Genomic DNA, 113,553 nt, shown 5'->3' with positions numbered 1-113,553 from the left:
TGATCATCGTCGATGAAGTCGGTTACATCCCGTTCGAGCAGGACGCCGCGAACCTGTTCTTCCAACTGGTCTCATCCCGCTACGAGCACGCCTCGCTGATCCTGACCTCGAACCTCCCGTTCGCCCGGTGGGGAGACGTGTTCGGCGAACAGGTCGTGGCCTCGGCCATGATCGACCGCATCGTCCACCACGCCGAAGTCATCACCCTCAAAGGCTCCAGCTACCGCCTCAAACACACCCAGGTCGACTCACTGCCCTCGACAAGACCGGAAAATACGGCAGAATAACCAGCGACAAAGTGGCTCACTTTTCAACCCGCAAAACGGCTCACATTTCGACCATCGCTGACAACTAGACCCTTCAGACCGGAGAGAACCAGTAGCCCGGCCATCCAAAGACCGCGCTTCTAGCGAGAGGCCTATGCAGAGCTACCTAATCTGCTGCACCCTCCGACTCAGGGACAGAGGGACTGCCCCGGCTTTTGTTGACTCCGGTCTTAGGCCGCTGTGAGCGCGGTCCGGTTGATTGTTTCATATTCGATGGGCGTGAGTTTTCCCAGCCGTCTTTGCCGTCGCCGGCGGTGGTAGGTGCGCTCGATCCAGATTGTGATGGCCAGGCGCAGTTCCTGCCTGGCGAGCCACTGCTGACGGTCCAGGACGTTCTTTTGCAGCAGCGAGAAGAACGATTCCATCGCTGCGTTGTCCGCGCACGCGCCGACCCTGCCCATCGATCCTGTGAGGCCGTGGTGCCGGAGCGATTCGACGAAGCGGCGAGAGCGGAACTGGGACCCGCGGTCCGAGTGGACCACGGTTCCTGCAGGGCGGCGTGCCTGCACCGCGTTCTCCAGTGCGGCGACGGCAAGCGAGGACTTCATCCGTGCGTCCATCGAGTACCCGACGATCCTCCCGGAATAGACGTCCTTCACCGCGCAGAGGTAGAGCTTCCCCTCGTCAGTCGGGTGCTCGGTGATGTCCGTTAGCCACAGCTCATTCGGTGCCATAGCGGTGAAGTCCCGCTCCACCAGGTCATCGTGGACCGGCGGCCCCGGCTTCCGGTTCAGGCCACGCTTCTTCGAAAACACTGACCAAATGCGGTGGTTCCTGCACAAGCGCTGGACCCGGTTCTCACCAGCCAGGATGCCCTTCCCGGGGAGCTCGTCGGCAATAAACCGGTACCCGAACGCCGGGTCCTCGGCATGGATGTCCAAGGCGGCGTTAACCAAGTGCGCGTCAACCCACTCCCGTTCCGTCACCGGACTGGCCCTCCACCGGTAATAGCCTTGCTTGCTAAACCCCAACACCCTGCAGGTCACCGCCACGGGAACGCCGTCGGCGGCAAGATCCGTGACCAGCGGGTAGATCTGTAATGGTCATGTGCCGGCCGGAGGCCGGCTGGCAGGCTGGTCCCGGGGAGGGCGTGTGACTCAGGGTATATCCGACCCGCTCGTGCGGTGTCTTGAAAATGACTCGTCCGCGCGTTCCCGGGAACGGCTCTGCCCGCGGCGGATGACCTGATCAGAAGACTGTCCACCCTTGGGTGTGACCCGTTACAGATGCGTCTCCGAAGCTACCCAGGCAGGCCCCCGCCACCTGTTCGGTTCAAGAGTAAGGAGAACGCACTATGGCTTTGCCGAAGAATTCGAGTTCGTCGTCGGAGTCGACACCCACGCCCGCACACACACTTTCACCGCTGTTCATGCCCCCACAGGCGCAGTGGTCGACACCGCAACATTCCCGGCCACCTCCGCGGGCATGGACCGTGCGATCACCTGGATCCGGCGGCGCACAGGCGGCGAGAGGGTCTTCGCGGCCGTCGAGGGCACGTCCTCCTATGGCGCCCGGCTCACCCAGACCTTGCTTGCCGCTGATATTGAGGTTGGCGAGGTCAGCCACCCACCCGCTCATCACGGGCACTCACCGGCAAATCGGACCCGATCGACGCGGAAGCCGCGGCCCGTTCTGTCCTGGGGCGCCCGCGCGATCAGGTGACGGAGCCGCGCGCGGCAGGCACCCGGGCCGCGATCAGGATTCTACTTGCCTCCCGGTCCCTGCTGGATCACCAACGCACTGCGAACCGCAACGCCCTCACGGCACTGCTCCGCGGCACAGATCTCGGAATCGACGCCCGGGCATCCCTGCAGGACGCACAGATCACAGCCATCACAGCCTGGCGGACCTCAAACAGCACCGACCCCGTGATCCGAATCGCCCGCGCCGAAGCCAAACGCCTGGCCCTGGCCGTCAAAGACCTAACAGGCCGGCTCGGCGAAAACCACAAGGAATTGGCCCGGATCACCGAAGAACTGGCGCCGGGGCTTCAATCCGTCCCCGGAGTCGGGCCCGTGACAGCGGCGATCATCATGTGCGCCTACTCCCACCACGGCCGCATCCGCTCAGAGGCAGCCTTCGCCGCACTCGGCGGCGTCGCCCCGCGCCCTGCCTCCTCCGGCAACACGACCCGACACCGGCTCAACCGCTCCGGAGACCGCCGACTCAACCGCGCCTTCGACGTCATCGTTCGCACCCGCATGAGCTTCGACCCCGACACCAAGGACTACGTGACCCGCAGCCGTGCCACCGGAAAATCAAACCGCGAGATCCGCCGGAACCTGAAACGCTACGTCTGCCGCTCCATTTTCCGCCAGCTGCAAACCATCATGGCTTGACAGAACCCATAGAAGAGTCATTTTGGGTGATATCCCTGGCCAGATAGGCGGCCGCCCGGCGCAGGATCTCATTCTCCTGCTCCAACAACCGGTTCCGCTTCTTCAACTCCCGTATCTCGGCCGACTCCGCAGCTGCTGGACCGGCCCCGGATTCTTTACGTTCGGCAATGGCAAGCCAGCGCTTGAGCGTCGTGACCGAAAGCCCGAAATCCTTCGCGATCTGCGCCAGCGGCGCCTCGCCCTTGCGGGCCACATCAATAACATCCTGGCGGAACTCCGCCCCATAAGGCGTGAGCATGGTCAACATCCTTCCACGAGCACAAGCTCGCTAGGTCAAGGAGTCAACAAAACCGGGGGCAGTCCCGTTTCGAGTCGCCCGTCGCTAGTTGCAGAGCAGGAAAACTAGCTGCGGCCAAGCACTACTGACTGAATTCCCCGCCAGATCCTCGTTGCGTATTGCAGTAGCGACCGCAACAAGCTTTCCTTCACTGGCTGCGACGGCGCGGCGACCGCAGCCTAACGAAGCTGAGGTTGACGAAACGTACTCTCCAAAGCGTTGATTCGCAGAACACTTGGCGGAGGCTGACCTCGTCCAGCAGGCGCTTAACAATATGCCGAGGGAATTACTTATGGCCCTTGTACTGCGGGAGTTGTGCGAATATGCGTACGCGCAGATTGCTGACTATCAGGGCGTGAGTGTGCCGGTAGCGAAGAGCAGGATCGCCAGGGGGAGGCAGCTTTCGAGGCTGCCGTGACTTCCGGAGCTCCCTAACGTCTGCCTCCCTGCAGATCCTGTCTTTTCGCCTCGTTAACCCATCCTGATACCCCAACCATCGGGCAGAGTCCATGCCCAAGTACCCAGTCCAGTACCCAGATCGACGAACGGATCCGGAGCCCAATTGCTGCTATCAATGATGACATCGACACCTCCGGGCTTCCCGGTATATGGGTTGATGGCTTCATTAGAGTCCGCAATTGTGTTCTCGTTGCTATCCGCAATTGTTGTCTCCTGAACGCCATCCCCACCTTGCGCATCGACTGTGATCAATTCAATTTTCTGGTTCTCGTTGTAGTCATATGCAGTCACGTCCCAAACGCCGTCATTGCCATAGTCCACGTAGAAGGTGTCAAAGACGCCGTTGGGGGTTCCGTGCGTGTTCAGACCACTATCGTGAAGGTAATATGTCGCATCAGGTCCCACAGCGGTCACAGCGTCCGCCTGACCATCACCGCTGGTGTCGAGGTAGGTAAATTCCATTTCGAACTCCTTGCTGAAGAGGAAGCTGGGCTCCTCGTTTTCGATTACGACCATTAGAGACCTGTAGATCACCGAAAGTTCCCAACACAGCACTACCACGTCCGCGACGGGCCCGGCCCCCTTGTCTCGCCGTCCCTAGGAGGGTGCTGCAGGCTGACATAGCGGCGTGCTATCCAGCAGCAGCGCTGGATTTAGACCGAACTCCGAGTGGGGTGCGATTGGCGGGCGAAAGCAAGCCAGCATCGGCTTTGGTAGTAGGGGGTAGAACTGTAGGCGCCGTGGTAGCGAAACCCCCCTCGCGCTACCCCTAAGCCTCGGAGAAGCGCTTAAGAAAATTCTTGGCATGCACCCTGTTTATACGGCTTCCCTATCTCCGGTCCCGTCAAGGTTCTTTTGCCATGGCCCCTCGCTTCATCCATGGGTCTTAGTCGTAGGGGCTTCGTTCGTCAGCATTGGATCAAATTCAGGGGAACTTTCTGACACCCGTCTGCATCTAATGGGTACTGCACTCGCGCACCATCGGTTTGCAACGTTTAGACCGGAAGGAAGGAGCTACACGTGGACACTGGGCCCCGCGGAGATGACCGTCGCCTCTTGACGGCGGCTGAGCATTTGCTTGGACAAGTCGCCGCACTCACGGGGCCGTCGGGTAAGGATGTGGTGGACGATTTGCGACGGGTGCTGCAGAGACCACCCGTTGTTGCCCTCGCCGGAAGGGTCAACACGGGTAAGTCAACTCTGGTGAATAGTCTTATAGGTGCCAGGTTGGCCCCCACATCAGCCGAAGAGACCACTGCGCTGCTCTCTCTTTACATGTACGGTGCACCTGCCCGTGCGGAGGCCCTGTTGGAGCGCGGACAAGCAGTAGATATACCGCTCTCCGCCTCCGGACCATCCCTGGGCAGCATTTCACTCGACACGGTAAATTACCTCCTTGTCTTCCTTCAGTCGGCCGTTCTTCGCAGGTTCGCCATTTTAGATACGCCTGGTCTAGGTTCTGCTGCTACCGCCAATTCAAGGCGAACAGAAGTGGATTTGCTGGCCGGCAGCACTACAGCAGCATCTCCAGACGTCCTGGTCTATGTCGTCAAAGATAAGTTCCGCCCGGATGATGAAGAGTTTGTCCGCAGCTTTATCTCCAGCCGCCGGTCATCTATGCCGTCCCCACCCGTGATTGGTGCTCTTTCTCATGCTGACAAATTTGGAGCGGGTCCTTGGGGGGCAACAGACCCAGTCGAGGAGGCACGAGCGACCGCATCAGCTTTGGCCGCGGCGCACTCGCAGCTGACCGCAGTCGTTCCAGTCTCAGGGTTGCTCGCTGAAACCGTCCGGACTGGGAGGCTGCAGGAGGCCGACGTTCGCGCTCTACGTGTCCTGAAAGATGTACCTAACGACTCCATCCAGTTTGCTGATATTTTGGGCCTCCCAGAGGGGATCAGCCGAGGTCAGTATCAACGCCTAGAGGACCTAATCGGAGCGTACGGAATCATGTTTGGGCGCAACCATTCCCATTCGTCCCCAGAATTGGTTCATTGGTTGTGGGAACGCTCGGGCCTGGCGAGGCTGGAAGAGGCTTTGACGGTGGCAGTATCAGGGGCAGCGGAACGCTCAAGAGTCCTCACCGTTCTGTCCGGTCTGGCGCGTGCTGCACGTAGCCGCTCGTGGAGCAGTGACACGCGAAAGCTGATAGAGGCTGCACGCCACGCCCCCGAATTTCATCGCCTAAATGAATCTGCAGCACTGGATGTGCTTCGTCAGGCAGCCCCCCAACATGGGCTGGTTGCGGTTCTCGAAGAGTTGATTGCTGACAAAAACTGGCCCACCGCCCTAACCCCTGACGAGGACGAGCCCGCAGAATATTTGCGGTTGGCTGCTCACTATCAGGCGATGGCGGCGTCGGCGTCGACGGGCGCTGAGGCGCAGGCAGCACGTGTGCTTTGCCGGTCGCTCCTTATCCATTCACGGTTGGAGGGGTGAAGTCTCGTGACCGTCTTTCCCTCAGAAAGCACCAGCCGACGCCGCCGCCTCCAGTGCTCGGCGGGCACGACTGATGCGGGTCTTGACGGTGGGCACCCCAACACCTTGATGCTCGGCAATCTGAGCGTAGGTGAAGTCACAAAGCTCACGCAGGACGAGAGCAACCCTAAAGTCCTCGGGAATGGATTTCAGAGCCTGTTGAATAACGTCAGCGGCAGCAAGTTGCTCAGCAAAGTCCCGCTCAGCAACCAAGTTTTCAGGAATCTCAAGAGCGGTGTCACGCCTCGATCGAACAATCGACATCGCCGCGTTGGAGGCTATCCGGTAAATCCACGTCCCGAATCCGGATTCTCCCCGAAACCCGCCGATGTTTCGCCAAGCAGCGAGGAGAGTGTCCTGCAGGGCATCTTCGGCGTCAAAGGTATTCCCGGTGACCCGCAGGCAAACCGACCAAAGCATCGTCCGGTGCTGGGCTGCCAAAGCTTCAAAGGCTTTCTGATCACCCTCCCTTGCCGCCGCCACAAGAACAGACTGGGACTGGACAGCATCCACGGGGCGCCCCCTTGATGATTCGGGCAGCAAACAGACTTTCAGTAAATATAAGACCCTCTCACCAAATCAGACAGCCCTAACTGGAGGAAAAAATGAATCATGACCACTCTCTAAAGGAACTCTTGCTCCTTCCCGATGGACCACCGGAAGGGGTGTGGCAGGCAGCCATGGATTTTGCTTTCACGAGCGATAACGAGACACCGGACTATCTGGTGCCGGACAACGGTGCGGACAACATCTCCCAAACATCCGAGACCGATGTGGACGTCGACGCAGAAGAAGATGCTGATGATCAAACAGATGACCTGCCTGCAGCTGCCTTCGAAGACCAAGGGGAGGAAATCGACCCCCTACTCCCCAGTTCCGGCCCGGGCGACCTGGACGAGACGGGGGAGGACTATGGCGTATGACGTCCACCGGCAGGCGACGATAAACGCTGCAATGGCTGTTCTTTCCACTTCCACGCGTTCGCTCCGCACCGCTGGTTACGCAGCAGTCGCCGACCACGTAATCCGCCAGGCCACCAGCGGAGAAGGAACACCAGTCATTGTCTTTGTGGGTGAAAGCGGCAGAGGCAAGAGCACTCTTGTGGAACTCCTTGCCCCACCGATCGACCATAGAGAAAGTGAGTTGGCCGACCAGGGGCTGTACCGCCTTGCAGCCCCACCCAGAGAGGGAGAGCCCAGCCGAATCTGGATTTACCCTGATGGCACTCGCTCCGAGGCCAGGCTGGACGATAGGGACCCGATAGGCATTCAGTTCCATGCCAGTTCCCGCTTGGGAGAAGCAGTACTGGTCGACGCTCCAAGTGCCGGGGGACTCGCCGGGGCCCAATCCCAGCTGAACATCAAACTTGTAGAGGGTGCAACGGTTGCAGTCTTTGTCGCTGATGCGGGCGCAGCACTGTCCAGTGCCGAACTAACGTATCTGCAGCAATGCGCCGCTGGTATCGAAGTAGTGGAAATGGTGGTTACTAAAACTGACCTGTATCCCAGATCGTGGAAAAACGTAGTCGACGAAAATGCAGCTTTGCTCCAAGCGAGACTGCCACGGTTGGCCCGTTCACATGTGATTGGCATTTCATCCGTGACAGCTCGTGCGGCCACCGTTGCGGGTGACCCTTCAATAAGTAAGGCTCTACTTGAGGCCTCCGGCGTTCCCCGACTGGTAGAGGTACTCAGAACCGATTTGGCGGCAGCGCGTACGCCAGGCTTGGCTAACGCACTTCGCCTTGCCCGGACAGGGCTTGAAGCGCATCGGACCACTCTGCTGGCCCGCTTGAGATCAATAGAAGAGCCCCCCTCATCCCAGCGGAGCATCATGGATGAGCAAGAGAGACTCGCTGAACTCAAGGAACAACAGCACCGCTGGTCTTTGGATTTGGATCGGGATCTATCAGGTTTACGGGCTTCGCTGTTGGCGGAGACCCGGAGGAACTTGGAGAGCTGGGAAATTCAATGGCGGGAGAAAATCCGTGAAACAAAGACATTGCGGGATGCAAAGGTTAGCCAGCGGTTAACATCCGACATATTCGCTGAGTTGCAGACACTCCGGGCAGAACTTGTTGCTAAAACTGAGAAAGAGCTTCAGAGTCTAATTGAGCGCCTTTTCCGTGGTGTCTCCGTTCCTGCAGCCCTTCAGGACGTGCTGCAGGCTAGTACGAGTCCGGAGCATGGCCACAATGTGGGTAGCGAACCGAAGGCTCCCCTTTTTGACCCCACGCTCGTGATGACCGCAGTGATGGGCTCAACTCTGGGCACGTCGCTTGCCGGTCTCTTAGGAATCGGCGTCATAGCAGCACCTCTTGCCATTCTCGGTGCCGGTGGATGGTTCGTCACAAACAGGCTGTATCGCCAGAACCTGCAGGAGAAAAGCAGGCTCTTGGGGGAGATTCCACGACTTGCCCAAACGGAACGGGCAGTCATAGCGGAATACTTGGACGACCGCTTGCGTGCGGTGAAGCCTGAGATAGTTGTTGCCTACCGCGCTGAGTTGCAGGCATCTCTGAGCCGTGTCCAGCAGCTGCTTCACGAGAGTCAGGAGCACCAGCAACTTTCTACCCAAGCTGCTCAACAACGTATCGAAGGTTTAGGCCACGAGGTGGCCGTTGTGGAAAAGCAAATAGCCGCGGTCGATGACATGCTAGCCAAGCTCAGGAAGCTGGATAGTGGACAGGGAACTGCACTAAATGAGCGACCAGCCGCGCCACAGGGTGAAAGTTAAGTTGACTATTGCAGCGCCAAGTTCATCACCGCAGGGAAAGGGCTTCACGCAGGGGATGGCAATTCGGCCTCGGTTTAGTGCTCGAGGTCCCAGCTTGGGGCGATTGAACGTAAAAAGCTAATGATCGGAGGAAGCCGTCAGTGTATAGGTCAGCCGGTATCCATTTCCCGAGCGATGCGTCGAAGGAGGAAAACTGCAAGGACCTGGTGCAGGGACTCATTGGGACTTACGACCTTTCCGACAGTGAGGTTGTGCGCGCACATGTACAAAAGACGCTAAGAGGGGTAGGCATTACTGAAATACGCCCAAATCCTGGCGAGTCGTTCGATCCACGGGAGCACAATGGCGTCGCAGCGATTCGGGCTCCGGCTCCAGCTCTGGCTTTTCGAATCGCCCGCGTTCTCCGCCCTGGGTGGAAGTCGATCCAGGGCACAGTCCGCCCGGCAGATGTAGAGGTTTACAAAGACGATTAACAAATGCTTGGTTGAAAGGAAGTCGCTATGACCAATGCGGCATGGCGGTTAGCCATAGATTTTGGCACCTCCAACACTGCAGCTTCCATGGTCCGAGGTGATGGGGGAGTAACGGTTCTCCGGCTTGGTGCCCGATCCGACGCCATAACCTCTTCCGTGGCTGTCTATAACGGCGAACTGTTAGCGGGAGAGGCCGCGATGCAGGTGGCGGGCATTTCCCCAGCAGCGTTTGAACCAACGCCGAAACGGCGTCTGGGAGAAGATGCCGTCGTTTTGGGAGAGCGCGTCTTCGACCCCATCGATCTGGTGGCGGCCATCTTGGGACATGTACACCGCCAAGCCATCAGGTATGCCGGAGGCGATTTTCCTTCACAAGTCGTCCTGACTCACCCAGAGCCGTGGGATTTTTATATGCAGCAACGTCTGACTGCCGCTGCGGTCCGGGCTGGGATTCCGGAGCAGCAAATAGTACTGCTGTCCGAGCCGGTGGCAGCGGCCTGGCACTATGCCAGCATTTCGAAGATCGAGGCCGGCGCCCACATCGCGGTTCTGGATTTCGGTGGGGGGACTTGTGACGCTGCCGTCCTCAGGCTTTCGGCGGCCGGGACAGGACCCATATTTGAGGTGGTGGCGTCAGCAGGAATTGACCCACTGGGCGGTCATGACTTTGACGCGCAGCTCGAAAAGTGGGTCCACGTGCAGCTTGCGGAAGAAGGAAAAACTAGCCTCTTGGAGAGTTTGGCCGGCCCGAGGGCGGCAGCTGACCGGGCGGTACTTCGGGACCAAGTACGCGAGGCCAAACATGCGCTCAGCTTCCACGGCTCAGCACCCATCGGAGTGCGTTCAGGGGACCATGAATGGGTTTGCACCGTGACAAGAAGCGAGTTCGAACAATTAATCGACAGCAACGTCAACCGTGCCGTGAACCTGGTACAGGAAGTCATCAATGACGCACTTCCTTCAATGGAGCACCTCCACCGCGTCTATCTCACAGGGGGCTCGAGCTACATACCCGCCCTACAGTCAAAGCTCAGTGAGCTGCTGCCCCTGAAGTTAGGTCTCATGGAGGACCCTAAACAAGTCACGAGCATAGGCGCCCTTCAAGCTCCTCTGCCCGCAGAGCAACCCGCATGGAGCGAATACACACCAGACCAGGCATCAGAGGACCATGGGTCTCCAATAACGGCAGAGCATGTTGACACAGCCGAAATACTGGTCACCAATTCAAGCCATCGGTCGTCGAGCCTTGGCAAACAAAACCTCAGCTCCAGACCTCGAAAACTGCACTTGTCGCGACGCACTTCAGTAGCGGCCGCAGCACTTGCCATGGTTGTGGTCGCAATTTTCGCAACTATCACCGTCCTCACCAATGCACGGACGGGCCCTGATCCTATGTCCCAGCCCTCCGGGTCGACTCAGGCTTGTGATACCGCTCTAGAAGGGGACCTGTCGATCGAGGAGTGCAACCTGCTCCTTGGCCACCGGTCACTGCCCCTACTGCTAAATCCGGACACCTGCACACACAATCCGGAGCCTCAAGGAGCAATATCGTCGATAATCTGTGACGCGGCGAACCATAGCGGTTTCAGCCCAGCATTGCGACCAAAGGTACTCGTATATAGCTACGAGTCAGCAGAAGCCCTTAAGTCATCATTCGAAGCCGATGTTGATAGCCTCGGGGCGACCAGAGGCAGCGTGACCCAGCCACCGGCATGGGAAACCTGGAGGTTGGAGACTGGCAACTTAAATGCTCACGGGCAGCTGCTCAGCTCAGCTTCCAATAACGGTAGCTTGCTCGAATGGACAGATGAAAACGCGCGGCTAAAACTAAGAGCCGAATCAGCGGCAACCATTGACATGCTGTATAGCTGGTGGCAGGACAGTTGGAGAACCGCGCTCTAGTAACCGGGGGTGGAGGTCGCATTTTCCACGCCTTTCGCTCCGATTTCCAACGGCTCCGTCACCAAGGCCGACATTGAATCATTCGGTACCAAGGGCGAACAGCGGGCGCCGAGGGCTTCTGCTAATGCTTGCCCGGGGCGGTGAAGGTGACGTGGAACGATGTGCTGAAGTGCTCGCCGTTCGAGGCGAGCAAATGCAGACCATCCACTTCCACCGCCGTGCCTGGCAGAATGGATTGGGCAATCGCACACATTTCGGCGATGGTTGACGTAGAAGTACTCTGAATCTTCGTGATCAGCATTCCTGCCGAAATACCGGCCTTTTGGGCTTCTGAACCCGGGGCGACAGCTTTCACATACAAGCCACCTTTGATGCCCTGGCTCGCCAATCGCGCGTCTAGAGCGGGGCCTCTGGCTTGATCAAGGGTTGAAAAATATCCGGGGTAATACTCATCTGCTGCCCACCCCAGATCATTTTGCGACTGCCCCTTCATCAGTTTCTCGACGATCTCGGTTTTCGCTGAGTCGATAGAAATGGAGTAAAACTGTCCTTGTGCAGGTGCATTTTGTGAGCCGAAGTTCGTCAGGGTGTTGATCCCGATTACGCGGCCATGGTGATCGAGTAGGGGGCCCCCCGAGTTCCCATAGTTGATCGTTGCGCCGTGTTGGATGGTGTCCTTGAACTCAGGTGCTCCCTGAGGCCGTGCCGGGACCTTAGTCGCATTTACCAAACCCGCCGTGATGATCAACTTCTGTTCGGACGGATTGTTTGTCAGCGTCCCCGGAAAACCAAGGACTGTCACCGAGTCTCCAGGCTTAACATCAGCTGACTTGCCCAGAATGAGAGACTCAGCAACTTCGGGCATCGCACTGAAATGTACTACGGCAAGGTCGGTGCACGGATCTGCGGCAACCACATGCAGAGATGCCTTGTCTCCGTTGTTGAAGCGCCCTGAAATGGCGGTCATACCCTGAACTACGTGCGCATTCGTGACTGCGTTCCCGCTGGCCTCGTCAATCACCCAGCCTGTGCCCGTTCCGACAAAATCGTCAGCGCGGCGCCCCTCGATAGCAAACACCGATTTTTCGCCAACTGCGTAGACCTCTTGGGGAGTAAGAGTCGCCGGGTGAGCGTCGCCTTGAGGCAGAGGATCGCCCACCTTGAGACCGCCCTCAGAATGATGCGGAACGTCTGTAGCCGCAGCAGTTGGGTTTGCCGCGTGACTGGCCTCGCTCGTCTGGTTTTGGTTCGGTGTTCCATTTCCAGCGCAACCCGTAACGACTAGCACGATCACGGCTAACCAAGCGGCGGGCGACCCTGACAGGTGATTCTTTTGATGTGGCTGCATGGCCATCTCCTGGTCACAGACGGAATAACTTCCCGGGAGATGAACACCCCGGGGCGCCGATCATAGGCGTTGCGAGACCAGTTTTTTAGTTGTAGCTAACCCAGACTACGGGGCGTCACCTAGCGGATATCCTACGCCTGCCACGCCATAAACAGCAGGGGGGAACCTACCCTTACCTTCTTATGTCTATCAGAGTGGTGGTAATGGGCATCATCTTCCGTACGGGTGCTGACTTCCTCATTGGCCGGCAACACTTTTGCCCGTTGCCGCCCCAGCTTCCGGGCGAAGGAGCTCGGAGGCATCGGGAAGCCGCAGACGCCCAGGGGCTAGTAAGACAATTCCTTGCTTGCGCGGACAGCAAGCACATGGACATGCCCCTGAAAAGAACGGCTGATGAGAAGCCCGATGGGCATGCTCCGATCGGCAACCGAAACTTGGCCAAAGTCCCTCGTCACTTCGGGAACTTTCAAGAGCACCAAAGTCTCTAATAAGCATCAACAAAACAGGGAGCAAGGGCTTCCACAACACAAGGAGAAAAAATGGAATTTTACGACCTTCTTGATTGCAACGGGAACCCTGGTTCCGACGGTTACGCCGAATCATGGCTTTCTACAACCCCCAACTGCGACGGAACATATACTCTCTACACCGATGTTGACCCTTACGACGGAGTATGGGACGCCGACACCACGTCTCACTGGATCTAAAAAGAAGGCGAAAGCAAGGGTGCGCACGATTTGTCTGCACCCTTGCTTTTGTTACGGCTCGAAGCCGGATCAAAATCGCTCGCCCAGTACCTGTACCGCAGAAGGAGCAGAGGTGCGGAATGTGTACCTCTGCTCCTTCGGTTTGAAGCCCTTGTCCCGCCCCTTTGTTATGACGCATTGAAATAACTCCTCCAGTTCCAAACCCTCTAAAGGCATGCCCGACCCGGCCAAACCTAGCCCTAGATAAGCCACTCCGTAACGAAGGAGCGACGGCGACCCCAGGCGGGTTTCGACCTGTTCAAGTCTTCAGCGCGTCAAGGAACTTTTTGCTGTTTTTGAACCTCTAATCGACACAACCAAAGCCCGCGAGGATAACCGAATTATCTCGGCGTACTTGAACCTATGAAGCGAGGAAAAACAAACATGGCAACCAAGTTGGAAAAGTCCAGGCTCAGTTATAGCGACTATTACTGCTACATGTCGTTGGCCGACTTCACCGCCTACATCTCAAGTGATGACCCCCCGGAGGAAACTGGCATAGCGATAAGTACCGACGAGAAGTTCTCCTGAGATATGCAGCTTTGCGTCCCACACCCGAGCAAGTCTTCGACTTCTTTGAGCAGTGGGTTCGGGAAGCTTAATCATCAAAGCTACGGTGGCCAATGAAACTAGCTTGGCTAGTCGCCGGCCTCATAACATTTGTCTCTAGCTATTTCCTTCCCCGAGACCCAGCGGGACTACTACTGCAGTCACTAGGGTCGATAGACGGGAACTAGCTGAACGGGGACAAGTCGTCTGTGCGGCCGGCTCCTCTCCCCGGAGGACATCGGCAGGATCCTGCTGAGCCACCAGGAAGACTAAATGAGGGCTGGTGTTCCCCTGCTAATCCTGGAGCTCTAGGAACAGACCATGACGGGCGCGGCCTCAGGAGTTTCCGGAGGTAATTGCAGCCTCAAAAGCCTGCCTCCCTCTGGCAATCCTGCTTTTTACTACCGGCACACCCACGCCCTGATAGTCAGCAATTTGCGCATACGTATAGTCACACAGCTCCCGCAGCACAAGGGCCACACGGAGCTCGGTCGGCATGCTGTTCAGTGTCCGCTGTACCAAGTCAGCTTCCGCGAGGTGTTCAGCGAAGTCACGCTCGGGAGAGTAGCTTTCGTCAACCTCCAAAGGCTTAGTTCCTTTCGATTTAACGACAGCCAACGCCGCGGTCGCCGCAATGCGATAAATCCAGGTCCCAAAGCTGTACTCACGGCGGAACTGCTGTATGCCCCGCCATGCGGCTAACAGGGTGCTCTGAAGGGCATCTTCGGCATCGTAGGTGTTTCCGGTGATCCGCAGGCAGACGGACCAAATCATGGCCCGGGACTCAGTAGCCAGAGCCTCAAATGCGGTCGCATCGCCCCCGATCGCCGCTTCAAGCTGACGCCTCTGAGCTACGGTCGCGTCCATGCGCCCCCCGATTGGTTGAGGTCGCTGTGCCCCCCGCACTAGTCGATATTTGAGCCCACTATAACCATCGCGAAGCCCTCGGTCACCCCTATGCGGTTTGGGCTTTAACGGCGGCGACGCTAATAACTCGGAGTAGATGTCTGTGATTCACGGGTGAGATCCGCGGGATTTGTTGCGCTCAGGGCCGCCGCGAGTTCTGCGGCTTTCCTTGGCGTGAACACACCGGAGTCTGAGACCCGCTGGTAAAGAGTTCTGGGTTTGTCATAGATGGTGGTCTTGTGCCCGTCCCTGTTCTCCGGTCGGCCCCTGGCCTTCTTCGTGACGGCGAATGGTGAACTGGATCCGCAGCGGGCCCGCAGGGTTCGTTCAGAAGCTGCAGTTCCAGGGCGGTGTCGTATTGCCCCTCGTCAGCTGGGCAATCAAACTCAACTTCTACTTCACCCGTGCCAGCCCCTACAAGTCCAACGACAACAGCCAGCTGGAGCCGCAAGACGGGATGGCGTGGCGAGCGGCAGGCGTCCAGCGGCGGTTTCCGTCGCAGCCTGAAATCCTTTGAGGTGGGGAAGGCTTCTAGGAAAGATTCTGTCGGCGTCTTGATAGGCCCGTGGGACTGACATGCTAGAAACGTATACGGGGGCATAGTGCTGGGAACGGCCGCCCAACGTCTGCTGGTGTGTCATCGAAAGCGAAAAGTTCTGAGCCGCCGGAATTGTCCGTGTCCAACGGCCACAAGGTTCCTGATGCCCCGGTGTATCCGGTGTAAGGGTCTACTGAGAACTCGCCGAATGTCTCAGTGTCGCTAATGCCATCGGCTTCCCATTGATATTCCATGATGTCCTCCTTGCGTCACGGAAGCTCCTGCTTCCTGTTTCCATCTCTGCCTATTAGAGGATTTGATCCCCTCGAAGGTTCCCTGGGGGTGGAAGACTCTTGATAGGCAAAACACTGTCCCTAGTGCATACAAGTGCCTCAAGCAGTTGGGATCACGGGAGAACTTTCGGATGCAGCAAGACGCTGGTTCGACTCCGAAGAACGCAGGTACCCGTAGATTCCCGATATAGCAAGCGCGCCCAGAGCACCTACGTCTCCGACGGTGATTGTGAGGATTAGAAGTATCGCCAAAGGCGCGAGAGAGTCTAGTACGCTTCGGAAGTATATTCCTAGCCCTATTCCTCCAAAGGCTAGGCCGATTATTGCCGCCTTGTTCGGATTAGTCGTGCGTGCCACCGGTGGGACCTTCCCCCATATGGCGAGGCCGATTTCTAGCATGAAGTTTTCCCTTTTTGTGTTGGTGTTGGGTTCAGATGGAGATTTTGGAGGCTGGAACAATCGTCCTCCTTGCAACTTCCTGAGGTAGTTGACATGCATTAGAGAGAACGGAATCCAGAAAAGTTCCCTGAAATAGGTTGCATTCCTAAAGGACATCGGTCAGTGGCGGCATCAAAGTGGGTTGGGTCAATATTCCGCCAGTTAGCCAGATCTCGCTCTGGCGGTACCAGGCAGAGCTGCCGAGTTGTTACTTGCACTCTCGGCGAGGGCCTCCGGCACCAGCAGCACGCATCCGAATTCCTGTGGTGGGCCAAGGACAACGCCTAAACGGAACGGCTTCGCCAGCGGACCGTCCTCAACCTCGAGGATCCACTTGTGGGTGTTCTAGAGACGGAGGCGGGAACCTAGGCGACCCGGCCCCGACGGGTCACTGTCAGCCAGATTCGAAGTGTTGTCCGTCTGGTGTGAAGGCGGTGAACCCGCTGCACAGGTCGCCCGCAACCTCGGAGAGTCCCGGAAGACTTTTCTATTGGCGCTCACGGGCACTCACGATGCAGCAAGGCGACCTCCGTCTGACGCAACAACCAGGTAGTCATACTGACTGTTTTAGGACGAGCTCCTAAGGTGCGATGGAGAAGAGGCCGGCACGGTCGCGGCTTTTGAGCTGCTCGAGGGGTGTTGCGGGGCAGGTCGATAACGAGCGTTTCTGACCTGCTGCCGGCAAGCCTCAGCAGAGAGTCGAAAAAGCACTCCTGCTCTTAGTCAAAACTGGTTACCGAAAAGAAAACCGGTCAAAAGGGTGATGGGAGGGTTTTTGACGTCTCAAGGAATAGGGTCGGCTCTGCGAGGGTCAGTACTGGTGGCCAATCGCTCGATTCGCAGGTGGACGCGTTGGTAGTGGCCGGAGCAATCCGCGTCTTTCAGGAGTATGCGTCCGGTGCTACCCCGGCAACGGCGCGGTGCAAGGACCGCCTGGATTAGCTGCAACCGGCCAACGTGCTGTTGGTCGCGGACCTGACCAGGCTTGGCCGTAGTACCTTCGACCTTGCGGATATCGTCGCAGTGCAGGGTCAGCGGGGGATAAGCTTCCGTTCCCTGGCTGAACCTTGGCTGGATAAGACTAGTGCCCACGACAAGCTCATCCAAAAGCTTGAGACCTGCCCGGCGGCCGCCCACGGTCGATGACGCCAGGGAAACTGGAAACTGCCCGACAGTTGCGCAACGAAGGGAAAACTTAGAAGGAAACGGCTGAGCGGGTTAGCGTCACTGTTTCATCACTGGCTCGGGCTCTCAGCAGGAGCGACATTCAAAAGTCGCATCCGAAGCCGCCTAGCGCGACCTTGTTTTGAGATAGCTTGCGGGGCACCCGCGTTACGGAAGATGGCAAGTTTGCTAAGTCGGCTGCAGGGTTTCTTAAAGTTTGCACAGCATGTCCAGGAGGGTTGCGGCCTGCACCAAGCGACAAATAACGCCTGAAAAAGCTGCCATTCGCCGAACATCCGACAGAACAGGTGGAGAAGTCCTCCTATCATTGGCAAAAGTGGTATTCGAAATGAAAGCTGGTCAAAACGCGGTCGGCACGCTTTTTGACGCGTCTGGCAAAGCAACCGGGTATGCGAGCGTCAGCACCCGCAGACAGTCATTGGACCGCAGGTTATACGCTCGTCTTCCGGCCTAACCATCGCCGTTATAACCACTACGTGACTTTGCCGCCCCGGGGCTCGGCACATCCGGACAAAAACTCCGGGGAGAATAGGCGCATGGCAAAAAGCAGCAAGGGCAGGATGCCGCGCCTGGAGGACGTGGCGGACGTCGCCGGCGTCTCGCACCAGACCGTGTCCCGGGTGGTCAACAACCACCCCAACGTCAGCAAGGCCACCCGCGAAAAGGTGGAGGCAGCCATTGCCGAGCTGGGGTACCGGCGGAACACGGCGGCGCGGAGCCTGGTGACCAGGCGTTCGCAGACCATCGGCGTCCTGGCCAGCGAGCTGTCCCAGTACGGCCCGGCCAACACGCTCCTCGGTGTGGAGCATGCGGCCCGGGATGCCGGCTACTTTGTCAGCATCGGCGCGCTGCGCGCGGTCAGCCGGGAGGCGATCTCCGACGCCGTCAGCCGCTTCATGGACCAGTCCGTGGACGGCATCGCCGTGCTGGTGCCGCACGCGGACACCCTGCAGGTGCTGGACGAGATGAACCTTTCCGTGCCCGTGGTTGCCGTCGGATCCCTCGGCAACGGCGCCGTCAGCGGGGCCATGGTGGACCAGCGCCGGGGCGCCAGGCTCGCCGTCGAACACCTGATCGGGCAGGGGCACCGCCACATTGGGCACGTGTCCGGCCCACCGGACTGGACGGACGGCGCGGAACGGGCGGAAGGCTGGCGCGAGGCGCTCGCCGCGGCCGGCCTGCCGGAGGGTCCGCTGGTGCAGGGCGACTGGAGTGCCGGCAGCGGCTACGGGATCGGCCGGAAGCTCGCCGCCGGCCGCGGCGCAACGGCACTGTTCGTCGGCAATGACCAGATGGCGCTGGGCCTGCTCCGTGCGTTCGACGAGGCAGGCGTCCGCGTGCCCGACGACGTCTCCGTGGTGGGCTTCGACGACCAGCCCGAATCGGGGTACTTCAGCCCGCCGCTCACCACCGTGCGGCAGGACTTCGAGGAACTGGGCCGGCGCTGCATGGACATCATGCTCAAGGAGATCGAAGCCGGCGCGGCCGCCAGTTCCACCGTGGTCACGCCGGAGCTGGTCCTCCGGGCAAGCACGGCACCGCCGGCGGCGCGGCAGCCGCCAGGGCGCCCGGAAAAATAATTGCAAGAATTTCCATGAATCTGCATCCGGCTCCGGGGCTGCGCCAGTAGTAGGGGTGTAAGCACAAACGCCGGCAAGGCGGGCCGATTAAGGAGAGGGACATGCGCAACAAGATCTTCACAGCAGGTGCCGGTGCAGCGGCATTTGCAGCTGCAATCGCTCTCGCCGGCCCGCCCAGGCAGCCGACGGAGACGCCCAACTCTCCGTGCTGCATGGCGTCCCGGGACTGACCGTGGACGTGTGGGGGTCAACGGTGAACGGATCCTGGACGATTTCACCCCCGGCACCCTGGCAGGGCCCCTTCCGCAGCCGTCATCGGCCCGGTCAGCGTAACCCTCGAGTCCAACGGAAACTACACTGCAGTAGCCAACCTGGACGCCGGCGGCAACCCCACTGCCAACCTCTTCACCAACAACGTCTCCCAGATCGAGGCCGGCAAGGGCAAGCTCACCGTCCGGCACACCGCAGCAGCCGCGCCCGCCGTCGACGTCCTGGCCGGCGGAACACCCGTCATCTCCAACGTTGCCAACCCCAGTGAACAGACCCTGACGCTCGATCCGGAACCATCCCGGCAGCCGTCGCCGCCGCCGGCACCACCACCCCGGTGCTCGGTCCCGCGGAGCGTTCCAGGTGCCTGCCGGCCTGCAGCTCTCCGAGTACCCCATTGTGGATGTCCCGGACGAACCGGTGGACAACAACCCGGCCCACTCAAGCGTCAGCATCGTCCGCGGCACGCTGGCTTCCTGACAGGCGCCCTTCCACGTGGTCCTGCCGTGCCGGCAGGCGCCACTGCAGGATCCTGGGCCACTGGGCGGCGGCCAGCACAGTCAGCAGCGCCGCAGCCGCGTGCAGGTACAGCAGCACGTGCAGGTCGTGGGAAGGGGCGGTTGCACCCTGGGCCGGGGTGGTGTCCGGCGCTGGGGTTTCCCCGTGGCCGTGCCCGGGAAGGGAGAACCCGCTGGGGGAGGAAAACGCGCTGAAGGCAAGGTGCAGCAGCTGCTGCGCCACGGCTGCTGCCACCAGGACCGCCCATCCGGGCAGCCTGCGCCGGCCCAGCATGGACGCCACCATGCCCAGCAGCGCAGCCAGGGCAAGGACGATCAGGACCGCCGGGGACTGGCCCCCGCCTGCCACATGCGCGGCCCAGCCAAGGCCCGTGGCCAACGGGCCCAGCAGCCAGGCGGCGGAGCTTCCCGTCCAGCCGCTCCGGGTGTTTTCCATGCGGTCCCCTCGGGTTGCCGGCAATCTTTGAGGTTCCTACCCTTTTACGCTGGCTTCAACTGCCGCGGGGCTGCCGGCCCCGTGGATTCGCGCAGCACCAGCTCCATCAGCGGCAGGGCGGCGGCGTCCTGCGGCGGCTCCTCACCGTGTATCCGGGCGATGAGCTCGCGCATGCTCCTGGCTCCCAACGCCTCAACGTCCATGTGCACCGTGGAAAGGGACGGAATGAAGTAGGAACCCTCCGGTACGTCGTCCCAGCCGAAGACGCTGACGTCGACAGGCACCCGGATGCCCTGGTCGTGGAGTGCCCGGATGACGCCGAAGGCCATCTGGTCGTTGGCGGCGAAAACAGCAGTAACGCCGTTGAGCGCGGCGATTTTCTTGCCAGCGGCATACCCGGAGGCGGGAGACCAGTCGCCGGCGGCCATGCCCAGCGAGGTCAGCCCCAGCGCGGCGATGGCTTCCTGGTAGACGGCCTTGCGGTTGCGGGCGGCGGGCCAGGCGGCGGGGCCGGCAACGTGGAAGAAGTTGGTGTGGCCGAGGGCCGCCAGTTCGCGGATGATGCTGTGCACCGCGGTGCCGTCCGCAAGGCTTCCGCGGGCGCGCATCTTGTTGTCGTACTCGCCGGCCACCACCATGGGAACGGTTGCCGTTCCGGTTGCGGCGGTGGCCTTGGGGCGGGGCACGAAGGACAGGATTCCGGCGATGTCCTCACCAGTCAGGAGCCGTTCGAGCTGGAGTGCCCGTGCCTGGGCGGTTCCTTCCATGGCCACCACGTCCACGCGGTAGCCACGTGCGTGTGCTGCGCCCGCCGCGCCGTTGAGCATGCGGGCGGGAAAGTACAGGGAGGCTTCCGGAACCACGACCACAACCCGATACAGCTTCCGCGACCTCAGCGAACGCGCCGCAAGGTTGGGGGTGTACCGGAGCTCGGACAGGGCCTTTTCCACCCGTTCCAGGGTGCCGGGTTTGAGGCCTTTCCCGTCTTTCAGGTACCGGGAGACCGTCTGGTGGGATACCCCGGCCAGCGCTGCCACATCATAGATCGTGGGCGCTTTCGCCCGCCCCCGCGCAACAGCTTCCTGCACCATTTTCCGGTGTCCCCTTCCATGTTGGTGGATCAGGCCTGCCGGCCCGGCTCCCACTTCTGCAGCCGCCCGCACATGCCGAAGGCCCGCTCAGGTCCCGCGGCTTCCGCCCGGACCACGGCAGCGTCCGCAAAGTGGCTGAACCCGCCGGCGGCCAGCTCCTTGAGCCAAGTTTCCGTTCGCGCAGCTTCGGGCGCGATGGTTTCGTCCCACAGGGCCTGCCAGGCCGGAACCCGCGACTGGACCAGGCGGACGGCGTCGCGCTGGAACTGCTCGACGACGTCGTGCCGGCCGGCGAGGGCAGCCTCCTTGATGCGCTGGTAGCCGGCCATCGCGGCGTCCCGGCGCGCGCGGGCGGCTTCCGGCAGGGACGAAGACGGCCCTCCGGCCAGGGACGCTGCCTCCGCGTAGCGCTCCGGGCTGGCCATGATGCCGGGGTCGAAGGTGAGCACGGCGTCGCCGGCCTCGGGCAGGCCGCTGTTCTGCATGACCACCAGGATTTCCAGGTTGTCCTCGTTTACCAGGCGGTGGATGGTTCCCGGGCTGAACCAGAGGAGGTCGTTCGGCGCCAAATCGTACGATTCGTACCCCGACTGCCGGATAGTCTCCACCGTGCCCTTTCCGGAGAGGACCAGATAGGCCTCGGTGGAAGCAGTGTGCATGTGGGGCGAGCCGCCGCACACACCGTCGGCGGCTTCCCAGTCGTACACGCCGAGCCGGGTGAGGGCGACGGCACCCGGGAAGAAGGCGGGAGCCTGCTGAGCTGTCATGCCCCGGCCTTCACCTTTGCTTGCCGCAAAGCGTCCGTTGCCACGGACGCCAGGCGGGCCAGCCGCTCCTGGCCGGAGTCGCCGTCGGCTATCACCACCGCGTACCGGTTCACCATGGTTTCGCCGGCGGCAAACGTGACCTCCTTGCTGAAGAACGGCGCGGGCCCAAAGCATGCGAAGGGCTCGGAACGGGCGAACCATTCCGGCGGATGCTGGGCGTTCGCGGTGTCATCGGCGATCAGGACGGTGGAGTGCCGGCAGGTGTCGTCGTGCTGCCCCACGAAGGCAAGCCACGGCCCCCGGCTTCCGCGCAACTCCTCGCCCGTCCTTCCGTCCGGCCCCACGATCCTGCCGCCCGTGAACTCGCGGGGGCCGCGCCAGAACAGGCCCCCGTAGCCGGCGTTCTCCCGGCCTTCCGTGGTGGGTGAACCGATGTGGATGTCATGGCCGGACTCGTTGGTCATGGCTGTTTCGAAAACAAGTGTCCAGGATTCGGCGTCCGGTCCGGCGTTGATCCGCAGGGTGCGGATCTCATCCACCACGTGCTCACCGGGCTGTGTCCACCAGGTGAGGGCGTGGGAGAAGTGGAACCCGGCGTCGTCCGTCCCGGCCTCAAGGATCCGCTCGTGCTTCATCCGCCCGTTGTTGGGCAGCCACTGGTAGTCCTTGCCGCGACGGTAGCTGGGGCCGCCCCAGAAGTTGTCCTCGCCGAAGTGGGGCAGCGACCAGGCGATGCCTTTGTGCCAGACGTGGTCCCAGGGCCGGTAGGCGCTCACGGTTTCCCCGGCGGTGGTGCGCAGCGGATGAAAGAAGGGCCGGGGTGACTCGCGCTGCTCGTCCGTGGCGTCGTAGGTGTAGGTGGCGATGTCCAGGTCCCCTAGGGAGACCGTGAAGGATCGTTCTTCGTCCCGCCAGGTGAGCGGTGCAGGATTGCTCATGCGTTCAGTTCTTCCTCTTGCTTCCAGGGTTCCAGGTGCCCGTCCATGCGGGTGAAGAATGGGCTGCTGTCATCAATCTGCCCGCGGGCTATGGTTGTTCCGCTGACGCTCGAAGCGTAGATCGCGGCAGCCAGTTCCATCGTGGCGTACGCATCGGCCACTGTCACGGGTGCCGGGCTGCCTTCGGCAATGCTGCCGATGATGGCCCGGTACTGCGCGGGGTGTCCGCTGGCCACGTCCTCGCCCTGGTTCCAGGAGTCGACGGCGTCCTCCCGCCCGGGTGCCGGCGTCACGGTCCAGTTGGTGTCGCTGTAGCCGTACAGGTGTTCCAGCTCCACTGTGGCGTTCTCGAAGTCGAGCCGCATGTAGGAGGTTTCGCGGGGCGAGATGACGGAGTTGATGATGGTGGCGATGGCTCCGGATTCGAAGCGGACCACGGCGGCCGATGCGTCCTCTGTGTCGGTCCTGCGCGCCAGTTTTCCTGCGAAGGCGGTGACTTCCGCCCAGGGGCCCCAGAGGTGGAGCAGGAGGTCGAACTGGTGGATGCCGTGGCCCATGGTGGGGCCGCCGCCCTCCACGTCCCAGAGTCCGCGCCACGGGACGTCGAAGTAGGCCTGGTTCCGGAACCAGAGGGTGTTGCAGGTGCCTACCAGCGGCCTTCCCAGGAGGCCGGCGTGTTGCAGGGACCGGACCCTTTGGGCGCCGGAACCGAAGCGGTGCTGGAAGATGCAACTGAGCGATCCCGCGGAGGCGCCTTCGGCTGCCTGGAGCTCGCGCATCTGGGCCAGGGACAGGGCCGGTGGCTTCTCAATGACGGCGTGCAGACCCAAGGAGAGCGCTTCCAGCGCCAGGGGGAAGTGGCTCGACGGGGGAGTGCAGATGGCTACGAGGTCCAGCCCGCCGCCGTCGAGCGCTTCCTTGAGGCTGGCGGCAGTCCTGGTGACGCCCCATGTGGTGGCGAATTCCTGGGCACGGGCGGCATCGATGTCGATGGCGGCGGCAAGTTCGACGCCCCGCTGCTGCAGCAGGGCGTCGGCATGGGCATTGGCGATCCCGCCGGTCCCGATGATGGCGACGCGGACCTTGGAGGTTTGTGGTGTCTCGGTCATAGCTGCTTTCGGATTGGGGAGGAGGGCTCATCGATAAGGCCGGGCGAGGTATCCGGACGTGCGTTTTGTGCTTCCGCGTCGACTTTTAGGGCAGTGCGGGGATAGCAAATGTGATCGATAACACGAGTATTTGTTACTGATCACTTTTTGTCAACGGCCCGTCCGGTGCCAACCGGGTGGGGACGTTGACCGGCTGCAGGTGCCGGCGAGGGTTGACGCAGCGTCTTGTTAGCGCTCACAATAACTCCATGCCGCAACGCTGCGGCGGTAGTGGAGGAACTTTTCTAATGAACCCAGTGGATAGCCCGGACGCCTGCGTTATCGGCGTCGATTACGGCACCCTGTCCGGCCGGGCCGTGGTGGTGCGGGTGCGCGACGGCAAGGAGTTGGGCAGCGGGGTCTACGACTACCCGCACGCCGTCGTCACGGATGCCCTTCCTGAGGATGTAGCGGGCGACGGCGCCGCGCGGCTTCCCGGCGAGTGGGCCCTTCAGGTGCCGGACGACTACCGCGGCGTCCTGCGGCACGCCGTTCCTGCCGCAATTGCTGAGGCAGGGATCGACCCGGCCGCCGTCGTCGGAATCGCTACGGACTTCACCGCCTGCACCATGGTGCCGGCCAAGGCGGACGGGACCCCGTTGAACGAGGTGCCGGGCTTTGAGAACCGCCCGCACGCCTATGTGAAGCTGTGGCGCCATCACGCGGCGCAGCCGCAGGCGGACCGGATCAACCGGCTTGCGGCTAAGCGCGGCGAGGAGTGGCTGCCGCGCTATGGTGGGCTGATTTCCTCGGAATGGGAGTTTGCCAAGGGCCTGCAGCTGTTGGAGGAGGATCCGGAAGCCTACGCGGCGATGGACCATTTTGTGGAGGCCGCGGACTGGATCGTCTGGCAGCTGTGCGGCAGGTATGTCCGCAACGCGTGCACCGCCGGCTACAAGGGGATTTACCAGGACGGGCGCTACCCGTCGGAGGACTTCCTGGCGGCCCTGAATCCGCAGTTCAAGGATTTCGTCAGCACCAAGCTCGAGCACACCATCGGCCGGCTGGGTGACGCTGCCGGCACCCTCACGGCAGAAGCCGCCGCCTGGACAGGGCTTCCCGAAGGGATTGCCGTGGCCGTGGGCAACGTGGATGCACACGTTACTGCCCCGGCCGCGAAGGCAGTCGAACCGGGCCAGCTGGTGGCCATCATGGGCACCTCCACCTGCCATGTTATGAACGGCAGCAAGCTGCGGGAAGTGCCCGGAATGTGCGGCGTGGTGGACGGCGGCATCGTCCCCGGGCTGTGGGGCTACGAAGCGGGGCAGTCCGGCGTCGGCGACATTTTCGGCTGGTTCACCAGGCACGGCGTGCCGCCCGAATACCACAAGGCTGCCGAGGCCGCCGGGCTGGGTATCCACGAGTACCTCACCGAACTTGCCTCCGGGCAGGCCATCGGCCAACACGGCCTCATCGTCCTCGACTGGCACTCCGGCAACCGCTCGGTGCTTGTGGACCATGAGCTCTCCGGGATCGTGGTGGGACAGACCCTTGCCACCCGGCCGGAGGACACTTACCGGGCGCTGCTGGAAGCGACAGCTTTTGGCACGCGCACCATTGTTGATGCCTTCCGTGATGCCGGTGTTCCCGTCAATGAGTTCATTGTGGCCGGCGGGCTGCTGAAGAACAGGTTCCTGATGCAGATCTACGCGGACGTCACCGGGCTGCAGTTGTCCACCATCGGCTCGGCCCAGGGCCCGGCCCTGGGTTCGGCCATCCATGCCGCGGTGGCCGCCGGCCAGTACGCGGACATCCGGAAGGCTGCCGCCGCCATGGGCTCAGAACCCGGCGAGGTGTACACCCCCATCCCCGAAAACGTGGCCGCGTACGAGGAACTGTTCCAGGAGTACAAGACCCTGCACGACTACTTCGGCCGGGGCAGCAATAACGTGATGCACCGGCTTAAGGCCCTCCAGCGCAAGGTTGCCGGTTCCCTGCAGCCGGCGGCTGCCAAATCCGCCATCCCCGTGGAGGTGCCGGCATGAACATCCTCGATTCAATCGCCAGGATCCGGGAGGAAGTCTGTGTCCTGCACGCCGAGCTGACCCGCTACGAACTGGTGGTCTGGACGGCCGGCAACGTCTCCGCGCGGGTACCAGGACAGGACCTGATGGTCATCAAGCCGTCCGGCGTCTCCTACCAGGACCTGACGCCGGAGCAGATGGTGGTCACCGACCTTTACGGCGTCCCTGTGCCGGGGAATGCGGAGGGGGAGTGGGGCAACCCGGCCTTGTCGCCGTCGTCGGACACTGCAGCGCATGCCTACGTCTACCGGCATATGCCCGAGGTGGGCGGCGTGGTGCACACCCACTCCACCTACGCCACCGCCTGGGCGGCCCGCGGGGAGGGGATACCGTGCGTGCTCACCATGATGAGCGACGAGTTCGGCGGCTCCATCCCGGTGGGGCCCTTCGCGCTGATCGGCGATGACTCCATCGGCCACGGCATCGTGGAGACCCTGAAGAACTCCAACTCCCCGGCCGTGCTGATGCAGAACCACGGCCCGTTCACCATCGGCAAGGACGCCCGTGCTGCCGTGAAGGCAGCGGTGATGTGCGAGGAAGTGGCCCGGACTGTCCACATTGCACGGCAACTCGGTGAGCCGCTGCCCATCGACCAGGGCCACATCGACTCGCTGTATGCCCGCTACCAGAACGTCTACGGCCAATAGCTGCCGGCCCACCAACTTTCCAGGAGAACCCATGAGCACCGCCGCATCCACCTCCCTTGACGGCTATGAGGTCTGGTTCCTCACCGGCAGCCAGCACCTCTACGGCGAGGACGTCCTCAAGCAGGTGGCTGCGCAGTCGCAGGACATCGCCACCCAGCTCAACGCGTCAAGTGACGTTCCGGTCCGGATCGTGTGGAAGCCGGTCCTGACCGATTCGGACGCCATCCGCCGCACCGCACTGGAGGCCAACTCGGACGATTCGGTCATCGGCGTCACGGCCTGGATGCACACTTTCAGCCCGGCGAAGATGTGGATTACCGGCCTGGACCTGCTCCGCAAGCCGCTGCTGCACCTGCACACCCAGGCCAACCGGGACCTGCCCTGGGCGGACATCGACTTCGACTTCATGAACCTGAACCAGGCCGCGCACGGCGATCGCGAGTTCGGGTACATCCAGTCGCGCCTGGGCATCGCCCGGAAGACCGTCGTCGGGCACGTCTCCAACCCCGAGGTGGCGCGGCAGGTGGGCTCCTGGCAGCGCGCCGCCGCCGGCTGGGCCGCCGTCCGCACGCTGAAGCTGACCCGCTTCGGCGACAACATGCGCAACGTCGCCGTCACCGAAGGCGACAAGACCGAGGCCGAGCTGCGCTTCGGCGTCGCGGTCAACACCTGGTCCGTAAACGAACTCGCCGACGCGGTGCACGGCGCCGGCGAGTCCGACGTCGACGCCCTGGTCGCCGAATACGAGGACCTTTACGAGGTTGTGCCGGAGCTCGGCGCAGGCGCGGCACGGCACGAATCCCTCCGTTACGGGGCCCGGATCGAACTGGGCCTGCGCAGCTTCCTCGAAGCCAACGGTTCCGCCGCGTTCACCACCTCCTTCGAGGACCTCGGAGCCCTCCGCCAGCTTCCCGGCCTGGCCGTGCAGCGGCTCATGGCCGCCGGTTACGGCTTCGGCGCCGAAGGCGACTGGAAGACCGCCGTCCTGGTCCGCGCCGCCAAGGTGATGGGCGCCGGACTGCCCGGCGGCGCGTCCCTGATGGAGGACTACACCTACCACCTGGAACCGGACGCGGAAAAGATTCTCGGAGCACACATGCTTGAGGTCTGCCCCTCCCTGACCGCACAGAAGCCGCGGCTGGAAATCCACCCGCTCGGCATCGGCGGCAAGGAAGACCCCGTCCGGCTGGTGTTCGACGCCGATGCCTCCCCGGGCGTCGTTGTCGCCCTGTCCGACATGCGGGACCGCTTCCGCCTGGTGGCAAACGCCGTCGACGTCGTCCCACTGGATCAGCCGCTGCCCAACCTGCCCGTCGCCCGCGCCCTGTGGCAGCCCAAGCCGGACTTCACCACCTCCGCCGCCGCCTGGCTCACCGCCGGCGCCGCGCACCACACCGTGCTCTCCACCCAGGTGGGCCTGGACGTGTTGGAGGACTTCGCCGAGATCGCCAAAACCGAGCTGCTCACCATCGACGAAAACACCACCATCCGTCAGTTCAAGAAGGACCTGAACTGGAACGCCGCGTATTACAGGCTGGCCGGCGGGATTTAGCGCGGTCTTTGCACACGACAACAGGCTCCGGAGCAGCTGCCTCCGGAGCCTGTTGTTGTGCTTTTGTAACGAGGCGTCAGTGGCCGAAGTGGGCGCGCGGAGCTCCCTCCGGCAGCCTCTGGAGGATGTCCTCGGCGATCCTGCGCACCTTGATGTTGCGGTGGCTTGAGGCCTTGGCCAGGATGGAGAAGGCCTCGTGGTAAGAGCACCTGTTCTGCGCCATGATGACCCCGCAGGCCACGTTGATGGACGTACGGCTGTCCAGGGCTGAGCGGAGGTCCGACGCCATGGACCGGGCGGTATGCAGGTTGATGGCCATTTGCAGGCTCTTGGCCGCGAGGCCCGCGAAAGAGCGCGCCTCGGCGATCACCTGGAGCGGAAACGCCTTGGCGTCCTGGGCGAAGAAGGCGAGGGCGGCGGGGGTTTCCCGGGCAGCGGCACCATCGTGGGCAGCGCCGTCCCTGGAAGCCGCCTCATCCGGCGCACTGTCCAGCGCCAGCCGCACGCCGAGCACGCTGCCGAGGCCTGCGGACTGGAGCTGGTCGCAGTAGCGGGGCCAGCGGAAGTCGCCGTTGCGCTGGAGCACGGCCACGGGCTGGCCGCCTTCAAGCACTTCGCTCACCGGCCCCTCTGCAGCCTTGTACTCCCACTGCAGCAGCTGTACTGCTTCATCGGAGGTGCCCATGATGGCGGGTGCTTTCTTGGGCTGGTGCACCACCACGCCGCATTCAATCCGGAGCGCCGCCGTCCGGATTACCGACTGGACGGAAGCGTTCACCAGGCGCTGCAGTGATTCGGCCAGGGATTCCGTGCCCGTCACGAGGTCCAGCAGCAGGTCCTGGCTGCCGGTCCCGGGCTGCTTGGCCAGCGCCGTGAGAGGCGGCGCCGTGCGGCCGGCGGGGGACCGTGGTGCAAGAAGAGGGCCGGCGACGGCTGGGGGAGAGTCCTTGGTCTCAAAGGACTCCTCGTCGCCGGCCCCGCTTAATACCCGTGTCCGATGGACCGGGAAGCCGGAGTTCACATGTCGTGCATGCATTGCCAGTCTCACACCCCCTAGTGAGCCGCGTACCGCGAGTCAGAACACCTGTTGTCCCTGCCAAGAAATCTAGTTCCGCCACCGGTGCCCACGACCGCGTAGGGAGTACCTGTTTTTGAGATTAGGTAGTACTTGCTCCGCCAGGGATTTTCCAACCCCCGGCGTTGCCGCAGGTGGGACGCGTTTGTCCTCGTTTCCACTTGGCAGGACGTGGTACCCGGCCGATGCTTCCAGCCCCTTGACTCCGGCCCGACGAACCTCAACAATGTCTTCTATAACGTTGTAAAAAAGAATCGAGGAAGCTTTCGTGACTACACCAGAACCGGCCGCGGCCAAGATCACCATGGATCCCGCCTTCGCTGTGGGACCCGTGCGCCGCCGTACCTTCGGTGCTTTCGTGGAGCATCTTGGCCGTTGCGTCTACACCGGAATTTTCGAGCCGGAGCATCCCAGGGCTGATGAGGACGGCTTCCGGGAGGATGTCCTGGAACTCACCCGCGAACTCGGCGTTTCCACGGTGCGCTACCCGGGCGGCAACTTTGTGTCCGGCTACCGCTGGGAGGACGGCGTGGGCCCCGTGGACCAGCGCCCGGTGCGGCTCGACCTGGCGTGGCACTCCACCGATCCCAACCTGGTGGGCGTGGACGAGTTCGCCAAGTGGTCCGCGAAGGCGGGGATCGAAACCATGATGGCAGTCAACCTGGGCACCCGCGGTACCCAGGAGGCACTGGACCTGCTGGAGTACTGCAACATCGACGGCGGCACCCGGCTGTCCGAACAGCGGCGCGCCAATGGTGCCGAAAACGGCTACGGCATCAAGATGTGGTGCCTGGGCAACGAGATGGACGGCCCGTGGCAGATCGGGCACAAGAGTGCCCGGGAGTACGGCCGGCTGGCAGCCGATACGGCACGCGGCATGCGCATGATCGAACCCGGCCTGGAACTCGTGGCGTGCGGCAGTTCCGGTCCCACCATGAGCACGTTCGGCGAATGGGAGCGCGTGGTCCTGTCCGAAACCTACGAACTGGTGGACCTCATCTCCGCACACCAGTACTTCGAGGACTTCGGCGACCTGCAGGAACACCTCTCCGCAGGGCACCGCATGGAAGCCTTCATCCACGACATCGTGAGCCACATCGACCACGTAAAGTCCGTGAAGAAGTCCACCAAGCAGGTAAACATCTCCTTCGATGAGTGGAACGTCTGGCACATGAGCCGCGACGAGTCCCGGGCACCCAGCGGGAAGGACTGGCCCGTTGCCCCAGTCCTGCTGGAAGACACCTACACAGTGGCGGACGCCGTCGTCGTCGGTGATCTCCTGATCACCCTGCTCCGGAACACGGACCGCGTCCACTCTGCCAGCCTTGCCCAGCTGGTGAACGTCATCGCCCCCATCATGACCGAGCCGGGCGGGCGCTCATGGAAGCAGACCACCTTCCATCCCTTCGCCCTCACCTCCCGGCACGCGTCCGGCACGGTGCTGCAGCTCGCCGTCGAATCCCCCCTGGTCAGCGGCGGCAAGACGCAGGACTTTGCGGCGGTGTCCGCCGTCGCGACCTATGACGCAGCCAAGGGCGAGGCTGTGGTGTTTGCCGTCAACCGGTCGGTGACGGAAACGCTGCGCCTGGAGGCAATGGTGTCCGCGCTGGGCGACGTCCAGGTGGTGGAGGCGCTCACCTACACCAACAAGGACCCGTACTGGCAGGCCACCGCTGATGACTTCACGTCCGTGCTGCCCGCCGACAACGTCTTGGCAAAGGCCGACGGAGGCCGCCTCACCGCGGAACTTCCGGCCGTGTCCTGGTCTATGATCCGGCTGGCCGTCACCAACTAACCCCCAGTGAGTTTTTGTCCAGGTATGCCGGGATAACGGCCCGGGAAGCCTGCATATCTGGACAAAAACTCCGGTGGAGGCCTCCGGAAGCCGTGAGTATGACGACGGCGGGCGGCAGGTGGGAGGATGTACGGCATGGAATTGCACATCACCGGAGATCCTGCCGCGGACAAGCTGCTGAGCGAGGACGACTTCGCCCTGTTGACGGGAATGCTGCTGGACCAGCAGGTAACCATGGAGTCCGCCTTCGCGGGGCCTGAAAAGATCAAGGCCCGCATCGGGTCCCTGCAGCCCGAGGCCATCGCCTCCCATGACCCGGAAGCCTTCGTGGAGATGTTCAAGGAGCGGCCGGCGGTGCACCGTTTCCCCGGTTCCATGGCGGCCCGGGTGCAGGCGCTAGCGGAAGCAGTGCAGAACGAGTGGGACGGCGACGCCGCCGCGATTTGGACCAAGGGTGACCCCGACGGCACCGAGGTGCTCCGCCGGCTCAAGGCACTTCCGGGCTTCGGCGAGCAGAAGGCGAAAATCTTCCTCGCCCTGCTGGGCAAGCAACGGGGGCTGCAGGCGCCAGGATGGCGCGAGGCCGCAGGGCACTACGGCGAGGAAGGTGCCTACCTGTCCGTCGCGGACATCGTGGACCCCGAATCCCTGGCCAAGGTACGCGCCAGCAAGCAGGCCGCCAAGGCTGCGGTGAAAGCGGCCAAGGCGGACAGCTGATTTTGCCTTCATGACGGGCGGTTGCCGTCGCGGAGCCATCTTCTGCAACGATGTATCCCGGAACTTGCGATACCACACGAAGGAGCCATATGGCGGTCACCATGAACGACGTTGCACGCGCGGCGGGGGTGTCGCTCAAAACGGTTTCCAACGTCCTGAATGACTACGAGTTCATCCGTCCTGCCACCAAGCAGCGGGTCCAGGACGCCATCGCCGAACTGGGGTACGAGGCGAACCTCACGGCTCGGAGCCTGCGGTCCGGCAAAACCTCCATGCTGGGCCTGGTGCTGTCCGATCTTTCCGCACCCTACTACGCGGAGCTGGCCTCGAAGCTGATGAAGGCCGCCGCGCAGCGTGGCTACCGCGTCCTGGTGGAGCAGTCTGACGCCGAAGGCAGCGCGGAACTGAATGCCCTGCAGGGACCGTTCCGGCAGCTCACCGACGGCCTGCTGTTCACCCCGCTGGCTATTGACGCCGACGCCGTTGCCTCCCGTGCGGGCAAGAAACCTCTGGTGATGCTCGGCGAACACATCCTGGACCCGCGGTTCGACCTGGTCACCATGAAGAACGAGGAAGCTGCCGCCGCGGTCACTGCCCACCTGCTGGGGAGCGGCCGCCGGCGGATCGCCGTGGTTGGTGCCAGCCCCGGGGAGTCAGCGGGCAGCGCCGGCCTGAGGCTCAACGGCTACCGCAGGGCGCTGGAGGAAGCCGGTGTCCCGTTCGACCCGGCCCTCATTGCCCCGGCCGAATGGCGCCGCGACACCGGTGCCGCAGCCGTGGCAGGGCTAATCGAAAAGGGAGTCCGGTTCGATGCCGTGTTCGGCCTGAATGACGTCCTCGCGCTCGGCGCCATGCACCAGCTCCTGATCCGCGGCATCAAGGTTCCGCAGGACGTGGCCGTGGCGGGTTTCGACGACATCGACGAAGCCCGGTTCGCGTCGCCGTCGCTGACCACCATCTCGCCCGGCATGGATGAGATCGCCGAGCGGTCCATCGCCCTGCTGCTCGACCGGATATCCGGCCGGGAAAGTGCCGGGCAGGGACTGCACGTGGAGGCCGGCTTCAAACTCAAGGTCCGGGAGTCGGCGCCGTAACTTCCAGTTTTGCCCGGTCCCTTGAGGGGTACGGTTCCGGTACCGGCTACGCAAGGGAAAGGTGCCTCCATGATTGCTCTTTTGGTCATCGACATGCAGAACGCGTTTTTCGAGGCGCCGGAACTTGCCGCGCAACAGGAGCAGATGGTCGCATCGTGCAACAGATTGCTGGAAGCATTCAAGGCAAGCGGGCACAAGGCGTTGATCGTGGGCACCGAACACGAGCGGGACAAGTCCACTTGGAGCCTGAATATGCTCGACGACGACCAGGGCTTTATCTTCCGCGGCAGCGAGCAGGCACAAGCTGTCCCCGGCCTCGCGATAAACGGCCTGCCGCAGCTGAACAAGACCCGGGACAGCGCCTTCGTAGGTACGAACCTGCTCTCCCGACTGCGGAACTGGGGCGCCGACGAGGTGGTGCTCGCCGGAGTTTCCACCCACAACTGCATCGCGCAGACAGGGGCGGACGCCTTCGCCCACAACATCCGGGCCACCTACGCCAGGGATGCCATGGCCTCCGAGGACAACCAGGACGCCGCGGACATGCTGCGCATCCTCTCCACCAGTTACCGCCAGCCAGTCCAATCCACGGAAGAGATCCTCGCGCGGCTCAACCCTTAGCGCGTGGCCGAGGGCCAATCCGGGAACCGGGCATTACAAACCTGAAACGTGGCCGAAACGTTCGGCACCTACTGTGGGTCCCACGCCGTCCGGCGGCTGTTGTGGAAGGGACCCGAATGCACCTGATGCCGCGTGAGCAGGAAAAACTGATGATCGTGGTGGCCGCGGACCTTGCCCGGCGGCGGCAGGCCCGCGGGCTCAAGCTCAATTACCCCGAGGCCGTGGCCATCATCAGCTACGAACTGATCGAAGGCGCCCGTGACGGCCGGACCGTTGCCGATCTGATGAGCTACGGCACCACGCTCCTGAGCCGCGACGACGTCATGGAGGGCGTGCCCGAAATGATCCACGACGTGCAGATCGAGGCCACCTTCCCCGACGGCACCAAGCTCGTCACCGTCCACGATCCCATCCGCCAGGGGCAGCCATGATACCCGGAGAATACGTCCTCAGGCCCGAACCCGTGACGCTGAACTCCGGGCGGGACGCGGTCATTGTTGAGGTGCTCAACACCGGTGACCGGCCCGTGCAGGTGGGCTCACACTTCCACTTCGCCGAGGCGAACGCCGCCCTGGTCTTCGACCGGGACGCAGCGTACGGCCGCCGGCTGGACATTCCCGCCGGCACCGCCGCCCGGTTCGAGCCGGGGGACTCACGGAGCGTGCGGCTCATCGAACTCGCCGGAGCCCGGGAAGTCTACGGACTGGGCAACGCCGTCAACGGAAAGCTCGACGGCGGCACCCGCCCGGGCGGGCCTGTTGCGGGAGGTGACAGCCAGTGAGCTTCGAAATTACGCGCCGGCAGTACGCCGACCTGTACGGCCCGACCACCGGCGACAAGATCCGCCTGGCCGACACCGAACTGTTCCTCGAGATCGAGAAGGACCTCACCGTGTACGGCGAAGAGGTGGTGTTCGGCGGCGGCAAGGTAATCCGCGACGGCATGGGCCAGAACGGTCAGGCTATCCGTGACGGGGACGTCCCGGACACCGTCATCACCAACGCCGTCATCCTGGACTACACCGGCATCTACAAGGCCGACATTGCGCTCAGGGACGGACACATCTTCCGGATCGGCAAGGCCGGCAACCCGCAGATCACCGACGGCGTGGACATTGTGATCGGTGCCAGCACCGAAATCATCGCCGGGGAACGGAAAATCCTCACCGCCGGCGGCATCGACACCCATATCCACTTCATCTCGCCGGACCAGGTTGCGACTGCCCTTGCCAGCGGCATCACCACCATGATCGGCGGCGGCACCGGGCCGGCCGAGGGCACCAAGGCCACCACCGTGACGCCGGGAAAGTGGCACATCCAGCGCATGCTGCAGGCGGCGGAGGCATTTCCGATGAACATCGGCCTGTTCGGCAAAGGCCACGCGTCCGCCGTCGAACCCCTCGCAGAGCAGATCCGCGCCGGCGCCATCGGACTGAAGGTGCACGAGGACTGGGGCTCCACCACGTCCTCCATCGACACGTCGCTGACGGTGGCGGACGAGTATGACGTCCAGGTGGCCATCCACACCGACACCCTGAACGAGTGCGGCTTCGTGGAGGACACCATCCGGGCCATCAACGGCCGCGTGATCCACACGTTCCACACCGAAGGCGCCGGCGGCGGACACGCCCCGGACATCATCAAAATCGCCGGCATGCCCAACGTCCTGCCGGCGTCCACCAATCCCACACTCCCGTACACCCGCAACACCATCGAAGAGCACCTGGACATGCTGATGGTCTGCCACCACCTCAACCCTGACATCCCAGAGGACGTGGCGTTCGCCGATTCCCGGATCCGCGCCGAGACCATAGCCGCCGAGGACGTCCTGCAGGATCTCGGCATCTTCTCCATCACCTCCTCCGACTCACAGGCGATGGGCCGGGTGGGCGAGGTGATCACCCGCACCTGGCAGGTAGCGGACAGTATGAAGAAGCAGCGCGGCGTTTTGGAGGATCACGACGGCGGGGCACACGGCTCAGCGGGGAGCGACAACTTCCGGCTCAAGCGCTACGTGGCCAAATACACCATCAATCCCGCCCTTGCCCAGGGCATCGCTGACTCCGTCGGCTCCGTGGAGGAAGGCAAGTTCGCCGACCTGGTCCTCTGGGATCCCGCGTTCTTCGGGGTCAAGCCCGAGCTCGTGCTTAAGGGCGGCCAGATTGCCTATGCGCTGATGGGCGACGCGAACGCCTCCATCCCCACCCCGCAGCCGCGCACCATGCGCCCGATGTTCGGCGCGTTCGGCAAGGCCGTGCAGCAGTCCTCCATCACCTTTCTTTCACAGGCCGCCATGGAGGCCGGCGTCCCCGCCGAACTGGGACTGGAGAAGGTCATTCGGCCCGTCTCAGGAATCCGGAACCTCACCAAGGCCGACCTGAAGTACAACGACGCAACGCCGGACATCCGAGTGGACCCGGAAACCTACCAGGTGATGGTCGACGGCGGGGACGTTACCTGCGAGCCGGCCGACGTGCTCCCCATGGCCCAGCGCTACTACCTCTTCTAGAACCTCGGAGAACTCCTTGATCATCGACAAAGTCCTCGGCAACCTGCACGACCTGCCGGAAACCGACCTCGCCGCCTATGCCGGGCTGCACCGCGAGAAAGTGGTGCTGCCCAGCGCCCAGCTGGTCAAGCGCATCCAGCGCGCGACGACGGACCACGGCAAGGAGATCGGAATCCGCCTGCCGTCCGGGGCGGGGGACCTGCGTGACGGCGACATCCTGCACGTCGCCGAATCGAACCTGATCGTGGTGTCCGTGCTGCCCACCGACGTCCTGGTCATCGCACCCCGCACCATCCACGAAATGGGCGTCACGGCGCACTCCCTCGGCAACCGGCACCTGCAGGCGCAGTTTTTTGACGCGGAGTCGGAGTACGGGGCGGAGGTCATGGTGTGCGCTTACGACCACACCGTCGAGGACTACCTTCGCCACGCCGGAGTGCCCTACTCCCGCCAGGAACGCGTCATGCCCGTGCCTTTCCGTCATGCTGAGCACTCGCACTAGTACCAGCCGCACCTTGGACACGGCGGCGGGTGAAGGGGGCTGTGCCCGCTTCGCGGTGCCCACCACACCGCAGCCCCCTTCACCCGCCACCGCCAGCGTCGGCAGCTACCAGCTTGCCTTGCAGCAGCTCACTGACTCAGCGCTTCCTACCGGGGCGTTTGCGCACTCTCTCGGCTTCGAAACCTATGTCGACGCCGGTGTGGTCGCTGATGAGGCTGGTTTCGGCGCCTGGTTGTCCATGTTCATCTCGCAGTCGCTTACCTACTCAGACGGGCTGGCTGTCCGGTTTTTGTATGAGGGGTGGGATGTCCTTGACCTCGATGCCTTGCTGTCCGCGCAACTGCTGCCGCGCCAGGTCCGGGAGGCCAGCATCAAGATGGGCGGGCGGCTGCTCGAGATCGGGGCGGAAGTGTTCCCGTCGGACGCGCTGGAACTGTACCGGGACCTGGTGACCAGCGGCGCGGCCGCAGGGCACCAGCCTCTGGCGTTCGCCGTCGTCGCGCGCTCCCTGGGCGTGCCGCAGCAGGAGGCGCTCGCCGCCTACCTCTTTGCCACCGTCACCTCCCTGACGCAGAACGCGGTCAGGGCCATCCCGCTGGGCCAGAACGCGGGGCAGCGCGTGCTGCGGAAAGCGCACGACGACGTCGCTGCCGCCACCGAACGGATCGCCCGCCTCACCCCGGACGACTTCGGGGCCGTCAGCCCCGGACTGGAAATTTCGCAGATGCGGCACGAACGCCAGCGTGCCCGGATGTTCATGAGCTGACCGGGCTTGTGACGGAGGAGGAACACCATGACTGAACCCATTAAAATCGGCATCGGCGGGCCCGTCGGCGCAGGCAAGACCCAGCTCGTGGAGCGGCTCACCCGCCATATGAGTGGTGGGATCTCCATGGCCGCCATCACCAACGACATCTACACCATCGAGGACGCCAGGATCCTGGCCGCCAACGGCATCCTGCCTGTGGACCGGATCATCGGCGTCGAAACCGGCGGCTGCCCCCACACCGCCATCCGTGAAGACACCTCCATGAACACCGCCGCCATTGAAGAACTCAAGGCGCGTCACCCGGACCTGCAGGTGATTTTCGTCGAATCCGGCGGCGACAACCTCTCCGCCACCTTCAGCCCCGAACTGGTCGACTTCTCCATCTACATCATCGACGTGGCCCAGGGCGAAAAGATACCCCGCAAAGCCGGCCAGGGCATGATCAAGTCCGACCTGTTCATCATCAACAAGACCGACCTCGCACCCCACGTCGGCGCGGACCTGGCCGTCATGGAACGGGACTCCAAAGAGTTCCGCGGCAACAAGCCGTTCTGCTTCACCAACCTCAAGACGGACGAAGGGCTCGACAAGGTCATCGAGTGGATCCGGCGCGATGTCCTGATGCTCGATTTGGCATGAGTACGACGGCGGTGGGGTTTCGACAGGCTCAACCACCGGAATTTCGACAAGCTCAATCACCGGAAGCGATGGGGGAGCTTGGGCTTGTGGTGGCCGAGCGTGCGGGACGGTCCTTCGCGGCGCATCAGTACCACCGTGGGGCTTTGAGGGTTTTGCGGCCTCACTACCTCGATGACTCGGGACAGGTTTGCTATGTCGTCGTCAATCCTGGCGGGGCTTATCTTGGGGCGGATCTCTTCCTTATTGATGTCGAGGTAGGGGACTCGGCCTCGCTGCTGCTGACCACCCAATCCGCTACCAAGATTTACCGGACTCCCGGATCTTTTGCCGAGCAGCAGATGCACGTCCGGCTGGGGGAGGGGGCGCGGCTGGAACTGATGCCGGACCAGCTCATCGCCTACCGGGAGGCCAGCTACCGGCAACGGACCTGCGTGACCCTGAAGCCGTCATCGTCCCTGGTCATGGCCGAGGTGGTGACCCCCGGGTGGTCCCCGGACGGCACCGCATTCAGGTACGAGGAGGTGCGGCTGCGCAGCGAGATGTGGGTGGATGCCGCAGAGGGGGACCGGCAACTGCTGGCGCTGGACAACCTGCTGATCCGGCCGCCATCGGGCGATGTCAGCGGGATGGGTTTCATGGAAGGCTACAGCCACGTGGGATCGCTGGTGGTGGTGGACGCCCGGGTGGACCAAGCGCTCGCTGACGAGCTGAACGCTTGCGCGGCCGAACATGACGCCAGGACTGGGATTTCACTCACCCGGGCCGTCGCCGGAACAACGGGACTGGTCCTGCGCTCGCTGTCCAACAGCACGGAGGACCTGAACAGCCTGCTCAGCGCCTGTAACAGCCTGCTCCGGAAACGCTGGTACAGGCAGGAACCGCTGGATCTAAGGAAGCACTGATGACCGCACTCAACAGCATCGCCACACTGTACCGGGAGCGGGAAGCACTGCCGCTCCGGACCCGCGTGCTCTTCACCTTCGGTGCCGTCGCCGCACTGCACGCCGCCGCCGTCGTCCTCCTGGTCAGTGGCTCCTTGGCCGCCGGCACGCCCCTGGTCCTTGGCCTGGTCCTGACCGCGTACGCGGCGGGCATAAAACACAGCTACGACTGGGACCATATCGCCGCGATCGACAACTCCACCCGCAAGTTCGTCGCCCAGCGGAGGGACCCTGTGAGCGTCGGATTCGCGTTCAGCCTTGGCCACAGCTCGGTGGTGATCCTGGCAGGACTTCTGGTGGCGGCCGGCACGGCCGTCATCGGCCAGTTCATGGAGGAAGGAACCACGGGCAACCACGTCCTCGGCCTCATCGGCAGCGGGGTATCCGGCCTGTTCCTGCTCGCCATGGGCCTGTTCAACGGTTCCGCCTTCCTGCGGGCCGCCCGGGTGTACCGCGACGTGCAGGCAGGCGGCCGGATCAGGGAAGGGGACCTGGACAGCAGGGGATTTGTTGCGCGTCTCCTGGCCAGGCCGCTGGCCGGAGTGCAGCGGCCCCGGAACATTTACGTGATCGGCTTCCTGTTCGGTCTGGGATTTGACACTGCCACCACCATCGGGCTGCTGGTGGTCACGGCTGCTGCGTCACTGGCGGGCGTGCCACCGGTGGCGCTTTTGACGCTTCCCCTTGCCTTCGCTGCCGCGATGACCCTGTGCGACACGGTCAACGGCGTGGTCATGATGCGGATGTACCGCTCCGCGTTGGACCACCCGCAACGCAAACTCGGCTTCAATGCCCTGGTGACGGGCCTTTCCGCGTTGTCGGCGCTCTTCATCGCAGCCATCACCCTCGGCGGATTCGCCGACGCCGCCTTTGGGCTCGCTGACCCGTTCACCGCCTGGCTGGGGGAGCTCGACCTTGGCGAGGCGGGGCTCCTGCTGGTGGCAGCCTTCCTTGCTGTCTGGGGCGGGGCGGTCCTGCTGGGCGGCGGACATAACAGAAGGCGGACTGCAGACCATCAGGCAGGCAGCCCGGGTCCAGCCAGGACTGATGCCGGTGCGCAGGATTGACTGGATGAGGGTTTATTTGATGATTGTGACGCGGTTAGTTGCTTCTATTGCAACAGCCTCGAGACGCGCTAACTACGCGGAATTCAGAGGCTTGGATCACATCGAGGGTGGCGGGACGGCCAATCGTCCGTTTCCTTTCTGGCAGAATACTTACCACCTCCCCTAGGGGATGCCGGTTAATGGCCGGTTACTCCTGCCGATCCGTTACCCGGTAAAAAGACAGGACGAAGATGTTCGAACAGTCCAAAGAGCAGCACCCCGTGCGCCCAAAAACTGCCCGCCGGCTGCAGGCGGGCGACTGCATAGTCGTGGACAAGGACGAGCTGCGGAAAGCGCAGGTGGGGGCGGGCGTCGGGAACTTCATTGAGTGGTACGACATCGGAGTCTACGGGTACCTCGCCGTCACCATGACCTCTGTCTTCACGGAGGGCATGGATGAGCGGATGGGCCTGTTGGTTACGCTGCTGGGTTTCGCCGTCTCCTTTATCGTCCGGCCGTTGGGCGGCATGATCCTTGGTCCGCTCGGCGACCGGATCGGCCGGCGCAAGGTCCTCTTCTTTACGATGGCATTGATGGCCGTGGCCACCACCGGCATCGGCCTGCTGCCCACCGCAGGACAGGTGGGCCTCTGGGTGATCATTCCCCTCTATCTGCTCAAAATGCTGCAGGGGTTCTCCACCGGCGGCGAGTATTCAGGCGCAGCAACATACATTTCGGAGTTCTCGCCGGACCGCAGCCGCGGCTTTATGGCCTCGCTGCTGAATTCCGGGTCCATGCTCGGTTTCGCCGCCGGCGCCAGCATGGTTGCCGTAACCACCGCTGTCACCACGTCCGCCTGGGGTGACTCGGCAATGCTGGAAGGCGGCTGGCGCATCCCGTTCCTGATCGCCCTTCCCCTTGGCGTCGTGGCGATTGTGATGCGGCTCCGGCTGCCGGAATCGCCCAGCTTCGAGGTTGCCCACGCCAAGGCCGGAAGTGAGGACATCGACCCCATTTTCGTCCGGCACAACCTGCCTAATATCTTCAAGCACTACTGGCCCCAAATCCTGATCGGCTGCTGCCTCGTTGCCGCCGACGGCACATGTGGCTACCTGCTGACCAGCTACATGCCCACCTACCTCGAAACCCAGGTTGGATCCGACCCTGTGCACACGGCTGTTGCCGCCGTCGTCGTCCTGGTTCTGCTGGCGGTCATGATTCCATTCGTGGCCCGCTGGTCCGACCGCATCGGCCGGCGCCCCATCTACGCCATGGCCACGATCGGAAATCTGGTCCTGCTCCTGCCGGCCTTTACCCTGATGCAGATGGGAACGCTGTGGTCCTTGTACCTGGCACTCTTCCTGGTGTCGCTGCCCTCGGCGTTTTTCCTCGCCCTCACCGCGGCCGTGATGTCCGAACTCTTTCCCACGGCTTCCCGCTTTGGTTCGGTGGGGGTAACGCACAACCTCGCCATTTCGGTTTTCGGCGGCACCACTCCACTGGTCAGCCAGATCCTCGTTGAGGTAACCGGGAACCCGTACGCTCCCGCGTTCTACGTAATGTTCTTCTCGCTGGTGGCGCTGTTTGCTTTGCTGAAGATGCGGGAGACGGCGGCAAGGCCCCTCCTGGGGTCGGTGCCCGTGGTGTCCAGCCGCGAGGAGGCGATAAGGCTTGTGGAAGGGCAGGACACGAACGAACGCATCGACACCTCCACCATGCTGCTGGCGCCTGAACCGGCGGCGCCCGAGGCCGCGGGCGTCCGCTAAGCCGTCAGGCCGCCATCCGGCCCTTGGCCCGGCGGCGCGGGCGGTTCTTCCCCTGGGTAGGGGCCGCGATGCGCGAGCCGATCAACACCTGCCCGCCGTCTGCAACGGTGGCGTCTGCTTCCAAATGGACGCCGTGCTCGATCAGCACGCTCGAGCCGATCCGGGAGTGGCTGCCAATGTGGACCCGGTTGCCAATCACCGTGCCCCGGCCGATCCGCACGCCGTCGCCAATGACCGCGCGGTCACCGATCGTGGCGTCCCGGTCGATCCAGCTGCCATGGCCGATCCGGCAGCCGTGGCCAATCCTCGCGCCATACTCCACGTAGGTCATGGACCCGATGCGGGTGCTGTCCGCAACCGCGGCTCCGGGAGCCACCAGGCCACCGCCATTGACGCGGCGGACGTAACGGGTGACCTTCCCCGCGTCGTCTTCAACTGATTCAAACTTCGTGCTCATGAAATCCCTCAGTACCGTGCGGCAACTTACCGTACGTTCAGTTAACGGTTGTCAACCCAAACGGATTCCCAGGAGCCCCTGGGCAGGGGCTCCTGGCATCCCGGCGGTCAGGGGGCGTGCTGGAACTAGACGCCTTCGTCCTCTTCGGGAGTCCCGGCCTCAGTCAGCAGGAGTGCCGTTCCCCGGAAGGCGGGAAGTTCGAGGAAGAAGCTGCAGAGGTCGTCCACGTGGCCAATGGCTTCGCCGGTGAACAGGTCCTGGACCGTGGATCCGGGCAGCAGGTGGCTGGACTGGATGCTGCCGGCGACGTCCTGGTCCGAGAAGTTGAGAACGGTGACCTCAAGCGCGCCGCTGCCCAGCCGGGTGACCATGACCAGCAGGCCGCGGTGCGAAACATCGGGTACGTCCAGCAGTGTGCCGGTGGCGATCCCGTACTCTTCGCGGACCGCGAGGACCCGCTGCAGGCGCCGCGCGAACGAGTTGGGGTCCTGCAGCTGGTCCGGCAGGGGACCGTACAGGCTCCGCGCGCGGGGCATTCCGGACGACGACGCGGTCGCTTCCGGGCTGTTTCCCATGATGTCGTGCGCCCCGCGGTTGATCCAGCGGGTGTCGCCCTGCGCGGTGAGTTCGGCAACGCTTTCACGGTCAAGGGCCGTGATGCCGGCCAAATCCCAGCCGGAAAGCGCAAAGACGCCGGGCTGCAAGGCGTTGTACATGGCCAGCAGGATGTGGACATCCCGGACCTGTGCCTCCTGCTCGGGGGTGATCGCGTCCTGTTCACGGATGCCCAGGGCGGCCATGATGAAGCTGACGCTTGTGCAGGCAATGCCGTTGGTAGTGAACACCGCGTTGTAGGGCGCGTTCTCACCGGTCAGCCGGTCCCGCATGGTCTGCTGGACCTGCTCCGCAAGCTCGGCGCCGGTGAGCTCCACGCCGTTAAGCTCGAACATCTCGTCCCGGTGCCCTGAAGCGAAGTGCATCAGTTCATAGGTGAGTTCGTCGTGGTTCTGCAGCGCGTGCACCAGTGAGGCCTGGTCCACCCCGATCTCCATGGACAGGCGCAGGGCCAGCCGCAGGAGCTCGGTGTCGGCGGTCACCAGGGCGTAGTGGTACGCGGGCCGGGTGATGAAATCGTAGGACAGGTCGGGGCCTGCTTCCGACGTCGCCTTGATGTCGTCAATGGTGAGGTTGAGCTCCTGGAACGAGAACCCGCCCACCTTGCGGATCATGGAGCCGATGAGCTGGTTCGCGGCCTCGGACAGCGGGTGTCCCTCGGACCAGCCGGGCTGTTCCTCTGCGCTCTTCTCCACGCCCAGGAAGCCGTTGGCGTCCAGCCGAAGCGCACCGGTGCCAAGATCCACCAGCGAATGCAGCGCATCGCCCACCACCAGGCGCATGCCGGCGAAGGTGGGGTCCAGCCAGTTGATGGACGGCTGGCCCGCCTTAAAGTAGTGCAGGTAGACCCAGCGGCGGGTTTTCCCGGTGGTGTCCACCACCGGCCGGGTAGCGCTCCAGTTGGTTTCCTTCACGCCGGGCTCATAGAAGATCACCCGCTGCAGCCGGCCGATGATATACCCGGCCTTCTGCAGTGCCTGTTCCGATTCCGGGCTCAGGTTGACCGAGTCCTGCCCGTCCGGGACGTCCGGAAGCAGGTGCCAGTCATCCTCGGGGATGTCCACCATGTGGTAAATCCCGGGGTAGTCGCGGAAGTTCATCTCGGCGAGGCGGAAGTCGGCACCCTTGCCGGTGTGGCCCGGGACGATGTCGTCGATGATGGTGCCGCCGTGGTCCGTTGCCACTTCGCACATCCTGCGGAATTCATCCTCGGTGCCGAACACCGGATCGATGGCCATGCTGATGCGGTCGAAGTGCCCGTCGACGCTGGGCGTCTGGGTCCAGCCGCTGATGCCGCCCGCCAGCTTGACGGGTCCGGTGTGGATGGCCCTGATGCCGATTTCGCGGAAGGCGTCCCACATTGCTGGATCGCCGAGGGCGGCCAGGAAGGATTCACCGGGGCGGGTGATGAAGGAGAGGGGATATGCGGTGAACCATACGGGGGCGCGTTCGACGGCGGCTCGCGGGTTGGGGTGGGCATAGGAGTTCTGCCACATGCTGGCCTGCCCTGAAAGCTGCCGGGCCAGGGTGTTCGCGTCACCCAGCATCGCCTGGTTCCGCAGCCACTCGACGTACGCCTGGTTGCGCCCGTCGAACTCGAAGGAAGGCCGCGTGGCCAGGTACTGCCGGCGCCGGGCGATAGGCCGAAGGGCTTTGGGGCGGGCGGGATAGAACTGTTCGTCGTAGGTGATTTCAGGTTCGGCTGTGTGCTCCCCAGCCGCCGTTTCCGCCGGTTCGTCGTCGCCGGCAAGGGTCTCCGATTCAAGAAAACCGTCGCTGGCACTCAGTTCCCGCATAGATTTCTCCTCCAGGTCGTTCCCGTGGTTCCTGGGAATGCTTCCAGGTCACCCTGCTCCTGCCAACGTACCCCAGAGGGCCGGGAGTATTCGCAAGGATGAAACGGCAACTGCCAAAGAAGAAGCTGCGGCGGTGCGTGAGCCGGGACGCGGACCTAGGACACCAGGTTGGCCGCGGCGGTGTCCATGTGCTCGAGAATGGTTTTCCGTGCGAGGGCGGCGTCGCCGGTATCGATGGCGGTGACAATGTCCCGGTGCCGGTCCACGCTCATGTTGCTGACGCCCTTTTCCAGCCCCGCGAACATGATGGACATCCGGATGGAACCTTCCAGGGACTCCCAGGAGTGGAGGAGTGTCTCATTGCCTGTCAGCCGGCACAGGGTGCGGTGGAACTCAAGGTCGGACTCGATCCGTTCCTCGAGGCTCCCGCTGGTTGCGGCGGTCATGACGTCGATGGCCCGGTGCAGGGATTCGGTGACGTGCTGCCGCTCCGGCAGTTCGCAGAGCGTCCGGGCAGCGAGCGACTCCAGCGCGGCGCGTACCGCATAGATGTCCCGGATTTCCTTTTCATCGAGATGCCGGACAGACAAGCGTCCGCGCGGCCCGGCTGAGACCAGGCCTTCCTGTTCCAACTGGCGGAGTGCCTCCCGCAACGTGCCCCGGCTGATTTGCAGCATCTCGGACAGCTCAGTTTCCACCAGGTGCCGTCCGGGTTCCAGTTCTCCGCTGGTGATGGCAGTCCGCAGGGCCGAGAGGGCCTGCTCACGCAGGCTCTTCTTTTGCAGTCCCAGCAACGGGGCGGTCAGTCCGGCCATGGCCTTGCGTCCTCAATGTCGTAAGTCGACTGTTTACAGTCGGTCGTAGTTCGATAGTACGGCAGAAGGCACGGCTCCGGTGGGCGCCGGAGCCGTGCTTTACGCATTCCGTTATTGGCTTAGCCGAGTTCGGCGAGGACCTTCGCCACGATGCGGTCCATGGCCAGGCCGTAGCGGTCGTGCAGGGTGGGCAGGGCACCTGCGTCCAGGAACTGGTCCGGCAGTGCCACGGGCACCACGCGCTTGCCGAGGCCCGCCGCCACCATGGACGAGGCCACGGTTTCGAACAGGCCGCCCACAACGGAGTGGTTTTCCAGGGTGACGGCGAGCCGGTCGGTGTTGATCTCGGCGAGGACGGTCCCGGCGTCGAACGGCTTGATGGTAGGTGCGTGTACGACGGCGACGTCCACGTTGTGTGCCTCCAGCGCCTTGGCTGCCTGGAGGGCGCGCATGGTCATCAGGCCGGAGGAAATGAACACGACGTCGTTGCCGCCGCGCAGGACCTTGGCCTTGCCAAGTTCGAACGTGTAGTCGTACTCGTCAAGGACCGTAGGCACGTTGCCGCGGAGAAGGCGCAGGTAGGTGGGTCCTTCGGACGCGGCGAGCTGCGGGACCGCCTGTTCGATGTCCACGGAGTCGCAGGGGTCCACGATGGTCAGGTTGGGCATGCCGCGGAAGATCGCCATGTCCTCGGTTGCCTGGTGGCTGGGGCCGTATCCGGTGGTCAGACCGGGCAGGCCGCCCACGATGTTAACGTTCAGGTTCGGCTCGGCCGCATCCAGGCAAAGGAAGTCGTAGGCGCGGCGGGCGGCGAACACCGAGTACGTGGACGCGAACGGCACCAGGCCGGTTTCGGCCAGGCCGGCCGCGGCGCCGAACAGCAGCTGCTCGGCCATGCCCATCTGGAAGAACCGTTCCGGGAAGGCCTTGGCGAAAATGTGCATGTCCGTGTATTTGCCCAGGTCCGCGGTCAGGCCGACGATCCTGTCGTTCTCCTGCGCGGCCTTGACCAGTGCGTGCCCAAAGGGCGCGGACGCGGTCTTCTGGCCGGGGTCGGCGAAGGATGCGATCATCGCCGAGGTCTTGAGCTTCGGCTTCACAGCTGTTGTGGTGCTGGGGGCCTCGGTGGTGGTGCTCATGCTGAAGCCTTTCCTTCATATCCGGCGGTGAGCTGCTCGCGGCAGGTCTGCCATTCGTGTTCTTCGATGCGCATGAAGTGCGCCTTGTCGCGGTTTTCCAGCAGCGGCACGCCGCGGCCCACCTTGGTGTCGCAGAGGATCACGGAGGGACGTCCGACGGCGGCGGCCTGGGCGGCTGCGTTGTCGAACGCTGCCAGCAGCGCTCCGACGTCGTTCCCGTCCACCCGCTGGGTGTACCAGCCGAAGGATTCCCACTTCTCCGTGACCGGTTCGGTGCGGAGCACTGTGTCGGTCTTGCCGTCGGCCTGCAACGCGTTGATGTCCACCATCGCGGTCAGGTTGCCCAGCTGGTGGTGGTGCGCGCCCATGGCCGCTTCCCAGGTGGAGCCCTCGTCCAGTTCGCCGTCGGAGAGGAAGTTGAACACCCGGGCGTCCGAGCCCTGGTAGCGCAGGCCCAGGGCCATGCCGACAGCGATGGTCAGGCCGTGGCCCAGGGAACCGCCGGAGATTTCCATGCCGGGGGTGTAGGTGGACATTCCGGACATCGGCAGCCGCGAATCGTCCGAGCCGTACGTCTCGAGTTCCGCAACGGGGACGATGCCTGCTTCGGCGAGGGCCGCGTAGTGGCCGATGGCGTAGTGGCCGGTGGACAGGAGGAACCTGTCCCGTGCTTCCCAGTGCGGATCCCCGGCCTTAAACCGGAGCTGGTCGCCGTAGACCGTGGCGAGCATGTCCGCTGCACCCAGGGCCTGTCCCACATAGCCCTGGCCCTGGACCTCGCCCATGTTCAGCGCGTGGTGCCGGATCCGGTAGGCGGCGGCAGTGACCTTTTCGATGCGGTCCTGCCCCACATGGCTTTCAACGGCCGGGTCCTGGATGGTTTGTGTTGGCATTGCTGGCTCCGTGTTCGTTTCGTGCGTGACGGTCATTTAGACGCTCACCGTGTTGGGCGTGCTTTTGGTGGCCTCATCGGCCAGCTGGCGTTCACGCTTGCCCCAGGTTTCGCGGGTGGCGACTGCGGCCCACAGGCCAACGGCTGCGTAGAAGCCGAACAGCATTGCCGGACCCATCCAGCCGAAGCTGACGAAGAGCAGGGTGGTGATGAAGGGGGTGAAGCCTGAAACCATGGCGGAGATCTGGTAGGCCAGGCTGGCGCCGGATGCGCGGGTCCTGGCCTGGAAGAGCTCGGGGAACCAGGCGCCTTGGGCACCGGCGAGGGAGTTCTGGCAGACAGCGTAGGAAATGGCGATGGTGGCGATGATGAAGAAGAACAGACCGGTGTTGACCATCAGGAACATGGGCACGGCGAACAGGACGGCAAAGGCGCAGGACCAGATGTAGACGGGGCGGCGGCCGATCTTGTCAGTGAGGCGTGCCCAGGCGAAGGTGGCGAAGATGCCGATAAAGGACGCGATGCAGAGGGCTACAAGGGTTTGGGTCTTGTCCGCCAGCTGCTCGGTGTGCAGGTAGGAAATCATGTAGGTGATGGAAACCGCGTAGCCGGCGGTCTCGGCAACACGCAGGCCGATGCCCTTGACGATGTTGCGCCAATCGGTCTTGATGACCTCCACGATGGGGGACTTGACGATGTCGCCGCTGTCCTTGACCTCGTCGAAGACCGGGGACTCAGGAACCTTGGAGCGGATGATCAGGCCGACCACCACCAGCACGATGCTGGCCAGGAAGGGTACGCGCCAGGCGAGTTCGCCGCCAAGATTGACGCTGACCAGGAAGACCAGGTTGGCAAGCAGCAGGCCTACCGGGAAGCCGGCCTGGACGATGCCGGTGTACTTGCCCTTGGCCTTCCAGGGAGCGTGTTCGTAGCTCATCAGGATGGCGCCGCCCCATTCGGCGCCGAAGGCAAGGCCCTGCACGATGCGGACGAACACCAGCAGCGCGGGAGCCAGGAGGCCCACCTGTTCGTAGGTGGGAAGCAACCCGATGAGGAACGTGGCCACGCCCATGAGGATGAGCGAGGTGACCAGCACGGGCTTGCGGCCCACCTTGTCGCCGAGGTGGCCGCCGATGATGCCGCCCAGCGGACGGGCCGCGAATCCGACACCCAGGGTGGCGAAGGCGGCAAGGGTGCCGGTGACGGGGTCGCCGGTGGGGAAGAAGGCGGTCCCGAAGTACAGCGCAGCGGCGGTGCCGAAACCGATGAAGTCATAGGTCTCGATCACGGCGCCAACACCGGAGCCGATGGCAACGCGCTTGGCGTCCTTGGTGCCGTGGACCGGACCGCGCATGGTCAGAGCATCTTTGCTCATGGTGGTTCCCTTTCGGAGAGCGGCCTGTTGGGGTTTCGCCGCTGTCGACGGTTAACAAATGATAAACCCAGTGTGACCCGCGTCATGCGCAATGTCAACAGTCGACCGCAGAGGTTGACTGTCAACAATAATGGCGGCTACTGTGGTGGCCATCACTATCGCCAGCCATGAACGACGGCCGGCATCAAACAGAGGATCAACGATGTTCCATTCCAGACTCGGGTGCTCGTCCATCAGTTTCCGGCACCAGGAACTGGGGACTGCCCTGCACACCATGCGGGATCTTGGTTTCGAAGAAATCGATCTGGGTGCTTTGCCCGGCGTCTGCAACCACGTCCCCTACGGGTTGGATGCCGCTGCCGTGGCTGCCGTATCCGCCACGGTGGAGTCCTCCGGCCTGCGGGTCCGCTCCGTTAACGGCGACATTGGGGACCTCAATGCAGTGCTCGACGGCGAAGGCCAGGCGGCGCGGCAGCGCCACCTCGACGCCCTGCTCACCCTCACGGCGAAGACCGGGGCCAAGGCGCTGGTCCTGCCCTGCGGGGCCCTGGACCACACCCCCGTGCAGAGCGTGGAGGAGGACCTGGACCTCATCGCGGCCCAACTGATCCGGGCCGGACAGCGGGCGGAGGAGTACGGCGTCGAACTCTGGACCGAATCCCTGCACTTCCTCCGGTTCTGCTGGAACCTGGACCGCGCCGGCCGGCTGGCGGACCGCCTTGCCGGAACCGGCGTAGGAATCGTCATGGACTTCAGCCACATTGTGGCCGCCGGCGAGGACATCCGCGGGTACCTTGACCGGCACCGCGGCCGCATCTCGCATGTCCACCTGCGGGATGCCGTCCCGGGGAACATCAACCTCAGCATCGGCAACGGCAACGCCGACTTCGCAGGCGGCCTCAAGCGGCTCGCTTCGCACGGCTATGCCGGGCACTTCTCACTCGAGCTGGAAACCCGGGACGTCACCCACCACGAACGGCCCGCGGCCGCCGGCAAAGCGGCCAGCTTCATCACCGACCTCATCTAATCCACCTGCAGCCACGCCAAAGCCAATTACAAGGAGCACCACCATGACTACCATCCAGCGCACCGCCGTCCTTACCGGGGCAACCTCCGAGCGGGGCATCGGCCTCACCACCGCCCGCCGCTACGCCAGCCAGGGCTGGGGCGTAGTGATCCTGGACCTCGACGGTGAAAAGTCCGCCAAGACCGCCGCCGAAATCGGCAACGAGTTCAACGTGCCCGCCTTCGGCCATGAGATCAACGTCGCCGACGAAGCCTCCGTCACCGCCGCCCAGGCGGCCGTCGCCGCCGAGGTGGCCGCCGGAAACCTGCCGCCCGTAGGGGCCCTCGCCAACATCGCCGGCATCACTTCACCCGTGCCCTTCCTGGAGACCACCCTGGAGCTGTGGCACAAGATCATGGACGTCAACGCCACCGGCACGTACCTGGTGACCAAAGCGTTCCTGCCGGACATGATCGACAACGGCTGGGGCCGCATCGTGAACATGTCCTCCGTGTCCGCCCAGCGCGGCGGCGGGGTGTTCGGCAAGGTTCCCTACTCCGCGGCCAAGGCCGCCATCCTCGGCTTCACCAAGGCCCTGGCACGCGAACTGGGCACCACCGGCGTTACCGTCAACGCCATTACCCCGGGCGCCGTGGACACCAACATCCGCGTGGGCAGCACCGAGGAGCAGGAAGCCGCGATCAACGCCGGCATTCCGCTGGGCCGAAACGCGACCACAGAAGAGGTAGCCGCCGTGATCACCTTCCTCTCCTCCGAGGATTCGGCATACCTGACCGGCACCACCGTGGACATCAACGGCGGAAGCCACATGCACTAAGAACTGCCAGGTAAGTAAACGGACGCCGGAGAGCCCACCATGACAAAGATCTTCAACGACCCCTCGGAATTTGCAGAGGAAGCCCTGGCGGGTTTCTGCGACGTCCACTCGGACCTGGTCCGCCAGGTTCCCGGCGGCGCCGTCCGGCGCTGCCGCCCGGCCCAACCGAAGGTCGCTGTCCTCGCCGGCGGCGGTTCCGGACACTACCCGGCCTTCGCCGGACTGGTCGGAACAGGCCTGGCCGACGGTGCCGTCGTCGGAAACATCTTCACCTCGCCCTCCGCCCAGCAGGCCTATGCCGTGGCCAAGGCTGCGGAGTCCGGCGCTGGCGTCGTCTTCACTTACGGCAACTATGCAGGTGACGTGATGAACTTCGGCATGGCCAGCGAGAGGCTGGCCGCCGAGGGCATCGCCGTGGAGAACGTCGTGGTGACGGATGACATCGCCAGCGCGCCGCCGTCGGAATCCGCAAAGCGGCGAGGCATTGCCGGGGACTTCACGGTCTTCAAGGTCATGGGCGCCGCCGCTGAGCGCGGCGACAGCCTTGGGGACGTGGTCCGCCTGGGACGCAAGGCCAACGAACGGACCCGCACCATTGGCACCGCCTTCGCCGGCTGCACCTTTCCGGGCGCCGAAGCCCCGCTGTTCTCCCTGCCGGACGGGCAGATGGGCCTCGGCCTCGGCATCCACGGCGAACCCGGCCTCCACGACACGGACCTGCCCTCCGCGAAGGAACTCGGCCAGGAGCTTGTGTCCCGCCTGCTTGCCGAAACACCTGAGGGCGCCGGGGACAGGATCGCAGTCATCCTCAACGGCCTGGGCTCCACGAAGCACGAGGAGCTCTTTGTTCTGTGGGGTACCGTGGCGCCGCTGCTGCGGGCTGCCGGCTGCACGCTGGTGATGCCGGAGGTGGGGGAACTGGTCACCAGCCTGGACATGGCCGGTGCTTCGCTGACCGTCACGTGGCTGGATGAGGAACTCGAGCCGCTGTGGATCGCTCCGGCCGAGACGCCCGCGTACCGGCGCGGCAACGCGGGCCTGCCGGCGGGGAGCTTTTCAGGAAAAGCAGCGTCCGACGGCGGTGCGGCCTCCACGGAGTTTGTTGCCACGGATGCCTCCCGCAGCTATGCAGCGGCATGTGTTGCGGCCATCGACGCGGCCCGGACTTCCCTGCATGATGCGGAGGAACACCTGGGCCGGATGGATGCGATCGCCGGAGACGGCGACCACGGACGCGGCATGGTCCGGGGCGTGGACGCCGCCGCAGCGGCAGCATCCAGCGCACTGGAGCAGGGAGCTGGGGCCGGTGACGTTCTCGCCGCAGCCGGGGATGCGTGGGCGGACAAGGCCGGTGGAACGTCAGGGGTGCTGTGGGGAGCAGGGCTGCGTGCCTTCGGCGAGGCGGTGGGCAACAGCACTGCGCCCGCTGGCATGGAGCTGGCAGCCGCGGTCACCGCCTTCGCCGGCCGGATCGTGGAGCTGGGCAAGGCCGAAACAGGCGACAAGACCATGGTGGACGCGCTGCTGCCGTTCGCATCGACCTTCCGCTGCCTGGTATCTGAAGGGACTGTCCCCGGCCAGGCCTGGCAGGATGCGGCCCGCGAAGCAGCGGCCGCTGCCGCTGCAACCGCGGACCTGCTGCCACTGAAGGGCCGGGCCCGCCCGCTGGCGGAAAAGAGCCTTGGCACGCCGGATCCCGGAGCGACGTCGCTGGCCATGGTCTTCGCCGTTATGGGCCCGCACTTTACAAACACTGCGGCAGCAGCAGGAACCGCATACGCCGGCAGGGAATCGGTTGGGGCGGAAGCATGAGCACCGAAGGAAACAACATGGGGCTGCGGCTTATCGTGGGCGCTGACGAGGCAGGCGTGGACTACAAGGACCGTGTCCTGGCGGACCTTCGCAACGATCCCCGCATCAGCGAGGTCATTGACATCGGGGTCAACCGGTCGGACGTTCCTGAGGACTTCGCCAAGCCATACCCCTACGTGGGGATCAGTGCCGGCGAGATGATCCGCGACGGCGCGGCGGACCGGGCCATCCTGTTCTGCGGTACCGGAATCGGCGTGGCCATCGCGGCCAACAAGGTGGAAGGCATCCGGGCGACAGCGGCACACGACTCCTTTTCGGTGGAGCGCTCAGTGCTGTCCAATGACTGCCAGGTGCTCACCATGGGCCAGCGGGTGGTGGGCATCGAGCTTGCGCGCCGGCTGGCTAAGGAATGGATAGGTTATACCTTCGACCCCGCCTCCGCGTCTGCCGGCAAGGTCAAGGTCCTGACCGACTTTGAGGCCTGCTAGCCGGGCCCGGACCGGGAGAGCGCCATGGAGAGGTACCGCTATCACGACTGGAGCCGGCTGATCGGAACCCCGGTGGAAGTCCGGAAGGACTTTGAGCTGGTCCGGGCCGGCGTGGTGGATGACGCCATGCACGATTCCTCCGCACTGTGGCTGGCAGCCGACGCGGCCGGTGGCCGGGCGTTGTTTGCCGCCGCAGAGGGCTACGAGGTTTGGATCAGCCCGCGCGAACTGGGCGGCAAGCTGTGTTACAAGATGGCCCGGATTCAGCTGGCGGCACCTGGGCGCACCGTCGGCTAGGCCCACTGGCACCCCTTGAGTCAACGGCAGGCAGGCTTCATGAATGGCGGCGTATGGTGCGGCCACGGGTAGGCTGGAAAGACCGTTTGGCAGTGGGCGGCCATGTTGCCATGGCTTATCTGTTGTGTCCTGAAGGGAGCCTTGTGATGAACGCCGATGTTTCAGAAGGCACAGTCTTCGCCGATGTTGCCGTGCACCTGCAGGACCTGGTCCTCGCAGAACCTGATGTGGGGCGGCTCCTCGACAAGGTGGCCGCGTACGCCGCCGCACGGCTCGGCGGTTCGGGCGGGACGCTTTCCTGCACCATCAGGCTGACCCGGCCCAAGAAACCCGTTGCGGTGGCAGCCAGTGACTCCCGCGCCAGGTTGTTGGGCCAGCTTGAAGGAAAATACGGCGGCGGGCCGGCCACCACGGCTGCCCGCAGCGCCGGTACGGTGGCGGCTCCGGACCTGAGCCGGGAAGAACGCTGGCCGGAGTATGTCCGCTCGGCCCGCAAGCAGGGCGTCCTCTCCGTGCTCAGTATTCCGTTGGACCTTGAAGGCGGCAGCGAGGGAATCCTTACCCTCTTTACCGGGCTTCCGGACACGTTCGGAAGTGAAGCCAGGGCGGCAGCCGAGGCCTTTGTCCTTCAGGTATCAAAAGGTTTGACGCTTGCCCTGCGGATAGCCAGGCTCCAGGACACGAGGGATGGGCTGAACGCGGCGATGCAGTCGCGGACCGTCATCGATCTGGCCACGGGAGCAATTATGGCCCAGAACCGTTGCGGCCAGGCGGAGGCGTTCAAGGTCCTGCGGGAGGCATCCAACAGCAGGAACATGAAGCTTCGGGACGTTGCCTCCGTGGTGGTGACCTCCGTGGCGGGCGGCTCGGCAACTTTCACCTATTTCGACGAGTAGGGATCCTGCGGCTTTGCGTGCACCCGCGACAGCGGCGAGTCGCTGAAGGGTGCCCTGAGGGACAGGTCCGCGCCGGCACAATGCTCATTGATCGCCTGCGAAAGTGCGTCCCTGTCCTTCTCCGGCAGGCAAAGCGTGCCTGAGCAGTAGTCCCGCATGTCCTGCTCCGAGGCGTTGCCGCCCAGTGCCACATAGTCCAGCCACAGCCCGGCGAGATCGAGGTTGTGCCTCTTGACCACTGCGCCGGTCAGGGCCTGCTGGTCTGCTTCATCCATCGTCCTGTCCTCGCCTTGTCACGCATGAAGCCCTTGGAAGTCTTTCTCCCAAGGGCTTCGAAGCGGAGCGCCGGCTGGATGGGCGGAATTGCAGAATTTTTTTGTGGACAGTGCGCAGCACCTGCCCGGGTCATGCTGCTATCCTTCGCACTCCCGGCAGTATTTCTTGCCGTCTTTTTCCCGGGCCAGCTGGCTGCGGTGGTGGACGAGGAAACAGGACATGCAGGTGAATTCGTCCTGCTGGACCGGAACCACCTGGATCAGCAGTTCCTCGTTCGAGAGGTCGGCGCCGGGCAGTTCGAAGCTGTCCGCGAGGTCCGTCTCGTCAACATCGGGCGTGGCCTCACGGCGGCCCGGCTTTTCGGTCTTCAGCTCTTCCAGGGCGACATTCGGTTCTTCCTCCGGCGTCACCCGCGGAGCGTCGTAGTCAACTGCCATTGATGCATTCTCCCGTACAGCTGTTCTGCCCAGATTGTTCCGGACAGAGCGGAAACCCGGAGTGGTCCCTACTTATTCCCGCCCTGCCCACGGTACCCCGGGAGTACCCGAACTGCCCGCCCTGGCGGGTACCGCCTTCGTGCTTTCAATCAGTGACAAGCCATGACGGATCCGGCCCGGGCGAGGAAGTCGGTTAAGAGGGCGGTCCGGCAGGAACCTTGCGCCGGATGTAGTGGTAGGTAGACTGGGCTACCTACCACTACTGCCGGGAGTCCAAGATGTCCACCCCTAACGCGGCCACTGCGCCGCGCCGCCCTGCCCGCGCATTGTTGCTGGACGCCGCCGCCCGCCTGTTTTACGCCAACGGGGTGGCAGCCACCGGCATCGACGCCATCACGTCGGAAGCCGGGGTTGCCAAGAAGAGCCTCTACAACAACTTCTCCTCGAAGGCGGAGCTGGTCGCAGCGTACCTGGAAGCCCGGCACGAGGAATGGTTTGGCCTGTACCGCACCCGGCTGGAAGAAGCGGACAACCCGTGCGGCAAGATTCTGGCGGTCTTCGATGCCTACACGGACCATGCCAACCTTGCCTATGAACACGGCTTCCGGGGGTGCGGCCTCCTTAACGCCGCAGCGGAACTTCCGGCAGGCGATGCCGGCAGGGTGGCGGTCCGCCGCCACAAGGAGGAAGTCGAGGAACTCCTGGCAACACATGCGAGGGAACTGCTGCCGGGCGAAGAGCAGCGCGCCACGGAGCTGGCAAGGCACTTGTCCTTCCTCCTTGAAGGCGCCATGGCCAGGGCAGGACTCGAAGCCAGGGATGCGCGGCTCCAGGACGCCCGGAACATCGCTGCCCGGATGCTGGAAGACCTGTGACGGCGGCACCCGGCCACAGCACCGCGCCGATGTGGGGCGCCCTGTTTGTGGTGGCGGCGTCCATGCTGTGGGGGACCACCGGCACGGCTGCCACCTTCGCGCCGTCCGTCAGCCCCCTCGCCATCGGAGCCGTGGCCATGGGAGTGGGCGGGTTGCTGCAGGCCGCATACGCGGCCAGGCATATCGCGGCGGAGTACAACGGACTACGGCAGCACTGGCCGCTGGTGGCACTTGCCGCTGCAGCTGTTGCCGTCTACCCCCTGGCCTTTTACAGCTCCATGCACCTTTCCGGCGTGGCGATAGGAACCGTCGTGTCCATTGGATCGGCTCCCATAACCGCGGCCTTAATTGAGCGGTTCGCAGACCACAAACCGCTGACTCCGCGATGGGCGGCTGGTGCACTGCTGGGTGTGAGCGGAGCCGCGCTGTTGTCGTTCGCCGGGCACAGCCCTGCCGGAGCCGGAAGCGCGGGTTCATGGGCGTCCACCGCCGGAATCCTCCTGGGCCTCGTGGCGGGCGGCACGTATGCCCTCTATTCGTGGTCGGCGCATCGGCTGATCGGCGGCGGTGTGACGTCGCGGGCGGCGATGGGAAGCGTCTTCGGGCTGGGCGGGCTGCTGCTCATGCCGGTCCTAGCCCTGACCGGCGCGCCGCTGTTTCTATCCTGGACGAACTTTGCCGTGGGCGCATACATGGCCCTGGTCCCCATGTTTGCCGGGTACGTGCTGTTCGGCTGGGGGCTGGCCCGGATCCGCGCGAGCACTGCCACCGGCATTTCGCTGCTCGAGACAGTCGTGGCAGCGGTCCTCGCCGTGCTGGTCGTGGGGGAGCGCTTGCCGGCACTTGGCTGGCTTGGCGCCGCCGTCGTACTGGGGAGCCTGTTCATCCTGACGCCGGGCACCCGGCGCAACAAAAGCCGGAAGCGGGCACAGCCGTCAGCCCGTGGACTGCTCCCGCTGCCGCCTGGGGAACGGCCGGTTAAGGAAAAGGCAGGCGCCCAGCGCCAGCAGCAGGATTCCCACGACGACGGCGGCAGCGGCCTGGCTGCCGATCCCCGCCATGACGAGGACAAGGCCCAGCAGGCACACCACTGAGCCGGCAAAAAGGCCGGCGGGGACCCGCCGGGCGGGGTAGCCGGAGAGGAGCTCCATGGCCAGGTGGGGATCGTCAGCGATCAGCCGCAGTTCCAGCTCGTTGAGCAGCCTCCGCTCCTCTTCGGACATTGGCATGGCAGCCTCTGGATTCCATGGGACGCGGTATTGCTCTGACCGTAGGAGCCTTGTCTCAGTTAGTCAAGGGCAGGCGGCGGCCGTCGCGGAAGTAGCTCCCGGCGTCACAATTCCGTGAAATCGACGGACGGGAGTTGGCCCCTGAAGCGCGCTCCCGGAAGTTGGTGCCCGGCGGCAGCGCTCTCGCTTATATTGAGGCATGGCCACCCCCAGCACTGACGATCAGTTCCTGAAGCTGCACGACATGATCATCGGCAGCACCAACGTCAGCGGCTTCCTCACTGAAGTGTCCACGCTGGCCGCGGCAACGCTGACCGAGACCGCTGGAACCCAGATCGAGTGCGGAGTGACCCTCCGGCAGCGCAAGCGCAGTGCCACCGTGGCCGGAAGCAGCGAGCGCGCCCGGGAACTGGACAAGCTGGAACAGGTGCTGGGACACGGCCCGTGCCTGGCATCACTGGAAACCATGCAACCGGTGGTCCTCGCGGACGTGGACAAGGATCCCCGCTGGCCTGACTACCAGAAGGTGTTGGCCGACCACGGCTGCCGCAGCGTCCTCGGTGTCCCGCTCGCGCTGGACGAGAACCAGGCGGCTGCGCTGAATTTCTTCGCCGACGAGCCAGGCGTTTTTTCGGAGGGCGTCACCCGCAAGGCATCCGGGTTCGCAGACCTCGCCGGCCGGGCCCTCCGGCTCGCCCTGCGGATAGCGGACGCCCAGAACCTTGCCGATGACCTGTCCGCTGCCATGCAGAACCGCACCATCATTGACCTGGCGTGCGGGGTGGTCATGGCGCAAAACCGATGCTCGCAGGATGAGGCCATCACCCTGCTGACCAAGGCGTCCAGCCACCGGAACCAGAAACTGCGGGACGTAGCCGCGGAAGTCCTGGCGCGGGTAAACGGCGGCGCGGTCAGCACGCACTTCGAGCCCTGAACTCGGGATCCCTCCGGCGTGTGACACCTGGCGCATTTCGTCTGCACGCCGCCCTGCAATAATCTGAACCAACGGTTGTGCGCGGGGGTGCAAACGCCCGGTACAACAGGCAGCACTGTAAGTTCGGGCCCACCAGACAAGGCGGACACGCATGACGGCTTTCGACCAGCAGCACGCACCACAGCCAGCGAGGCCCGCAGGCCCTCCTGACCTGCCGGCCTCCGCGGCCCCGGGAACCGCTGCCCCAGACACCGCTGCCAGCGAACCCGTCGACCCGCACCTGCTTCAGCAGCTCGCTGACGTCCACGGGGTGGGCACCTCGTTCCAAGGCTGGGACGGGCTGCCCCACAGCGTGGCGGAGGAGACCCTCATCAAGGTGCTCGCAGCCCTCGGCGTAAAGGCGCACACCAACCAGCAGATCCAGGACGCCCTGGTGGAAGCGGAACTGGCGCCGTGGCGGCGGATGCTGCCTCCCGCCGTCGTGATCCAGCAGGGCGAACCCGCGCAGGTCCCGGTGCATGTGCGCGACGGTGCCACCGCCAGCGTGACCATTGCACTCGAAGGGGACGGGGGATCCCGGGATGCCGTGCAGCAGGACGTCTCAGTGCAGCCCCGGGAGGTTGACGGCGTCTCCGTTGGCCGCGCCACCTTCGCCCTTCCGCAGGACCTTCCTCTGGGCTGGCACACCCTGCACGCCGAGTCGGAGGGCGCCACGGCGTCCTCCACGCTGGTGGTGACGCCCGCAAAGCTGGACACCGCCAGGGAACTCGAAAAACGCCGCGGCTGGGGGCTGGCAACGCAGCTCTATTCCGTTCGGTCGAAACGCTCCTGGGGCATCGGCGACTTCGCGGACCTGGCCGATCTCGCCGCGCTGAGCGGCGCCCGGGGTGCAGACTACATCCTGGTCAATCCGCTGCATGCGGCCGAGCCGGTCCCGCCGGTGCAGCCATCGCCCTACTCGCCGTCCACCCGCCGGTTCTTCAACCCGCTGTACATCCGGATCGAGTCCGTACCCGAACTGGCCTACCTCCGGCCACGCAAGCGCGCCGCCCTGGAAAAGCTTCATGAGGAAGTGGCGGGACTGAACAAGGACGGCGGGCGGCTGGACCGGAACTCCGCCTACGCGGCCAAGCTCCAGGCGCTGGAACTGCTCTACCACACCCGCCGGTCGCCGGCGCGGCAGTCTGCTTTCGAAGAGTTCTGCAGGGCGTCCGGCAGCGGACTGGACGACTTCGCACTCTGGTCCGCCATCCGCGAGGACGTCGCGCCGGATGACCCGTTGTGGAGCGATCCTGACTTCGCGCTGGGCACCCCAAAGGCCGAGGCGCTGCGGCAGAAACTCGCCGACCGGATCGGCTTTCACCGCTGGCTGCAGTGGATTTGCGACGAGCAGCTGGAAAGCGCCCAGCAGGCGGCACTGCGGTCCGGGATGCGGCTGGGCGTGGTCCATGACCTCGCCGTCGGCGTGGACCACAGCAGTGCCGACGCCTGGACGCTCCGCGACGTATTGACCCCCGCGAGCAGCGTGGGTGCCCCGCCCGACATGTACAACCAGCAGGGCCAGGACTGGGGCCAGCCGCCGTGGCATCCCGCCCGCCTCGCCGAGGCAGGCTACGCACCGTTCCGGAACATGCTGGCCACCGTGCTCCGGCATGCCGGCGGCATCCGCGTGGACCATATCCTTGGCCTGTTCCGACTTTGGTGGATTCCCAGGGGCAACACACCGGGCGACGGCGCCTACGTGCGCTATGATCACGAAGCCCTGATCGGCATCCTCGCCCTCGAAGCCCAGCGGGCCGGGGCCGTGGTGATCGGCGAGGACCTGGGAACGTTCGAACCGTGGGTGCGGGACTACCTCGCTGCCCGCGGGATCATGGGCACGTCCATCCTTTGGTTCGAGTACGACGGCGATTCACCCCTTGCGCCCGAAAAGTACCGCACGCAGGCGCTCGCCAGCGTCAACACCCACGACCTTCCGCCCACGGCAGGTTACCTCGCCGGGGACCACGTGGCCCTCCGGAGCAGCCTTGGCCTGCTGGAGCGCTCCGAAGCCGAGGAACGCGCCGAGCACAACGCGTCCCTGGAAAAGATGTTCGCCCTGCTGCGGGAGCGGGGCTACCTGCCGGAGGGCGGTTCAGCCGCCGGCCCCGGTGACTACGGTGGCGCCTCGGAGGAACAGGCCATCGAAGCCTTGCACCTGCTGTTGACGCAGACGCCGTCGGTCCTGCTGGGCGTCGCCCTCGTGGACGCGGTGGGGGAGCGACGGGTCCAGAACCAGCCCGGCACCAACGAGGCGCTCTACCCCAACTGGCAGGTGCCGCTGGGCGGACCGGACGGCAAACCCGTACTCCTTGATAACCTTCCAGCCAATGCGCGGTTCAATGCCCTGCTCGCGGCGGTGGAGGAGGGCCTTCACCGCTGAATGATCCTAGGAGTGCCATGAATGAAGGACCGCCCGCACCGGCCCTGCAGGCCCGGCCGGTGAATCCGGCGGGCGTGGCCCGGTACTGGTGGTTGGGGGCACCGGGATGCTGGGTGGCCAGGTGGCCGCCGCATTCGTGGACCGCGGGAAAAAGGTCCGGGCCCTGATCCGGCCAGGCTCGGACCACAATTCCTCTGGAGGCACTATCCTGACCAACACCTATCGGCAGCAGCGGATCCTTGACGGCGACCCGTTCTTTGTCGCCTTCATCAACTGATCGAGGGGCCCAGGATGACAGTGACCACCGACAGGGTAGATGTCAGCTATAGCAGCTACCGTCTGGTTGACGACAACATTCCAACGATTCCCTCCCCACAGCAGCTGAAGGACTGCGACGGCCTCGTATGTCCCTTGGATGCCGGGGCGGTCATCCTCACCGGCACTGATACCGGTTTCATCACCGTCGGCGTGTCGTTGCTGGACTCCGAGCCAGAGTTCTCCCTCGATGGCTGGGAGGAGGCCGTCGACATCTCGATTTATGCCCCGAAAGGACAGCTGGCCGTGGATGGGTTCAACGAGACTCCTTCGCTGCCGGAACTCAGTACAGCCGGTCCAGGCTGGTACAGGGTTCGCTGTTTGGCGCGCGGCCGGTTGTCCGAATTCAACACCATTTCCCTGGAGTCAACGGAGGAACACCTACTCCTGGTATGGCCGGCACCGCCTACTCCTGAAAAGGTTCACCACGTAGCCCTTCACAGTGGTGATTCCACTTACGAATACCGTGGCGGCCGAACACTGAGTGAGCCAGACCGCGGTGTAAAAAAGATGTTCGACATCACACCGGACGGATAGGGACAGCGACGGGCTCGCGTAAGTCAAATGCCCGATAGTGAGGAGGCATGGCGGACGAACTGTTTCACCTGCTGAAACAGAACTGCGGACCCGCCCCGGAGGGTGGGCCCGCAGTTTTACCCGTCAGGAATGTGTAGCCGGAGTTGTCAGCCCGCGGTGATCATGTGGTTGGCGTGGTCGTAGCGGAAGGTGACCGGGCCGCCGTCGTGCTCCAGCATGATGTTGGCACCCGGGCTTGCTCCGCCCGCACCGTAGCTGACGTCCCAGGAGCGGTTCAGCGCCGCCTTGAACTCGTAGCTGCCGGCCGGCAGGTCGGAGACGGTCAGCTTCCACACCAGGTCTGCCGGGTCCAGGGCGAGCTGGGCCTGGTCGCAGGCCGGTTCCCAGTCGCCGGAGCAGCCGAGTTCGCTGTTCAGGCTTCCCGGCACGGACACCGCGCCGGGCTGCTGGGATGCGTATCCGGCGGTGATCACGTGGGTGCTGTTGTCGTAGCGGAACGTCACCGGACCGCCGGGGTGGCCGAGGACGATGTTCTGCCCGTTGAACTGGCCGTCCTTGCCGTAGTTTTCGTCCCAGCTGCCGTTGAGCGCTGCCTTGTACTCGTACTGGCCAGCCGGAAGGTCCACCGTCAGCCGCCAGATCCTGTCGGCCGGGTCCAGCGTCATCATCGCCTGCTTACAGGACGGCTGCCAGGGTTCGGCGCACCCCATGGCCTGGTTCAGGGAACCCGCCACCGTCACCGAGTCCGGCTGCAGCGCGTCGCCGACCCTGACTGTGCGGATATTGCTGGCGACGGTGAACCCGGGACCGGTCATGGTCGCCCGGTAGCGGATCTGCGTGCCGTCCGCGAACGCGGACACGTCATCCTTGACCGAGTACACGGGGGAGGAATCATCGGAGCCCACTGCCGTCCAGTCCCCGTTGTCCACGCTGCGTTCGAACGCCACCTGGAAGCTGGCTTTTTCCGGATCGGCGGTGGCACTGAGTTCCACCGTGCCCCGGACGCCGCTGCCTTCTTCCGGCTTCTGCAGGGTGAGGAGCGGTGCGGGGACCGCCGCCGTGCGGGCCGGGCTCGTGGCGGTGTGGCCACCGTTGTCCAGGACGGTGGCGCGGTATTCCACCGGAGTGCCGGCGTCCAGGGCAGCCACGTCGTGGAACACCCGGTACGGGGCGGTGTCGTCCGTGCCGATGGCCTGCCAGTTCCCGCCTGCCTGCTTTGCTTCGAAGGTGACCTCATAGAACGAGGCCCCGTCGACGTCGGCCGTCACCTTCAGGCGGCCGTTGTCGCCGGATGCCGCGGCAGGTTCCTGGAGCACGACGGCGGGCGCGGCCTTGGAGTGCGGGATCCGGCCAGAGGACTGGTAGACGACGGCGGACAGCGGCGGCACCGTCACGGCCAGCTTGCCGTCTGCCGAGGTCTTAACTTCGGCAGCCGCGTCACCGTAGACCCTGGTGTAGTTGCGCTTGCCGATGTAGGTGGGAATTTCTGCCGTCTGCGCCTGTTCGCTGTTGTTCAGCGCCACTACGTACTCGCGCTGGTCCTTGGCATCCGTGCGGGAGAAGGCGTAGATGCCGGCGCCCTCGGAGGCGTAACGGTGCTGGTGGGCCCCATTGCCCAGGGCGGGATGTTCCTTGGTGATCTTCGCCAGTTCGCTGATCCTGGCATACAGCGGGTGGCTGGTGTTGAAGTTGTCCGTGGCATGCGTCGCGTCTGTTCCCAGCAGGTCGTCGTCGAGGTATTCGGGAACCTGGCTGGCGAAGAGGGTCTGCCGGGCATCCTGGTCGCCGCCGGGGCCCGTGAAGCCCTGCTCGTCGCCGTAGTAGATCACGGGGTTGCCGCGGGAGAAGTACATCAGCTCGTGGGCCAGCCGGTCCCGGGCCATCTGTTCGGCGTCCGTTGAGCCCGGGTTGTCAGCTGCGATGAAGCTGCCGATGCGGCCCATATCGTGGTTGCCCAGGAACGTGGGAAGCTGGTAGACGTTGGAGTCGGCATCCGTGTACCAGTCGTCACCGGCGAAGAAGGTCTCCAGGGTGCGGGTGTCCTGGCCCCTTGACGCGAAGCTGCGGGCGGCGTCCTGGAACGGGAAGTCCAGCACCGCCTGCATCTGGTTCCGGGTGGTGAACTGCGAGGTGAAGCTCTTGGTGGTGTCGAACACCTCGCCGAACATAAAGAACTCGTCCTTGCCCTGTTCCTTGGCATAGTTCAGGACGTCAGGGCCGAATTCCTGCCAGAACTCGTTGTTCACGTGCTTCATGGTGTCGATCCGGAAGCCGTCCACACCAAAGTCGCCAATCCAGGTCTTGTAGATCTCCTTCATGCCGTCCACCACCGTGGGGTGCTCGGTGAAGAGGTCGTCGAGGCCGAAGAAGTCGCCGTAGTAAGCGTCCTCGCCCGCGAAGGTTGTGTCGCCCCTGTTGTGGTAGAGGGTGGGGTCGTTCAGCCACGCCGGGACTTTCAGGTCCTTTTCGCTCTCGTCCAGCACGGGCACGTAGGGGAAGGATGTGGCGACGTCGAGGGCAGGGAAGCTGCCTGTGCCTGCATAGTCGCGGTCATCGAAGACGTTGCCGGCAGCGTCCTGGTAGGGCACGGCGTCCTTGGACGCATATCCCTTGCGTGCGCCGTCCTGGTAGCCGATGACGTCCGCGGTGTGGTTGGTGATGATGTCGAAGTAGACCTTCATGCCGCGGGCGTGAGCGGCATCGATCAGGGCTTTCAGCTCGTCATTGCTGCCGAGGTGAGGGTCGATCTGCGTGAAGTCCGTGATCCAGTAGCCGTGGTAGCCGGCCGACTTGTCTTCCGGCTGGACCGCTTTGTTCTTGAAGCTTGGCGTGAGCCAGATGGAGGTAGTACCCAAGCCCTGGATGTAGTCCAGCTTGTCCAGCAGGCCGGCCAGATCGCCGCCGTTGTAGAAACCCTTCTTCGTGGGGTCGAAACCGGAGACCATGGGGTCGGAGCCCAGTCCGCCCTGGTCGTTGGCCTTGCTGCCGTTGCTGAACCGGTCCGCCATAACGAAGTAGAAGTTTTCGTCGGTGACCGGGGCGCGGAGCGAATGGAAGGCGCTCGCGGCGCCGGGGTCCTCCTTGGGGCCCGGGGCGGCATCGGCCGGGAGCACGGCGGCGGACACCGCGACGGCGGCTGCCACCAGGCTTGCCGCGCTCCGGCGGCACATGGTGCCCGCCCGGGCAGCGGGCGCTTTGGGTTGTCGGGATGTTTTCGGGGCTGGCGATGGATGGCGCGGGTATGCGCTGGCAGGGGTGCTGGGTAACAAGGCGTGAGACCTTCCTGGTGAGCGGCGCTGCTGTACAGGTTTGCCGTTGGGTTACGGCGAACGGCACGGATGCGGTTCACGGACACTAAGCCGCCGTGAACCACATCACACTGTAAGCGCTTGCATGCGATAACTCCAGCGTTTAGGAAAAGCCCTCAGCAGGAAGGTGTGTTGCGGTGGCTACCGCTCGGGGACGAGTGCGGTGGGGGAGGGGGTTGTGACATCGTGGATTACGGCACCGGGCAGGCCTGTGACGGTGTCCAATGCGAAGGTGGCCACGTTGTCTGACCGTTCATGGGCCACGTGAAGCCAGTTTCCCCGGACCAGGTGGTGGCGCGGCCAGTCACCGCCGCTGGCGACATCCAGGACCGGCAGGAGTTCGGTACCGCCGCCATTCACCTCGAGGGTGCTGACGATGTTGGAGCCCCGGACGCCGACATAGGCGAACCGTCCGTCCTGGCTGAGGCAGATTTCGGCAGCCGAATCGCCGGACTGGCTGCCTCCGGATGTTGCCGGGCCGCGGAACACCAACTCGAAAGTTCCCGCTTCCGGCCGCACGATGAAGACTTCCACCGAGTACTCCGAGACCACAAACACGTTCCCGTTTGGGTGCTGCACCAGGTGGCGGGGTCCGCTGCCGTATGGCAAAGCAACCTCGTGATCGGCCACCAGGCCGGTGCCTGGCTCATAGTTCCAAATGCGCAGGATGTCATGGCCCAGGTCGGTGGTCATGATGCGGCCGTCCTGAAGCATCAGGCTTGCGTGCGCCCTGCTTTGCCTCGGCTCGCCAGGAGAGAGGCTGGCGTGCGGGTCAACCGACGGTGGGGCGGGAAGCCGCCCGGTCATCCCGCCGTCGGAATCCAACTCATAGAGCAGGACCTGGCCGTCACCCCAACAGGCGGCAGTGACGAAGCGCCCCTGCGGGTCAACCGCAACATGGCAGGTTGCTTCGCCCGCGGCCTGCGATGCGCCCTGCGGCTCCAAGCCGAAAGCCCCGGTGCGGCGGTAAGCCTGCACCATCTTCCGTTGTTCCGCTACCGCATACACAACGGGCAGGCTCGGGTGGACGGCAACGAACGACGGCGACTGGGCCGTCACCGCCGTGCCAAGCCATTCAAGGCTCCCGTCCTGGTGCTCACGGAGGGCGCCGATGCCTTCAGCCCGGCCACCTCCGTCAGGAGTGTAGGTGCCGGTCCAAATGATGGTGTCGCTGGTGCCTGAGGTCATGGGTCCATCCTGCCAAAGAAACCCCTGCCCTTCGGTGGCAGCACGGCCTCGGTTAGCATCATTTTGAGTCCCGCTGATGTGTTCACCGGCCCACCGAAAGGGGTGCCATGCCCGCTGCTGCTGAATCACTTCCAGATCTCCCGGCTTTTGCCGGCGTCGTTTTTGCGTTGCGGAAGGCCGGGTGCGTCTTTGCGGAGGAGGAAGCGCAGCTCCTGTTGAACGAGTCCGGAGGAGCTGCTGAGCTGGCCCGCTATGTGGAGCGGCGTTCTGCCGGTGTACCGCTTGAGTACGTGCTGGGCTGGGCTGGGTTCGCAGGACTACGCATAGCGGTGGATCCCGGAGTCTTTGTGCCGCGTCGGCGGACCGAACTCCTGGTAGCGGAAGCCGATCGCATTCTGACCTTTTCCGGCGCCCCGCTTCGCCCGCTGGCGGTTGATCTCTGCTGCGGAACCGGGGCAGTCGGTGCCGCACTCCTTGCCACCCACCCGGGGCTCGAGCTCCACGCTGCCGACATCGACCCCGCCGCCGTCAACTGTGCCCGGCGGAACCTGGAGCACTTGGGCGGTCGTGTACACGAGGGTGACCTGTTCCAGGCCCTTCCGCTTTCGCTTCTGGGGAGGATTGAAGTGCTCGCCGTCAACGCCCCATATGTTCCCACCGATGCGATCAGGACCATGCCGCCGGAAGCCCGGCTTCATGAACCGCGGATATCCCTTGACGGCGGTGCCGACGGCCTTGATGTCCACCGACGGGTCGCTGCTTCCGCAGGTAGGTGGCTTAGTCCGGCAGGCCATGTGCTCATCGAGACAAGTGAGCAACAGGCTGCCGGGACGGCATCAATCCTTTCGGCTGCCGGTTTCGCCGCCAGGATCGTCCGCTCGGAGGAACTGGACGGCACTGCGGTGGTGGGCGCCGGACGGGGCTAGTGCCAGCAGACCTCAATAGCGGCCCGCTGCTTCCTTTGGCCGGCTGGTCCCTGTCGTGAACGATATTTTCGCGTGGATGGGGTGCGGGTTTGAAGTAGTGGTTTTGTTGGGATTTTTGGGTGGGGTCGATGTGGGGTGGGGGGATGAAGGTTGGGGTGTTGTGGTGGGTGGTGGTGGTTGCAGAGCAGGACGCCGTTGTCGGTGCTGGTTGGGCCTTGGTGTGACCAGTAGGTGATGTGGTGGGCTTCGCACCAGGGTGCGGGGGCGGTGCAGTTGGGGAAGGCGCAGCCTTGGTCGCGTGCGGTGAGGGCGAGGCGTTGGGCGGTGGTGAAGAGCCGGGTTTTGCGGCCGAGGTCGAGGATTTCGCCGTGGGTGCCCAGGAGTGCGGGGATGATGTCGGCGTCGCAGGCGATTTTGCGGAGCGTGGTGGCGGGGACGGGGCCGCTGTAGGCGAAGGTGCCGGTGCCGGTGGAGCCGGCTGGTTCTGGTGTGGTGGGGAAGAGGTCGCAGTAGTTGATGGTGGCGATGATGTGGGGTCGGTTGCCGCCGGTGGTGGGGAGCTGGTTGGTGGTCAGGCCTGCCTGGACGGCGGAGAGGATGCCGTCGAGTTGGCGTTGGGGCCGGCTGCGCCGGTCCAGTTCCGGTTCGGTGTCCGGGGTGGGGGAGGCGCCGGGCCCGGTGTGGCTGGTGCTGCCGGTGTCGGTGTGAGTGCTGCTGGTGCGGGGGTTGGTGGTGGTGTTCATGGCGGTGGCGAGGTATTCGTATTGGGCGGTGGTGGCGAAGATTTCGAGGTGGTGCAGGCCGTGGCGGGGTTTGCGGATGAACAGGCCCTGGGTGTGGCGGAGGGTTTCTTCGGTGGGTTCGGTGCCGTCGGCGTCGATGGTGTCGGCCCAGCGGCGGGCGACGCGGGTGAGGAAGTCGGGGTCGGCGGTGGCCGCGGTGGGGGTGAGGGCGGTGGCGAGGTGTTCGTGTTCCGGGGGCAGGGGTTCGCCGGTGATGGTGGTGCGGGGCAGGACCTGGGCGGCGAGAACGAGGCGGCGGCGTGCTTCGCGGACGGGGATGCGGAGCCGGAGCCGGAGGAATTCTGCGGTGTTGCGGCAGCCGTCGTCGGCCGGGGATGTGATAACGGGCCGTTCAGGGGCGGTGGCGGGCCCGGGCCAGTTGGCGTCGGTTTCGTTCAGGACCTTGACACCGTCGGCGTTCCGGCCGGTCACCTGGCTCCTGCCTGCCGGTGATGGGTAGCGGGACTGGCATGCCCGGGCCGCTGCTGCGTCGGTGATTGCCCGGGTGCGGGTGCGGTCCACGGCGCCGGCGGCCAGGACCTGCAGATACTCCACCGTCCGGGACAGTTCCTCGACCTGCCCGGCGAACAGCGCAGCCTCCGCATAACCGGCTGAGGCCAACACCTCCGGCGCCGCCGCAGCAGCCCCGGCAAGCACCCCAACAATCCCGGCAAAGTCGATTGGCTCTGGGACGGAAGGTTTAGGCTGAGTTGCTTGCTCGGAGGCGTTACCTGGACCGGGAGCAGGGGCGGCTGGCACGGCGGTGTGAAGGCGGGCCGGGAGTCGGCGCCGCGTGCCGCCGTCGTACGTTCCGAAAGGGCGCCTGTCCCAAGGAAACCGCGGCAGCGGAGCAGCAGAACCGCCGAACTCCGCAAGCTGATCCCCAAGTGCCTCCAAGGGTCAACTCTTCCAGAGACCACTGACAAAACCGCCCACCCACCAGCCCTATGTGGAAAACCGGCGACTTTTGCCGGTGCGGGAGAATTGCTCTGATCTTGAGCCGAAGCTGCATATCCGCCTGAATACCGAAAACTAGGGTTGCCATAGTGGTCCGGTCCGGACCATGCCAGCTTTGGTAGGGGGAATCAGATGGCTGAGAAACGAGGTTCCGGGACGGCCCGGGGAGACGGTAAGGAACAACAGGCGCCCAAACCGCCTGGGCCGGCAAGGCGTCAGGGTGACCAGGACCCGCCGGAAGAAGAGCAGCAGTCCCGCAAGATCCCGGGCCTCAACGGGTACGACCCGAAATTGTGGCCGGACGTGTGCCGGTAGGTGGTGTGGCGCCGCCAACAAGAGCAACCCCAGGCGAAAGCCATCCGAAGGCTTAAACGCTGCCGGCCGTCGCGTCCCCCAAGGATCGCGACGGCCGGCACGGCGATTCAGTTGTAGCACAGATCAGCCAGCAACCCTTGTCACACCAGTTCCTGCACTATGGCCACCCACTGCCGCGAGAATCAGGCCTTTGAGCCGGGCTCGTCCGTGGTTCCCAGGTTTGTGGTTTCCGGATGGGTGCTGTGAGCGGGGATGTGGTCCTCACCGAGCTCGGTTGCGTCGCTCAACGTCCCGGAAGTGCCTGCACCGCCGGTTGACGGGCCACCCGCGGCCCCCGCCGCACCCAGGTTCCCGGAAGTCTCGGGGGTGGTGGAAGTATCCGCAGCCCCGAAACCACCTGCAGTGGCTGTTCCGGAGGTAGTTGCGGACGTGGCGGCGTCGGAGGTTTCAGGCTTGCCGTTGCCGGACGGGCCGGAACTGCCGTCCCGGTGCATGGCAGAGCCAAGAACCGTTCCTGCCCTGCGCGCTGCTTCGGTCAGCTGGTCCGCGACCTCGGGCGCCTTTTCCTTGATGGCCCCCGTAGCAACAGCCACCTTGTCCTGGACAGGCTTGCTGTCCCAGATACCCGCTGCGCGGGCTTTGAGCTTGTCATACGCTGCGCGTCCGGACCGCGATCCCAGGACGTAACCGGTGGCGATGCCAATGCCCAGAAGAAGCTTGTTTTTCATGATGAACTCCTGCTCCGTGGAAAGGTTTCCAGTTCCGGCGGCGGCGGAAAGCCGCGCGGCCGGGGATATGGAAAACCGGCCCGGGGAATTCTGTCCCCAGGCCGGTTTCCTGGCTTGCGGGCTGAGTTAGCCGCGCACGCCGCGCTTGGCGATCATGCCGTACACCAGCAGTACAATCAGTGCACCGCCGATGGCCAGCAGCCAGGTCTGCAGCGAGAAGAACTCCTGCAGTCCGGTGCCGAAGATCATTCCACCGATCCAGCCGCCCAGGAGTGCTCCCACGACGCCCAGAACCAGGGTGACGAGCAAGCCGCCGCCCTGCCGGCCCGGAAGGATCGCCTTAGCGATCGCACCAGCAATAAGTCCGAGAATCAGAAATGCAATAAATCCCATTTTTTCGCTCCTCTTACTAAGTAAAGGACGCCTCCGGATTCCGGAGGCACTTCATCCTTCCGCTCAATAGTAATCATGCTTACTATCTGTTTGCCAACCCCGGTGGCAGGAAAAAGAGCATTTCAGGGCTGTTTTAGTGTCCGGTGACATCCGAGTCATTGCCCGCTCCCGGACCCTCGTCCAGGATCGCCAGTTCCGCGAGATCCTGCGGATCCAGGGCGAAATCGAAGATGTCCAGGTTCTCCCTCATCCGCTCCGGATTTGCCGTTTTCGGAATTGTTACAAATCCCTGCTGAACGTGCCACCGCAGGACCAGCTGGCCGGGAGTTTTTCCATGCTTTTCGGCCAGCTGGGCCAGGATGGGAGCGCCCAGCAGGCTTGCTCCGGAACCTCCGAGCGGTGAATAGGACTCCGTGACAATACCGTGCTTCTCATGGAATTCCCGTTCCTCGGTCCGGGTGACAGCGGGGGTCAGCTGGATTTGGTTGACCGCGGGAACCACGTCAGTCTCCGTCATCAACCGTTCCAGATGCGCCGGCTTGAAATTCGACACCCCGATGGAGCGCACCCTGCCCTCCGCCTGGAGCCGCTCGAACGTCTTCCAGGTGGAGATGTACTCATCCCGCGCGGGCAAGGGCCAATGGATCAGGAGCAGATCCACGTAATCCAGCCCCATCCGCGTCAATGAGCCATCAAGGCCTTCCACAGCACGGTCGTTGCCCTGGTGCTCGCCGTCCACCTTGGTGGTGATGAACAGTTCGCTCCGGTCCACGCCGCAGGCCTGGATACCATTACCGACGCCTTTCTCGTTGCCGTACCTCACAGCAGTGTCGATGTGCCGGTACCCGGCTTCCACAGCCTGGACGACGGCGGCAGCGGCCTGGTCGTCGTCCAGCGGCCAGGTGCCAAGACCTACCTGCGGGATGGAGTAGCCGTCATTGAGTTTGATGAGCGGTGCAAGTGTCATCCCACCAGTCTCCCCTGTCGTTGTCAGTCCTGGCCCTTGAAGGCCCGGAGAATATTGTCCGCGTTGTGGTTCAGCACCACGCGCGCGGTGTCCGATACCTGGTCCGGCCTCTTCCGCTGGGACAGGAAGTCCACAAAGCGCTGGATGGTCCGCGCGGCCTTTCCGGCGTCGCCGTCCTCCACGGCCTTGGCTGCCTGCTGGATGTTGGCTTCGAGCTGGCTTGCGACAGGCCCGGCTACGTCCCCGGACTCCACAAGGTCCTCCAGGACGTGCTGCAACGCTTTGACGCTGCCCGGGAGCCAGGCGGCCCGCAGCGGGACATCACTGAACTCCATGTCCGAGGCAAGGTAGAAGTCTGTGTAGGACGGCTGGTTGTACGCGGTGTTCTGCCGGGCCACTTCCGCGCGGTACTGCGGGTCGTGCATCAGCGTGTAGAGCTTGTGCCTGGTGACCTCGGTGCTCATGTACATGCGCAGGGCGGAGCTGTCCGCGGTCCGGACCAGCATCTCCTCGCGCCAGTCACCCACAACGTCCGCCACCAGGCTGGGGTTGCCCTTGGTGCCGTTGTTGGTGCGCGTGCCTTCGGCGGTGAGCAGGCGGCCACGCTTCCAGTCGTCGATGGTGGGCGCCTGTTCCCCGGAGCCGTTGATGACCTGGGTGGTCAGGTCAGCGGCCCACTTGATGCTCATGTTGGTGCCGGGCGTGGAGGTGGAGAGCTTGCGGCCGTCAGCGGACTGCATGCCGATGGCCCAGCTCTCGATGCCGGGCACCGCGGGATCCACATCACCGATCATGCCGCGGCCGGTGTCCCTGCCGGAGTAGGCACCGAACAGGACTTCACCGGTGGCGGCATCCCGCATGGCGTAGCCGTATGGGGCAAATGTTGCACCCTCATGCACCGTGAAGATTTCCTTGCCCGGACGGGCCGGATCGATGTCCGTCACGTGCATCGCGTCCCCGTGTCCCAGCCGCGCCTCGGTGCCGGGTGCGGCGCTTCCTGGCGGCAGGGTGCCGAACGAGCTGTAGAGGAGGGACCCGTCGTCGTCGATTGTGGCCGAGCCGTAAACGATCTCCTGCTTGCCGTCGCCATCCACGTCCGAGGCACTGAGGGAGTGGAAGCCCTGCGTTGTTAGCTTGCCGAACTCCGGATCCGTGCCGTCACGGCCGTGGGGCGAGTCGTTGAACGGATTGGTCATGGGCGTCCAGCCCGAGTCCAGGTTCCAGACGGGGGAGAGACTGGTGCCGTCCCAGGTGTACGTCACCAGGGTGGTACGGGTGTAGTAGCCGCGCGCGAACACCGCAGCGGGTTTCCGGCCGTCAAGGTAGGCGACGCCCGCGAGGAAGCGGTCTACGCGGTTGCCCGGCTCGATGCGGGACATCGCGTAGTCGCCCCACATCAGGCCGTCGTCGTGCCGGCCCGGCTCGTAGGCGACCGTTTTCAGCTCCTTGCCGGTGGCGCCGTCGAAGACTGTGAGGTATTCGGGGCCGGAGAGGATGAAGCCTTCGAAGGCGCGCAGGTTGTTCCGTGCGCTCCGGGAGGGGGCATAGACGTCCATGAAGTAGTCGGTCAGCGCCTCGGCGTCGGCCTGGGACAGCGGGTACTGGTACTTGGGCGCGAGACCGAAGGCTTCCTCCAGCGTGGCGGGCCAGTTGCCTGCCTTCACCTCGGGATGCTCCGTCCAGCCCTGGAACGTCTTTACCATGTGCCGGTAGTAGTCGGACGCGCTCATCCGGTAGTCGTCCGTGTTCGCGTAGCCGGCGTCAATATCGGATTGCAGCAGGGTGATGAACGCGCTGGACGCAGGGCTGCCGTCCGCGTTGTAGTTCGTGGTTTTGGTCCCCGGCGCCGTCTTCATCATCATCTCTGCCCGGCCGTCGCCGTCGAAGTCGTTGACCACCAGCTGGGTGTAGTGGGCGCCGGAGCGAATGTTCACGCCAAGGTCGATGCGGTGCAGGAGCGTGCCGTCGGCCTTGTACGTGTCCACATAGGTGTTGCCGGTGTAGCCCACCTGCGAGACGTCCTTGGAGTTGTTCGGATCCCACTTCACGATGAACTCGTACTGGCCGTCGCCGTCCACATCGGCCACGGACGCGTCATTGGCGTTGTAGGTGTAGGCCTGGCCGGCGGGGGTGACGCCGTCGGCCGGCTTCTTCAACGGAATGTCCTTGAAGTTTCCGCCCCAAGAGGTGGCCGCGGCGCTTTCGTCCAGCTCCACGCCTCCGACGACGGCGCGCACCGTGTATTTGGACGTTGCCGTTCCGGCGGTGTCCAAATAGTTGGTGCTGTCCGTGACGGTGGCCAGCTTCCGGCCGTCGCGGTACACATTGAAGTCGGTGCCGGTCAGGCCTGTGGCCGAGGAGCCGGTGGCCTGGTGGCCGAGCAGGCGCCAGCTGAGGAAGACGCCCTCGGACGTTCCGGCGGCCACGAGTCCGCGGTCCAGGTGGTCGAGCTGGATGCCCGGGGTGCCGGGCTTGGGGGAGGGCCCGACGGCGGATGCAGGCGCGGCGAGGCAGCCCACCGTTAGTGCCAGGCCGACGGCCGCAACGGACAAAAGACGCACAGGGGTGCTGGAGGGATTCATCAGTGAATCCTTTCAATTTCGGAGCCGGAAAACGCTTCCCCAGTAATCTAGGTGCGGGGGTGCATCGAAAACAAGCCTTGCGGGCAAGGCGAAGTCACGCTATTGAGAACGCTGTAAACGGCTGCTTTGCTGGAGACACCGGAATGGTGCGGGGACGCTGACCAGGATCAGCATCCCCGCACCGTTCCAGCGTTTCGAGAGGCGGCAGGCCGTCGGGGTCACCTGCGGTCTGTGCACTGACGAGCGGTCACGCCCCCCGGCGAGCCCAGCTGGTGAGCTTGTCCGAAAGCTGCATGTAGCTTTCGTCGACTGTCTTCAGGTCCGGGTTGGCGTCGTACCACTGCACGATTTCCCGGGCGCCGTCGGCGAAAGGAATCGTGGCGGTGTAGTCCGGGACGAGGGACTTGATCTTGGAGTTGTCGAAGACCACCGAGTGGGAGCGGTCGCCCAGCAGGTTGGCCCCGAGTTCCGGGTTGGAAGCGGCAATGGTTTCCGAGGCGACATGCACGAGCTCAGGCTCCGCAACTCCGGCTGCCCGCGCAAAGAGCTGGTAGATCTGGTTCCACGGCAGATACTCGTCCGAGGTGATGGTGTAGCTTTCGCCGACTGCGTGGGGCCGGCCCAGCAGCCCCACGAAGGCTTTGGCGAAGTCCCGGCTGTGCGTGAGCGTCCAAAGGGAGGTGCCGTCGCCGTGCACCATCACGGGCAGGCCGGAACGCATCCGGTGAATGTCCGTCCATCCGCCAGCCATGGCGATCTTGGTCCGGTCGTAGGTGTGGGACGGCCGCACCACCGTCAGTGGAAAGTCGGTGTCCCGGTAGGCGCGGAACAGCAGTTCCTCGCAGGCTATTTTGTTCCGCGAGTATTCCCAAAAGGGGTTTTTCAGCGGCGTGGACTCCCGGATCGGCAGCCGCATGGGCGGTTTCTGGTACGCCGACGCGGAACTGATGAACACGTACTGTCCGGTCCTGTCCCGGAACAGGTCCATGCTGGCCTGCGCCTGGTCCGGAGTGTAGGCAATGAAGTCGGCGACGGCGTCGAATCTGCGGCCATCCAGTACCTTGCGGACGGAGGCTGTGTCCCGGACGTCGGCCTGCAGGACCTCGGCCCCTTCGGGGACCGGCCTTGTGGACCGGCCCCGGTTGAGGATGGTCAGTCGGTGGCCCAGCGCGACGGCCCGTTCAGCCGCCGCCGTGCTGATCACCCCGGTGCCGCCGATGAAGAGGATGCTTCTCGGCGACACCGTGTCGGCTGCTGCGGGAAGTGGGGTTACCACGCGTAGTCTTCCGGGGCGGTGCGATGTCCCGGGAAGATGTCATCCAGCCGCTTGAGGGCGTCTTCGTCGAGGGTGACGTCAAGGGCCCGGATGGCGGCATCGAGCTGTTCCTGGGTGCGTGGACCGACGATCGGTGCGGTGACCGCGGGCTGGTGCAGCAGCCAGGCCAAGGCAATGTCGCCGGGCTCCTGGCCCAGCTCGTCGGCAAAGTCCTCGTACTGGCGGATCTGGTCTTCGTGCTTCTTCAGTGTCTCGGCCGCGCGCCCCTCGGTGCGCCGGACACCGTCGCGCTCCTTTTTGAGCACGCCGCCCAGGAGGCCGCCCTGCAGCGGCGACCACGGGATGAGGCCCAGGCCGTAGTCCTGCGCGGCGGGAATGACTTCCAGCTCCACCTGCCGCATGAACAGGTTGTAAATGGACTGCTCGCTGACCAGGCCGGTGTAGTTCCGGCGGCGGGCGGCCTCCTGCGCCTGCGCGATGTGCCAGCCGGCGAAGTTGCTGCTGCCGGAGTACAGGATCTTGCCCTGCTGGACGGCTACCTCGATGGCCTGCCAAATTTCGTCCCACGGCGTGTTCCGGTCGATGTGGTGGAACTGGTAGACGTCGATGTAGTCCGTCTGCAGCCGCTTGAGGCTCGCATCCAGGGCACGCCGGATGTTGAGGGCGGACAGCCTGGATTCGTTGGGCCGGTCCGTCATGGTGCCGTAGAGCTTGGTAGCCAGCACGGTGTGTTCCCGGCGCTCGCCGCCCTTGGCGAACCAGCGGCCGATGATTTCCTCGGTCCAGCCGCGGTGCCCGGCGCCGCCGTAGACGTTGGCGGTATCGAAGAAGTTGATGCCGTTCTCGTGGGCCGAGTCCATGATGCTGTGCGCATCTGCTTCCTCGGTCTGCGGCCCGAAGTTCATGGTGCCCAAACAAAGGCGCGAAACCTTCAGGCCGGAGCGGCCCAGATGGGTGTACTGCATGGAAGTGATCCTTTCGGTGGTGGTCCGGACCTACATCTGCGAAAAGGATGCGACGGCGGGATCGGAGCCCAGGCGGGCGCCAGACTCGAGCGCCGTGATGGCCGCAAGCTCGTCCCCGGACAGGGTGAGGGAGGACGCCGCGAAGTTTTCCCGGATGCGCTGGGGGTTTACCGACTTGGGAATGACAATGTTGCCCTGGGCCAGATGCCATGCGAGCACCACCTGGGCGGTAGTTGCGCCGTGGGCGCTGGCGATGGCGGTGACGGCGTCTCCGTCCAGGTCCGCGCCGCGCCCCAGCGGGCTGTAGGCCTCCACCTCGATGCCGGCGTTGCGGCACTTCTTGGCGAGGTCCGCCTGCTGGTAGCTGGGGTGGAGTTCGATCTGGTTGACGGCCGGGACAATCTCCGCGGACTCAAGCAGCGTATCGACGTGGTCCGCCAGGAAGTTCGAGATGCCAATGGCGCGGATCTGGTTGTTTTCGTACAGCCTTTCCATTTCCTTCCAGGCCTGGACGTACAGGCCCTGGGACGGAACGGGCCAGTGGATCAGGTACAGGTCCACGTAGTCCAGTCCAAGGGCCTTCCGGCTGTTCTGGAATGCCTCCTGTGCCCGGCCCTGTTCGCCGTTGCGGAGCTTGGTGGTGACGAAGATGTCCTCGCGCGGGATGCCCGTGGCCGCGATGGCGGCACCAACGCCGGCCTCGTTCCGGTAAGCGGCGGCGGTGTCGATGTGGCGGTATCCGGCTTCGAAGGCGTCCTCGACGATCCGCTGCGTGTCTTCGGGCGGGACCTGGAAAACACCAAAGCCAAGCTGCGGGATGGTGACGCCGTTGTTCAGTGTCAGCTCTGACATGGGAAGCTCCTTGCGGTGTGCTGGTGCTGGGATGGGTGTCGTTGGCGCGAGCGGGAGAAAGCGGTTTCCGCTGGCTCGGTATTGAGCCTATGCACTTTTTCGTCCCGCGTCAGTAAGTAAGGCTGATCTTCTTTTTCCTAGGACTGCCAGTCCTACCTTCGTTGTAGAAGGGGCAGCGCGGGCCGTGCACAATGGTCACCATGGGTCAAAGTGCCGAGTTCGGAAAATTCCTCAAAGCCATGCGGTCCCGGTTGAGTCCGGAAGACGCCGGCTCCGGCCCTACCAGCGGGGCCCGCAGGGTTCCCGGGCTTCGCCGTGAGGAGGTGGCCCGGCTGGCCGGCGTCAGCACGGACTACTATGTACGGCTGGAACAGGGCAGGAATATCCATCCGTCCCGGACGGTCCTCGAAGCAGTCTCGCGGGCACTGCGGCTGGACAGCACGGAACACGCGCACATGCTGAACTTGCTGGAGAACTGTGCCGGTAACCCACGCGTTGGCGCCCCGGCTGCGCAGGGGGTCCGGCCGGCGCTGTCCCACCTGCTCGAGGCTGTAGGGGATGTGCCCGCGATGTTGCTGGGACGGCGCAGCGATGTGCTCGCGACCAACCGGATGGCCCGCCTGCTTTTTGCCGATTTCGCGGCCCTTCCGGCGGCCGAGCGCAATTTCACCCGCTGGCTGATCCTGGATCCGGCAGCCCGCGGCTTGTTCCGCGACTGGAAGACCGTGGCTGCCGAAGCCGCCGGCGCCCTGCGGCTGGACGTGGGACGGCACCCCAATGACGCGCAGGCCAACCAGCTGGTGGGCGAGCTTGCCGTGCACAGTGAGCATTTTCGCCAGTGGTGGGCGGGGCACCGGGTGGCAACCCGCTCGGCCGGAACCGTGCGCCTGCACCATCCGGCCGTCGGAGACCTGGAGCTGAACTTTGAAACCCTTGCCCTGCCGGACGACCCCGACCAGACGCTCCGGTTCTATTCCGCCCGGCCCGGCACGCCGTCGTCGGACGCGCTGGCGCTGCTTGCCTTGAACGCCGTGCCTGGGCACGCAGGCACGCTTGATGTGGAAGCCGCCGACTCCTCCACCAATGCCGACCAGGCCGGGGCAAACTGAAGCTTTTTCCTTCTGTACATCTGTCCAGAAGGGCGGCGTGATTCTGGCCAGCCGCCTATTGGTGCAGGCCGCAGCCGTTCCTAGGCTTGAGGAACAAGCACCCCACCAAGGATGGTCTCAAAGATGAAACGCATCGCCCTGATGAAGGAACGCCAGGCAGGTAACGCCGGCAGCCCCGCGTCGACGGCAACCGGCTCGCACTGCCCGGTGTCCGGGCTCTGGAGCCCGGACCACGATCCCCACACCGTGCTGTCCTTCTTCGAAGGACACCTGTTCCCGACGTTCGACGGCGTTCCCACCGTTTGGCGGCGCCGCGTAGCCGCGAACTAGGTTCCTCCTAAACAACTGATTCGCAGCCGGCGTCCTTCGAATGCCGGCTGCGGGTCAGTCTGTACTCTTAGCGTTCCTCGAGGCGGAAACCAATCTTCATGGTGACCTGCCAGTCCGCGATCCTGCCCTCTTCCAGGTGCCCGCGGATCTCCTTCACCTCGAACCAGTCGAGGTTCCGCAGCGTCTGGGACGCCTTGGCGATTCCGTTCCGGACGGCGTCATCCACACCCTGGTCCGACGTGCCGACAATTTCAGAAATGCTGTACGTGTGGTTGGACAAGTTCGCTCCTCGTGGTCGTCGTTGCTCCCGGTTGCGGGCGGTCCTTGAAGACTAGTAGGACAACCGGGGGCTGGCCAGCCCTGATAGTGGGGCGCCAGTTCCAATCGCAGAGACTCCCTGGGGAGGGGAGCCCTACTTGGCCGGAAGCACCAGGTTCTTCAGGTCGTCCAGGGTCTGCTGCATATGGGCGTCCATGGCCTGCCGCGCCCGCGCCGCGTCCCGGGACTGCAACGCGTCCGCAATGTTCTGGTGGTGGCCGATGGCATGCTCCTGGATCTCCGGCACTGCCGACGTCTCCGTCCGGCGCTTCTCCAAAACCCGGTGGAGCGGCTCGAACAGGACGGAAACAAACACGTTTCCCGAGGCCCGCAGGATAACGTCGTGGAAAGCCAGGTCCGCCTCCACGAAGGCTGCCACATCGTTGACCCCGTGGGCCGCCTTCATGGCTGAGATGTAGGAGAACAACGTCTTTGTGTCCTCCGCGGAGATGCGTTCCGCGGCAAGCTCGCAGGCGCCCGTCTCCAGCATCCGGCGGAGTTCAATCAGCTGGACGGAAGCTTCGGCTTCGTTCTTCCCCTCTGACGCTGCCCGCAGGACGGCTTCCAGCGACGTCCAGCGGCTCAAAGGATTCACGAAAGTGCCCCGGCCGCGCTCCACGCTCAGGATCTGCTGGGCCTGGAGGGTCTTCATGGCTTCGCGGACCGTCATCCGGCTGACTTCATGCCGGGCGCTTAGTTCATGCTCACCCGGAACCGTGGCACCGGGCGGAAATTCCCCTTCGATGATGCGGTCCAGCAACTCATCGGCCACAACGCCCACCAGCGATTTCCTTGCCATACTCCCCCGCTTCCGCGCCGGGATCGTTCCCCGGCCGATGTCAGACAAGTCTACTTGCGCGCCTTTATGCCGTGTGCCACACTGGCATCTAAATGCAAGATGTCAGACATCTTACAGATCTATTCACATACGATCCGCCGCCCGGATTACTACACAACGGAGTGCACTGTGACGCTTGAAGCAGACGTTCTGGCCGCCTACCCAGCGGAAGTCCAGGTCCCCGCCAGCCTCGTGGCCAGCACGCTCGCTGCGTCCAATGCCGGGACTCCCCGGGTGCTCGTGGTGCTTGACGACGACCCCACCGGAACGCAGTCCGTGGCAGACCTGCCCGTTCTCACCCGCTGGGAGGTGGAGGACTTCGTCTGGGCGTTCGGGCAGAACAAGCCCGCGGTCTACGTCCTAACCAACACCCGCAGCCTGGACCCTGCCGAAGCCGCTGCCCGTAACGAAGAGGTGGTCCGGAACGCCCTCGCAGCCGCCGGTTCGCCGGACATCCTGCGGCTCGGTTTCGTCAGTCGCAGTGACTCCACCCTCCGCGGCCACTACCCGCTGGAACCTGACGTTATTGCCGCCACCGTTGCCGACGTCAGCGGCGAGGCTACAGACGGCGTGGTCCTGGTGCCCGCATTTCCCGACGCCGGCCGCGTCACCATCGGCGGCGTCCACTGCATGCGCGGCACCGGCGCCGCCGCGGGTAGGCTGACCCCGGTGTCGGAGACGGAGTTCGCCAAGGACGCCACCTTCGGTTTCGCTACGTCGGTTATGGCGGAGTACGTCGAAGAGAAATCGCAGGGCCGGTTCGCGGCGGATGCCGTCATCGTCCTGGACCTCAACATCATCCGCGCCGGCGCCTCCACCGGGGATCCTGCCGTTTCCGCCAAGGCCATCGCTGACGCGATCGAATCCGCCACCGACTCCACGCCGATCGTCGCCGACGTCGTCACCGAGAACGACCTCCGCGCCCTGGCCCTGGGCCTGGAGGAAGCAGAGCGCCGCGGCAAGAAGCTCCTCTACCGGGTAGGTCCACCCTTTGGCCGCGCCCGGATCGGACAGGAGATCCGCACCGAGCTCACCGGCGCCGAAGCCTACGCCGGCAACACTCCCTCCGAGGCCGGCGGCCTCATTGTGGTCGGCTCGCACGTGGGACTCACCACCCGCCAGCTCAAGGTCCTCACTGACCAGCACAGCGCTGCCCGCATCGTGGAGATCGACGTCGAAAAGCTCCTGGCGGCCGAGTCGGAAGCCGCCGGACACCTGGACCGGACGGTGGATAGTGTTGTCGAAGCCCTGCGCGACGGCGACGTCATCGTCCACACCAGCCGCCTGCTCATCAAGACCGACGACCCGGCCGAAAGCCTGCGGATCGCACGCACCGTGTCCGCCGCCGTCGTCGCCGTGGTGAACAGGACGCTCAAGACCTTCCCCCCGCGGTTCGTCATCGCCAAGGGCGGCATCACGTCCTCCGACGTCGCCGCCCACGGCCTGGAAATCCGCCACGCCATTGTGCGCGGGCCTATGCTGCCGGGCATCGTCAGCCTCTGGGAACCGGTGGACGGGCCCGCCAAGGGCATCCCCTACATCGTCTTCGCCGGCAACGTGGGCGACGACGAATCCCTCGCCCAGGTCACCCGCAAGCTCAGCAACACCTTCTAGATTCAACGGAGAACACCATGACCAGCAATTACACCGTCACCGTCCTGGGCCTTGGCGCCATGGGCCTGCCCATGGCCACCCGCCTCGCCTCGCAGCTGACCGTCCACGGCTTCGACATCGCCGAAGCCCGCCTGAAGCTCGCCGAAGAAGCGGGCATCGCCACCTTCGCCTCCGCCCGGGAGGCGGCCAGGGGCGCGGACGCCGTCCTGCTCGCCGTCCGCAACGGCGAACAGCTGAACGATGTCCTGTTCGGCGGGAACGGTGTGGCCTCGGTGCTGGAGCCGGGCGCCGTCGTCATCCTTGGCAGCACTGTCGGCACCGAAGCCATCCCCGCCACCGTGGAAAAGCTTGCCGGATACGGCGTTGACCTGGTGGACGCCCCGCTGTCCGGCGGGCCCAAGCGCGCCGGCGAAGGCGACCTGCTGATCGTCGTCGGCGCTTCCCCCGAAGCCCGCGAAAAGGCAGCCCCCGCCCTGGAACTGCTCGCCTCCACGCTCACGGTTGTTGGTGACAAGCCCGGCGACGGCCAGGCACTCAAGACCGTCAACCAGCTCCTGTGCGGTGTCCACATCGCCGCGGCAGCCGAGGCCCTCGCCCTTGCCGACGCGCTGGGGCTGGATCAGGAAAAGACCCTCGCCGCCCTGGAGGCAGGGGCCGCCGGCTCCTTCATGCTCTCCAACCGCGGCCCGCGCATCCTTGAGGCCTACACCGAGGAAGGTGCCGAGGTTCTCAGCCGCCTGGACATCTTCGTCAAGGACATGGGCATCGTGGGCAAGGCCACCCGCGCAGCCGGCCTCGCGGCCCCGGTTGCCGCCGCCGCCGAGCAGCTCTACCTGCTGGGCCAGGCCCAGGGCCTCGCCGCCGCCGATGACTCCGCCGTCATCAAGGTAGTCGCCCCCGCCAAGCGCACCAACTAACCCATCCCCCTTCCGGAGTTTTTGTCCAGATATGCCGACTTAAAGGCCCTCCAGGCCTGCATATCTGGACAAAAACTCCCCCAAGGGAAGGTGCGACGGCGGCGCTCCCCGTCCGTCGTCGTCGCACCCCCAGCGTTCCCCCTACCAACAAGCTCGCTAGGCTTAACTGGCGACGTCAAAGGAGACACACTGATGAGCGCATTGGCTCTTCTGGCCATAGCAGCGGCGGGCGTCGCCCTGCTGCTCGTGGCCGTCATCAAGTTCAAGATCCCGGCCTTCCTGGCCCTGCTCGTGGTCAGCGTGTCGGTGGCCCTTGTCGCGGGCATCCCGTTGCCTGATGTCATCAAGACCGTGACAGAAGGCATGGGTGGAACCCTTGGTTCCGTGGCAATCCTGGTTGGCCTCGGCGCCATGCTGGGCAAGATGATCGAAATTTCCGGCGGCGCCCAGGCCCTGGCGGGCAAGTTCACGCAGCTGCTCGGCCCCCGCCGGGTCATCGCCGCCCTGACCGCTGCAGCATTCCTGCTGGCGATTCCCGTCTTCTTCGACGTCGGGTTCATCATCCTGATCCCCATCATCTACGGCTTTGCCAAGGCTGCCGGCGTCAACCCCGTTAAGATCGGCCTGCCCGTCGGTGCCATCATGCTGGCCATCCACGTTGTGGTTCCGCCGCACCCCGGCGTTGTCGGCGGTGCAGGGATCCTCGGCGCGGATATCGGCTGGACCACCATCCTTGGACTCCTGCTGTGCATCCCCGTGGGCGTCCTCGGCTACTTCGTTGCCCGCAAGCTGAACCGCCGCGAGTTCACCATGCTGCCCGCCACGGCCGAACAGTTCCGGCTGTTTGGCACAGGCCACTCCCAGGTGGAGCAGGACGCTGCGCAGGGAACTTCCAAAGTCGCCGTGAAGACCGAGGTCAAGACGGCTCCGAGCCCCGCGATGATCATCACCCTGATCGTCCTTCCCATCCTGATGATTATGGTTGGCACCGTCGGCGCCGTCGTCCTGCCCAAGGACTCTTTCCCCGCCCAGCTCGCCGCCTTCGTTGGAGCGCCCCTGATCGCCCTCCTCACCGCCCTGGGCCTTGCCTACTACTTCCTGGGCATCCGCCGCGGCTGGTCCTCACAGCACACGGGTGAAGTCATGGACTCAGCCCTCGCCCCGACGGCAATCGTTATTCTCGTCACCGGTGCCGGCGGCGTTTTCGGCAAGGTACTGACCGTATCCGGCATCGGCAAGGCCCTCGCCGAGGGGCTCCAGACGGCAGGCCTCCCGGTCATTGTGATGGCCTTCGTCCTGGCAGCCATCCTGCGTGCATCGCAGGGTTCGGCGACCGTCGCGATCATCACTACCGCAGGCCTGCTGGCAGCATCCGTGGCCGAGGGCGGGTACTCGCCCATCCAGACGGCGCTCATCCTCGTCGCCATCGGCTTCGGCGCCTTCGGACTCAGCCACGTCAACGACTCCGGCTTCTGGATCGTCACCCGTTACCTGGGCCTTTCCGTTGCTGACGGCCTGCGCACCTGGACGGTCCTGACCACCATCCTGGGCCTGGCAGGGTTCGCGCTGACGCTCCTGGTATGGACGCTGACAGGAGGCCTGGGCGTCTGATGCGCACCCGTCTGGACTGCCTGGTCACCTCAGCCCTGCGGCAAGGCTCCGCCGTTCCCGCGTTCACCTGCTACGACTTCACCACCGCACTGGCCGTGGTCGGCGCTGCCGAGGAGTCCGGCCGCGGCGTCATCCTGCTGGTGGCGCCCAAGACCGCCGCGACGCCCAACGGGCTGCGGCTGATCTCCGCCCTCCGCGGCCTCGCGGATGCCGCGTCGGTTCCTGTCTCGGTGCAGCTGGACCACGCCTCGGACACTCGGGTGATGTCCGACGCCGTCGCGGCAGGGGCGGATGCCGTCCTCGCCGACGGTTCGTCCCTTCCTTACGAGGACAACATCGCGCTGGTGTGCGCTGCCCGGGAACTCCTGGGTCCCGACGTCGTCCTCGAAGCCGAGTTGGGCGGCCTGGCCGGGGACGAGGACAGGGCATTTTCGGCGGGCCAGCCCGCCGATGAGGCCGGAGTCTCCGTCGCCGGCCTGACAGATTCCGCCCAGGTGGAGGACTTCGTGGCCCGGACGGGCGCCCAACTGCTGGCCGTCGCCGTCGGCAACGTCCATGGCAGGTACAAGGGCGAGCCGCAGCTGCGTTGGGACGTGCTGCAGGACATCGCCGTGCGGACCCACATTCCGCTGGTGCTGCACGGCGCCTCCGGCATCCCGGCGGAAGAGCTGGTGAAGGCGGCGTCCATGAACGTGGGCAAGGTCAACTTCAACACCGAACTCCGCACCGGCGTGCTGACCACCCTGCAGGAGCAGCTTCCGGCCCACCGGGCCGACGGCGAGAACCTGCAGGCCCTGCTCGGCCACTGGAACGCGTCGGCGGCGGACTTCGCCGCCGGCACCCTCGCCACGCTCAGCCGCTAAACCGCCGGAGTTTTTGTCCAGATATGCCGGGCTCACGCCGCATCAGGCCTGCATATCTGGACAAAAACTCCACCCCTTAAACACCACGCACCCCGGGCGCACAATAGTGCTGTGATTAGCCCGAGCTTGCCGTAAGGGGGTCAGGGTGGCCGGCACCGCCAGGCAGGGGAGGGGCCCGCAGCCGGCCGCGGCGGAACGCCGCGACCCGGTGATCGACCTCGTGCGCTTCACCTGCCTGGGCCTGGTGGTGGTGGGGCACTGCATGATGGTAAGCCCGGTCCTGCACAGGGACGGGACGGTGACCACGCAGAACACACTCGCCGAGCAGGACTGGTTCGTGCCCGTCATCTGGATTTTTATGGTGATGCCGCTGTTCTTCGTCACGGGCGGCAGCACCGGCCTGCAGTCGTGGTGGCGGTTGAAGCACGACGGCGGCCCGGCATCGCAGTTCCTCCGGTCACGGCTGCTGCGGCTGGTGAAGCCCGCTGCCGCGCTGTTGGCGGTGATGTTCCTGGCGCTGGGCGCAGCCCAGCTGCTGGGCGTGCATCTCCAAGTGGTCCAGCTGATGACCGCGGGCGCCGGGATGCCGCTGTGGTTCCTGGCCGCCTACCTCGCAGCGCAGCTGAACATCCCGCTGCTAGCTGCCCTTCATACCCGCGCACCCTGGCTAACCCTCGCGGGGCTCACGGCGCTGGTAGTGGCGGTCGACTGCCTGCGGGGCGCTGTTCCCGGACTGGCGCACGCCAACCTGGTGTTCGTGTGGTGTGCCGTGCAGCAGCTGGGTTTCCTGCTGGCGGACGGCTACTGGCCCAGGTCCCGGTCCGGCTTGCTGGGCATTGCCGCAGCCGCCCACCTGCTCCTTGGCGCCGTGACAGGCTTGGGGTTGTACTCCGGCAACATGCTGGTGAACCTGAACCCGCCCAACCTGTGCCTGCTCCTGCTCGGCATCGCGCAGGCGGCCCTCCTGGAACTGGCACGGCCCCTGCTGGTTCCGGCCGCCTCGGCGCGATGGGTCCAGCGGTTGCTGCTGGTGGCGGGAGCGCGCCCGCTGACGGTGTACCTGTGGCACCTGCCCCTCCTCGTGGGGATGTCCGGCCTGCTCCTCCTCACGCCCTTCCCCAAGCCCTCCGCAGGTTCGGCTGCCTGGTGGTGGGCGCGCCCGCTGGTGCTGCTCGCGCTGGTCCTCCTGCTGCTGGCCGCCGTGGCGGTCTTCGGCCGCCTGGAGGAACGTACGACGCCGTCACCCGGCACCCGCTGCCGGCCCGCCCGGGTGGCGGGCGCCGTCGTCGTGGTTTTCCTCCCGGTGGCGGCAGCGGCGTTCGGCAGCCTCACGCTGGGTCTGCTGGCGGGCGGGGCAGCCTGCTTCGGCCTGGCCCTGCTTCTCCTGCGCGGGCATTGCCAGCCGGATGAAGTAGTGCCAGTGTCAAACCATGACCGAGAACACGATGTCCACCGAGGATAGGTTCACCCCCGATGTCACGCTGCGGCGCAATGACACGCAGCACCGTTACGAACTGCTGGTGGGCGGCACTCTCGCGGTCCAGTCCTTCTTCGAGGACCTGCCCGGGCACATCGACTTCATCCGCACCGAAACCTCCAAGGACTTCGAGGGCCGGGGCCTGGGGAAAGTCCTGGCGCACTTCGCCCTGGATGATGTCGTGGCAACCGGCAAGCGCATCATCCCGCACTGCCCGTTCATCTCAGGCTACCTCCGCAAGCATGAGGGCTACGAACAGTTCGTGGACTGGCCCGAGGGATAGCTTTCCGGGATCCTGCCGTTAGTTGTCCGGCCGCGCCGGGTACGGCACCTGCAGTGCACGTGCCGCAAGCGGAAGGACACCATGGCCCCCCAGGAACGACTGTTCGACGTTGCCGTGATCGGCGGCGGACCGGCAGGGCTGAGCGCCGGGGTTGCGCTCGCCAGGGCGCTGCGTTCGGTGCTGGTGGTCGACGCCGGCGGGCAACGGAACCTCAGCGCCCGGGAAGTGCACGGTTTCCTCAGCCGCGAGGGCATGAGCCCGCAGGACCTCGTGGCGGCTGGCCGGGAGGAACTGGAACGGTACGGCGGAACGGCCGAGCATGGCCTGGTGACCTCAGTCCGCCGGCAGGAGGACACATTCGTCCTGTCACTGAAGGGCGGCGGAACCCGCACCGCCCGCCGGTTGCTGGTGGCCACCGGCATCACCGATGACCTGCCGGCAATTTCCGGGCTCGCGGAACGGTGGGGACGCGACGTGCTGTATTGCCCGTACTGCCATGGCTGGGAGATCAAGGGCCAGCGCATAGGCGTTCTCGCGTCGGACGCCCGCGCGGTTCCGGAGGCGCTGACCTTCCGGCAGTGGAGCCCGGACGTCACGCTTTTCCTGAACAACGCTGTGCTCCTTGGCCCGGAAGAGGAGGAGCAGTTGCGGGCACGCTCCATCCGGGTGGTGGAGGGCACGGTCAGCGGCCTGGAGGTCAGGGAGGACAAACTGGCGGGAGTAAGGCTCGACGGCGGAGGTTCCGTTGCGCTGGACGTGCTGGCCGTCAGCCCGGCCGCCACGAGCAAAGCCACCATGCTGCGGCGGCTCGGGCTTGAGCCCTGCGGACTGGAGGAGGGGAAAGGCAGCTACCTGGAGACGGACGAGTCCGGACGTACCGCCTGTCCCGGGGTCTGGGCTGCCGGAAACGCAGTTGACGTTTCGGCCCAGGTGATGACGGCTGCGGCGGCCGGACTGCGGGCTGCCGCCGCCATCAACGCGGATCTGGTTCTCGCGGACACCCGGCAAGCCGTAGCGGCTGCCAGGGCCTGATTAGGGGGAGCGGCCTGAACAGCCAGGATGCGGGAAAGTCCGGCCTCCACAGGAGAGCCGGACTTTCGCGGTCAGGAGACAGTCAGCTGGCGAGTGCCTGCTCGGAAACCAATGCACTCGTAGCGGGGTCGTCGATGGTGAAGCCGCAGGCACAGCGGTAGGTCACAACGTTCCCGGACCCCGCCGGCGCCATGCCCAGCGGGACCATACCGTCACCGTCAACGTACACAGGCTGCCGGATGGGCAGTTCCGCGGGATCGATGCGTTCCATGGGCATGCGGCAATGCATGCGTGAATTCATCGTGACCAGCAACCCCATGTCCACGGGCTGGGTGGTGCCGAGAAGAGCCTCCGCTCCTTCGCTGCGTTCCCCAAACGCCGTCAACTGATCTTCGACTGCTGTAGTCATCCTTGTTCATCCTTGGGCTTCTTCATGAGGTTGCCCGCGCTGGCAACCCCGCCGCGAACTGATTGCGGAGGTTCACTTACCTCCATACCTAAGCATGCTTACTAATAGCCGGGCAAATCGGAGTGTGGTCCAGGGCACACATTATGCCTGTTTCGTTGGGCAATTCCGGGCGCTTCCGGCGTGCGTCAACACGCCTGGGAGCGCCGGCGCTGCCACTGCAGCGCATGCCAGAACAGGAGGCCTACGACGGCCGCGACGCCGGTCACGATCAGGTAGGGCGCGAACGTGAGCACGATGTAGGAAACCGGCACCTGCCCGTTGACGGGCATGGAGTTGGCCATGGCGCTGGCGATGGCCCAGGCCCCGCCGCCAATCAATGCTGCCGCTATCAGCCACAGGGCCACAATGAAGGGGTTGACTGAGGGCACCGGCCTCCTCCCGGCTTCCGCCTGCAGGGTTTCCAGGCCGGCCGGGATGGGATTGCCGTGCTGGTCCACTTCCCGGAATCCAACTGCACTTGCCTGCTGATCCACATATACCCCCTGTGTTTGTTGGTGCCCGACGGCCGCCGATAGGCCCACCCTAGCCGCTTGCCGCCGCGTCTGCCGGTCAGTTTGAAGGTGCCACGGCGCGCCAAGGACGACTTGGCGAGCAGGATATTTTGTAGCAGAAGTGCCGGTGGCGCCAGTCAATGACGAACGAGCGACGGCGAAGGTCCCCGGAATAACGGGGGGAAACAGAAATACGACACAAAAGTTTGCTTAAAAGGTTCGCCTAAGTAAGGCTTGCCTTTGTAATTCCCCCCTTCTTGCCCCCAAAGGAAGACGAGTGCCGCTGATGCCCCGCCTTGACGAGTTGCACGTGGATAACCCCCGCAGTGATGTCCGCACCCATCCGGAGCCGCCGGGGCAGGACTTCGGCTCGCGGGTGGAACTGGCACTCGGAGCCACCAACCACCTCTTCAACGCCCGGAACTCGCCGCGTTACGTGGCGCAGGTCCTGCAGGGTGTCACCGCCGTGGCCACCAAACTGGAACGCACCACCCGGCCGTTCACCGGCGTCGGACCCGCCGAGATGAAGGCCCGCGTGGCCGCCGTCGACCTGGACGCGCCACTGCCGGACACGGCAGCCGCACTGCAGGAACTCGAGGACGTCTACCTGCGGGACGCCGTCTACTTCCACGATGCCAAGTACGCCGCCCACCTCAACTGCCCCGTGGTGATTCCTGCCTTGGTGGGGGAGGCGATCCTGTCCGCCGTGAACTCCTCCCTGGACACGTGGGACCAGAGCGCCGGCGGCACCATGATCGAGCGGCGCCTGATCGACTGGGCGGCAGGACGCCTCGACCTGGGCGGCAACGCCGACGGCATCTTCACTTCCGGCGGCAGCCAGTCCAACCTCCAGGCCCTGCTGATTGCGCGAAACCACGCCGTGGCAGGCCTCCGCCAGGACCACGCCCGAAGCGGCCTGCGGCTTCCGGCGCTGCTGGACACCCTGCGGATCTTCACGTCCGAGGACAGCCACTTCAGCGTCCAGAAGTCGGCATCCATGCTGGGCCTCGGGTTCGATGCCGTCATCACCGTCCCCTGCACGCCGGACCACCGGATGGACCCGGCGGCGCTGGCGGAGGCCATGGCGGAAGCCCGCGACGCCGGCCTGACCGCCATGGCGGTGGTAGCCACTGCCGGAACCACGGACTTCGGCGCGGTGGACCCGCTCGCGGAGCTCGCCGCCCAGGCCCGGGCCTACGGCGCGTGGTTCCACATCGACGCCGCCTACGGCGGCGGCCTCATGGTCTCCGGCCGTTACCGCCACCTCCTTGACGGCACACGCCTTGCCGACTCCGTCACCGTGGACTTTCACAAGACCTTTTTCCAGCCGGTCAGTTCCAGTGCGCTCCTGGTCCGTGAATCGGCCATGTTGCGGCACGTCACTTACTACGCGGACTACCTGAACCCGGAAAGCGCCGCCCTGGCCGAGATCCCCAACCAGGTGGACAAGAGTATCCAGACCACCCGCCGCTTTGACGCCCTCAAGCTGTGGCTTACTCTCCGGATCATGGGCGCGGATGCCGTCGGTGCGCTCTTCGATGAAGCCATCGACCTCGCCGCCCGCGTGGGCTCCCTGCTTGCCGCCGACGACGACTTCGAACTTGCCGTGGCTCCCCAACTGAGCACGCTGGTGTTCCGGTACCGTCCGCTGCTGGAAGGCGGTGAACGCCTTCCCGAGGATGAAGCGGACCGCATCAACCCTGCCATCCGTTCAGCCGTCTTCGCTTCCGGCGAGGCAGTGGTTGCCGGCACCAAAGTGGCAGGCCGGCACTACCTGAAGTTCACCCTCCTGAACGCCGAAGCCACCCTGGAGGACATCGCCGAGATCATCGCACTCCTGCGCACCACGGGCGCCGGTTTGCTGCACGGCGCCGGACTGCCGGAGAAGGAAGTAACCGCATGAGCACCCCTGGGAACCGCAGGGTCCACGACTTCGCCGCCATCGGCGTCGGGCCCTTCAACCTGGGCCTCGCCGCCCTCACCGAACCGCTGGAAGGACTGGACGCCGTCTTTGTGGAACAGCGGGAGTCCTTCGACTGGCACCCCGGCATGATGCTGGAGCCCGCACACCTCCAGGTCCCCTTCATGGCCGACCTGGTAACCCTCGCCGACCCCACCTCGCCGTATTCGTTCCTCAACTTCCTTAAGCAGACCGGCCGGCTGTACCGCTTCTACATTCGGGAAAACTTCTATGCCCTGCGCGCCGAGTACAACCAGTACTGCCAGTGGGTGGCTGGCCAGCTGCCGTCCGTGCGTTTTGGCACGGCTGTGCTGGATGCGGCCTACGACGACGGTGTGTACCGGCTTTCGGTGTCCGGTCCGGACGGGCCGGAGGTGCTGTACGCGCGGCGGCTTGTGCTGGGAACCGGCACCTCGCCCTACGTCCCGGAGGCCGGCGCGGACATCGTTGCTGCTGCAGCGGCCGGACACGGGGGAGTGGCCATCCATAACGCCGACTACCTGGCCCGCAAGGCCGAACTGCAGCAGAAGCGCAGCATCACCGTCCTGGGCAGCGGCCAGAGCGCGGCCGAGATCTACTACGAGCTGCTGCAGGAAGCAGACGTCCACGGCTACCAGCTCAACTGGGTGACGCGTTCGGGCCGGTTCTTCCCGCTGGAATACACCAAGCTGACCCTAGAGATGACCTCGCCCGAGTACGTGGACTACTTCCACGCCCTTCCGCAACACCAGCGCGACCAGCTGAACAAGAACCAGAAAAACCTTTACAAGGGCATCAACCCGGACCTGATCGACGCCATCTACGATTCCCTCTACACCAAGAGCCTTTCCGGCATGGTGGACACCCAGCTGCTGACCCACTCCACCCTCACGGCCGCGGAATGGGATCCGGCCGCCGGCACGCACACCCTGCAGCTGCACCACGACGAGCAGGGCACCTCCTACACGTTGGGCAGCGAAGCGGTGGTGATGGCCACCGGGTACAGCTACCGCGAACCCGGCTTCCTGGCCGGCATCCGGGACCGGATTGCCCGGGACAGCGCCGGAAGGTTCGCCGTGGACCGGAACTACGGCACCGGCGTCGAGCCCGGCGAAATCTTCGTCCAGAACGCAGAACTCCACACGCACGGGTTCGTCACCCCGGACCTGGGCATGGGCGCTTACCGCAACTCCTGCATCCTCCGGGAAATTACCGGCCGCGAGGTGTACCCCGTGGAGCGCAGCATCGCCTTCCAGCAGTTCGGAGCCCCCGCCGGCGTTCCTGTGGAGGTTCCCGCATGAGGTTCACGTTCCGGTGCCTTGACGCCGTGGCGGACGCGCCGCTGCTGCACAGCTGGGTGACCCGGCCGTACGCCTCCTTCTGGGGCATGCTCTACGCCAGTGTGGAAGACGTGGTGGAGGAGTACACAAAGATCCAGGCGAGCGGCCACCACCATGCCCTGCTGGGGCTCGACGCCGGGGTCCCCGCCTTCCTGATGGAGGAGTACCTTCCGGCGTCGTCGCCCCTGGCGGGCCTATATGCCGTCCAGCCCGGTGACGTGGGGATGCACCTGCTGGTGGCGCCGCCGTCGAACGGGCCCGAGGCCGGCTACACCACCGCGGTGATGGACGCCGTCCTGGGACGGCTGTTCGCCGCCCCGGGCGTGGAGCGGGTGGTGGTGGAACCGGACGCCCGGAACACCAAGATCCACGCCCTCAATGAACGGCTGGGCTTCCAGCCCGCGGGGGTGGTCATGCTGCCGGACAAGGAGGCGCTGCTGAGCTTCTGCAGCCGGCCCGACTACCTGGCCGCCCGGACGGTGCCCGCCGCCGCCGGCACCGCCATCACCGAATCTACCGCCCGCATGCCCGTCCCGCAGGAAGCATAAACATGACCATCCACCTCGAGTCCGTTACTCCCGCCCCCGCCGGCACGGACTTCGCCGCCGCGCCGCATCTTTCTGCCAAACGCTGGGACAAGGCAAACCGACACCTGCTCCGCAAGGCGCTCGCCGAGTTCTCGCACGAGCGGATCCTTACGCCGGAACTGGTCTCCGGCGCTCCGGGAAGCGGCATTTACCGGCTCCGGAGCGGCGACGGCGTCCATGAATACCTCTTCAAGGCCCGCATCCTGGAGCTGGAGCACTGGTCCATCGACGCTGCGTCAATCCGGCACGTCCAGGACGGAACCGAAGCGCCGCTGGACGTCCTGGAATTCATCACCGCGTTCCACGAAACCCTCGGCATCAACATCCAGATGCTGCCGGTATACCTCGAGGAGGTCAGCAGCACCCTGGCCAGCCACGCCTACAAGCAGTGGACCGGCCAGCCGGGCGCCACGGAACTCGCGGCCGGCGTCACCGGGGGACGCGACGCTGCGGCGGACTTCCAGGCGATCGAACGGAGCATGACCGAGGGCCACCCCTGCTTCGTGGCCAACAACGGCCGGCTGGGTTTCGGCATCAGCGATTACCACGCTTTCGCGCCGGAGACCGGTGCCGCGGTGCAGCTGGAATGGATCGCCGTCCACCGGAGCCGTGCCGTCTTCACCTCTACCTCAGGACTGGGCTACCGGGAGCACCTTCAAGCCGAACTCGGACCGCTGGCGGGAGACTTCACCAACGAGCTGCGGCTGCAGGGCCTGGACCCGGACGGGTACTTCTTCATGCCCGTCCACCCGTGGCAGTGGGAGAACAAGCTCACCGTGACCTTTGCTGCGGAAATTGCCCGGCAGCGCATCGTCTACCTGGGCACGGGGACGGACCGGTACCAGGCACAGCAGTCCATCCGCACGTTCTTCAACACCGCCGCCCCGGAGAGGAACTACGTCAAGACCGCCATGTCGGTGCTGAACATGGGCTTTATGCGCGGCCTCTCGCCGCAGTACATGAAGGCCACCCCGGCCATCAACGACTGGTTGCGGACCCTGATCGAAGCTGACAGTGCCCTGCAGCAGCGCGGCTTCACCATGATCGGCGAAATCGCGGCCCTTGGCTACCACAACGGATACTACGAGGCCGGATCGGGCAACGGCTCGCCGTACCGCAAGATGCTGTCGGCACTGTGGCGGGAAAGCCCGCTGCCGCTGCTGCGGGACGGGCAGCAGCTGGCCACCATGGCATCGCTCCTGCACGTGGACTCGCAGGGCAAGCCGTTTGTGGCAGCCCTGATCGAGCGCTCCGGACTGACCCCGGCGGACTGGCTTCGCCGCTACTTCGAGGCGTACCTGGTTCCGCTGGTGCACTGCCTGTTCCGGTACGAGCTGGCGTTTATGCCGCACGGCGAGAACGTCATCCTGGTGCTTGAAGACGGCGTGCCCGTCCGGGCCATCATGAAGGACATCGCCGAGGAGATCGTGGTGATGGGCGACCGCCTGGAGCTCCCCGAAGAAGTGTCCCGGATCAAGGCCGCCATCTCCGAGGGCGAGAAGGTGCTGGCGGTCTTCACGGACATCTTCGACTGCATCTTCCGCTTCCTGTCGGCCCTGCTCGAGGAGGACGGAAAGCTGGGCCAGGAGGAGTTCTGGCGGACCGCCGCCGCAGCGGTCAAGGACTACCAGGAACAGCACCCGGAACTCGCCGGCCAGTTTGCCCGGCACAACCTCTTCGCCGCGGACTTCGAACTGTCCTGCCTGAACCGGCTCCAACTCCGCAACAACCAGCAGATGCTGGACCTGGCGGACCCCTCGGGCGGGCTGCAGATGGCAGGCCGCCTCGCCAACCCGCTGGCCAGGTTCGCGTAGGAGGGGAACCGAAGGCCGCGGGTGGCTAGGCTTGCAGCATGACGCCGACCACCGGGACCACCGCCCTCATCACCGGAGCCAGCGCGGGACTGGGCGCAGAATTCGCCCGGCAGCTCGCCGCCCAGGGCACCAACCTGGTGCTCGTGGCACGCAACCGGGTTCGCCTCGAAGAAGCCGCGGCGGGCCTGGAACGGCGCTATGGAATCACGGCTGAGGTGCTCCCTGCCGACCTGACGGACGACGCGGGAGTGGCCGCCGTCGTCGGACGCCTGTCCGATCCCGGACGCCCGGTGGCGATCCTGGTGAACAACGCAGGGATCGGCCTGCTGCATAACTTCGAGGACAACAGCATCTCGGAGGAGAAAAAGCACCTGAAGCTGCACGGCGAGACGGCCATGGTCCTCACGCATGCCGCGCTCAAGGGCATGCTGGAACGCCGCGACGGCAGGATCATCAACGTGGCAAGCATCGCCGCGTTCCTGCCCCGCGGCACCTACTCCGCCGCGAAGGCGTGGCTGGTGAGCTTCAGCCGCTGGGCCAACCTCGCGTACCGCAAGCAGGGGGTCAAGGTCACGGCGGTCTGCCCGGGTTTCACCCACACGGAGTTCCACGACCGGATGGGCATGGACAAGTCGGTGGCGCCGTCGTGGGCCTGGCTGCATGCAGACCGTGTGGTGCGCGAGGCGCTGGCGGATAACGAGCGCGGCCGGGCAGTGTCCATCCCGTCCAAGCGCTACAAGCTGGTGGCCGCCGTGGCGAGGGTGGCGCCGCCCAGGCTAGTGGCGGGGCCGGCGCGGAAGCCGAAGTAGGAGCGAGCGGCCCGGCAGGGTGGTTAGTGTCCGCGGTCCGGCCCGGCGCACAAGCCCCACCACGCCAATACCCACCAGGGCGCCTACCAGCGTCTCCACGGCGCGTTCCAGAATCAGCAGGGCCGGGTCCATGGGGGCGGCGAGTTGCGTCATCAGCAGGATGACCGGCGTGAACGAGACCATGGCAAATCCGTAATGCCGGGTCATGAACAGCTCGGTGGTGAACTGGAACAGGATGACCAGCAGCGCCAGCAGCACGGCCTGCTGCCCCGGAAACAGGCCCGCCAGCGTCCAGGGCCCGGGAAGAAGCGCGACGGCGGTCACCGCCAGCCCCACGAACGTCCCCACGATCCGGTGGATGCCCCGGCGGACGCTGCTGGGGAGGTCGGCTCCGGCAAGGGGCACGGCGGCGGCCGCCATCGCCCAGTGCGGGTGGCCGCTGCCGCTCAGCACACCAACTGTTCCGGCCGCTCCCACCGCCAGCACGTACCTGGCCGCGTGGACCAGGATTTTCCTCGGTGCCGCTGCGGCCGGCTTGATGCGGACGGCGCCGCGCTGCCAGGACCTGTGGAGGATCCAGCCGCTGAAGCCCACTCCCAGCGAGAACGCGGCGGACCCGGCAGCGATGGACACTGCCGCATACCAGGGGACCACCGTGGGGACCGATGCGCAGGCACCCAGGGCAAGGAGGCCGAAGAACGGGCCGTTGGGCCGAAGGTGCACCTTGTCCGAATAGACCGACCCCACTCCGGCGAGTACTGCCTCAACGGCCACGAGCCACCAGGAATGCAGGTGGTTGACGGACAGGAACACTCCCACCGCCACCCCGCCCAGTAGCACCAGTGCGCCCTGGGTCTGGTGCCGCAACCGCAGCTGGTGGGGTTCGGAGCGGCCGTACATCCCGGTCAGCGCGCCGAACACCGCATAAATCGTCAGGTCCGTCCGGCCGATGGCCAGAAGGAGCAGCGAGGGCACGGCGACACTGGCGGCGACGCGCAGCGCGGCCAGGTGGTCATTGTTTGCCGGTTCCAGCCGGTGGAGGGCGCGCACCTGCCGCAGGACGCGTTCCATGCCGCACCACCTTCTGCCGTTTTCGTTACCGTGCCCTGTGGGAAGGTATCACCGGCTCCGCTCGCGCTGCCCGCCGCTGTTCATGGAACGTCATGCCGCACGGCGAAGGCCCGTCCCCGCCTGCTTCCCCCAAGGAAGCAGGCGGGAACGGGCCTTTGAGCGCGGGCTACAAGAGCGGCCAGGCTGCGGGCCGCAGGATTTAGACCGAAGCCGGAACCTTCCCGGCACCGGGCTTGTCGGCCGCGACAGAGTCCTGGATGTCCTGCGCTTCGAACGGCAGTTCGTCCAGGTCGATCAGCGGGTTCTCGTCCTGCGTGGCCACCAGTTCCTTCGCTTCGGCCCGGGTGTCCACGCTGGGCATGGAGCCGGGCAGCGGACGCTGCGCGGATTCCTTCAGGAAGTAGATGGCCACGGCGCCCACCAGGGAGGTGCCCATCAGGTAGTAGGCGGGCATCATGTCGTTGCCCGTGGCACTGATCAGGGCTGCCACGATGAACGGTGTGGTTCCGCCGAAGATTGCCACCGAGAAGTTGTACGCGATGCCCATGGCGCCGTAGCGGCTGGAGGTGGGGAACTGCGCAGGCAGCGCCGAAGCCAGGTTGGCCACGTAGAACGTCACCGGGAAGGCGATCAGGGCAAGGCCGGCCAGGGTGGACCACACATCACCGATGCCGATCAGCAGGAACGCCGGAACGGCCAGGGCGATGGTGCTTATGGCGCCGATCCAGAGGACGGGACGGCGGCCGATGCGGTCGGACAGCTTGCCGGTCAGCGGGATGCACAGGCTCATCACCACCAGCACCGGGATGGTCAGCAGGGTGCCGTGCACTTCGTCGTAGCCCTTGGACTCGGTGAGGTACGTGGGCATGTAGGACGTGAGGGCGTAGCCGGCGGTGTTGGCGGCCGCCACCAGGATCATGGCCACGATGATGGAGCGCCAGTACGCCTTGACGATTCCCACCGGGCCCTTGGTTGCGGCTTCGTCGGAGGCGGCGGCACTCTTGGCGATGTCCTCCTGGGCGTCCAGGGTGGCCTGGAACTGCGGGGATTCCTCGATCCTGCTCCGGAAGTAGATGGCGATCAGGCCCAGCGGACCGGCAACCAGGAACGGGATGCGCCAGCCCCATTCCTCCATGGCGGCCTGTCCCAGGGTGAGCTGGAGGGCCGAGACGAGGGCGGCGCCGAGGGCGAATCCCAGGTAGCTGCCCATGTCCAGGAAGCTGGCGAAGAACCCGCGGCGCTTGTCCGGGGCGTATTCGCTCACGAAGGTGGTGGCACCGGCGTACTCGCCGCCTGTGGAGAACCCTTGGACGATCTTCAGCAGCACCAGCAGGACGGCGGCCCAGAGTCCAATCTGCGCGTACCCGGGAAGCAGGCCGATGGCGAAGGTGCTGGCGGCCATCAGCATCAGCGTGGCGGCAAGGATCTTCTGCCGTCCCATTTTGTCGCCCATCCAGCCGAAGATCACGCCGCCCAGGGGGCGTGCGATGAACGTGGCCGCGAAGGTCCCCAGCAGGAACAGGGTCTGGGTGGTGGGATCCGACTCCGGCAGGAAGACCGGGCCCATGATGGTGATGAGGTAGCCGAAGACGCCGACGTCGTACCACTCCATGGTGTTGCCGACGATCGTTCCGCCGAGTGCCTTCTTGAGCATCGGCTGGTTCACCACGTTGACGTCGGATTCCTTGAGCCGGCGGCGCGGCAAACGGCGTGGTTTCTTTGCAGCTTTCAGGGCTGTCTGGTCGGTTCCGCTGGCGTTCCTGGCGCCTGCTGAAGAGTCGGTCACGCTTCGGTCTGTGGGCATTTGGGCCGCTCCTGTGGAGGTCATTTGCTTGCGACTTGTGGCTGCCCCGCTCCGGGCAGGCCATCAATTTTACGGGATTCCCATGGCGCCCGGCGGCGGAATGCCGTAGTATCGACCCTTTTGGCACCGGTTTAGGGCCCTCTTCCGCGGCTCCTTACCCCGCTTTTCCCGCGCCAGTTCAAGGGTTTCGGCGCTGTGTGACCATCGTTACCGAATTTTTTTACTGCCCGGGGGCAGAGGCGGGGTTTTCGGGAGGTTTTTGCCTTCCCGGAAGGGGTTCACAGGCGGTTTCGCGGTGCCTATGGTTGAGCAATGGAAACCCTTCTTTTCGAGTAGCAACGGCGCGCGCGGCAGGGCCTCGAGCCGCCAGTGCGCCAAATGCCGAAACACGCTTGAAGCCTGCATCGGCAGGCTTCCATGGAAGAGTCCGCCGGAGATCCGGCAACGCGGCGTACGTGCCGCATACCGCAGTACTTCGTTTCATCGCGGAAAGGAAGAAAAATGGCTGACGAACACCGCATCAAACCCGAGGTTATAAACCACCTTGCGGCGGCAATGAACAACCCCGACCTGCCCGGACCGGCTCCCCTGGGCGCGGCGGGCATGCCCCGGCAGAATTCATGGCCGGACGGCAACGGCAAGCGGCGCCATCCCAAGGAACGCGCAGCCGGCACGGGACGCATGGGCCATGAGGCCGCAGTGACCGCCGTTCACCGGACGGGCCGGCCGCAGATGCCGCACTCGTCCTGACCTCCCACAGCGACACGCAAATTCCCTGGCGCCCCAACATGTAGGGGCCGCCAGGGAATTTGCGCGTCCAGGGGGAGTGTCCGGGTCAAAATCACCAGCCGGAACCGTCGCTTATGCTTCGCGGACCACCTCGGACGGGTCCTTGTCCAGCCGCCAGCCCCGCCACCGCGGATGCCGCAGCCGCCCCGGTCCGGTCCACTCGCTGTAGGTCACCTCGCCCACCAGTTGCGGCGCCACCCAGTGGGCGTCAGCCGAATCCGGGCGGGGAACATCATGGAACGGGGACGTCTTACGGGCCAGTCGCTCCATGTCCTGCCGCAGTTCGGCCAGCTCCCGGGCGCTGAAGCCGCTGCCCACGCGGCCCACGTACTGCAGTTTGTCGCCGTCGGGGATCCCCACCAGGAGTGAGCCGACGGTTTCCTCCCGGCCGCCCTTCCCCGGCCGCCAGCCGCCCACCACCACCTCCTGGGTCTGCTCAATTTTCAGCTTGATCCAGGTGCGGGTCCGCTGCCCGCTGACATACCTGCTGTCCGTCCGCTTGGCCATCACACCTTCGAGGCCCAGCTCCTGGGCGCTGTCCAGAATGTGCTCCACCGGCTCCTCCAGCACCATCGACAGGTCGACGGGACAGTCCGAGGGCACGTAGAACTCCTCAAGGAGCCGGCGGCGTTTCCGCAGCGGGAGCTTCCGGAGGTCAGTCCCGCCGTCGTACAGCAGATCGAAAAGGACCAGCCTGATGGGAATGGCCGTGCGGGCACGTGCGACGTCGGCGGGCCGGGTGAGCTTCATGCGTCCCTGCAGGAGGCCGAAGTCGGGCCTGCCGCCGGGCCCCGGTGCGATGATCTCGCCATCGGCGACGAACGGCTGCGGGGGCCAGCAGGAGCGGTCCGTCACCTCGGGGTAGGTCCTGGTGACGTCGTTGCCGTTGCGGCTGAAGATCCGCACCTTGTGCTCGTCGGCCACCAGGATGGCCCGGACCCCGTCCCACTTCAGTTCGAACTGCCAGTCGCTGCCCTGCAGGTCCGCGGTGTCGCCGGAGGTGGCCATCATGGGCCGGAACTCGTCGGGGGACGGAGCAACGGCGGGAGCCGTCCCGGGTTCGGAGCGCTCCGCAGGTTTGGCGGCCTCTTCCACTGGTTCCCCGGCACTCTCCGCCGGCTCCGCAGCGGCCGGCGCGTGCCGCCGTCGTCCGCCCTGGTGTTCCCTGTCCATGAGGTGGATGAGCCACTGCCCCTCGGCGTCCTTGCCCTGCCCGCGGCCGGTGTGGATCAGGGCAACCTTTTTCTTTATTCCGCCCAGGCCGCCGCCTTCGGACCCGGTGAGCGTGACGATGACCTCCTTGCCGGCAATCCACTTGTGCAGTTCGTACGTGCCGGTGTCCCAGATGGTCATCTCACCGGCGCCGTACTCCCCTTTGGGGATGGTTCCGTGGAACGTGAGGTAGTCCATGGGATGGTCCTCGGTCTGGACGGCCAGGTGGTTCTTGCCGCCGGACTCCGGGATTCCCTTGGGCAGGGCCCAGGACACCAGGACGCCTTCGTGCTCCAGGCGCAGGTCGTAGTGGAGCCGGCTTGCGTGGTGCTCCTGGATGACGAACGCGTCACCGCTGCCGGCCGCGCCGCTGAACGGCTCGGGCGTCGCCTTCGGATCGCGCATGGAACGGTATTTCGCCAGGCGCGGGTTGGCGGCCCCAATGTCCACGTGTGTGTCCGCGGGATGTCCCGAGGCCTGGACGACGGCGGCAAACGGGTCCTTGCCGTCCCGCACCCGCCGCATCACCTCGTGGTAGTCCAGGTGCTTGAGCTGCGGTGAACTGACTTCGCGCCACGTCCGGGGCGCCGCGACCATCGGTGTGGGACGGCCGCGCAGGGAGTAGGGCACGATGGTGGTCTTGGCGGCGTTGTTCTGGCTCCAGTCCACCAGCACCTTGCCCTTGCGGAGCGTTTTCTTCATGTCGCTGACGGCGAGGTCCGGGTGGTCTGCTTCGAGGGCCCGGGCAAGCTCACGGGCAAAGGCGGAAATTTGGTCCGAGGTCTGCGTCCCGTCCAGGGCCGCGTACAGGTGGATGCCCTTGCTGCCGCTGGTGACCGGGACCGGGTCCAGCCCCACATCCTGCAGGATGTCCCGTGCCAGGAGGGCCACCTCCCGGCACTCGGGCAGGCCCGCGCCTTCGCCGGGGTCCAGGTCCAGGACCAGCCGGTCCGGGTTCAGCTGGTTCCCGTGGGAATCCACCCGCCACTGCGGCACGTGGACCTCCAGGGAGTTGATCTGCCCGAACCACGTCAGCGTGGCGGGGTCGTTGACCAGCGGGTAGAAGATGGTTCTGTCTTTGTGTGTGATTGCCGCCCGGGGGAGCCAGCCGGGCGCGGAGTCGTCCAGGTTCTTCTGGAAAAAGACTTCCCCGGGCTTCTCATGCGTGCCCACGCCGTTGACCCAGCGCTTGCGGGTGGCTGGCCGGTTCGCGGCGGCGGGAATGAGGACGTGGGCGACGGCGGCGTAGTAGGCAAGCACGTCCGCCTTGGTGGTGCCGGTCTCCGGATAGATGATCTTGTCCAGGTTGGTGACCGAGAGTTCACGTCCTGCAACCCGGACACGTTCCTTACTGCCGGCCACGGGGCTTCACCTCCGGCCCGGTCTGATGTTGACTGTAGGAATGAGAGCCATCTGGAAGGGTGCCATCGCGTTCGGACTGGTGAACGTGCCGGTGAAGGTCTACAGCGCCACTGAGGATCATGACATCAGTCTGCACCAGGTTCACAATGCCGACGCCGGCCGGATCCGCTACCAGCGCCGGTGCGAGGTGTGCGGCGAGGTGGTTGACTACTCGGACATCGAGAAGGCCTACGAGGAAGACGGCCGCACGGTGGTGCTGACCAAGGACGAGCTCAAGGCCATTCCCGCGGAGAACAGCCATGAGATCGAAGTGGTGCAGTTCGTCCCGTCCGAACAGCTAGAACCCATGATGTTCGAGAAGAGCTACTACCTGGAACCCGACTCCAAGTCGCCCAAGGCCTACGTGCTGCTGCGACGTGCCCTGGAGGACACCGACCGGGTGGCCATAGTGCAGTTCGCGCTCCGGGAGAAGACCCGGCTGGGTGCGCTGCGGATCAAGGATGACGTCCTGGTGCTCCAGTCCCTGCTGTGGCCGGACGAGGTGCGCGAAGCGAACTTCCCTGCCCTGGACACGTCCATCAAGATTTCGCCGCAGGAGCGCGAAATGTCGGCGGCCCTGGTGGAGTCCATGGCTGCGGACTTCGAACCCGATACCTTCACGGACGATTACCAGGTCCAGCTGCGCACCCTTATCGACGCCAAGCTCGAGCAGGGCGAGTCCCTGGACACGGAAGAGACTTTCGGTGTGGAGGCCGGCGAAGGCGGCAAGGGCGAGGTCATCGACCTGATGGAAGCCCTCAAGCGGAGCCTGGACAAGAAACGCGCCGGCGGACCCGCAGCTGCTGCTTCCGACGACTCGGACCAGGAGGAAGCGGACACCGAAGAAGAGCCGGCGAAACCCGCCCGCAAGGCGTCCGGAACCAGGACAACTGCAGCCAAGGCCACGGCGAAAACCGCCGAATCCAAGACCGGGTCCAAATCCACCGGGACACGGTCCACGGGCACGCGGTCCACCGCGTCAAAGTCCTCGGATACCGGGACCACGGCAAAGAGCACGGCGTCTAAGGCCGCCGCGTCAAAGAGCACAGCCTCCAAATCAACCGCAGCAAAATCTGAGGGCACCAAGACCACCGCGGGCAAGACGGCTGCCAAGTCAAGCACCACCAGAACCCGAAAACCCGCTTAATCCGGCAGGTCCCTTTACAGCCCGGAGCCCCGCGTTCACAATGGGTCGCATCACAGCCTCCGCTGTGGCAAACAGCGTGCTGTCACTCATCCTGAACGGACACGGTAGAGGGGCGCGGACATGAACGACCAAACGGACACGGTGGAGGCGGACCGGGCGCTCAAGCAGAAGCACCGGGCTATGTGGGCCTCGGGCGACTATCCGGCGCTGGCGGATGAAATTCTCCTGGAACTGGGAGCCGTCCTGGTGGAAGCGTCGGGAATCACATCCCGGCACCGGGTGCTGGACGTCGCGGCCGGCTCGGGAAACGCCGCCATTCCGGCAGCCATGATGGGTGCCCGCGTGGTGGCCAGCGACTTGACGCCGGAGCTGTTCGAGGCCGGACGCCGGGAAGCAGCCAACAGGGGAGTCAGCCTGGACTGGCAGGAGGCGGACGCCGAGGCGCTGCCCTACGGCGACGGCGAGTTCGACACCGTCATGTCCTGCCTTGGCGTGATGTTCGCGCCGCACCACCAGGCGGCCGCCGACGAACTGGTCCGGGTATGCAAACCCGGCGGCACCATCGGGCTGCTGAGCTGGACCCCCGAAGGTTTCATCGGCCAGATGTTCGCCACCATGAAGCCCTTCGCCCCGCCGCCCCCGCCCGGAGCCCAGCCCGCGCCACTGTGGGGGAGCGAGGACCACGTCCGGGAACTGCTGGGCAACAGGATCACGGACGCCAAGGCCCGCAAGCAGACACTGGCGGTGCGGAGCTTCCACCAGCCCGGGGACTTTGTCCGCTACTTCAAGTCCCATTACGGCCCCACCATCTCCGTCTACAAGTTCATTGGCGAGGACAAGGACAAAGCCAGGGAACTCGACGAGGCACTCACGAAACTGGCCGATTCCTTTGGTGACGCGCACGGTGACACCCCCTTCCAGATGGAGTGGGAGTACCTGCTGTTCACGGCCAGGAAGGCGCAATGACGGCACGCGCCCGCTGACCGCCGCTGACCCCCCACCCCTCCCAACTGGGTAGCAGTAGCTGTCGTTTTGGGCGCTCAAAACGACAGCTACTGCTACCTGCTTTGGGGGCGTGGAAGGTGGGGGCGGCACTTAAACGCGGCAGCCGCCGTCGGGCATGTCCCCAGGAAGGGAAAGCCCGACGGCGGCCGCAGGTAAGGCGCCCAAGGCACCGCTGCTGCTACTCGGCGTCGTGGTCCGTTTCGAGGATCTGGACCAGGCGTTCCAGAGCGGCGTCCGCGCCGTCGCCCTCGGCCCGGAGGACCACCACGTCACCATGCGAGGCGCCCAGGCTCATGAGGGACAGGATGCTGGCGGCATCCATGGCCTCGTCGGCCGGCTCGCCTTCCTTGGCGATGGTGATGTCCAGGTCGAACTCTCCGGCTGCCTCGGCAAAGATGGCGGCAGGGCGGGCGTGCAGGCCCACGCGGCTGGCGACGGTTGCGGTGCGTTCTGGCATTGTTGCTCCTTTGTCGTTCGGCTTGCTGGTGCAGGCCGGTAGGTAATTGGTGACCGTGTCAGACCGTTGCTGGGACGGTTTCCACCGTAGCAGTGGACTTGGGGGCTGCCCAGCGCTTCAGTGCAATGACAGCCAGCGCGCTGACGATTGCGCCGGCGATGATCGAGATGATGAACATCAGCACGTTGCCGATGGCGAAGAACACGAAGATGCCGCCGTGGGGTGCCTGCGAGGTGACGTTGAAGGCCATGGTCAGCGCGCCGGTCAGGGCGCCGCCCACCATGCTGGCCGGGATGACGCGCAGCGGGTCGGCAGCCGCGAACGGGATGGCGCCTTCGGAGATGAAGGACGCGCCCAGCAGCCAGGCGGCCTTGCCGTTTTCGCGCTCGGCCAGGCTGAACAGCTTCTTGTCCAGGACGGTGGCAAGGGCCATGGCCAGCGGCGGGACCATGCCGGCCGCCATGACGGTGGCCATGATCTGCCACGGTGCCTGGTTGGTGGCGCTGCCGGCACCCAGGCCAGCGACGGCGAAGGCGTAGGCCACCTTGTTCACGGGGCCGCCGAGGTCGAAGCACATCATGAGGCCCAGGATGATGCCCAGGACGACGGCGGACGCACCGGTCATGCCGGACAGCCAGTTGTTCAGTCCAAGGGTGAGCCCGGCGATGGGTCCGCCCAAGAACAGGAACATCGCACCGGACGCCACGATGGAGGCCAGCAGCGGAATGATGACCACGGGCATCAGGCCGCGCAGCCAGCGCGGGACCTGCCAGGTGCCGATCACGTGGGCGATGTAGCCCGCCAGCAGGCCGCCTACGATACCGCCGAGGAAACCGGCATTCATGAAGGCGGCAACGGCTCCGGCCACGAAACCGGGAGCGATGCCGGGGCGGTCGGCGATGGCATAGGCGATATAGCCTGCAAGAGCCGGGACCAGGAAGCCCATGGACAACGCGCCGATCTTGAAGGCCACCGTGCCCAGGTACAGCGCGAGGTTGCCGTCCGGAAGGTTGAACAGGGTGTTGTTGGCCAGGATGTCGTTGGCTTTGGTGCCGAGGGCGATGTCGAATCCCGCCAGCAGGAAGCCCAGGGCGATGAGGAGGCCGCCGCCGGCAACGAACGGGATCATGTAACTGACGCCGGTCAGCAGGGCCCGCTTCAGCTTCTGGCCGATGTGCTCGCCCTTTTCGGCTTCCGCCTGCTCGGCCTGCTCCTCCGCGCCAAAGTGCGCAACCCGGCGTGCGTGCGGATCCGTCGCTGCCGCGAGGGCTTCCTGGACCATCTTTGCGGGTTCGTCGATGCCGCGTTTGACCGGGGCGTTGACCACCGGCTTGCCGGCGAAACGCTCCTTGCCGCGCACGTCCACGTCCACAGCGAAGATCACGGCGTCAGCGGCGGCGATCACGGCCGGGTCCAGCGGCTTGGCGCCGGAGGAACCCTGGGTTTCCACCTGCAGGTCCACGCCGGCTTCCTTAGCCGCTGCCACGAGGGAGTCGGCGGCCATGTAGGTGTGCGCGATGCCGGTGGGGCATGCCGTGACGGCAACGAGCCGCTTGGGACCCGTGTGGCCGCCCCCGTCGCCTGAGGCAGCTACTGCCGACGCTCCGGAGTGGCCGGTGGCGTTCAGCCTGCCGGAACCGGCACCGGCGGACGCGGCGGCATTGGGGGTTGCGGCTGCATGCGCAGCCGGCTTGTCGGCCAGGGCGCCGTCCACCAGTTCAACGATTTCCGCCTCGGAGGAGGCACCGCGCAGGGCCGCGGTGAAGTCCTTCTTGATGAGGGAGCGGGCCAACTTGGACAGGAGCTTCAGGTGCTCCTGGTCCGCGCCGTCAGGGGCGGCGATGAAGAAGATCAGGTCAGCAGGGCCGTCCTTGGCACCGAAGTCCACCTTGGGGTTGAGGCGGGCCATGGCGAGGGTGGGCTCCGTGACGGCAGCCGAACGGCAGTGCGGGATGGCGATGCCGCCCGGGATGCCCGTGGCCGTTTTCTGTTCCCGGGCGTAAGCGTCGGCGAAGAGGCCTTCAACCTCGGTTGCGCGTCCGGCGGCAGCAACCTTGCTGGCCAGGTGCCGGATCACCGACTCGGGCGCGTTGCCCAGGTTCTGGTCGAGTTCGACCAGTTCCGTGGTGATGAGCTGGGTCACTGTCAATCCTTTCGAAGAGCCGTGATGGTTACGGCATCCGGGGTGGTTTGGTGGACTGCCGGAACCGTGGATCCGGGCAGGGAAGCGGCAGCGGCACCATGGGCCACGGCCTGACGAAGGCAATCGGCCGGGGCGGCGCCCTGGCCGTGGGCGAGCAGGTAACCGGCCAGCGCGGAGTCGCCCGCGCCGACCGTACTGACCGCGGCGACCGGCGGATGCGTGGCCAGCCACGCGCCGTCGGCCGTTACCAGGACAGCTCCCTTGGATCCGAGAGTTGCCAGCACAGCACCCACACCCGAACGTACGACGGCGGCAGCTGCGTCCGCTGCAGCCGCCGGGTCCGCTTCCAGCTGGTCAGCGGTGGCCGGGGCAAAGCCGGCCGCGGCGGCCAGTTCTGCCAGTTCTTCGGCGTTGGGCTTGAGGAGGTCCGGCATGCCCGCCACGCCGCCGGTGAGCGCTGCGGCGAGTGGCTGGCCGGACGAGTCGACGGCGATCCGGGGTGCGGCGCCGTCGGCGGAGGAACGCAGGCGCCGAGCCGCCGTCGCGTAGAAATCTGCCGGGAAACCCGGCGGCAGCGAACCGGCGAGGACCACCCAGCTGGCGCCACGGGAGCTTTCCAGCAGCAGCTTGAGAAGGGCTTCCTGCTGGTACTCGTCCAGCAGCGGGCCGGGTTCGTTGATTTTGGTTGTCACACCGCCGGGCTCGGTCAGGGCGACGTTGGTCCGCAGCGGCTCGTGGATGGGCAGCGCGGTGAAGGGGACCCCGCTTTCGCGCAGGCCGGCAAGGACAGGATCGGTGTCCGCGCCGGGGAGCACGGCCAGGGATTCCAGGCCGGACGCCACCAGGGCCCGGGAGACGTTGACGCCCTTGCCGCCAGATTCCTGGCTGACGGAGACGGCGCGTTGCACCTCGCCGCGTTCCAAGGGCCCGGGCAGGGCAACCGTCCGGTCCAGGCTTGGGTTGGCCGTGAAGGTGACAATCATGCGATCACCACGTCAACGCCGGCTTCTTCCAGGGCAGCTGCGAGTTCGGTGCCGGGTTCGCTGTCTGTAATCAAGGTGTCCAGATCTTTCAGGGAGGCGAACTGGACCAGGGTTTCCGTGTCCAGCTTGGAGGAATCGGCCAGCACCACGATGCGGCGCGCCGATTGGACGAAGGCTGCCTTGACGGCTGCTTCTTCGGGATCGGGAGTGCTAAGGCCAAAGCTTGCGTGGATGCCGTTGGTGCCCACGAAAGCGAGGTCCGGGCGGAGCTTTGCCGCGGCGTCCACGGTTGCCTGGCCCACCGCCACCTGCGTGATACCGCGCACCCGGCCGCCCAGGATCTGCAGGGCGATGCCGGGGATGTTGGAGAGTTTGCTGGCGATGGGCACGGCGTGCGTGATGGCCACGAGTTCCGGGCGGGACTCGGAATCGGAAACCTCGACGGCGGTGCGCCGGGAGAGCATGTCCGCGAGGACTTCGGTGGTGGTGCCGCCGTCGATCAGGACGCTGCCGGGCTTGTTGCGGGGAATGAGTGCCAGGGCGGCTTCCGCGATCCGGATCTTCTGGTCCGGCCGCTGGATAGCGCGCTCGGTGACGCTTTCCTCCGTAGTGCTGAAGCGGTCTGCCGCCACTGCGCCGCCGTGGACCCGGCGGACGGTACCGGCAGTCTCCAGGGTGGCCAGGTCCCGCCGCACGGTCTCGGTAGTGATGCGGAAGCGCTCGGCCAGGTGGGTCACGCTGACCCGGCCGCTGCCGGCAACAAGCTCGGCAATCTTTTGCTGGCGCTCCTCGGCGAACACGTACCCTCCGTCGCGTAGGTTGCTGGTGCTGTGGGTCCGGATGCACTGCCGCCCGAAGCGTGACTGGCATCACATAATGTTGAGTTACTTGACTTTATCTTTGTATCTGTTGGTTTGTCAACGGAAACCCACATGAAACAAGATGGCGGCGCTTGTCCCGTTTGGGGCCGCACGCTAGCTCTGGAGTTTTTGGGCAGATATGCAGACTTCCGGGACCCGGAAGTCTGCATATCTGCCCAAAAACTCCGGGGGTGGGGGCGGGTGGGTGCAAAGGGAAAGCCGGGCCGGACCGTGGTGGTCCGGCCCGGCTTTCGGGCTTGCCTTTGTGGCTGCTGGTAAAACCTTCCGGCTTATAGGTTCCCGTCGCGGCTTTCATTCCGGGTGATGCGCTCGCCCGTATTGGGATCGACCACCGAGCGGGTCTCGCTGACCCGGCGGCTCCTGCCCGGCGAGGCGAGGATCAGGGAAGCGACCAGGCCAATGGCTCCTACAGCCATCAGGATGTATCCGATGAGCACCTGGTCCACGAAGGGGATCAGTCCGGGGGCTACGGCCCAGGCGAGGATGGCACCGAGGGCGATCAGGAAGATTGACGAACCGATTCTCATGACGTGCTCCTTTACTGCCGCGGTGGATACGGCTCCGGTTAGGGCTGCTGGAACGGTAGTACTTCTAATTACTAAGCATGCTGTCTGTTAAGCGTCACGCTACCGGTCCGCGTGGTTCGAATCAATGGCCTGAACTGGGAAGACTTCTTTTGTCCCGCCACCGCCGCCCGGATTGCATGCGGTTTTACTTCCCGGACCAACGCTGCTGTCGATGAGCCGGCATGCGCCCGGGATCCCACGGCTCCCCAGGGCGGGATGGTCTCCGCGCCGTACGGCGGCGCTGTCCTCGGGTCTCAACGTCATCGCTGCCGCTGGACCGGCAGGGGTTCAAAATCCTGCAGGGCCTGTCCCGCTAGGCTGGGCCGGTGGAAACAGTTGTGTGGTCGAAGCCGGAGGACCAGCGCGCAGGCACCCCGTTGCTGGTGATGATGCACGGCTACGGGACGGACGAATCGCGCATGGTCCGGCTCTTTGACTATCTGCCCTCCGAGTTCACCTTCGCCGCACTGCGGGCACCAATGGCTATTGGCGACCACTACGGCTGGTTCCTGCTGGACTACTTCCTGGTAAATGACTTCGCGGACGTTATGTCAGCCACGAACGCCGTCCATACCTGGGTCAACTCGGTGCGGGAACAACACACGAGCGTGAGCCTGATGGGTTATTCGCAGGGCATGGCGATGGCCAGCACCCTCCTGCGGCTCCATCCCCGGGCCTACACCTCGGTAGTGGGACTGTCCGGCTTCATCCTCAATAATGAGCTCCTGGCACTCACCGATTCCTTCGACACCAAGCCGCCCTTTTTCTGGGGCCGCGACAAAGCGGACCTGGTCATCAATGAGGATGCGGTCGCCTATACCGCCGACTGGCTCGAGAAGAACACGCTCCTGACCAGCCGGACCTATCCGGGCATGGGGCACTCCATGTCCAAGGCCGAGATGGTGGACGTCAGCGCCTTCCTGCGCCACTACGTCCTGCGCTGACGTCGAAGCTGATTGAACGCTCCCAGGGATCAGGCGGTAGGATGCCTGAGATTTTTGTCACATCCGGAAGGCTGTCCACAGGAGCGAAAAAACAGTTGCCAGCCAAATTTGTAAGCGCTTACACTCAACCTCAGCCGCGGAAGCGGGCGTTGAACTGGGCTGATGAGGAGGCCGGCGGAATGCAGACCGATCACTGCAGCGAGAAACCCGGTGCGGGCGGGGATGCACCTGGTACTCCACAGTACCCCTTGGCCTTGGCACTCCCATCCGCCAGGTTGTTCTCGAACGGCATCAGGAACATGATGGAAGACGTATCTGGACCAGCAACGCCTCCGCGCGCCGCAGCGACATACGCCGGCCGACGCCCGCGGCGCTGCCGTCCACTCCGGGCACCGAAGCCACAATCTCCCTTGCACCTTCTTCGCCGCTGCCCGCCGTCTGAAAGGACCATGTACTGCTGATGACTGCCTCTTCCGCAACAGAAACCGCGGCCTGGACCAGTGCCGCTGCAATCCTGTTCGACCTGGACGGCGTGCTGACCCCCACGGCGGCCGTGCACGAGCAGGCGTGGCAGGAACTGTTCGAGGGCTACCTCGCCTCACAGCCGCAGGCAACGGCCTACAGCGAAAGTGACTACTTCGACCATATTGACGGAAAGCCGCGTTTCGACGGCGTCCGCGACTTCCTCGCCTCCCGCGGCATCGTGCTGCCCGAAGGCCCGCTGGATGATGACCCGGGGAACTTGACCGTTCAGGGCCTTGGCAACAAGAAGAACCGCATCTTCAATGACATCGTGAGCAGCGGCGTCGAACCCTTCGACGGCTCGGTGCGCTTCCTTCAAGCCGCGCTGGAGCGCGGACTGAAAGTCGCCGTCGTTTCTTCCTCGCGCAACGCCCCCGCAGTCCTGGCCGCAGCCGGACTCGACCATCACTTTCCCGTTGTGGTGGACGGGGCGGTGGCTGCGGAGGAAGGGCTCCCCGGAAAGCCCAGCCCTGCGACCTACCAGTACGCGGCACAATTGCTCGGGCTGCCCAGCGGGGAGTGCGTGGTGGTGGAGGATGCAGTATCCGGTGTGCAGGCAGGCCAGGCAGGATCGTTCCACTCCGTCATCGGTGTTGACCGCGGTGCCGGCCGGCAGACGCTCCTTGACGCCGGTGCCACCCTGGTGGTCGACGACCTGCAGGAACTGCTTCCCTAGCCCGGAGGCCGCCTTCCGCCGGGCGGCACCGGCTGCCGGACCCCGCAGCAGCCATCCAGGCACCACACCTCCTTCCAATACCTGATACCGGTGAAGCCGGCACACAGCAGACGCCAAAAGGACCCCAACCATGGCACTCATCACCGCGGACCGGGAGCGGTTCCCGAACACCCCCTGGCAACTCGTGGAAGCACGCCACGAGCCGGGAAATGCCGGGACCCTGGAAACACTGTTCTCCCTGGGCAACGGGCACCTCGGCATCCGCGGCGCGCACTGGGCTGCGGCGGACTCCGAGCTGCCGGGCAGCTTCATCAACGGACTGCACGAAATCTGGGACATCAAGCACGCCGAAAATGCCTTCGGCTTCGCCCGGACCGGCCAGCGCATCCTTTACATCCCGGACGCCAACAACTTCACCGTGATTGTCGACGGCGAGTCCCTGACCCTGGCCGAGTCCGAGGTGCTGGACTACCGGCGCTCCGTGGACTTCGCCACCGGCGCCTACGAGTGCAGCATCACCTGGCAGTGCCGATCCGGTGCCGTTGTCACCACCACGGAGCGCCGGGCGGTGGGCTTCGCTTCACGCGGAAGCCTGGGGATCTCGCTGCAGGTGTCCACGGACCGCGACGTATCGCTGGACGTGACCTCCTCCGTCATCAACCGCCAGGACCAGCCGGTGGAGGACCACTCGGTGCACGATCCGCGCCGGGCGGGCCGGCACGCCGGCCGGGTGCTGCTTCCGTTGCGGCTGGACGGCGGCGACGGTTCGCTCCGCCTTGCCTGGGAGGCGGCCGAGTCGAAGCAGCGCGTGGGTGTTGCCGTGGACCACTGGATCTCGGCTGGCTACCAGCCGTTCGACACCCAGGTGGACCAGGACGAAAGCACAGTCCGCTATGTCCTGGCAGTGAGCGCCGATGAACCGTTCACGCTGGAAAAGAGCGTCAGCTACGCCGTCGGCGCGGCCGTCCAGGACCCGGAGACCAATGCTGCGGAAGTGGCGGAAGCGGGACTGCGCCCGGTCAAGGACATCTTTGCTGAGAGCGAAGCCCATTACCGCGCCTACTGGGCCACCTCTGACATCGTGCTCGAGGGCGGCAACCCGGACCTGCAGCAGGCGATCCGGTGGAACCTCTTCCAGCTGGCCCAGGCCACGGCCCGCGCCGACGTCGCGGGGATCCCGGCAAAGGGCGTCACCGGCTCCGGCTACGAGGGACACTATTTCTGGGACCAGGAGGTGTACCTCCTGCCGTACCTGACGTACACCAATCCTGAAGGTGCCCGGCAGGTCCTGGAGTTCCGGCACGGCATGCTCCCGGAAGCCAAGATCCGCGCCAAGGAGCTCAGTGTGGACGGCGCCCTGTTCCCCTGGCGGACCATCAACGGCCTGGAGGCCAGCGCCTACTACGCCGCCGGCACGGCCCAGTTCCACATCGCCGCAGCCATCGCGTTCGCCACCAACCGCTACCTGTGGGCTACCGGGGACACCGTGTTCCGGGACGGCATGGGTGCCGAGCTGCTGATCGAGACGGCCCGGATGTGGATGTCGCTCGGTTTCTTCGGCAAGGACGGGCTGTTCCACATCCACGGCGTCACGGGCCCGGACGAGTACACCGCCGTGGTCAATGACAACCTGTACACCAACGTCATGGCCCGGTTCAACCTTCGCGCCGCTGCCGCGCTGGAACATGCCGGGATCAGCCAGGAGGAACGCCAGCTCTGGGAGGCGGCCGCCAACCGGATGCAGCTGCCCTTCGACAACCGGATGCAGGTGCATTCGCAGGACAACGACTTCATGACGCTGGAGCCCTGGGACTGGACCACGCCCCGGTCGAAGTACCCGCTGCTGCTGCACTTCCACCCGCTGGTGATCTACCGGCACCAGGTGCTCAAGCAGGCGGACACGGTCCTGGCAATGTTCCTGCAGTGGCAGGACTTCACGGCCCAGGAAAAGCAGCGCGCCTTCGACTTCTACGATCCCATCACCACCGGTGACTCCACCCTGTCCGCCTGCGTGCAGGGCATCATGGCGGCCGAGGTGGGGTACTCGAAAGAGGCGCTCGAGCACTTCACCAACGCTGTTTTCATCGACCTGGACGATGTCCACGGCAACACCATCGACGGTGTGCACATCGCCTCCACCGGCGGGGTGTGGAGTTCGCTGGTGTGCGGCTTTGCCGGCCTGCGCGACCAGGGACCGCTGCCGTTCTTCGACCCGCGGCTGCCCGGCGAGTGGGACGGCCTGACGTTCCACCTGAAAATCCGCGGCCGGCTGCTGCTGGTGCAGCTCGCGGCAGGGTTTATCACACTCACAGTCCAGGACGGCGCGCCGCTGGACGTGGACGTGCGCGGCGAGGTTTACACCGTGGGCGCCGATCCCGTCCAGGTGGCGCTGCAACCGGTCCCCGAGCCGGAGCCCACGGTCTTCCCCAGCGGACTTCCGACGGCGAGCATCCCCGTGGTGCGCGGCAACAGCTAGTGCCCGACGGCGGGAGGAGACGGCGCTGCCTTGCGCGCCTTAGTTTCCTGCCGCCGTCGTGCGTTCCACCTCAGGCGCTGTGTCCAGCGGGTGGGCCAGTTCGTCGTCGGGCATCCGTGCCGCCGCCATGGCGATGACCGCCATGACGGGGCAGACGCCGCCGGCCACCAGGAAGATGAGCCAGATGGGCAGCACCTCGGCAGCGGGGCCCGCCAGTGCCATGGACACCGGCATCAGCGCCAGCGACACGAAGAAATCCAGGCTGGAAACCCGGCCGAGCAGGTGCGGGGGAACGCGGCGCTGCAGCAGAGTCCCCCAGATGACCATGCCCACGCTGCCGGTTACGCCCCACAGGAATGTGGCGGCCGCGATCAGCCAAAAGTTGTCCATGATACCGACGGCGGCGAGCGGCATGCTGCCCGCACCCCAGGACACCATCATCACCGTGAGGTAGCGGCGCGGCAGCCGCAGGGACGCGGTGACCAGGGAGCCCAGTGCTGCGCCCACCCCCATGATGGCCAGGAGGAAGCCGAACATGCTGGAATCGCCGCCCAGCTGGTCGCGGACCACGAACGGCAGCAGGACCTCGATGGGGCCGATCAGGAACAGCACGGAAATGCAGGCCCAGATCAGGGTCCACAGCAGCCAGGGCGTGCGGATGGTGTAGCTGATTCCTTCGCGGAGGTCCTGCAGGAAGGAGGATTTTTGGGGTCCCGTTTCCTTGTGCCCTTCGTGCCCTGCCCCGCTGGCGGGTGCGTCCAGGGCATGGCGGCCGAGGAAGTTCAGGACGATGAAGGCCAGCAGGTGGCACATCGCCACGCCCGTGACGGCGTGCGACGGCGAGAGGGCCGCAACCAGGATGCCCGCCACGGCAGGACCGGCGGCCTGCTGCAGCACGGGGCGCATGGTGCCTTCCATGCCGTTGGCCGCGAGCAGGTCCTCGGCCGGGAGGATCCGCGGCAGGATTGCGGAGTAGGCGGGGAAGAAGAAAGCCGCGCCCACGCCGAGCACGAACGCGCCGGCCGCCACATGCCATAGCTGCAGCAAGCCTGCTATCGCCAGCCCGCTGACGGTGGCGATGACGGCGAGGTTGGCGCCTTCGACGGCGATGATCAGCTGACGCTGCGGGATCCTGTCCGCGGCAATGCCGCCGGCCAGGACGAAGGCGACCAGGCCTATGCTGCCCGCGGTTGCCACGAGCGAGAGTTCCAGCGGGCCGCCGCCCAGCCTGATCACCTGGTAGACCATGGCCACGGCCCACATTCCCGATCCGAAGATCGAGATGGCCAGTGCCGCGATCAGTACCCGGTACTCACGGTGGGCAAAGGGGCGCAAGGCTTTGGGAGCGGGCATAAGCTTCAGTTTAAGCCTGCTTTGCCTGTCCGCCCCTTGCCTGGTGCCCCCAACCGCACCAGGCAGTGCCGGCTTGCCGGCGGTTACCCCGCGAGGAG

Annotated in this window: 101 protein-coding genes and 6 pseudogenes (1 of these 107 only partly in view); 63 read left to right on the top strand and 44 right to left on the bottom strand. The window is 64.9% G+C overall.

Going from position 1 to position 113,553, the window contains the following annotated elements; all coding sequences use genetic code 11:
* On the top strand, window positions 1–287 hold the final stretch of the coding sequence (gene istB, locus FDW83_RS11300) for an IS21-like element helper ATPase IstB (RefSeq protein WP_138138185.1). Its footprint begins 502 nt before the window's first position; the window shows 287 of its 789 coding nt (coding positions 503–789); its start codon lies off the left edge, out of view; its stop codon occupies window positions 285–287.
* 209 nt (window positions 288–496) lie between these two features.
* Here istB and FDW83_RS11295 read toward each other — a convergent pair.
* Window positions 497–1,369: pseudogene (locus FDW83_RS11295) on the bottom strand (IS3 family transposase); the annotation flags it as partial.
* Between the two features lie 220 nt (window positions 1,370–1,589).
* Here FDW83_RS11295 and FDW83_RS11290 point away from each other — a divergent pair.
* A pseudogene (locus tag FDW83_RS11290) lies at window positions 1,590–2,665 on the top strand (IS110 family transposase).
* Window positions 2,666–2,693: 28 nt separating this feature from the next.
* Here FDW83_RS11290 and FDW83_RS11285 read toward each other — a convergent pair.
* Window positions 2,694–2,963, bottom strand: a pseudogene (locus FDW83_RS11285) (transposase); the annotation flags it as partial.
* A 274-nt stretch (window positions 2,964–3,237) separates the two neighbouring features.
* On the opposite strand from FDW83_RS11285, the gene FDW83_RS19765 reads away from it, so the two are divergent.
* On the top strand, window positions 3,238–3,420 hold the full coding sequence (locus FDW83_RS19765; protein ID WP_138138184.1) for a sigma factor-like helix-turn-helix DNA-binding protein: 183 nt from the start codon (window positions 3,238–3,240) through the stop codon (window positions 3,418–3,420).
* A gap of 53 nt (window positions 3,421–3,473) precedes the next feature.
* Here the strand turns inward: FDW83_RS19765 and FDW83_RS11275 are convergent, their stop codons facing one another.
* Window positions 3,474–3,923, bottom strand: a complete 450-nt coding sequence (locus FDW83_RS11275) for a hypothetical protein (protein ID WP_138138183.1) — start codon at window positions 3,921–3,923, stop codon at window positions 3,474–3,476.
* Between the two features lie 558 nt (window positions 3,924–4,481).
* On the opposite strand from FDW83_RS11275, the gene FDW83_RS11270 reads away from it, so the two are divergent.
* Window positions 4,482–5,900, top strand: a complete 1,419-nt coding sequence (locus FDW83_RS11270) for a GTPase (protein ID WP_138138182.1) — start codon at window positions 4,482–4,484, stop codon at window positions 5,898–5,900.
* Between the two features lie 21 nt (window positions 5,901–5,921).
* Here FDW83_RS11270 and FDW83_RS11265 read toward each other — a convergent pair whose 3' ends face one another.
* Window positions 5,922–6,452, bottom strand: a complete 531-nt coding sequence (locus FDW83_RS11265) for an RNA polymerase sigma factor (protein WP_205754675.1) — start codon at window positions 6,450–6,452, stop codon at window positions 5,922–5,924.
* Window positions 6,453–6,544: 92 nt separating this feature from the next.
* On the opposite strand from FDW83_RS11265, the gene FDW83_RS11260 reads away from it, so the two are divergent.
* The 4 genes from FDW83_RS11260 (at window position 6,545) to FDW83_RS11245 (ending at window position 11,050) form a co-directional block, all read left to right on the top strand.
* Window positions 6,545–6,862: a hypothetical protein gene (locus FDW83_RS11260; RefSeq protein ID WP_138138181.1), complete on the top strand. Its 318-nt coding sequence runs from the start codon at window positions 6,545–6,547 to the stop codon at window positions 6,860–6,862.
* A complete protein-coding gene (locus tag FDW83_RS11255) occupies window positions 6,852–8,675 on the top strand; it encodes a hypothetical protein (protein ID WP_138138180.1) in 1,824 nt (607 codons plus the stop codon). Before FDW83_RS11260 ends, FDW83_RS11255 begins: the two co-directional genes overlap by 11 nt.
* 140 nt (window positions 8,676–8,815) lie before the next feature.
* Entirely contained in the window at window positions 8,816–9,148 is a 333-nt protein-coding gene (grpE, locus tag FDW83_RS19760; protein WP_138138179.1) for a nucleotide exchange factor GrpE, read from the top strand.
* Window positions 9,149–9,175: 27 nt separating this feature from the next.
* Window positions 9,176–11,050 carry an Hsp70 family protein gene (locus tag FDW83_RS11245; protein WP_138138178.1) on the top strand — a complete coding sequence of 625 codons (1,875 nt, stop codon included), beginning with the start codon at window positions 9,176–9,178 and terminating at the stop codon, window positions 11,048–11,050.
* A 121-nt stretch (window positions 11,051–11,171) separates the two neighbouring features.
* Here FDW83_RS11245 and FDW83_RS11240 read toward each other — a convergent pair whose 3' ends face one another.
* Together FDW83_RS11240 and FDW83_RS11235 are read right to left on the bottom strand one after the other, a co-directional pair.
* The gene (locus tag FDW83_RS11240; RefSeq protein WP_171027540.1) at window positions 11,172–12,398 is read right to left on the bottom strand and encodes a S1C family serine protease; all 1,227 of its coding nucleotides are present in this window, start codon (window positions 12,396–12,398) and stop codon (window positions 11,172–11,174) included.
* A 1,631-nt stretch (window positions 12,399–14,029) separates the two neighbouring features.
* Window positions 14,030–14,560, bottom strand: a complete 531-nt coding sequence (locus FDW83_RS11235; protein WP_138138176.1) for an RNA polymerase sigma factor — start codon at window positions 14,558–14,560, stop codon at window positions 14,030–14,032.
* A gap of 328 nt (window positions 14,561–14,888) precedes the next feature.
* Between FDW83_RS11235 and FDW83_RS11230 the strand changes: the two genes are divergently transcribed.
* The 5 genes and pseudogenes from FDW83_RS11230 to FDW83_RS19500 form a co-directional block, all read left to right on the top strand.
* Window positions 14,889–15,116 carry a hypothetical protein gene (locus tag FDW83_RS11230; protein WP_138138175.1) on the top strand — a complete coding sequence of 76 codons (228 nt, stop codon included), beginning with the start codon at window positions 14,889–14,891 and terminating at the stop codon, window positions 15,114–15,116.
* Window positions 15,117–16,825: 1,709 nt separating this feature from the next.
* Window positions 16,826–17,014, top strand: a complete 189-nt coding sequence (locus FDW83_RS19505) for a recombinase family protein (protein WP_240720957.1) — start codon at window positions 16,826–16,828, stop codon at window positions 17,012–17,014.
* Between the two features lie 575 nt (window positions 17,015–17,589).
* On the top strand, window positions 17,590–18,633 hold the full coding sequence (locus FDW83_RS11220; RefSeq protein WP_138138174.1) for a LacI family DNA-binding transcriptional regulator: 1,044 nt from the start codon (window positions 17,590–17,592) through the stop codon (window positions 18,631–18,633).
* A 101-nt stretch (window positions 18,634–18,734) separates the two neighbouring features.
* Window positions 18,735–19,255: pseudogene (locus FDW83_RS11215) on the top strand (DUF4397 domain-containing protein); the annotation flags it as partial.
* A pseudogene (locus FDW83_RS19500) lies at window positions 19,252–19,380 on the top strand (anti-sigma factor); the annotation flags it as partial. The pseudogenes FDW83_RS11215 and FDW83_RS19500, both read left to right, overlap by 4 nt.
* Here the strand turns inward: FDW83_RS19500 and FDW83_RS11205 are convergent.
* From FDW83_RS11205 to FDW83_RS11185, 5 genes are read right to left on the bottom strand one after another with little or no spacing between them, the layout of a single operon-like run.
* Complete coding sequence (locus tag FDW83_RS11205) at window positions 19,342–19,854, bottom strand: hypothetical protein (RefSeq protein ID WP_205754676.1); 513 nt, start codon at window positions 19,852–19,854, stop codon at window positions 19,342–19,344. The pseudogene FDW83_RS19500 and the gene FDW83_RS11205 overlap by 39 nt on opposite strands.
* Window positions 19,855–19,898: 44 nt before the next feature.
* Window positions 19,899–20,945, bottom strand: a complete 1,047-nt coding sequence (locus tag FDW83_RS11200; RefSeq protein ID WP_138138173.1) for a LacI family DNA-binding transcriptional regulator — start codon at window positions 20,943–20,945, stop codon at window positions 19,899–19,901.
* A 29-nt stretch (window positions 20,946–20,974) separates the two neighbouring features.
* Window positions 20,975–21,712 (bottom strand): cupin domain-containing protein, encoded by a 738-nt coding sequence (locus FDW83_RS11195; RefSeq protein ID WP_138138172.1) that lies wholly within the window; start codon window positions 21,710–21,712, stop codon window positions 20,975–20,977.
* The gene (locus FDW83_RS11190; protein ID WP_138138171.1) at window positions 21,709–22,650 is read right to left on the bottom strand and encodes a PmoA family protein; all 942 of its coding nucleotides are present in this window, start codon (window positions 22,648–22,650) and stop codon (window positions 21,709–21,711) included. Before FDW83_RS11190 ends, FDW83_RS11195 begins: the two co-directional genes overlap by 4 nt.
* Complete coding sequence (locus tag FDW83_RS11185) at window positions 22,647–23,759, bottom strand: Gfo/Idh/MocA family protein (RefSeq protein WP_138138170.1); 1,113 nt, start codon at window positions 23,757–23,759, stop codon at window positions 22,647–22,649. The genes FDW83_RS11190 and FDW83_RS11185 overlap by 4 nt, the downstream gene beginning before the upstream one ends.
* A gap of 287 nt (window positions 23,760–24,046) precedes the next feature.
* Between FDW83_RS11185 and araB the strand changes: the two genes are divergently transcribed.
* The 3 genes from araB to araA are packed head-to-tail and all read left to right on the top strand — an operon-like array spanning window position 24,047 to window position 28,021.
* Complete coding sequence (gene araB / locus FDW83_RS11180; protein WP_138138169.1) at window positions 24,047–25,783, top strand: ribulokinase; 1,737 nt, start codon at window positions 24,047–24,049, stop codon at window positions 25,781–25,783.
* On the top strand, window positions 25,780–26,469 hold the full coding sequence (locus FDW83_RS11175) for an L-ribulose-5-phosphate 4-epimerase (RefSeq protein WP_138138168.1): 690 nt from the start codon (window positions 25,780–25,782) through the stop codon (window positions 26,467–26,469). The genes araB and FDW83_RS11175 overlap by 4 nt, the downstream gene beginning before the upstream one ends.
* 31 nt (window positions 26,470–26,500) lie before the next feature.
* The gene (araA, locus tag FDW83_RS11170; protein ID WP_138138167.1) at window positions 26,501–28,021 is read left to right on the top strand and encodes an L-arabinose isomerase; all 1,521 of its coding nucleotides are present in this window, start codon (window positions 26,501–26,503) and stop codon (window positions 28,019–28,021) included.
* Window positions 28,022–28,097: 76 nt separating this feature from the next.
* On the opposite strand, the gene FDW83_RS11165 is transcribed toward araA, so the two are convergent.
* Window positions 28,098–29,057 carry an ANTAR domain-containing protein gene (locus FDW83_RS11165; RefSeq protein WP_138138166.1) on the bottom strand — a complete coding sequence of 320 codons (960 nt, stop codon included), beginning with the start codon at window positions 29,055–29,057 and terminating at the stop codon, window positions 28,098–28,100.
* 343 nt (window positions 29,058–29,400) lie between these two features.
* Between FDW83_RS11165 and FDW83_RS11160 the strand changes: the two genes are divergently transcribed.
* The 13 genes from FDW83_RS11160 (at window position 29,401) to FDW83_RS11100 (ending at window position 41,494) form a co-directional block, all read left to right on the top strand.
* Complete coding sequence (locus FDW83_RS11160) at window positions 29,401–30,891, top strand: alpha-N-arabinofuranosidase (RefSeq protein WP_138138251.1); 1,491 nt, start codon at window positions 29,401–29,403, stop codon at window positions 30,889–30,891.
* Window positions 30,892–31,017: 126 nt separating this feature from the next.
* Entirely contained in the window at window positions 31,018–31,608 is a 591-nt protein-coding gene (locus FDW83_RS11155; protein WP_138138165.1) for an HhH-GPD-type base excision DNA repair protein, read from the top strand.
* An 89-nt stretch (window positions 31,609–31,697) separates the two neighbouring features.
* Complete coding sequence (locus FDW83_RS11150) at window positions 31,698–32,702, top strand: LacI family DNA-binding transcriptional regulator (RefSeq protein ID WP_138138164.1); 1,005 nt, start codon at window positions 31,698–31,700, stop codon at window positions 32,700–32,702.
* A 69-nt stretch (window positions 32,703–32,771) separates the two neighbouring features.
* Complete coding sequence (locus tag FDW83_RS11145) at window positions 32,772–33,323, top strand: cysteine hydrolase family protein (RefSeq protein WP_138138163.1); 552 nt, start codon at window positions 32,772–32,774, stop codon at window positions 33,321–33,323.
* Window positions 33,324–33,439: 116 nt separating this feature from the next.
* Complete coding sequence (locus tag FDW83_RS11140) at window positions 33,440–33,754, top strand: urease subunit gamma (protein ID WP_138138162.1); 315 nt, start codon at window positions 33,440–33,442, stop codon at window positions 33,752–33,754.
* Window positions 33,751–34,104, top strand: a complete 354-nt coding sequence (locus FDW83_RS11135; RefSeq protein ID WP_138138161.1) for an urease subunit beta — start codon at window positions 33,751–33,753, stop codon at window positions 34,102–34,104. The genes FDW83_RS11140 and FDW83_RS11135 overlap by 4 nt, the downstream gene beginning before the upstream one ends.
* Window positions 34,101–35,831 carry an urease subunit alpha gene (gene ureC / locus FDW83_RS11130; protein WP_138138160.1) on the top strand — a complete coding sequence of 577 codons (1,731 nt, stop codon included), beginning with the start codon at window positions 34,101–34,103 and terminating at the stop codon, window positions 35,829–35,831. Before FDW83_RS11135 ends, ureC begins: the two co-directional genes overlap by 4 nt.
* Before the next feature lie 16 nt (window positions 35,832–35,847).
* Entirely contained in the window at window positions 35,848–36,333 is a 486-nt protein-coding gene (gene ureE / locus FDW83_RS11125; protein ID WP_138138159.1) for an urease accessory protein UreE, read from the top strand.
* The gene (locus FDW83_RS11120; protein WP_138138158.1) at window positions 36,314–37,099 is read left to right on the top strand and encodes an urease accessory protein UreF; all 786 of its coding nucleotides are present in this window, start codon (window positions 36,314–36,316) and stop codon (window positions 37,097–37,099) included. Before ureE ends, FDW83_RS11120 begins: the two co-directional genes overlap by 20 nt.
* A 27-nt stretch (window positions 37,100–37,126) precedes the next feature.
* The gene (gene ureG / locus FDW83_RS11115) at window positions 37,127–37,741 is read left to right on the top strand and encodes an urease accessory protein UreG (protein ID WP_138138157.1); all 615 of its coding nucleotides are present in this window, start codon (window positions 37,127–37,129) and stop codon (window positions 37,739–37,741) included.
* A 68-nt stretch (window positions 37,742–37,809) separates the two neighbouring features.
* Window positions 37,810–38,643 carry an urease accessory protein UreD gene (locus FDW83_RS11110; RefSeq protein WP_138138156.1) on the top strand — a complete coding sequence of 278 codons (834 nt, stop codon included), beginning with the start codon at window positions 37,810–37,812 and terminating at the stop codon, window positions 38,641–38,643.
* Window positions 38,643–39,749: a HoxN/HupN/NixA family nickel/cobalt transporter gene (locus FDW83_RS11105; protein ID WP_138138155.1), complete on the top strand. Its 1,107-nt coding sequence runs from the start codon at window positions 38,643–38,645 to the stop codon at window positions 39,747–39,749. The genes FDW83_RS11110 and FDW83_RS11105 overlap by 1 nt, the downstream gene beginning before the upstream one ends.
* Before the next feature lie 230 nt (window positions 39,750–39,979).
* Window positions 39,980–41,494, top strand: a complete 1,515-nt coding sequence (locus FDW83_RS11100) for an MFS transporter (RefSeq protein ID WP_138138154.1) — start codon at window positions 39,980–39,982, stop codon at window positions 41,492–41,494.
* Between the two features lie 4 nt (window positions 41,495–41,498).
* On the opposite strand, the gene FDW83_RS11095 is transcribed toward FDW83_RS11100, so the two are convergent.
* The 6 genes from FDW83_RS11095 to FDW83_RS11070 all read right to left on the bottom strand — a co-directional run bounded on the left by FDW83_RS11095 (window position 41,499) and on the right by FDW83_RS11070 (window position 48,583).
* A complete protein-coding gene (locus tag FDW83_RS11095; protein WP_138138153.1) occupies window positions 41,499–41,951 on the bottom strand; it encodes a DapH/DapD/GlmU-related protein in 453 nt (150 codons plus the stop codon).
* Between the two features lie 125 nt (window positions 41,952–42,076).
* Complete coding sequence (gene treS / locus FDW83_RS11090; RefSeq protein ID WP_138138152.1) at window positions 42,077–44,362, bottom strand: maltose alpha-D-glucosyltransferase; 2,286 nt, start codon at window positions 44,360–44,362, stop codon at window positions 42,077–42,079.
* A gap of 155 nt (window positions 44,363–44,517) precedes the next feature.
* Window positions 44,518–45,177, bottom strand: coding sequence for a GntR family transcriptional regulator (locus tag FDW83_RS11085; protein ID WP_138138151.1), 660 nt, complete (start codon window positions 45,175–45,177; stop codon window positions 44,518–44,520).
* Window positions 45,178–45,296: 119 nt separating this feature from the next.
* Window positions 45,297–46,316, bottom strand: coding sequence for a transketolase family protein (locus FDW83_RS11080; protein WP_138138150.1), 1,020 nt, complete (start codon window positions 46,314–46,316; stop codon window positions 45,297–45,299).
* A complete protein-coding gene (locus FDW83_RS11075) occupies window positions 46,313–47,209 on the bottom strand; it encodes a transketolase (protein WP_138138149.1) in 897 nt (298 codons plus the stop codon). Before FDW83_RS11075 ends, FDW83_RS11080 begins: the two co-directional genes overlap by 4 nt.
* A gap of 36 nt (window positions 47,210–47,245) precedes the next feature.
* A complete protein-coding gene (locus FDW83_RS11070; protein WP_138138148.1) occupies window positions 47,246–48,583 on the bottom strand; it encodes an MFS transporter in 1,338 nt (445 codons plus the stop codon).
* Window positions 48,584–48,785: 202 nt separating this feature from the next.
* On the opposite strand from FDW83_RS11070, the gene FDW83_RS11065 reads away from it, so the two are divergent.
* The 6 genes from FDW83_RS11065 to FDW83_RS11040 all read left to right on the top strand — a co-directional run bounded on the left by FDW83_RS11065 (window position 48,786) and on the right by FDW83_RS11040 (window position 53,920).
* Window positions 48,786–49,610, top strand: a complete 825-nt coding sequence (locus tag FDW83_RS11065) for a sugar phosphate isomerase/epimerase (RefSeq protein WP_138138147.1) — start codon at window positions 48,786–48,788, stop codon at window positions 49,608–49,610.
* A 43-nt stretch (window positions 49,611–49,653) separates the two neighbouring features.
* Window positions 49,654–50,427, top strand: a complete 774-nt coding sequence (locus FDW83_RS11060; protein ID WP_138138146.1) for an SDR family NAD(P)-dependent oxidoreductase — start codon at window positions 49,654–49,656, stop codon at window positions 50,425–50,427.
* A 39-nt stretch (window positions 50,428–50,466) separates the two neighbouring features.
* Window positions 50,467–52,239, top strand: a complete 1,773-nt coding sequence (locus FDW83_RS11055) for a dihydroxyacetone kinase family protein (protein ID WP_138138145.1) — start codon at window positions 50,467–50,469, stop codon at window positions 52,237–52,239.
* Window positions 52,236–52,727: an RpiB/LacA/LacB family sugar-phosphate isomerase gene (locus tag FDW83_RS11050; protein ID WP_305014686.1), complete on the top strand. Its 492-nt coding sequence runs from the start codon at window positions 52,236–52,238 to the stop codon at window positions 52,725–52,727. The genes FDW83_RS11055 and FDW83_RS11050 overlap by 4 nt, the downstream gene beginning before the upstream one ends.
* 24 nt (window positions 52,728–52,751) lie before the next feature.
* Complete coding sequence (locus tag FDW83_RS11045) at window positions 52,752–53,024, top strand: hypothetical protein (RefSeq protein WP_138138144.1); 273 nt, start codon at window positions 52,752–52,754, stop codon at window positions 53,022–53,024.
* A gap of 146 nt (window positions 53,025–53,170) precedes the next feature.
* Window positions 53,171–53,920: an ANTAR domain-containing protein gene (locus FDW83_RS11040; RefSeq protein ID WP_138138143.1), complete on the top strand. Its 750-nt coding sequence runs from the start codon at window positions 53,171–53,173 to the stop codon at window positions 53,918–53,920.
* On the opposite strand, the gene FDW83_RS11035 is transcribed toward FDW83_RS11040, so the two are convergent.
* Window positions 53,905–54,195: a hypothetical protein gene (locus tag FDW83_RS11035; RefSeq protein WP_138138142.1), complete on the bottom strand. Its 291-nt coding sequence runs from the start codon at window positions 54,193–54,195 to the stop codon at window positions 53,905–53,907. The two genes, FDW83_RS11040 and FDW83_RS11035, sit on opposite strands and share 16 nt — an antisense overlap.
* Before the next feature lie 138 nt (window positions 54,196–54,333).
* Window positions 54,334–54,633 (bottom strand): DUF4193 domain-containing protein, encoded by a 300-nt coding sequence (locus FDW83_RS11030; RefSeq protein ID WP_138138141.1) that lies wholly within the window; start codon window positions 54,631–54,633, stop codon window positions 54,334–54,336.
* A 278-nt stretch (window positions 54,634–54,911) separates the two neighbouring features.
* Here FDW83_RS11030 and FDW83_RS11025 point away from each other — a divergent pair, with 278 nt between their 5' ends.
* Both FDW83_RS11025 and FDW83_RS11020 read left to right on the top strand, forming a co-directional pair.
* On the top strand, window positions 54,912–55,508 hold the full coding sequence (locus FDW83_RS11025) for a TetR/AcrR family transcriptional regulator (RefSeq protein ID WP_138138140.1): 597 nt from the start codon (window positions 54,912–54,914) through the stop codon (window positions 55,506–55,508).
* A gap of 29 nt (window positions 55,509–55,537) precedes the next feature.
* Window positions 55,538–56,602: a DMT family transporter gene (locus tag FDW83_RS11020; protein WP_138138249.1), complete on the top strand. Its 1,065-nt coding sequence runs from the start codon at window positions 55,538–55,540 to the stop codon at window positions 56,600–56,602.
* On the opposite strand, the pseudogene FDW83_RS19495 reads toward FDW83_RS11020, so the two are convergent.
* Window positions 56,558–56,731, bottom strand: a pseudogene (locus FDW83_RS19495) (DUF3040 domain-containing protein); the annotation flags it as partial. The gene FDW83_RS11020 and the pseudogene FDW83_RS19495 sit on opposite strands and share 45 nt — an antisense overlap.
* Window positions 56,732–56,936: 205 nt before the next feature.
* Between FDW83_RS19495 and FDW83_RS11010 the strand changes: the two are divergent.
* From FDW83_RS11010 to FDW83_RS10995, 4 genes are all read left to right on the top strand, one after another.
* On the top strand, window positions 56,937–57,671 hold the full coding sequence (locus tag FDW83_RS11010) for a GAF and ANTAR domain-containing protein (RefSeq protein WP_138138138.1): 735 nt from the start codon (window positions 56,937–56,939) through the stop codon (window positions 57,669–57,671).
* 151 nt (window positions 57,672–57,822) lie between these two features.
* Window positions 57,823–60,093: a 4-alpha-glucanotransferase gene (malQ, locus tag FDW83_RS11005; protein WP_138138137.1), complete on the top strand. Its 2,271-nt coding sequence runs from the start codon at window positions 57,823–57,825 to the stop codon at window positions 60,091–60,093.
* A gap of 88 nt (window positions 60,094–60,181) precedes the next feature.
* On the top strand, window positions 60,182–60,370 hold the full coding sequence (locus FDW83_RS19755) for an NmrA family NAD(P)-binding protein (RefSeq protein WP_240720956.1): 189 nt from the start codon (window positions 60,182–60,184) through the stop codon (window positions 60,368–60,370).
* Window positions 60,371–60,390: 20 nt separating this feature from the next.
* Window positions 60,391–60,945, top strand: coding sequence for a hypothetical protein (locus FDW83_RS10995; protein WP_138138135.1), 555 nt, complete (start codon window positions 60,391–60,393; stop codon window positions 60,943–60,945).
* A 146-nt stretch (window positions 60,946–61,091) separates the two neighbouring features.
* Here FDW83_RS10995 and FDW83_RS10990 read toward each other — a convergent pair whose 3' ends face one another.
* Complete coding sequence (locus FDW83_RS10990; protein WP_138138134.1) at window positions 61,092–64,115, bottom strand: alpha-amylase family glycosyl hydrolase; 3,024 nt, start codon at window positions 64,113–64,115, stop codon at window positions 61,092–61,094.
* A gap of 279 nt (window positions 64,116–64,394) precedes the next feature.
* On the bottom strand, window positions 64,395–65,441 hold the full coding sequence (locus tag FDW83_RS10985) for a beta-propeller fold lactonase family protein (RefSeq protein ID WP_138138133.1): 1,047 nt from the start codon (window positions 65,439–65,441) through the stop codon (window positions 64,395–64,397).
* Window positions 65,442–65,548: 107 nt separating this feature from the next.
* Between FDW83_RS10985 and FDW83_RS10980 the strand changes: the two genes are divergently transcribed.
* Window positions 65,549–66,367, top strand: coding sequence for a putative protein N(5)-glutamine methyltransferase (locus FDW83_RS10980; protein WP_138138132.1), 819 nt, complete (start codon window positions 65,549–65,551; stop codon window positions 66,365–66,367).
* On the opposite strand, the gene FDW83_RS10975 is transcribed toward FDW83_RS10980, so the two are convergent.
* Window positions 66,364–67,773 carry an HNH endonuclease signature motif containing protein gene (locus FDW83_RS10975; RefSeq protein WP_240720955.1) on the bottom strand — a complete coding sequence of 470 codons (1,410 nt, stop codon included), beginning with the start codon at window positions 67,771–67,773 and terminating at the stop codon, window positions 66,364–66,366. The genes FDW83_RS10980 and FDW83_RS10975 overlap by 4 nt on opposite strands.
* Before the next feature lie 465 nt (window positions 67,774–68,238).
* Here FDW83_RS10975 and FDW83_RS10970 point away from each other — a divergent pair, with 465 nt between their 5' ends.
* Window positions 68,239–68,421 carry a hypothetical protein gene (locus FDW83_RS10970; RefSeq protein ID WP_138138131.1) on the top strand — a complete coding sequence of 61 codons (183 nt, stop codon included), beginning with the start codon at window positions 68,239–68,241 and terminating at the stop codon, window positions 68,419–68,421.
* A 182-nt stretch (window positions 68,422–68,603) separates the two neighbouring features.
* On the opposite strand, the gene FDW83_RS10965 is transcribed toward FDW83_RS10970, so the two are convergent.
* The 7 genes from FDW83_RS10965 to FDW83_RS10935 all read right to left on the bottom strand — a co-directional run bounded on the left by FDW83_RS10965 (window position 68,604) and on the right by FDW83_RS10935 (window position 76,184).
* Window positions 68,604–69,149: a hypothetical protein gene (locus FDW83_RS10965; RefSeq protein WP_138138130.1), complete on the bottom strand. Its 546-nt coding sequence runs from the start codon at window positions 69,147–69,149 to the stop codon at window positions 68,604–68,606.
* 126 nt (window positions 69,150–69,275) lie between these two features.
* The gene (locus FDW83_RS10960) at window positions 69,276–69,542 is read right to left on the bottom strand and encodes a GlsB/YeaQ/YmgE family stress response membrane protein (protein WP_138138129.1); all 267 of its coding nucleotides are present in this window, start codon (window positions 69,540–69,542) and stop codon (window positions 69,276–69,278) included.
* A 133-nt stretch (window positions 69,543–69,675) separates the two neighbouring features.
* Window positions 69,676–70,509 (bottom strand): aldo/keto reductase, encoded by an 834-nt coding sequence (locus tag FDW83_RS10955; RefSeq protein ID WP_138138128.1) that lies wholly within the window; start codon window positions 70,507–70,509, stop codon window positions 69,676–69,678.
* A gap of 23 nt (window positions 70,510–70,532) precedes the next feature.
* Window positions 70,533–73,091, bottom strand: coding sequence for a rhamnogalacturonan lyase (locus tag FDW83_RS10950; protein WP_138138127.1), 2,559 nt, complete (start codon window positions 73,089–73,091; stop codon window positions 70,533–70,535).
* 247 nt (window positions 73,092–73,338) lie between these two features.
* Window positions 73,339–74,367 (bottom strand): SDR family oxidoreductase, encoded by a 1,029-nt coding sequence (locus FDW83_RS10945; RefSeq protein WP_138138126.1) that lies wholly within the window; start codon window positions 74,365–74,367, stop codon window positions 73,339–73,341.
* Window positions 74,361–75,332 (bottom strand): aldo/keto reductase, encoded by a 972-nt coding sequence (locus tag FDW83_RS10940; RefSeq protein WP_138138125.1) that lies wholly within the window; start codon window positions 75,330–75,332, stop codon window positions 74,361–74,363. The genes FDW83_RS10945 and FDW83_RS10940 overlap by 7 nt, the downstream gene beginning before the upstream one ends.
* Before the next feature lie 30 nt (window positions 75,333–75,362).
* Window positions 75,363–76,184, bottom strand: coding sequence for an aldo/keto reductase (locus FDW83_RS10935; protein WP_138138124.1), 822 nt, complete (start codon window positions 76,182–76,184; stop codon window positions 75,363–75,365).
* Between the two features lie 200 nt (window positions 76,185–76,384).
* Here FDW83_RS10935 and FDW83_RS10930 point away from each other — a divergent pair, with 200 nt between their 5' ends.
* Entirely contained in the window at window positions 76,385–77,293 is a 909-nt protein-coding gene (locus FDW83_RS10930; protein WP_138138123.1) for a helix-turn-helix domain-containing protein, read from the top strand.
* A gap of 123 nt (window positions 77,294–77,416) precedes the next feature.
* Complete coding sequence (locus FDW83_RS10925; protein WP_138138122.1) at window positions 77,417–77,623, top strand: hypothetical protein; 207 nt, start codon at window positions 77,417–77,419, stop codon at window positions 77,621–77,623.
* Between the two features lie 67 nt (window positions 77,624–77,690).
* Here FDW83_RS10925 and FDW83_RS10920 read toward each other — a convergent pair whose 3' ends face one another.
* Together FDW83_RS10920 and FDW83_RS10915 are read right to left on the bottom strand one after the other, a co-directional pair.
* On the bottom strand, window positions 77,691–77,903 hold the full coding sequence (locus FDW83_RS10920) for a dodecin (protein ID WP_138138121.1): 213 nt from the start codon (window positions 77,901–77,903) through the stop codon (window positions 77,691–77,693).
* A gap of 132 nt (window positions 77,904–78,035) precedes the next feature.
* Window positions 78,036–78,740: a FadR/GntR family transcriptional regulator gene (locus tag FDW83_RS10915; RefSeq protein ID WP_138138120.1), complete on the bottom strand. Its 705-nt coding sequence runs from the start codon at window positions 78,738–78,740 to the stop codon at window positions 78,036–78,038.
* Window positions 78,741–78,908: 168 nt separating this feature from the next.
* On the opposite strand from FDW83_RS10915, the gene FDW83_RS10910 reads away from it, so the two are divergent.
* The 7 genes from FDW83_RS10910 to FDW83_RS10880 all read left to right on the top strand — a co-directional run bounded on the left by FDW83_RS10910 (window position 78,909) and on the right by FDW83_RS10880 (window position 86,576).
* The gene (locus FDW83_RS10910; RefSeq protein ID WP_138138119.1) at window positions 78,909–80,393 is read left to right on the top strand and encodes a four-carbon acid sugar kinase family protein; all 1,485 of its coding nucleotides are present in this window, start codon (window positions 78,909–78,911) and stop codon (window positions 80,391–80,393) included.
* Between the two features lie 17 nt (window positions 80,394–80,410).
* The gene (locus FDW83_RS10905; protein WP_138138118.1) at window positions 80,411–81,310 is read left to right on the top strand and encodes an NAD(P)-dependent oxidoreductase; all 900 of its coding nucleotides are present in this window, start codon (window positions 80,411–80,413) and stop codon (window positions 81,308–81,310) included.
* 192 nt (window positions 81,311–81,502) lie between these two features.
* Window positions 81,503–82,921: a GntP family transporter gene (locus tag FDW83_RS10900; protein ID WP_138138117.1), complete on the top strand. Its 1,419-nt coding sequence runs from the start codon at window positions 81,503–81,505 to the stop codon at window positions 82,919–82,921.
* The gene (locus tag FDW83_RS10895; RefSeq protein ID WP_138138116.1) at window positions 82,921–83,784 is read left to right on the top strand and encodes a class II fructose-bisphosphate aldolase; all 864 of its coding nucleotides are present in this window, start codon (window positions 82,921–82,923) and stop codon (window positions 83,782–83,784) included. The genes FDW83_RS10900 and FDW83_RS10895 overlap by 1 nt, the downstream gene beginning before the upstream one ends.
* 145 nt (window positions 83,785–83,929) lie before the next feature.
* Window positions 83,930–85,246 carry an acyltransferase gene (locus tag FDW83_RS10890; RefSeq protein ID WP_138138115.1) on the top strand — a complete coding sequence of 439 codons (1,317 nt, stop codon included), beginning with the start codon at window positions 83,930–83,932 and terminating at the stop codon, window positions 85,244–85,246.
* The gene (locus FDW83_RS10885) at window positions 85,215–85,544 is read left to right on the top strand and encodes a GNAT family N-acetyltransferase (protein WP_138138114.1); all 330 of its coding nucleotides are present in this window, start codon (window positions 85,215–85,217) and stop codon (window positions 85,542–85,544) included. Before FDW83_RS10890 ends, FDW83_RS10885 begins: the two co-directional genes overlap by 32 nt.
* Before the next feature lie 81 nt (window positions 85,545–85,625).
* Window positions 85,626–86,576 (top strand): NAD(P)/FAD-dependent oxidoreductase, encoded by a 951-nt coding sequence (locus tag FDW83_RS10880; protein WP_138138113.1) that lies wholly within the window; start codon window positions 85,626–85,628, stop codon window positions 86,574–86,576.
* Between the two features lie 82 nt (window positions 86,577–86,658).
* Here the strand turns inward: FDW83_RS10880 and FDW83_RS10875 are convergent, their stop codons facing one another.
* Window positions 86,659–86,985 (bottom strand): hypothetical protein, encoded by a 327-nt coding sequence (locus tag FDW83_RS10875; protein WP_138138112.1) that lies wholly within the window; start codon window positions 86,983–86,985, stop codon window positions 86,659–86,661.
* 185 nt (window positions 86,986–87,170) lie between these two features.
* Window positions 87,171–87,518 carry a hypothetical protein gene (locus FDW83_RS10870; protein ID WP_138138111.1) on the bottom strand — a complete coding sequence of 116 codons (348 nt, stop codon included), beginning with the start codon at window positions 87,516–87,518 and terminating at the stop codon, window positions 87,171–87,173.
* Window positions 87,519–87,822: 304 nt separating this feature from the next.
* Here FDW83_RS10870 and FDW83_RS10865 point away from each other — a divergent pair, with 304 nt between their 5' ends.
* From FDW83_RS10865 to FDW83_RS10845, 5 genes are read left to right on the top strand one after another with little or no spacing between them, the layout of a single operon-like run.
* Window positions 87,823–89,439, top strand: coding sequence for an aspartate aminotransferase family protein (locus FDW83_RS10865; RefSeq protein WP_138138248.1), 1,617 nt, complete (start codon window positions 87,823–87,825; stop codon window positions 89,437–89,439).
* A complete protein-coding gene (locus FDW83_RS10860) occupies window positions 89,436–90,776 on the top strand; it encodes a lysine N(6)-hydroxylase/L-ornithine N(5)-oxygenase family protein (RefSeq protein WP_138138110.1) in 1,341 nt (446 codons plus the stop codon). Before FDW83_RS10865 ends, FDW83_RS10860 begins: the two co-directional genes overlap by 4 nt.
* Window positions 90,773–91,363, top strand: a complete 591-nt coding sequence (locus tag FDW83_RS10855; protein ID WP_138138109.1) for a GNAT family N-acetyltransferase — start codon at window positions 90,773–90,775, stop codon at window positions 91,361–91,363. Before FDW83_RS10860 ends, FDW83_RS10855 begins: the two co-directional genes overlap by 4 nt.
* Window positions 91,364–91,365: 2 nt before the next feature.
* Window positions 91,366–93,216, top strand: a complete 1,851-nt coding sequence (locus FDW83_RS10850; protein WP_138138108.1) for an IucA/IucC family siderophore biosynthesis protein — start codon at window positions 91,366–91,368, stop codon at window positions 93,214–93,216.
* Between the two features lie 38 nt (window positions 93,217–93,254).
* Entirely contained in the window at window positions 93,255–94,025 is a 771-nt protein-coding gene (locus FDW83_RS10845) for an SDR family oxidoreductase (protein ID WP_138138107.1), read from the top strand.
* Here the strand turns inward: FDW83_RS10845 and FDW83_RS10840 are convergent.
* On the bottom strand, window positions 93,993–95,096 hold the full coding sequence (locus tag FDW83_RS10840) for an FUSC family protein (protein WP_138138106.1): 1,104 nt from the start codon (window positions 95,094–95,096) through the stop codon (window positions 93,993–93,995). The two genes, FDW83_RS10845 and FDW83_RS10840, sit on opposite strands and share 33 nt — an antisense overlap.
* 199 nt (window positions 95,097–95,295) lie before the next feature.
* Entirely contained in the window at window positions 95,296–96,900 is a 1,605-nt protein-coding gene (locus tag FDW83_RS10835) for an MFS transporter (RefSeq protein ID WP_138138105.1), read from the bottom strand.
* 501 nt (window positions 96,901–97,401) lie between these two features.
* On the opposite strand from FDW83_RS10835, the gene FDW83_RS10830 reads away from it, so the two are divergent.
* On the top strand, window positions 97,402–97,650 hold the full coding sequence (locus FDW83_RS10830; protein ID WP_138138104.1) for a hypothetical protein: 249 nt from the start codon (window positions 97,402–97,404) through the stop codon (window positions 97,648–97,650).
* A 111-nt stretch (window positions 97,651–97,761) separates the two neighbouring features.
* Here FDW83_RS10830 and FDW83_RS10825 read toward each other — a convergent pair whose 3' ends face one another.
* On the bottom strand, window positions 97,762–100,263 hold the full coding sequence (locus FDW83_RS10825) for an ATP-dependent DNA ligase (protein ID WP_138138103.1): 2,502 nt from the start codon (window positions 100,261–100,263) through the stop codon (window positions 97,762–97,764).
* 40 nt (window positions 100,264–100,303) lie between these two features.
* On the opposite strand from FDW83_RS10825, the gene FDW83_RS10820 reads away from it, so the two are divergent.
* Complete coding sequence (locus tag FDW83_RS10820; RefSeq protein WP_138138102.1) at window positions 100,304–101,449, top strand: Ku protein; 1,146 nt, start codon at window positions 100,304–100,306, stop codon at window positions 101,447–101,449.
* 120 nt (window positions 101,450–101,569) lie between these two features.
* Entirely contained in the window at window positions 101,570–102,415 is an 846-nt protein-coding gene (locus FDW83_RS10815) for a class I SAM-dependent methyltransferase (protein ID WP_138138101.1), read from the top strand.
* A gap of 217 nt (window positions 102,416–102,632) precedes the next feature.
* On the opposite strand, the gene FDW83_RS10810 is transcribed toward FDW83_RS10815, so the two are convergent.
* The 5 genes from FDW83_RS10810 to FDW83_RS10790 form a co-directional block, all read right to left on the bottom strand.
* On the bottom strand, window positions 102,633–102,911 hold the full coding sequence (locus FDW83_RS10810; RefSeq protein WP_138138100.1) for an HPr family phosphocarrier protein: 279 nt from the start codon (window positions 102,909–102,911) through the stop codon (window positions 102,633–102,635).
* A 58-nt stretch (window positions 102,912–102,969) separates the two neighbouring features.
* Window positions 102,970–105,054, bottom strand: coding sequence for a fructose-specific PTS transporter subunit EIIC (locus tag FDW83_RS10805; protein WP_138138099.1), 2,085 nt, complete (start codon window positions 105,052–105,054; stop codon window positions 102,970–102,972).
* Between the two features lie 2 nt (window positions 105,055–105,056).
* A complete protein-coding gene (locus FDW83_RS10800) occupies window positions 105,057–106,037 on the bottom strand; it encodes a 1-phosphofructokinase family hexose kinase (RefSeq protein ID WP_138138098.1) in 981 nt (326 codons plus the stop codon).
* A complete protein-coding gene (locus FDW83_RS10795) occupies window positions 106,034–106,837 on the bottom strand; it encodes a DeoR/GlpR family DNA-binding transcription regulator (RefSeq protein ID WP_138138097.1) in 804 nt (267 codons plus the stop codon). Before FDW83_RS10795 ends, FDW83_RS10800 begins: the two co-directional genes overlap by 4 nt.
* 350 nt (window positions 106,838–107,187) lie before the next feature.
* The gene (locus FDW83_RS10790) at window positions 107,188–107,445 is read right to left on the bottom strand and encodes a DUF6458 family protein (protein ID WP_138138096.1); all 258 of its coding nucleotides are present in this window, start codon (window positions 107,443–107,445) and stop codon (window positions 107,188–107,190) included.
* 365 nt (window positions 107,446–107,810) lie between these two features.
* Here FDW83_RS10790 and FDW83_RS10785 point away from each other — a divergent pair, with 365 nt between their 5' ends.
* From FDW83_RS10785 to FDW83_RS10775, 3 genes are all read left to right on the top strand, one after another.
* Window positions 107,811–108,428, top strand: coding sequence for an alpha/beta hydrolase (locus tag FDW83_RS10785; protein ID WP_138138095.1), 618 nt, complete (start codon window positions 107,811–107,813; stop codon window positions 108,426–108,428).
* 460 nt (window positions 108,429–108,888) lie between these two features.
* Complete coding sequence (locus FDW83_RS10780) at window positions 108,889–109,626, top strand: HAD family phosphatase (protein ID WP_138138094.1); 738 nt, start codon at window positions 108,889–108,891, stop codon at window positions 109,624–109,626.
* Between the two features lie 130 nt (window positions 109,627–109,756).
* Window positions 109,757–112,102: a glycoside hydrolase family 65 protein gene (locus tag FDW83_RS10775; RefSeq protein ID WP_138138093.1), complete on the top strand. Its 2,346-nt coding sequence runs from the start codon at window positions 109,757–109,759 to the stop codon at window positions 112,100–112,102.
* Between the two features lie 39 nt (window positions 112,103–112,141).
* Here FDW83_RS10775 and FDW83_RS10770 read toward each other — a convergent pair whose 3' ends face one another.
* Window positions 112,142–113,455, bottom strand: coding sequence for an MFS transporter (locus FDW83_RS10770; protein ID WP_138138092.1), 1,314 nt, complete (start codon window positions 113,453–113,455; stop codon window positions 112,142–112,144).
* Window positions 113,456–113,553 lie beyond the last annotated feature (98 nt).

Source organism: Pseudarthrobacter sp. NamE2, from assembly GCF_005796205.1.
Lineage (GTDB): Bacteria > Actinomycetota > Actinomycetes > Actinomycetales > Micrococcaceae > Arthrobacter.
The sequence above is the reverse complement of the archived record's forward strand: the minus strand, read 5'-3'. Positions and strand labels throughout refer to the sequence as shown.

Excerpts from the sequence above, each read along its gene's own strand:
- FDW83_RS11275 (WP_138138183.1), bottom strand. The coding sequence starts at position 3,923 with ATGGAATTTACCTACCTCGACACCAGCGGTGATGGTCAGGCGGACGCT.
- FDW83_RS11260 (WP_138138181.1), top strand. The coding sequence starts at position 6,545 with ATGAATCATGACCACTCTCTAAAGGAACTCTTGCTCCTTCCCGATGGA.
- FDW83_RS11255 (WP_138138180.1), top strand. The coding sequence starts at position 6,852 with ATGGCGTATGACGTCCACCGGCAGGCGACGATAAACGCTGCAATGGCT.
- FDW83_RS11245 (WP_138138178.1), top strand. The coding sequence starts at position 9,176 with ATGACCAATGCGGCATGGCGGTTAGCCATAGATTTTGGCACCTCCAAC.
- FDW83_RS11240 (WP_171027540.1), bottom strand. The coding sequence starts at position 12,398 with ATGCAGCCACATCAAAAGAATCACCTGTCAGGGTCGCCCGCCGCTTGG.
- FDW83_RS11235 (WP_138138176.1), bottom strand. The coding sequence starts at position 14,560 with ATGGACGCGACCGTAGCTCAGAGGCGTCAGCTTGAAGCGGCGATCGGG.
- FDW83_RS11230 (WP_138138175.1), top strand. The coding sequence starts at position 14,889 with ATGGTGAACTGGATCCGCAGCGGGCCCGCAGGGTTCGTTCAGAAGCTG.
- FDW83_RS11220 (WP_138138174.1), top strand. The coding sequence starts at position 17,590 with ATGGCAAAAAGCAGCAAGGGCAGGATGCCGCGCCTGGAGGACGTGGCG.
- FDW83_RS11205 (WP_205754676.1), bottom strand. The coding sequence starts at position 19,854 with ATGGAAAACACCCGGAGCGGCTGGACGGGAAGCTCCGCCGCCTGGCTG.
- FDW83_RS11200 (WP_138138173.1), bottom strand. The coding sequence starts at position 20,945 with ATGGTGCAGGAAGCTGTTGCGCGGGGGCGGGCGAAAGCGCCCACGATC.
- FDW83_RS11195 (WP_138138172.1), bottom strand. The coding sequence starts at position 21,712 with ATGACAGCTCAGCAGGCTCCCGCCTTCTTCCCGGGTGCCGTCGCCCTC.
- FDW83_RS11190 (WP_138138171.1), bottom strand. The coding sequence starts at position 22,650 with ATGAGCAATCCTGCACCGCTCACCTGGCGGGACGAAGAACGATCCTTC.
- FDW83_RS11185 (WP_138138170.1), bottom strand. The coding sequence starts at position 23,759 with ATGACCGAGACACCACAAACCTCCAAGGTCCGCGTCGCCATCATCGGG.
- araB (WP_138138169.1), top strand. The coding sequence starts at position 24,047 with ATGAACCCAGTGGATAGCCCGGACGCCTGCGTTATCGGCGTCGATTAC.
- FDW83_RS11175 (WP_138138168.1), top strand. The coding sequence starts at position 25,780 with ATGAACATCCTCGATTCAATCGCCAGGATCCGGGAGGAAGTCTGTGTC.
- araA (WP_138138167.1), top strand. The coding sequence starts at position 26,501 with ATGAGCACCGCCGCATCCACCTCCCTTGACGGCTATGAGGTCTGGTTC.
- FDW83_RS11165 (WP_138138166.1), bottom strand. The coding sequence starts at position 29,057 with ATGCATGCACGACATGTGAACTCCGGCTTCCCGGTCCATCGGACACGG.
- FDW83_RS11160 (WP_138138251.1), top strand. The coding sequence starts at position 29,401 with ATGGATCCCGCCTTCGCTGTGGGACCCGTGCGCCGCCGTACCTTCGGT.
- FDW83_RS11155 (WP_138138165.1), top strand. The coding sequence starts at position 31,018 with ATGTACGGCATGGAATTGCACATCACCGGAGATCCTGCCGCGGACAAG.
- FDW83_RS11150 (WP_138138164.1), top strand. The coding sequence starts at position 31,698 with ATGGCGGTCACCATGAACGACGTTGCACGCGCGGCGGGGGTGTCGCTC.
- FDW83_RS11145 (WP_138138163.1), top strand. The coding sequence starts at position 32,772 with ATGATTGCTCTTTTGGTCATCGACATGCAGAACGCGTTTTTCGAGGCG.
- FDW83_RS11140 (WP_138138162.1), top strand. The coding sequence starts at position 33,440 with ATGCACCTGATGCCGCGTGAGCAGGAAAAACTGATGATCGTGGTGGCC.
- FDW83_RS11135 (WP_138138161.1), top strand. The coding sequence starts at position 33,751 with ATGATACCCGGAGAATACGTCCTCAGGCCCGAACCCGTGACGCTGAAC.
- FDW83_RS11120 (WP_138138158.1), top strand. The coding sequence starts at position 36,314 with ATGCTGAGCACTCGCACTAGTACCAGCCGCACCTTGGACACGGCGGCG.
- ureG (WP_138138157.1), top strand. The coding sequence starts at position 37,127 with ATGACTGAACCCATTAAAATCGGCATCGGCGGGCCCGTCGGCGCAGGC.
- FDW83_RS11110 (WP_138138156.1), top strand. The coding sequence starts at position 37,810 with ATGGGGGAGCTTGGGCTTGTGGTGGCCGAGCGTGCGGGACGGTCCTTC.
- FDW83_RS11105 (WP_138138155.1), top strand. The coding sequence starts at position 38,643 with ATGACCGCACTCAACAGCATCGCCACACTGTACCGGGAGCGGGAAGCA.
- FDW83_RS11100 (WP_138138154.1), top strand. The coding sequence starts at position 39,980 with ATGTTCGAACAGTCCAAAGAGCAGCACCCCGTGCGCCCAAAAACTGCC.
- FDW83_RS11095 (WP_138138153.1), bottom strand. The coding sequence starts at position 41,951 with ATGAGCACGAAGTTTGAATCAGTTGAAGACGACGCGGGGAAGGTCACC.
- treS (WP_138138152.1), bottom strand. The coding sequence starts at position 44,362 with ATGCGGGAACTGAGTGCCAGCGACGGTTTTCTTGAATCGGAGACCCTT.
- FDW83_RS11085 (WP_138138151.1), bottom strand. The coding sequence starts at position 45,177 with ATGGCCGGACTGACCGCCCCGTTGCTGGGACTGCAAAAGAAGAGCCTG.
- FDW83_RS11080 (WP_138138150.1), bottom strand. The coding sequence starts at position 46,316 with ATGAGCACCACCACCGAGGCCCCCAGCACCACAACAGCTGTGAAGCCG.
- FDW83_RS11075 (WP_138138149.1), bottom strand. The coding sequence starts at position 47,209 with ATGCCAACACAAACCATCCAGGACCCGGCCGTTGAAAGCCATGTGGGG.
- FDW83_RS11070 (WP_138138148.1), bottom strand. The coding sequence starts at position 48,583 with ATGAGCAAAGATGCTCTGACCATGCGCGGTCCGGTCCACGGCACCAAG.
- FDW83_RS11065 (WP_138138147.1), top strand. The coding sequence starts at position 48,786 with ATGTTCCATTCCAGACTCGGGTGCTCGTCCATCAGTTTCCGGCACCAG.
- FDW83_RS11060 (WP_138138146.1), top strand. The coding sequence starts at position 49,654 with ATGACTACCATCCAGCGCACCGCCGTCCTTACCGGGGCAACCTCCGAG.
- FDW83_RS11055 (WP_138138145.1), top strand. The coding sequence starts at position 50,467 with ATGACAAAGATCTTCAACGACCCCTCGGAATTTGCAGAGGAAGCCCTG.
- FDW83_RS11050 (WP_305014686.1), top strand. The coding sequence starts at position 52,236 with ATGAGCACCGAAGGAAACAACATGGGGCTGCGGCTTATCGTGGGCGCT.
- FDW83_RS11045 (WP_138138144.1), top strand. The coding sequence starts at position 52,752 with ATGGAGAGGTACCGCTATCACGACTGGAGCCGGCTGATCGGAACCCCG.
- FDW83_RS11040 (WP_138138143.1), top strand. The coding sequence starts at position 53,171 with ATGAACGCCGATGTTTCAGAAGGCACAGTCTTCGCCGATGTTGCCGTG.
- FDW83_RS11035 (WP_138138142.1), bottom strand. The coding sequence starts at position 54,195 with ATGGATGAAGCAGACCAGCAGGCCCTGACCGGCGCAGTGGTCAAGAGG.
- FDW83_RS11030 (WP_138138141.1), bottom strand. The coding sequence starts at position 54,633 with ATGGCAGTTGACTACGACGCTCCGCGGGTGACGCCGGAGGAAGAACCG.
- FDW83_RS11025 (WP_138138140.1), top strand. The coding sequence starts at position 54,912 with ATGTCCACCCCTAACGCGGCCACTGCGCCGCGCCGCCCTGCCCGCGCA.
- FDW83_RS11020 (WP_138138249.1), top strand. The coding sequence starts at position 55,538 with ATGTGGGGCGCCCTGTTTGTGGTGGCGGCGTCCATGCTGTGGGGGACC.
- FDW83_RS11010 (WP_138138138.1), top strand. The coding sequence starts at position 56,937 with ATGGCCACCCCCAGCACTGACGATCAGTTCCTGAAGCTGCACGACATG.
- malQ (WP_138138137.1), top strand. The coding sequence starts at position 57,823 with ATGACGGCTTTCGACCAGCAGCACGCACCACAGCCAGCGAGGCCCGCA.
- FDW83_RS10990 (WP_138138134.1), bottom strand. The coding sequence starts at position 64,115 with ATGTGCCGCCGGAGCGCGGCAAGCCTGGTGGCAGCCGCCGTCGCGGTG.
- FDW83_RS10985 (WP_138138133.1), bottom strand. The coding sequence starts at position 65,441 with ATGACCTCAGGCACCAGCGACACCATCATTTGGACCGGCACCTACACT.
- FDW83_RS10980 (WP_138138132.1), top strand. The coding sequence starts at position 65,549 with ATGCCCGCTGCTGCTGAATCACTTCCAGATCTCCCGGCTTTTGCCGGC.
- FDW83_RS10970 (WP_138138131.1), top strand. The coding sequence starts at position 68,239 with ATGGCTGAGAAACGAGGTTCCGGGACGGCCCGGGGAGACGGTAAGGAA.
- FDW83_RS10965 (WP_138138130.1), bottom strand. The coding sequence starts at position 69,149 with ATGAAAAACAAGCTTCTTCTGGGCATTGGCATCGCCACCGGTTACGTC.
- FDW83_RS10960 (WP_138138129.1), bottom strand. The coding sequence starts at position 69,542 with ATGGGATTTATTGCATTTCTGATTCTCGGACTTATTGCTGGTGCGATC.
- FDW83_RS10955 (WP_138138128.1), bottom strand. The coding sequence starts at position 70,509 with ATGACACTTGCACCGCTCATCAAACTCAATGACGGCTACTCCATCCCG.
- FDW83_RS10950 (WP_138138127.1), bottom strand. The coding sequence starts at position 73,091 with ATGAATCCCTCCAGCACCCCTGTGCGTCTTTTGTCCGTTGCGGCCGTC.
- FDW83_RS10940 (WP_138138125.1), bottom strand. The coding sequence starts at position 75,332 with ATGCAGTACACCCATCTGGGCCGCTCCGGCCTGAAGGTTTCGCGCCTT.
- FDW83_RS10935 (WP_138138124.1), bottom strand. The coding sequence starts at position 76,184 with ATGTCAGAGCTGACACTGAACAACGGCGTCACCATCCCGCAGCTTGGC.
- FDW83_RS10930 (WP_138138123.1), top strand. The coding sequence starts at position 76,385 with ATGGGTCAAAGTGCCGAGTTCGGAAAATTCCTCAAAGCCATGCGGTCC.
- FDW83_RS10925 (WP_138138122.1), top strand. The coding sequence starts at position 77,417 with ATGAAACGCATCGCCCTGATGAAGGAACGCCAGGCAGGTAACGCCGGC.
- FDW83_RS10915 (WP_138138120.1), bottom strand. The coding sequence starts at position 78,740 with ATGGCAAGGAAATCGCTGGTGGGCGTTGTGGCCGATGAGTTGCTGGAC.
- FDW83_RS10905 (WP_138138118.1), top strand. The coding sequence starts at position 80,411 with ATGACCAGCAATTACACCGTCACCGTCCTGGGCCTTGGCGCCATGGGC.
- FDW83_RS10900 (WP_138138117.1), top strand. The coding sequence starts at position 81,503 with ATGAGCGCATTGGCTCTTCTGGCCATAGCAGCGGCGGGCGTCGCCCTG.
- FDW83_RS10895 (WP_138138116.1), top strand. The coding sequence starts at position 82,921 with ATGCGCACCCGTCTGGACTGCCTGGTCACCTCAGCCCTGCGGCAAGGC.
- FDW83_RS10885 (WP_138138114.1), top strand. The coding sequence starts at position 85,215 with ATGACCGAGAACACGATGTCCACCGAGGATAGGTTCACCCCCGATGTC.
- FDW83_RS10880 (WP_138138113.1), top strand. The coding sequence starts at position 85,626 with ATGGCCCCCCAGGAACGACTGTTCGACGTTGCCGTGATCGGCGGCGGA.
- FDW83_RS10875 (WP_138138112.1), bottom strand. The coding sequence starts at position 86,985 with ATGACTACAGCAGTCGAAGATCAGTTGACGGCGTTTGGGGAACGCAGC.
- FDW83_RS10865 (WP_138138248.1), top strand. The coding sequence starts at position 87,823 with ATGCCCCGCCTTGACGAGTTGCACGTGGATAACCCCCGCAGTGATGTC.
- FDW83_RS10860 (WP_138138110.1), top strand. The coding sequence starts at position 89,436 with ATGAGCACCCCTGGGAACCGCAGGGTCCACGACTTCGCCGCCATCGGC.
- FDW83_RS10855 (WP_138138109.1), top strand. The coding sequence starts at position 90,773 with ATGAGGTTCACGTTCCGGTGCCTTGACGCCGTGGCGGACGCGCCGCTG.
- FDW83_RS10850 (WP_138138108.1), top strand. The coding sequence starts at position 91,366 with ATGACCATCCACCTCGAGTCCGTTACTCCCGCCCCCGCCGGCACGGAC.
- FDW83_RS10845 (WP_138138107.1), top strand. The coding sequence starts at position 93,255 with ATGACGCCGACCACCGGGACCACCGCCCTCATCACCGGAGCCAGCGCG.
- FDW83_RS10840 (WP_138138106.1), bottom strand. The coding sequence starts at position 95,096 with ATGGAACGCGTCCTGCGGCAGGTGCGCGCCCTCCACCGGCTGGAACCG.
- FDW83_RS10835 (WP_138138105.1), bottom strand. The coding sequence starts at position 96,900 with ATGCCCACAGACCGAAGCGTGACCGACTCTTCAGCAGGCGCCAGGAAC.
- FDW83_RS10830 (WP_138138104.1), top strand. The coding sequence starts at position 97,402 with ATGGCTGACGAACACCGCATCAAACCCGAGGTTATAAACCACCTTGCG.
- FDW83_RS10820 (WP_138138102.1), top strand. The coding sequence starts at position 100,304 with ATGAGAGCCATCTGGAAGGGTGCCATCGCGTTCGGACTGGTGAACGTG.
- FDW83_RS10815 (WP_138138101.1), top strand. The coding sequence starts at position 101,570 with ATGAACGACCAAACGGACACGGTGGAGGCGGACCGGGCGCTCAAGCAG.
- FDW83_RS10810 (WP_138138100.1), bottom strand. The coding sequence starts at position 102,911 with ATGCCAGAACGCACCGCAACCGTCGCCAGCCGCGTGGGCCTGCACGCC.
- FDW83_RS10800 (WP_138138098.1), bottom strand. The coding sequence starts at position 106,037 with ATGATTGTCACCTTCACGGCCAACCCAAGCCTGGACCGGACGGTTGCC.
- FDW83_RS10790 (WP_138138096.1), bottom strand. The coding sequence starts at position 107,445 with ATGAGAATCGGTTCGTCAATCTTCCTGATCGCCCTCGGTGCCATCCTC.
- FDW83_RS10780 (WP_138138094.1), top strand. The coding sequence starts at position 108,889 with ATGACTGCCTCTTCCGCAACAGAAACCGCGGCCTGGACCAGTGCCGCT.
- FDW83_RS10775 (WP_138138093.1), top strand. The coding sequence starts at position 109,757 with ATGGCACTCATCACCGCGGACCGGGAGCGGTTCCCGAACACCCCCTGG.
- FDW83_RS10770 (WP_138138092.1), bottom strand. The coding sequence starts at position 113,455 with ATGCCCGCTCCCAAAGCCTTGCGCCCCTTTGCCCACCGTGAGTACCGG.